The 109,570-nt window shown below is 62.9% G+C and carries 104 protein-coding genes, 2 tRNA genes and 1 pseudogene (1 of these 107 only partly in view); 46 read left to right on the top strand and 61 right to left on the bottom strand.

Annotated elements, in window-relative coordinates; translation table 11 throughout:
• Positions 1-155 precede the first annotated feature (155 nt).
• On the top strand, positions 156-350 hold the full coding sequence (locus GGI48_RS08465) for a hypothetical protein (protein WP_016966070.1): 195 nt from the start codon (positions 156-158) through the stop codon (positions 348-350).
• On the opposite strand, the gene GGI48_RS08460 is transcribed toward GGI48_RS08465, so the two are convergent.
• Entirely contained in the window at positions 351-776 is a 426-nt protein-coding gene (locus tag GGI48_RS08460; protein WP_016966069.1) for a quorum-sensing-regulated virulence factor family protein, read from the bottom strand. It abuts the gene before it with no gap.
• A gap of 191 nt (positions 777-967) precedes the next feature.
• On the opposite strand from GGI48_RS08460, the gene GGI48_RS08455 reads away from it, so the two are divergent.
• On the top strand, positions 968-1,678 hold the full coding sequence (locus GGI48_RS08455; RefSeq protein ID WP_103741516.1) for a tRNA-uridine aminocarboxypropyltransferase: 711 nt from the start codon (positions 968-970) through the stop codon (positions 1,676-1,678).
• On the opposite strand, the gene GGI48_RS08450 is transcribed toward GGI48_RS08455, so the two are convergent.
• Positions 1,662-2,570, bottom strand: a complete 909-nt coding sequence (locus GGI48_RS08450; RefSeq protein ID WP_179597844.1) for a DMT family transporter — start codon at positions 2,568-2,570, stop codon at positions 1,662-1,664. The genes GGI48_RS08455 and GGI48_RS08450 overlap by 17 nt on opposite strands.
• Positions 2,571-2,808: 238 nt before the next feature.
• On the opposite strand from GGI48_RS08450, the gene erdR reads away from it, so the two are divergent.
• Together erdR and GGI48_RS08440 are read left to right on the top strand one after the other, a co-directional pair.
• A complete protein-coding gene (gene erdR, locus GGI48_RS08445; RefSeq protein WP_016966065.1) occupies positions 2,809-3,459 on the top strand; it encodes a response regulator transcription factor ErdR in 651 nt (216 codons plus the stop codon).
• A 69-nt stretch (positions 3,460-3,528) separates the two neighbouring features.
• The gene (locus GGI48_RS08440; RefSeq protein WP_177431284.1) at positions 3,529-3,897 is read left to right on the top strand and encodes a diacylglycerol kinase; all 369 of its coding nucleotides are present in this window, start codon (positions 3,529-3,531) and stop codon (positions 3,895-3,897) included.
• Here the strand turns inward: GGI48_RS08440 and GGI48_RS08435 are convergent.
• Positions 3,894-4,820 carry a LysR family transcriptional regulator gene (locus GGI48_RS08435; protein WP_016966063.1) on the bottom strand — a complete coding sequence of 309 codons (927 nt, stop codon included), beginning with the start codon at positions 4,818-4,820 and terminating at the stop codon, positions 3,894-3,896. The genes GGI48_RS08440 and GGI48_RS08435 overlap by 4 nt on opposite strands.
• 119 nt (positions 4,821-4,939) lie before the next feature.
• Between GGI48_RS08435 and fpr the strand changes: the two genes are divergently transcribed.
• Positions 4,940-5,719 (top strand): ferredoxin-NADP reductase, encoded by a 780-nt coding sequence (gene fpr, locus GGI48_RS08430; protein WP_016966062.1) that lies wholly within the window; start codon positions 4,940-4,942, stop codon positions 5,717-5,719.
• Positions 5,720-5,841: 122 nt separating this feature from the next.
• Here the strand turns inward: fpr and tsaA are convergent, their stop codons facing one another.
• From tsaA to rimO, 5 genes are all read right to left on the bottom strand, one after another.
• The gene (gene tsaA, locus GGI48_RS08425; RefSeq protein WP_047302132.1) at positions 5,842-6,537 is read right to left on the bottom strand and encodes a tRNA (N6-threonylcarbamoyladenosine(37)-N6)-methyltransferase TrmO; all 696 of its coding nucleotides are present in this window, start codon (positions 6,535-6,537) and stop codon (positions 5,842-5,844) included.
• A 76-nt stretch (positions 6,538-6,613) separates the two neighbouring features.
• Positions 6,614-7,075 (bottom strand): DUF1456 family protein, encoded by a 462-nt coding sequence (locus tag GGI48_RS08420; RefSeq protein ID WP_016966060.1) that lies wholly within the window; start codon positions 7,073-7,075, stop codon positions 6,614-6,616.
• Between the two features lie 66 nt (positions 7,076-7,141).
• Positions 7,142-7,852 carry an rRNA pseudouridine synthase gene (locus GGI48_RS08415; protein ID WP_016966059.1) on the bottom strand — a complete coding sequence of 237 codons (711 nt, stop codon included), beginning with the start codon at positions 7,850-7,852 and terminating at the stop codon, positions 7,142-7,144.
• An 82-nt stretch (positions 7,853-7,934) separates the two neighbouring features.
• Positions 7,935-8,408, bottom strand: coding sequence for a GNAT family N-acetyltransferase (locus GGI48_RS08410; protein ID WP_016966058.1), 474 nt, complete (start codon positions 8,406-8,408; stop codon positions 7,935-7,937).
• A 97-nt stretch (positions 8,409-8,505) separates the two neighbouring features.
• Positions 8,506-9,843: a 30S ribosomal protein S12 methylthiotransferase RimO gene (gene rimO, locus GGI48_RS08405; RefSeq protein ID WP_047284184.1), complete on the bottom strand. Its 1,338-nt coding sequence runs from the start codon at positions 9,841-9,843 to the stop codon at positions 8,506-8,508.
• 380 nt (positions 9,844-10,223) lie between these two features.
• Here rimO and GGI48_RS08400 point away from each other — a divergent pair, with 380 nt between their 5' ends.
• Complete coding sequence (locus GGI48_RS08400) at positions 10,224-12,065, top strand: potassium transporter Kup (protein ID WP_409565398.1); 1,842 nt, start codon at positions 10,224-10,226, stop codon at positions 12,063-12,065.
• Positions 12,066-12,216: 151 nt separating this feature from the next.
• Here the strand turns inward: GGI48_RS08400 and GGI48_RS08395 are convergent, their stop codons facing one another.
• From GGI48_RS08395 to GGI48_RS08375, 5 genes are all read right to left on the bottom strand, one after another.
• Positions 12,217-12,492 (bottom strand): DUF3077 domain-containing protein, encoded by a 276-nt coding sequence (locus GGI48_RS08395; RefSeq protein WP_179597840.1) that lies wholly within the window; start codon positions 12,490-12,492, stop codon positions 12,217-12,219.
• A 429-nt stretch (positions 12,493-12,921) separates the two neighbouring features.
• On the bottom strand, positions 12,922-14,220 hold the full coding sequence (locus GGI48_RS08390) for a virulence factor family protein (protein WP_103741509.1): 1,299 nt from the start codon (positions 14,218-14,220) through the stop codon (positions 12,922-12,924).
• Positions 14,220-16,871: a bifunctional lysylphosphatidylglycerol flippase/synthetase MprF gene (mprF, locus tag GGI48_RS08385; RefSeq protein ID WP_047302148.1), complete on the bottom strand. Its 2,652-nt coding sequence runs from the start codon at positions 16,869-16,871 to the stop codon at positions 14,220-14,222. Before mprF ends, GGI48_RS08390 begins: the two co-directional genes overlap by 1 nt.
• 277 nt (positions 16,872-17,148) lie before the next feature.
• A tRNA-Met gene (locus GGI48_RS08380) sits at positions 17,149-17,225 on the bottom strand.
• Between the two features lie 195 nt (positions 17,226-17,420).
• Positions 17,421-17,497, bottom strand: a tRNA-Met gene (locus tag GGI48_RS08375).
• Positions 17,498-17,793: 296 nt separating this feature from the next.
• Here GGI48_RS08375 and dinB point away from each other — a divergent pair.
• A complete protein-coding gene (gene dinB / locus GGI48_RS08370) occupies positions 17,794-18,861 on the top strand; it encodes a DNA polymerase IV (RefSeq protein ID WP_047302150.1) in 1,068 nt (355 codons plus the stop codon).
• A gap of 65 nt (positions 18,862-18,926) precedes the next feature.
• Here the strand turns inward: dinB and GGI48_RS08365 are convergent, their stop codons facing one another.
• The 4 genes from GGI48_RS08365 to GGI48_RS08350 all read right to left on the bottom strand — a co-directional run bounded on the left by GGI48_RS08365 (position 18,927) and on the right by GGI48_RS08350 (position 23,704).
• A complete protein-coding gene (locus tag GGI48_RS08365) occupies positions 18,927-19,880 on the bottom strand; it encodes a hypothetical protein (RefSeq protein ID WP_016965535.1) in 954 nt (317 codons plus the stop codon).
• Positions 19,881-19,897: 17 nt separating this feature from the next.
• The gene (locus tag GGI48_RS08360) at positions 19,898-21,613 is read right to left on the bottom strand and encodes a proline--tRNA ligase (RefSeq protein WP_179597838.1); all 1,716 of its coding nucleotides are present in this window, start codon (positions 21,611-21,613) and stop codon (positions 19,898-19,900) included.
• Between the two features lie 129 nt (positions 21,614-21,742).
• Entirely contained in the window at positions 21,743-23,308 is a 1,566-nt protein-coding gene (locus GGI48_RS08355; protein ID WP_016965533.1) for an AmpG family muropeptide MFS transporter, read from the bottom strand.
• A gap of 42 nt (positions 23,309-23,350) precedes the next feature.
• A complete protein-coding gene (locus GGI48_RS08350; RefSeq protein ID WP_179597836.1) occupies positions 23,351-23,704 on the bottom strand; it encodes an MGMT family protein in 354 nt (117 codons plus the stop codon).
• A gap of 159 nt (positions 23,705-23,863) precedes the next feature.
• Between GGI48_RS08350 and GGI48_RS08345 the strand changes: the two genes are divergently transcribed.
• Complete coding sequence (locus GGI48_RS08345) at positions 23,864-24,871, top strand: DUF481 domain-containing protein (RefSeq protein WP_179597834.1); 1,008 nt, start codon at positions 23,864-23,866, stop codon at positions 24,869-24,871.
• A 106-nt stretch (positions 24,872-24,977) separates the two neighbouring features.
• Here the strand turns inward: GGI48_RS08345 and GGI48_RS08340 are convergent, their stop codons facing one another.
• Complete coding sequence (locus GGI48_RS08340) at positions 24,978-25,187, bottom strand: cold-shock protein (RefSeq protein ID WP_002554837.1); 210 nt, start codon at positions 25,185-25,187, stop codon at positions 24,978-24,980.
• A 351-nt stretch (positions 25,188-25,538) separates the two neighbouring features.
• Here GGI48_RS08340 and dcd point away from each other — a divergent pair, with 351 nt between their 5' ends.
• Entirely contained in the window at positions 25,539-26,105 is a 567-nt protein-coding gene (dcd, locus tag GGI48_RS08335; RefSeq protein ID WP_016965530.1) for a dCTP deaminase, read from the top strand.
• A gap of 105 nt (positions 26,106-26,210) precedes the next feature.
• Positions 26,211-26,423, top strand: coding sequence for a hypothetical protein (locus GGI48_RS08330; RefSeq protein WP_103739560.1), 213 nt, complete (start codon positions 26,211-26,213; stop codon positions 26,421-26,423).
• A gap of 69 nt (positions 26,424-26,492) precedes the next feature.
• Here the strand turns inward: GGI48_RS08330 and GGI48_RS08325 are convergent, their stop codons facing one another.
• From GGI48_RS08325 to GGI48_RS08300, 6 genes are all read right to left on the bottom strand, one after another.
• A complete protein-coding gene (locus GGI48_RS08325; protein ID WP_042941216.1) occupies positions 26,493-27,257 on the bottom strand; it encodes an ABC transporter ATP-binding protein in 765 nt (254 codons plus the stop codon).
• Positions 27,258-27,271: 14 nt separating this feature from the next.
• Positions 27,272-28,390 (bottom strand): succinylglutamate desuccinylase/aspartoacylase family protein, encoded by a 1,119-nt coding sequence (locus GGI48_RS08320; protein WP_179597832.1) that lies wholly within the window; start codon positions 28,388-28,390, stop codon positions 27,272-27,274.
• A 24-nt stretch (positions 28,391-28,414) separates the two neighbouring features.
• Entirely contained in the window at positions 28,415-29,125 is a 711-nt protein-coding gene (locus tag GGI48_RS08315; RefSeq protein ID WP_016965526.1) for an ABC transporter permease, read from the bottom strand.
• Positions 29,122-29,850 (bottom strand): ABC transporter permease, encoded by a 729-nt coding sequence (locus GGI48_RS08310; protein ID WP_016965525.1) that lies wholly within the window; start codon positions 29,848-29,850, stop codon positions 29,122-29,124. Before GGI48_RS08310 ends, GGI48_RS08315 begins: the two co-directional genes overlap by 4 nt.
• A 56-nt stretch (positions 29,851-29,906) precedes the next feature.
• Entirely contained in the window at positions 29,907-30,689 is a 783-nt protein-coding gene (locus GGI48_RS08305) for a transporter substrate-binding domain-containing protein (protein ID WP_016965524.1), read from the bottom strand.
• 331 nt (positions 30,690-31,020) lie between these two features.
• Entirely contained in the window at positions 31,021-33,450 is a 2,430-nt protein-coding gene (locus tag GGI48_RS08300) for a penicillin acylase family protein (protein WP_179597830.1), read from the bottom strand.
• A 266-nt stretch (positions 33,451-33,716) separates the two neighbouring features.
• Between GGI48_RS08300 and GGI48_RS08295 the strand changes: the two are divergent.
• Positions 33,717-33,842 (top strand): annotated as a pseudogene (locus GGI48_RS08295) (cysteine hydrolase); the annotation flags it as partial.
• Positions 33,843-33,878: 36 nt separating this feature from the next.
• Here the strand turns inward: GGI48_RS08295 and GGI48_RS08290 are convergent.
• The 4 genes from GGI48_RS08290 to GGI48_RS08275 are packed head-to-tail and all read right to left on the bottom strand — an operon-like array spanning position 33,879 to position 35,606.
• On the bottom strand, positions 33,879-34,079 hold the full coding sequence (locus tag GGI48_RS08290; RefSeq protein ID WP_007923047.1) for an SEC-C metal-binding domain-containing protein: 201 nt from the start codon (positions 34,077-34,079) through the stop codon (positions 33,879-33,881).
• Between the two features lie 6 nt (positions 34,080-34,085).
• Positions 34,086-34,571: an LEA type 2 family protein gene (locus GGI48_RS08285; protein ID WP_016965284.1), complete on the bottom strand. Its 486-nt coding sequence runs from the start codon at positions 34,569-34,571 to the stop codon at positions 34,086-34,088.
• A 56-nt stretch (positions 34,572-34,627) separates the two neighbouring features.
• Positions 34,628-35,104: a YchJ family protein gene (locus GGI48_RS08280; protein WP_047302164.1), complete on the bottom strand. Its 477-nt coding sequence runs from the start codon at positions 35,102-35,104 to the stop codon at positions 34,628-34,630.
• A gap of 4 nt (positions 35,105-35,108) precedes the next feature.
• Entirely contained in the window at positions 35,109-35,606 is a 498-nt protein-coding gene (locus GGI48_RS08275) for a DUF6231 family protein (protein ID WP_016965282.1), read from the bottom strand.
• Between the two features lie 190 nt (positions 35,607-35,796).
• Between GGI48_RS08275 and GGI48_RS08270 the strand changes: the two genes are divergently transcribed.
• From GGI48_RS08270 to GGI48_RS08260, 3 genes are all read left to right on the top strand, one after another.
• A complete protein-coding gene (locus GGI48_RS08270) occupies positions 35,797-36,486 on the top strand; it encodes an OmpA family protein (RefSeq protein WP_016965281.1) in 690 nt (229 codons plus the stop codon).
• A 248-nt stretch (positions 36,487-36,734) separates the two neighbouring features.
• A complete protein-coding gene (locus GGI48_RS08265; RefSeq protein WP_016965280.1) occupies positions 36,735-37,016 on the top strand; it encodes a DUF1145 domain-containing protein in 282 nt (93 codons plus the stop codon).
• Complete coding sequence (locus GGI48_RS08260) at positions 37,009-37,767, top strand: collagen-like protein (protein ID WP_179597828.1); 759 nt, start codon at positions 37,009-37,011, stop codon at positions 37,765-37,767. Before GGI48_RS08265 ends, GGI48_RS08260 begins: the two co-directional genes overlap by 8 nt.
• A gap of 57 nt (positions 37,768-37,824) precedes the next feature.
• On the opposite strand, the gene GGI48_RS08255 is transcribed toward GGI48_RS08260, so the two are convergent.
• The gene (locus GGI48_RS08255) at positions 37,825-38,289 is read right to left on the bottom strand and encodes a CopD family protein (RefSeq protein WP_047302168.1); all 465 of its coding nucleotides are present in this window, start codon (positions 38,287-38,289) and stop codon (positions 37,825-37,827) included.
• Between the two features lie 99 nt (positions 38,290-38,388).
• Here GGI48_RS08255 and dinG point away from each other — a divergent pair, with 99 nt between their 5' ends.
• From dinG to pdxH, 5 genes are all read left to right on the top strand, one after another.
• The gene (gene dinG / locus GGI48_RS08250; RefSeq protein WP_016965278.1) at positions 38,389-40,533 is read left to right on the top strand and encodes an ATP-dependent DNA helicase DinG; all 2,145 of its coding nucleotides are present in this window, start codon (positions 38,389-38,391) and stop codon (positions 40,531-40,533) included.
• Positions 40,534-40,626: 93 nt separating this feature from the next.
• Complete coding sequence (locus tag GGI48_RS08245) at positions 40,627-43,023, top strand: beta-galactosidase (protein WP_179597826.1); 2,397 nt, start codon at positions 40,627-40,629, stop codon at positions 43,021-43,023.
• A gap of 112 nt (positions 43,024-43,135) precedes the next feature.
• Entirely contained in the window at positions 43,136-44,281 is a 1,146-nt protein-coding gene (locus tag GGI48_RS08240; RefSeq protein ID WP_047302172.1) for a serine hydrolase domain-containing protein, read from the top strand.
• A 140-nt stretch (positions 44,282-44,421) separates the two neighbouring features.
• A complete protein-coding gene (locus GGI48_RS08235) occupies positions 44,422-45,666 on the top strand; it encodes an OmpA family protein (RefSeq protein ID WP_179597824.1) in 1,245 nt (414 codons plus the stop codon).
• Positions 45,667-45,689: 23 nt separating this feature from the next.
• Entirely contained in the window at positions 45,690-46,337 is a 648-nt protein-coding gene (gene pdxH / locus GGI48_RS08230; protein ID WP_016965079.1) for a pyridoxamine 5'-phosphate oxidase, read from the top strand.
• 10 nt (positions 46,338-46,347) lie between these two features.
• On the opposite strand, the gene GGI48_RS08225 is transcribed toward pdxH, so the two are convergent.
• Positions 46,348-46,584 (bottom strand): hypothetical protein, encoded by a 237-nt coding sequence (locus GGI48_RS08225; protein WP_179597823.1) that lies wholly within the window; start codon positions 46,582-46,584, stop codon positions 46,348-46,350.
• Positions 46,585-46,758: 174 nt separating this feature from the next.
• On the opposite strand from GGI48_RS08225, the gene GGI48_RS08220 reads away from it, so the two are divergent.
• The gene (locus GGI48_RS08220; RefSeq protein WP_016965081.1) at positions 46,759-47,223 is read left to right on the top strand and encodes a glycine zipper 2TM domain-containing protein; all 465 of its coding nucleotides are present in this window, start codon (positions 46,759-46,761) and stop codon (positions 47,221-47,223) included.
• A 78-nt stretch (positions 47,224-47,301) separates the two neighbouring features.
• On the opposite strand, the gene nhaA is transcribed toward GGI48_RS08220, so the two are convergent.
• On the bottom strand, positions 47,302-48,489 hold the full coding sequence (gene nhaA, locus GGI48_RS08215; protein ID WP_103739567.1) for a Na+/H+ antiporter NhaA: 1,188 nt from the start codon (positions 48,487-48,489) through the stop codon (positions 47,302-47,304).
• 323 nt (positions 48,490-48,812) lie between these two features.
• Here nhaA and GGI48_RS08210 point away from each other — a divergent pair, with 323 nt between their 5' ends.
• On the top strand, positions 48,813-49,907 hold the full coding sequence (locus tag GGI48_RS08210; protein WP_016965686.1) for a PLP-dependent cysteine synthase family protein: 1,095 nt from the start codon (positions 48,813-48,815) through the stop codon (positions 49,905-49,907).
• 132 nt (positions 49,908-50,039) lie between these two features.
• Here GGI48_RS08210 and GGI48_RS08205 read toward each other — a convergent pair whose 3' ends face one another.
• The 3 genes from GGI48_RS08205 to GGI48_RS08195 form a co-directional block, all read right to left on the bottom strand.
• Positions 50,040-51,653, bottom strand: a complete 1,614-nt coding sequence (locus tag GGI48_RS08205) for an NAD(P)/FAD-dependent oxidoreductase (protein WP_179597821.1) — start codon at positions 51,651-51,653, stop codon at positions 50,040-50,042.
• A gap of 112 nt (positions 51,654-51,765) precedes the next feature.
• Complete coding sequence (locus tag GGI48_RS08200; RefSeq protein WP_179597819.1) at positions 51,766-52,443, bottom strand: COG3650 family protein; 678 nt, start codon at positions 52,441-52,443, stop codon at positions 51,766-51,768.
• Positions 52,444-52,636: 193 nt separating this feature from the next.
• On the bottom strand, positions 52,637-53,236 hold the full coding sequence (locus tag GGI48_RS08195; protein WP_016965683.1) for a short chain dehydrogenase: 600 nt from the start codon (positions 53,234-53,236) through the stop codon (positions 52,637-52,639).
• A 104-nt stretch (positions 53,237-53,340) separates the two neighbouring features.
• Between GGI48_RS08195 and GGI48_RS08190 the strand changes: the two genes are divergently transcribed.
• Positions 53,341-54,249, top strand: coding sequence for a LysR family transcriptional regulator (locus GGI48_RS08190; protein ID WP_016965682.1), 909 nt, complete (start codon positions 53,341-53,343; stop codon positions 54,247-54,249).
• Positions 54,250-54,320: 71 nt separating this feature from the next.
• On the opposite strand, the gene GGI48_RS08185 is transcribed toward GGI48_RS08190, so the two are convergent.
• The 9 genes from GGI48_RS08185 to GGI48_RS08145 all read right to left on the bottom strand — a co-directional run bounded on the left by GGI48_RS08185 (position 54,321) and on the right by GGI48_RS08145 (position 61,975).
• Positions 54,321-54,830 (bottom strand): DoxX family protein, encoded by a 510-nt coding sequence (locus tag GGI48_RS08185; RefSeq protein WP_016967593.1) that lies wholly within the window; start codon positions 54,828-54,830, stop codon positions 54,321-54,323.
• Positions 54,831-54,832: 2 nt separating this feature from the next.
• Positions 54,833-55,603: a DNA-binding domain-containing protein gene (locus tag GGI48_RS08180; protein WP_179597817.1), complete on the bottom strand. Its 771-nt coding sequence runs from the start codon at positions 55,601-55,603 to the stop codon at positions 54,833-54,835.
• Positions 55,600-56,490 carry a DUF692 domain-containing protein gene (locus tag GGI48_RS08175; RefSeq protein WP_179597815.1) on the bottom strand — a complete coding sequence of 297 codons (891 nt, stop codon included), beginning with the start codon at positions 56,488-56,490 and terminating at the stop codon, positions 55,600-55,602. Before GGI48_RS08175 ends, GGI48_RS08180 begins: the two co-directional genes overlap by 4 nt.
• Positions 56,491-56,515: 25 nt before the next feature.
• Entirely contained in the window at positions 56,516-56,818 is a 303-nt protein-coding gene (locus tag GGI48_RS08170; RefSeq protein WP_016967590.1) for a DUF2282 domain-containing protein, read from the bottom strand.
• A gap of 156 nt (positions 56,819-56,974) precedes the next feature.
• A complete protein-coding gene (locus GGI48_RS08165; RefSeq protein WP_016967589.1) occupies positions 56,975-57,676 on the bottom strand; it encodes an ABC transporter ATP-binding protein in 702 nt (233 codons plus the stop codon).
• Complete coding sequence (gene livG / locus GGI48_RS08160) at positions 57,677-58,444, bottom strand: high-affinity branched-chain amino acid ABC transporter ATP-binding protein LivG (protein WP_016967588.1); 768 nt, start codon at positions 58,442-58,444, stop codon at positions 57,677-57,679.
• Positions 58,441-59,697, bottom strand: coding sequence for a high-affinity branched-chain amino acid ABC transporter permease LivM (locus GGI48_RS08155; RefSeq protein ID WP_179597813.1), 1,257 nt, complete (start codon positions 59,695-59,697; stop codon positions 58,441-58,443). Before GGI48_RS08155 ends, livG begins: the two co-directional genes overlap by 4 nt.
• A complete protein-coding gene (livH, locus tag GGI48_RS08150) occupies positions 59,694-60,617 on the bottom strand; it encodes a high-affinity branched-chain amino acid ABC transporter permease LivH (protein ID WP_011059641.1) in 924 nt (307 codons plus the stop codon). Before livH ends, GGI48_RS08155 begins: the two co-directional genes overlap by 4 nt.
• Before the next feature lie 230 nt (positions 60,618-60,847).
• Complete coding sequence (locus GGI48_RS08145; protein ID WP_047302209.1) at positions 60,848-61,975, bottom strand: branched-chain amino acid ABC transporter substrate-binding protein; 1,128 nt, start codon at positions 61,973-61,975, stop codon at positions 60,848-60,850.
• 340 nt (positions 61,976-62,315) lie between these two features.
• Here GGI48_RS08145 and GGI48_RS08140 point away from each other — a divergent pair, with 340 nt between their 5' ends.
• Positions 62,316-62,621, top strand: coding sequence for a DUF2288 domain-containing protein (locus GGI48_RS08140; protein ID WP_042941964.1), 306 nt, complete (start codon positions 62,316-62,318; stop codon positions 62,619-62,621).
• 252 nt (positions 62,622-62,873) lie between these two features.
• Here GGI48_RS08140 and GGI48_RS08135 read toward each other — a convergent pair whose 3' ends face one another.
• Positions 62,874-65,054 (bottom strand): hypothetical protein, encoded by a 2,181-nt coding sequence (locus GGI48_RS08135; RefSeq protein ID WP_047302211.1) that lies wholly within the window; start codon positions 65,052-65,054, stop codon positions 62,874-62,876.
• Between the two features lie 198 nt (positions 65,055-65,252).
• On the opposite strand from GGI48_RS08135, the gene GGI48_RS08130 reads away from it, so the two are divergent.
• On the top strand, positions 65,253-66,149 hold the full coding sequence (locus GGI48_RS08130; protein WP_179597811.1) for an NAD(P)-dependent oxidoreductase: 897 nt from the start codon (positions 65,253-65,255) through the stop codon (positions 66,147-66,149).
• Here GGI48_RS08130 and GGI48_RS08125 read toward each other — a convergent pair.
• Together GGI48_RS08125 and GGI48_RS08120 are read right to left on the bottom strand one after the other, a co-directional pair.
• Positions 66,040-68,304 carry a putative bifunctional diguanylate cyclase/phosphodiesterase gene (locus tag GGI48_RS08125; RefSeq protein WP_179597810.1) on the bottom strand — a complete coding sequence of 755 codons (2,265 nt, stop codon included), beginning with the start codon at positions 68,302-68,304 and terminating at the stop codon, positions 66,040-66,042. The genes GGI48_RS08130 and GGI48_RS08125 overlap by 110 nt on opposite strands.
• Positions 68,305-68,446: 142 nt before the next feature.
• Entirely contained in the window at positions 68,447-68,815 is a 369-nt protein-coding gene (locus GGI48_RS08120; protein WP_047302217.1) for a YkgJ family cysteine cluster protein, read from the bottom strand.
• 325 nt (positions 68,816-69,140) lie between these two features.
• Between GGI48_RS08120 and GGI48_RS08115 the strand changes: the two genes are divergently transcribed.
• Positions 69,141-70,487: a spinster family MFS transporter gene (locus GGI48_RS08115; protein ID WP_179597808.1), complete on the top strand. Its 1,347-nt coding sequence runs from the start codon at positions 69,141-69,143 to the stop codon at positions 70,485-70,487.
• Positions 70,488-70,545: 58 nt separating this feature from the next.
• Here the strand turns inward: GGI48_RS08115 and rapA are convergent, their stop codons facing one another.
• A complete protein-coding gene (rapA, locus tag GGI48_RS08110; RefSeq protein WP_179597806.1) occupies positions 70,546-73,395 on the bottom strand; it encodes an RNA polymerase-associated protein RapA in 2,850 nt (949 codons plus the stop codon).
• A 219-nt stretch (positions 73,396-73,614) separates the two neighbouring features.
• Here rapA and GGI48_RS08105 point away from each other — a divergent pair, with 219 nt between their 5' ends.
• Positions 73,615-73,956, top strand: coding sequence for a hypothetical protein (locus GGI48_RS08105; RefSeq protein WP_016962557.1), 342 nt, complete (start codon positions 73,615-73,617; stop codon positions 73,954-73,956).
• Here the strand turns inward: GGI48_RS08105 and GGI48_RS08100 are convergent.
• The 3 genes from GGI48_RS08100 to GGI48_RS08090 all read right to left on the bottom strand — a co-directional run bounded on the left by GGI48_RS08100 (position 73,953) and on the right by GGI48_RS08090 (position 76,583).
• Positions 73,953-75,161 carry an aminotransferase class V-fold PLP-dependent enzyme gene (locus GGI48_RS08100; protein WP_179597804.1) on the bottom strand — a complete coding sequence of 403 codons (1,209 nt, stop codon included), beginning with the start codon at positions 75,159-75,161 and terminating at the stop codon, positions 73,953-73,955. The genes GGI48_RS08105 and GGI48_RS08100 overlap by 4 nt on opposite strands.
• Positions 75,158-75,628 carry a RidA family protein gene (locus GGI48_RS08095; RefSeq protein ID WP_179597802.1) on the bottom strand — a complete coding sequence of 157 codons (471 nt, stop codon included), beginning with the start codon at positions 75,626-75,628 and terminating at the stop codon, positions 75,158-75,160. Before GGI48_RS08095 ends, GGI48_RS08100 begins: the two co-directional genes overlap by 4 nt.
• Positions 75,629-75,716: 88 nt before the next feature.
• Positions 75,717-76,583: a LysR substrate-binding domain-containing protein gene (locus GGI48_RS08090; protein ID WP_080963004.1), complete on the bottom strand. Its 867-nt coding sequence runs from the start codon at positions 76,581-76,583 to the stop codon at positions 75,717-75,719.
• A gap of 204 nt (positions 76,584-76,787) precedes the next feature.
• Between GGI48_RS08090 and GGI48_RS08085 the strand changes: the two genes are divergently transcribed.
• Entirely contained in the window at positions 76,788-76,949 is a 162-nt protein-coding gene (locus GGI48_RS08085; protein WP_162884110.1) for a hypothetical protein, read from the top strand.
• A 145-nt stretch (positions 76,950-77,094) separates the two neighbouring features.
• Positions 77,095-77,211, top strand: coding sequence for a cytochrome c oxidase subunit CcoM (ccoM, locus tag GGI48_RS31330; RefSeq protein ID WP_015634423.1), 117 nt, complete (start codon positions 77,095-77,097; stop codon positions 77,209-77,211).
• A 135-nt stretch (positions 77,212-77,346) separates the two neighbouring features.
• Here the strand turns inward: ccoM and GGI48_RS08080 are convergent, their stop codons facing one another.
• Together GGI48_RS08080 and GGI48_RS08075 are read right to left on the bottom strand one after the other, a co-directional pair.
• Positions 77,347-78,822: an inorganic phosphate transporter gene (locus GGI48_RS08080; RefSeq protein ID WP_047302230.1), complete on the bottom strand. Its 1,476-nt coding sequence runs from the start codon at positions 78,820-78,822 to the stop codon at positions 77,347-77,349.
• Positions 78,823-79,197: 375 nt separating this feature from the next.
• Positions 79,198-79,398: a hypothetical protein gene (locus GGI48_RS08075; RefSeq protein WP_016962562.1), complete on the bottom strand. Its 201-nt coding sequence runs from the start codon at positions 79,396-79,398 to the stop codon at positions 79,198-79,200.
• A gap of 686 nt (positions 79,399-80,084) precedes the next feature.
• On the opposite strand from GGI48_RS08075, the gene pcaR reads away from it, so the two are divergent.
• From pcaR to pcaC, 11 genes are all read left to right on the top strand, one after another.
• The gene (pcaR, locus tag GGI48_RS08070) at positions 80,085-80,927 is read left to right on the top strand and encodes a pca regulon transcriptional regulator PcaR (protein WP_016962563.1); all 843 of its coding nucleotides are present in this window, start codon (positions 80,085-80,087) and stop codon (positions 80,925-80,927) included.
• A 290-nt stretch (positions 80,928-81,217) separates the two neighbouring features.
• Entirely contained in the window at positions 81,218-82,564 is a 1,347-nt protein-coding gene (locus GGI48_RS08065; protein ID WP_103739581.1) for an MFS transporter, read from the top strand.
• A 309-nt stretch (positions 82,565-82,873) separates the two neighbouring features.
• Positions 82,874-83,731 carry a CoA transferase subunit A gene (locus tag GGI48_RS08060; protein ID WP_047284229.1) on the top strand — a complete coding sequence of 286 codons (858 nt, stop codon included), beginning with the start codon at positions 82,874-82,876 and terminating at the stop codon, positions 83,729-83,731.
• Positions 83,731-84,510, top strand: coding sequence for a CoA-transferase subunit beta (locus tag GGI48_RS08055; protein WP_179597800.1), 780 nt, complete (start codon positions 83,731-83,733; stop codon positions 84,508-84,510). The genes GGI48_RS08060 and GGI48_RS08055 overlap by 1 nt, the downstream gene beginning before the upstream one ends.
• Positions 84,507-85,712 carry a 3-oxoadipyl-CoA thiolase gene (pcaF, locus tag GGI48_RS08050; protein ID WP_179601952.1) on the top strand — a complete coding sequence of 402 codons (1,206 nt, stop codon included), beginning with the start codon at positions 84,507-84,509 and terminating at the stop codon, positions 85,710-85,712. Before GGI48_RS08055 ends, pcaF begins: the two co-directional genes overlap by 4 nt.
• A 37-nt stretch (positions 85,713-85,749) precedes the next feature.
• Entirely contained in the window at positions 85,750-86,454 is a 705-nt protein-coding gene (pcaH, locus tag GGI48_RS08045; protein ID WP_016965117.1) for a protocatechuate 3,4-dioxygenase subunit beta, read from the top strand.
• A 1-nt stretch (position 86,455) separates the two neighbouring features.
• The gene (gene pcaG, locus GGI48_RS08040) at positions 86,456-87,022 is read left to right on the top strand and encodes a protocatechuate 3,4-dioxygenase subunit alpha (protein ID WP_016965118.1); all 567 of its coding nucleotides are present in this window, start codon (positions 86,456-86,458) and stop codon (positions 87,020-87,022) included.
• A gap of 269 nt (positions 87,023-87,291) precedes the next feature.
• A complete protein-coding gene (locus GGI48_RS08035) occupies positions 87,292-88,587 on the top strand; it encodes an MFS family transporter (RefSeq protein ID WP_016965119.1) in 1,296 nt (431 codons plus the stop codon).
• A gap of 48 nt (positions 88,588-88,635) precedes the next feature.
• Positions 88,636-90,000, top strand: a complete 1,365-nt coding sequence (locus GGI48_RS08030; protein ID WP_179597798.1) for a 3-carboxy-cis,cis-muconate cycloisomerase — start codon at positions 88,636-88,638, stop codon at positions 89,998-90,000.
• An 11-nt stretch (positions 90,001-90,011) separates the two neighbouring features.
• Positions 90,012-90,800, top strand: coding sequence for a 3-oxoadipate enol-lactonase (gene pcaD, locus GGI48_RS08025; protein ID WP_179597796.1), 789 nt, complete (start codon positions 90,012-90,014; stop codon positions 90,798-90,800).
• Between the two features lie 22 nt (positions 90,801-90,822).
• A complete protein-coding gene (gene pcaC, locus GGI48_RS08020; protein ID WP_016965122.1) occupies positions 90,823-91,215 on the top strand; it encodes a 4-carboxymuconolactone decarboxylase in 393 nt (130 codons plus the stop codon).
• Between the two features lie 70 nt (positions 91,216-91,285).
• Here pcaC and GGI48_RS08015 read toward each other — a convergent pair whose 3' ends face one another.
• A complete protein-coding gene (locus GGI48_RS08015) occupies positions 91,286-92,548 on the bottom strand; it encodes an OprD family porin (RefSeq protein WP_047302252.1) in 1,263 nt (420 codons plus the stop codon).
• Positions 92,549-93,156: 608 nt separating this feature from the next.
• On the opposite strand from GGI48_RS08015, the gene GGI48_RS08010 reads away from it, so the two are divergent.
• The 4 genes from GGI48_RS08010 (at position 93,157) to GGI48_RS07995 (ending at position 97,127) form a co-directional block, all read left to right on the top strand.
• Positions 93,157-93,414 (top strand): Os1348 family RiPP precursor, encoded by a 258-nt coding sequence (locus tag GGI48_RS08010; protein WP_016965124.1) that lies wholly within the window; start codon positions 93,157-93,159, stop codon positions 93,412-93,414.
• Between the two features lie 93 nt (positions 93,415-93,507).
• Entirely contained in the window at positions 93,508-93,978 is a 471-nt protein-coding gene (locus GGI48_RS08005) for a GNAT family N-acetyltransferase (RefSeq protein ID WP_016965125.1), read from the top strand.
• A 20-nt stretch (positions 93,979-93,998) separates the two neighbouring features.
• On the top strand, positions 93,999-95,159 hold the full coding sequence (locus tag GGI48_RS08000; RefSeq protein WP_179597794.1) for an aKG-HExxH-type peptide beta-hydroxylase: 1,161 nt from the start codon (positions 93,999-94,001) through the stop codon (positions 95,157-95,159).
• A gap of 15 nt (positions 95,160-95,174) precedes the next feature.
• Positions 95,175-97,127: a DUF692 family multinuclear iron-containing protein gene (locus GGI48_RS07995; RefSeq protein WP_179597792.1), complete on the top strand. Its 1,953-nt coding sequence runs from the start codon at positions 95,175-95,177 to the stop codon at positions 97,125-97,127.
• A gap of 61 nt (positions 97,128-97,188) precedes the next feature.
• Here GGI48_RS07995 and adeC read toward each other — a convergent pair whose 3' ends face one another.
• From adeC to emhA, 3 genes are read right to left on the bottom strand one after another with little or no spacing between them, the layout of a single operon-like run.
• Positions 97,189-98,649 (bottom strand): AdeC/AdeK/OprM family multidrug efflux complex outer membrane factor, encoded by a 1,461-nt coding sequence (gene adeC, locus GGI48_RS07990; RefSeq protein ID WP_047302256.1) that lies wholly within the window; start codon positions 98,647-98,649, stop codon positions 97,189-97,191.
• Positions 98,646-101,792, bottom strand: a complete 3,147-nt coding sequence (locus tag GGI48_RS07985) for an efflux RND transporter permease subunit (protein ID WP_179597790.1) — start codon at positions 101,790-101,792, stop codon at positions 98,646-98,648. Before GGI48_RS07985 ends, adeC begins: the two co-directional genes overlap by 4 nt.
• A gap of 3 nt (positions 101,793-101,795) precedes the next feature.
• Positions 101,796-102,953 (bottom strand): efflux RND transporter periplasmic adaptor subunit EmhA, encoded by a 1,158-nt coding sequence (gene emhA / locus GGI48_RS07980; protein ID WP_016965055.1) that lies wholly within the window; start codon positions 102,951-102,953, stop codon positions 101,796-101,798.
• 265 nt (positions 102,954-103,218) lie between these two features.
• Between emhA and emhR the strand changes: the two genes are divergently transcribed.
• Positions 103,219-103,851 (top strand): efflux system transcriptional repressor EmhR, encoded by a 633-nt coding sequence (emhR, locus tag GGI48_RS07975; RefSeq protein WP_016965054.1) that lies wholly within the window; start codon positions 103,219-103,221, stop codon positions 103,849-103,851.
• Positions 103,852-104,011: 160 nt separating this feature from the next.
• Positions 104,012-104,896, top strand: coding sequence for a DMT family transporter (locus tag GGI48_RS07970; RefSeq protein WP_016965053.1), 885 nt, complete (start codon positions 104,012-104,014; stop codon positions 104,894-104,896).
• A 65-nt stretch (positions 104,897-104,961) separates the two neighbouring features.
• Here GGI48_RS07970 and GGI48_RS07965 read toward each other — a convergent pair whose 3' ends face one another.
• From GGI48_RS07965 to GGI48_RS07955, 3 genes are read right to left on the bottom strand one after another with little or no spacing between them, the layout of a single operon-like run.
• Positions 104,962-106,011 carry an alkene reductase gene (locus GGI48_RS07965; protein ID WP_179597788.1) on the bottom strand — a complete coding sequence of 350 codons (1,050 nt, stop codon included), beginning with the start codon at positions 106,009-106,011 and terminating at the stop codon, positions 104,962-104,964.
• Positions 106,012-106,044: 33 nt separating this feature from the next.
• Complete coding sequence (locus GGI48_RS07960) at positions 106,045-107,211, bottom strand: MFS transporter (protein WP_179597786.1); 1,167 nt, start codon at positions 107,209-107,211, stop codon at positions 106,045-106,047.
• Between the two features lie 18 nt (positions 107,212-107,229).
• The gene (locus GGI48_RS07955; RefSeq protein ID WP_016965050.1) at positions 107,230-107,532 is read right to left on the bottom strand and encodes an ArsR/SmtB family transcription factor; all 303 of its coding nucleotides are present in this window, start codon (positions 107,530-107,532) and stop codon (positions 107,230-107,232) included.
• A 153-nt stretch (positions 107,533-107,685) separates the two neighbouring features.
• On the opposite strand from GGI48_RS07955, the gene GGI48_RS07950 reads away from it, so the two are divergent.
• The gene (locus tag GGI48_RS07950) at positions 107,686-108,267 is read left to right on the top strand and encodes an ACP phosphodiesterase (RefSeq protein ID WP_179597784.1); all 582 of its coding nucleotides are present in this window, start codon (positions 107,686-107,688) and stop codon (positions 108,265-108,267) included.
• 83 nt (positions 108,268-108,350) lie between these two features.
• Here the strand turns inward: GGI48_RS07950 and GGI48_RS07945 are convergent, their stop codons facing one another.
• Together GGI48_RS07945 and olsB are read right to left on the bottom strand one after the other, a co-directional pair.
• Complete coding sequence (locus GGI48_RS07945) at positions 108,351-109,145, bottom strand: lysophospholipid acyltransferase family protein (protein WP_179597781.1); 795 nt, start codon at positions 109,143-109,145, stop codon at positions 108,351-108,353.
• A protein-coding gene (gene olsB, locus GGI48_RS07940) for an L-ornithine N(alpha)-acyltransferase (protein ID WP_016965047.1) crosses the window boundary here: on the bottom strand, positions 109,145-109,570 show its 3' portion. It continues 330 nt past the right edge of the window; only the last 426 of its 756 coding nucleotides appear in the window; its start codon lies beyond the right edge, outside the window — the gene reads right to left on this strand; the stop codon is at positions 109,145-109,147. Before olsB ends, GGI48_RS07945 begins: the two co-directional genes overlap by 1 nt.

The raw sequence follows: 109,570 nt of genomic DNA, 5'->3' as shown, positions 1-109,570 counted from the left end.
CTGGCAATCGCTTCTTGATGGACTGACCGGCTTGTGCACCATTGGTCGGGCGCGGCGGCAGGGGGCTGTGTCCCTGATTTACTAAGTTACAGCGCTGGGGCCAGGAAGGGGCCGCGGGCGTTCATTCGTGCCAGCCAAGGGCAAGGAGGCAAGGGGTGACCACTGTTGTGCTGGAAATCGATCCGCGGTTGTACCAGCGGTTGCAAGCTGCGGCGGCGGCCCATGATGTGAGCCTTGAGGAAGAGTGCCGGCGGCGCCTGGCAGGTGAGGAGCCGCACTCGCGATACCTGCAGGCCCTGGTGGCGGAGTTGCGCGCCGATGATTTGCAGCGACGCGCGGCCCGCTCCTGATTACTTCTTCTTGGGAGTGTTCTGGGAGGGGCAGTCCGATTCCTGGAAGCGTGCCGAGGCCACCGGGCGATTGGTGCGGTTCTCGGTAAATTCGTAGCGCATGATTGCGCCTTTGGCCATCAGCTTGCGGTAGTTGGGGTTGCGGCAGACGCTGGCACCCAGTTGCAGGTAGACCGCCTTGGGATTGGCGCGCATCTGGGCGGCGTGGCCGGCCTGGACGCTGAGGTGGTTGATCAGCTCTTTGCCTTCAACGGTATAACCCTGATCGAGGATGTTTTCGTTGATTTCCCGGGGAGTGCCGACGTTGCTTTCCGCAGCGACCTTCTCCAGCATTTTGCTCAGTTCGAACTCTTGCAAAGACGCAGCCTGGACTCCCAGAGGCAAGGCCAGCAGAAGGGCGACGGTAGGAATGGTAAAGCGCAACATGAAACTCTCCTGGTGCAATGACTGAAGCTTCGACCAGTCACTCGACTGTGCGTTCAGTGGCGACGAATTATAGGGGGAGAGCCAGGAAGGCGGTACAGGTTTGAACAGATAGCTCTGATAAACTTGTCCGACTTTTTTCCGCTTTGAGTTTTTCACGTGTTGATTCCTGCCCTCTTCCGGTGTGGCCCGCAATGAGCCATGCGGTATCTCGCCTACGTGATCTACGTATGGCCCGTGCGGTCAAACCCTTTTTCGCCCGAGGCTCACGAGCCGAGCGCTGCCCGCGCTGCCGCGTGATTCCCAGTCATTGCCTATGCGCCTGGCGGCCAACGGTCAGCGCCCAATCGGCCATGTGCTTGGTGATGCACGATGTGGAACCGCTCAAGCCGAGCAATACCGGGTGGTTGATCGCCGATGTGATTGCCGACACCTGGGCGTTTCACTGGTCCCGTACCGAGGTCGATCCACAGTTGCTGGCCTTGCTGGCGGATCCGCAGTGGCAGCCGTATATCGTATTCCCCGGCGAGTTCGTGGCCCCCGAGCGGGTGGTCAGTGAGGTCCGGCGGCAAGAAGGCAAGCGCCCGCTGTTCATTCTGTTGGATGCCACCTGGAGCGAAGCGCGCAAGATGTTTCGCAAGAGCCCGTATCTTGAGCACCTGCCGGTTTTGAGCCTGTCGTCGGAGAAGCTCTCGCGCTACAAACTGCGCCGCTCCAAGCGCGACGACCACTTCTGTACCGCCGAGGTTGCCGCGTTGTGCCTGGAGCTGGCGGGGGATGAACAGGTTAGTCAGGTGCTGGATGCCTACCTTGATGTGTTCAGCACCCATTACCTGTCGGCGAAGTTCCAGAAGGCCATCGATCCCCTGGATGAAGTGCACTCCCGGCTCAAGCCCTTTGTGTAGTGGCGGTGCTGGTCTGGTTTTTTTGCGGCCATAGCTGGGCGACCAGCATGCCGCCGAGCATCAGGGCGCAGCCGAAATAGCCACGCATCTGCAGCGACTCATCCAGCAGCCAGGCCCCGGCGATGGCGGCGAACACGGCTTCGAGGGAGAGGATGATCGCGGCGTGGGAGGCAATCGCATCCTTTTGGGCGATCACCTGCAGGGTGTAACCGACGCCGACCGCAATCACACCGCCATAAAGAATGGCTGGACCGGCAGCGACAATCGCGCTCCAGTGAATCGGCTCCAGGCACAGCGCCAGGATCAGGCTCACCACTGAACAGGTGGCAAATTGCAGGAATGCCAGGCGAATCGGGTCGTGGCGGCTGGCGAATACACCTACCAGAATCACGTGCCCACCCCAGACAAAGGCACCGATCAATTGCAGCCAGTCGCCGGCGGCCACCTGAAAGCCGTCACCGACGCTCAACAGGAACATCCCCACCACGGCCAGCACCGCGCCGAGCCAGGTCCCCAGGCCGGTCTTGTGGCCAATCAGCAATCCCAGCAGCGGAACTACAATGACGTAGAGCCCAGTGATGAACCCCGCATTGGTGACGCTGGTAAACATCAGACCGACCTGCTGCAGGTTGATCCCCAGGGCAAGGGCCAGTCCCATGAGCATGCCGCCCAGCAACAGGCCGCGATTGAGCAGTGGTTCGGCAGGGCGATCGGTGGCCGTCCTGCGCAGGACCAGCGGTAGCAGGCAGAGTGAACCCAGAGCGAAGCGCAGTCCGGAATAAAGGAAGGGACCAATATGATCCATGCCGGAGGTTTGGGCGACAAACGCCGATCCCCAGATGACGGCGGTGATCAGCATCAGGACATCGGCACGCAAGGCTTGGCTTCGCATGAGGGCTCTCTTATTAGTTAGCCGGCTAAGATGCCGCAAAGCTTCACGCTTGACCACCCCGGCTGCGCTGGGCATGCTTGGCGCCGATTAGGGCGCCAGCGCTGTTTGAACCACCGTTTTGCTCAGGCTTTTCGCGGTGTTCGTGCTCTTTGGGTGTCGCACTCTGGCGAGCACTCGTGTTGCCTGGATGAGGGCTGAATGCATCAGTCCTGCCATGAAAAACAGGATCATTTGAAAAATGGCCACATACGAAATCCTGATTGCCGATGACCACCCGCTGTTTCGCAGTGCGCTGCATCAAGCCGTCACCCTGGGCCTGGGGCCTGATGTGCGTCTGGTGGAAGTGGCGAGCATCGCCGAACTGGAAACCCGCCTTACCGAAAAAGCCGACTGGGACCTGGTCCTGCTGGATCTGAACATGCCCGGCGCCTACGGCTTTTCCGGCCTGGTGCTGTTGCGCGGGCAATACCCGCAGATTCCGGTGGTGATGGTCTCGGCCCAGGAAGAAGCCTCCGTCATGGTCCGTTCCCGCGAGTTTGGGGCCAGCGGTTTCATTCCCAAGTCCAGTTCCCTGGAAGTCATTCAAGAGGCGGTGCGCAGTGTGCTGGACGGTGATGTCTGGTGGCCGCCGCAAGCGTTTGAAGAAGTCAGTGTTTCCGCGGAAGCCAAGGCCGCCAGCGAAGGCCTGGCCAGCCTGACGCCCCAGCAGTTCCGGGTCTTGACCATGGTCTGTGAAGGTTTGCTGAACAAGCAGATCGCCTATGAACTGAGTGTGTCGGAAGCGACGATCAAGGCTCACGTGACGGCAATTTTCCGCAAACTCGGGGTTCGCACCCGCACCCAGGCGGCTTTGCTCTTGCAACAACTTGAGTCAATTTCCAGCCATTAACCGGCCGTTGGTTCACGCTTTTTTGACTTTGGTTGAACTAGCTTCCCCACTCCTTTTTCTTCAGTTGCCCTGCTTATGTCGCCTTTCAAAGGTCAAACCGGTCTTAAACGCATCCTTAACGCCGCCGGCTATTCGTTCGATGGCTTGCGCGCCGCCTTCACCGGCGAGGCAGCCTTTCGTCAACTGGTGCTGCTCAACGTGATCCTGATTCCCTTGAGCTTTCTGCTCCATGTCAGCCGGGTCGAGCGCGCGCTGCTGATTGCCGTGTGCCTGCTGGCGCTGATTGTCGAGCTGCTCAATTCGGCTGTTGAGGCGGCGATCGATCGCATTTCCCTGGATCGCCACCCACTGTCCAAGAACGCCAAGGACATGGGCAGTGCCGCGCAGTTTGTCGCCTTGAGCATGATCACTATCGTCTGGGCGGTGATCCTGATCTAAGGAATGCTCGGCAGGACGATCTCGTCGCTGCGCTGTACCCCGGCGGTAAAGGCACGGCACAGTTCGAGAAATTCGCGCATGGCCGAGGTCTGGTACTTCTGCTTGTGCCAGATGAAGTAGAACTGCCGGGCCAGATCCAGGCCCGGCGTTTCCACCGGCACCAGGCTGCCGCGGCGAAACGCATCGCGCAGCGCCAGGCGGGAGATGCAGCCAATTCCCAATCCCGACTCCACCGCGCGCTTGATCGCCTCGGTGTGCTCCAGTTCCAGACGGATGTTCAGCGCGCTGCGATGATGACGCATGGCCTGGTCGAAGGTCAGGCGGGTGCCTGAGCCCTGTTCGCGGAGAATCCAGGCTTCGTGAGTCAACTCCTCCATGCTGGCGTGACCGCGTTTGGCCAGTGGATGCTGGGGCGCGCAGAACACCACCAGCTCATCCTCGACCCAGGTCTGTACCTCGATATCCGGGTGGCTGCAGTCGCCTTCGATTAGACCCAGATCAATTTCGTAGTGGGCCACCTGTTGCACGATATGCGCGGTGTTCTGCACATGGAGCTTCACCTGGCTCTCCGGGTGCACCTGCATGAAGCTGCCGATCAGCAGGGTGGCCAGGTAGTTGCCAATGGTCAGGGTTGCGCCCACCGACAGCGAGCCGAAGCCGGACTTGCCGTTGAGCAGGTCCTCGATCTCCTTGGCCTGGTCCAGCAGCGCCACCGCTTGTGGCAAGAGCTGTTTGCCCAGGGCGTTGAGGCTCAGGCGCTTGCCGGCACGGTCGAACAGCTGGCAACTGGATTGGCGTTCGAGTTCGGTGATTGAGGTGCTCGCCGCGGATTGCGATAGGGACAGCAGCCCCGCAGCACGAGAAACACTCTCTTGCTGGGCGACGGCGACGAAGACTTGCAGTTGACGGAGAGTAAATCGCATATCGATATAACCGATAACCCTTATCTTAATAATCCAGTTAACAGATATTGTCGCCGCCATTAGAATGCTGTGCAATTGCGCTCATGGTCAGCGCAGGCAATTTCTAGGAGCCCCCGTACATGAGCAACATGAACCACGAGCGTGTCCTCAGTGTTCATCACTGGAATGACACTCTGTTCAGCTTCAAGTGCACCCGCGACCCGGGTCTGCGCTTCGAGAACGGTCAGTTCGTGATGATCGGCCTGCAACAGCCCAATGGCCGTCCGCTTATGCGTGCCTACTCCATTGCCAGCCCGAACTGGGAAGAGCATCTCGAATTCTTCAGCATCAAGGTTCCAGACGGTCCGTTGACTTCCCAGTTGCAGCATCTGAAGGAAGGCGACGAGATCATCATCAGCAAGAAGCCTACCGGCACCCTGGTGCTGGATGACTTGAAGCCGGGCAAACACCTGTATCTGCTCAGCACCGGCACCGGCCTGGCGCCGTTTATGAGCGTGATCCAGGATCCGGAAACCTACGAGCGTTTCGAAAAAGTGATCCTGTGCCACGGCGTTCGCTACGTCAACGAAGTCGCCTACCGCGAGTTCATCACCGAGCATCTGCCACAGAACGAGTTCTTCGGCGAAGCACTGCGTGAGAAGTTGATCTACTACCCCACCGTCACCCGCGAGCCGTTCGAGAACGAAGGCCGTCTCACCGACCTGATGCGCAGCGGCAAGCTGTTCCGCGACATCGGTCTGCCACCGATCAACCCGCAGGACGACCGCGCCATGCTGTGCGGCAGCCCGAGCATGCTGGAAGAAACCAGCGAAGTGCTCAACAGCTTCGGCCTGACCGTTTCGCCGCGCATGCGCGAACCGGGCGACTACCTGATCGAACGCGCCTTCGTCGAAAAGTAGCAGCGAGCTTGCTCGCGAAGATCGCCCAAGCAGCGCATTGGTGCTGATTGGGCGCGATCTCCCGAATACAGAAAAGCCCGCGTTGCCTGGAAAGGCAACGCGGGCTTTTTCGTTTCCGCGGTTCAGCCCGCCGGGACCACTTCCAGCACCCGGATCAGCCCCGGCTCGGGGTAATGCCAGCGCACATCAAGGTCCCAGAACTGCGCGCCGTATTCCCGCTCGGCAGTAGGCACCTGATAGGCCGGACGCGGGTCCTGGGCCAGGCACTGTTCGATCAGTTCCACTAGGGGCTCCTGGAGCCGCTGAGCGTGGATCTGAGCCTGTTGCCGGGCATTGTCCTGCCACTGCACCGGAATAATCTGCGGTGCGGCGCTGGCGATCTCATTGCTCGCTGCGGGAATGATGTCGGCGTAAGGCACGTAGGGCTTGATATCGAGGATCGGCGTGCCGTCCAGCAGGTCGATGCCGGAGATCCATAGGCGATTGGCCTCGACCTTGTCCAGCTTCACCACCGACTGGCCGATGCCATTGGGGCGGTGGGTGGCGCGGGTGGCAAAGACCCCCATGGACTTGTTGCCCCCCAGGCGCGGCGGGCGCACCTTGAGCCGCGGCTTGTCTTCCAGGGCCTGGTGAAACAGGAACAGCAGCCAGACATGGCTGACCTGCTCCAGCCCTTGCACCGCATCGCCCTGATCGAAGGGCGCCACCAGTTCCAATACGCCGCGAGCGGCCGGCGCCAGTTGCGGCTGGCGCGGGATGGCGAACTTCTCCTTGAAGCAGGAGCGCACGAAGCCGATGGGGGAAACGCTGTAGGTCATTTGGCAAGCCTCAAGCTTTGAGCCACAAGCCGCAAGCTACAAGCGTTGAACGGGCAGCTTGAAGCTTGCAGCTGTCTTAAGCTCTAACCCGCAGGGTCAGGCCCTTGAGGAAGTTGCGCAGCAACTGGTCGCCGCAGGGGCGGTAGTTGGTGTGGCCGAACTTGCGAAACAGCGCGCTCAGCTCGGGCTTGGACACCGGGAAGTCGGCGGCCTTGAGCACCGCGTGCATGTCCTCTTCCTTGAGTTCGAAGGCCACCCGCAGCTTCTTCAGGATGATGTTGTTGGTCACCGGCAGTTCGATCGGCAGTGGCGGACGGCTTTCGTCCTTGCCGCGCTTGAAGATCACCAGGCCATCGAGGAAGTGCGCCATGACTTCGTCCGGGCAGTGCACGAAGCCTTCTTCCTCGTCCTTCTTCAGGTAGCTGACGATGTCGTTCAGGCTGACCTTGAAGCCGGTGAGCTTGATGATGTCCACGACCTTCTTGTCGCTGATGTCGAGCATGTAGCGCACGCTGCGCAGTACATCGTTATGAATCATGGTTACAGTCCTGATCAATGCGCGTGGAGCGCCGTGCCAGGGCACGGCGTCTGAATGGGGGCGGCTTTAGAACTTCTCTTTGGCCGACAGGTAGCGCCACTGGCCCAGCGGCACCTTGCCGATGGACACGCCGCCGATCCGGATGCGGCGAATGGCGACGACCTTGAGGCCGACGGCCTGGCAAAACAGCGCGATCACCCCCGGCTGCGGGTTCTTCAGAGCGAAGCGCAGGCGGTTTTCGTTCTGCCAGCTGGCTTTGACCGGCGGCAGCTCGCGACCCTTGTAGGTCAGGCCGTGGTTCAGGCGGTTGAGGCCGTGGTCGATCATCTCGCCTTCGACCTCGACCACGTATTCCTGCTCGATCTTGGCCGCGTCCGCGGTCAGCTTGCGCAGCACCTTCCAGTCCTGGGTGAACACCAGCAGGCCGCTGGCGTTGGGCTGCAGGTCTTCACTGGCGGTCAGGCGCAGGAAGTGCCCGCGCAGCGGACGTTTGCCGTAGCGGTGCTCGTCCGACAGGCTGTCGGCGCTGATGGATTGCAGGGCGCTGTCCAGGTCCTGGCCAGCGGGTACGTTGAGCAGGATGGTCACCGGCTCCGGTGCGGTGGCCTTGGCCTCGGGGTCGAGCACGACGGTTTGCGCGCCGACCTTGAACTGCGGTTCGTCGATGACTTCGCCGTCTACGGTGACCCAGCCGCCCTCGATGAACAGCTCAGCCTCCCGGCGGGAGCAGCCGACCAGTTCGATGAGGCGTTTGGAGAGACGAATCGGGTCAGTCATGTCAGGGGCCGTATCAAAAGAGGGCGGCTATTGTACCTGCCTGGCGCCGGTTAATCGCGGGTCCATTTGCCGGCTGTGGCTTTTAGCCGCGCAAGGCCTGTCGCTGCGGCTGTTTCAGGCGCATGTGCAGCAGCGGGTAGGGCTGGCCCAGGCCGTCCTGTTCCGAGCGGCCGACCACTTCGAACCCCTGCTTGAAGTAGAAACCCAAGGCCTGGGGATTCTGTTCGTTGACGTCCAACTGATAGGCGTTCAAGTGCTCCACCGCGTAGTGCAGCAATTGTCGGCCCAGGCCCTGGCCACGATGGGCCGGGTCGATGAACAGCATCTCGATCTTGCCCGCCGCCACGCCAGCAAAACCGGTGATGCGCTGGCGCTGATCCCGGGTACAGATCAACATCACCGCGTCCAGGTAGCGGGTCAGCACCAGGTTCCTCAGCTGCTCTATATAGCTGTCCGGAAGAAAGTCGTGGGTGGCGCGCACCGAGGCTTCCCAGACGCGCACCAGTTCCGGGTAGTCGCTGAGTTTGGGGGTGTGGATGACCGAGTGGTGGCGCATGCGGTGTGCCCCTGAGGTGATTGGCAAGGGCTAACGATAGACCGAAAAAAGCCCCGCATCTCGTGACGAGAGCGGGGCTTGGCAGTTTTTTTACGCCTTACAGGGTTTCGGCCCAGAGGTCGTATTCGTCGGCGTCGGTGACCCGGCACCAAACCTTGTCGCCCGGCTTCAGGTCGCCCGCGCCGTCGATGAACACATTGCCGTCGATCTCCGGGGCATCGAAGAAGCAGCGGCCCACGGCGCCATTCTCATCCACTTCGTCGATCAGCACTTCGATCTCTTTGCCGATGCGCTGTTGCAGGCGCGCCGAGCTGATTTCCTGCTGGTGCGCCATGAAGCGCTCCCAACGGTCCTGCTTGACCTCGTCCGGGACCACTTCCAGGTCCAGGTCGTTGGCCGGAGCGCCTTCCACCGGCGAGTACTGGAAGCAACCAACACGGTCCAGCTGGGCTTCAGTCAGCCAGTTGAGCAGGTACTGGAAGTCTTCCTCGGTTTCGCCGGGGAAGCCGACGATAAAGGTCGAACGGATGATCAGCTCCGGGCAGATCTCGCGCCAGGCCTTGATCCGCGCCAGGGTCTTGTCTTCGAAGGCCGGACGCTTCATGGCCTTGAGCACTTTCGGGCTGGCGTGCTGGAACGGGATGTCCAGGTACGGCAGGATCTTGCCGGCGGCCATCAGCGGAATCAGCTCGTCCACGTGCGGGTACGGGTACACGTAGTGCAGACGTACCCAGACCCCCAGGGTGCTCAGGGCTTCGCAGAGCTCGGTCATGCGGGTCTTCACCGGCGCGCCGTTCCAGAAGCCGGTGCGGTACTTGACGTCGACGCCGTAGGCGCTGGTGTCCTGGGAGATCACCAGCAGTTCCTTGACCCCGGACTTGACCAGGCGCTGGGCCTCGTCGAGCACATCGCCCACCGGGCGGCTGACCAGCTTGCCGCGCATCGACGGGATGATGCAGAAGCTGCAGCTGTGGTTGCAGCCTTCGGAAATCTTCAGGTAGGCGTAGTGGCGCGGGGTCAGCTTGATGCCTTGCGGCGGCACCAGGTCGATCAGCGGGTTGTGGTCCTGTTTCGGCGGCACCACTTCGTGCACGGCATTGACCACCTGCTCGTACTGCTGCGGACCGGTCACGGCCAGCACGCTGGGGTGCACGTCACGGATATTGCCTTCTTCGACGCCCATGCAGCCGGTGACGATGACCTTGCCGTTTTCCTTGATGGCTTCGCCGATCACTTCCAGGGATTCGGCCTTGGCCGAGTCGATGAAACCGCAGGTGTTGACCACCACGACATCGGCGTCCTGGTAGGTGGACACCACGTCATAGCCTTCCATGCGCAGTTGAGTGAGGATGCGCTCGGAGTCGACCAGAGCTTTTGGGCAACCCAGGGATACGAAGCCGACTTTCGGGTTGGCCGGCGCGGAGGGGGTGGACATGTCTAACCTCGGTATTGGGTGTCGAGCCACTTGGGGGGCAAGTGCGACAGTTGGGCGCTGGCTGCGCCTCTGATCAAAAAGTGCGCAATTCTAGCGATGGTCGACGCGCTTGACCAGCTTTATGCAGGGGAAATACGACGAGCGCTGGACTATGCTTCCTCGCGTTATGCCCGGTGGTTTTCATGCGGCGTAAGTTAGGCACTCAGTGGTAATAAAAATCTGCAAGTGACCTGTAAAACTGCACAAGTTTAGAGAATAGGCCTTGTATAACCTTACGCTTTCTATATAAGAAGCCCCGGTCTTGGTAGTAGGAGTCATTGATGGGTCAGGCAAATGGTCAGGCGGTGAGTGGCGAGCACTCCGGGGCTAAGCCTCTGGGGATGCTGGTGGCGGCGGTCGGGGTGGTGTACGGCGATATTGGCACCAGCCCGCTCTATACCCTCAAAGAGGTGTTTTCCGGCAGTTATGGCGTTCAGGTCAACCACGATGGGGTGTTTGGCATCCTGGCGCTGATTTTCTGGTCGTTGATCTGGGTCGTTTCGATCAAGTACGTGCTGTTCATCCTGCGCGCCGACAACCAGGGCGAGGGCGGCATCATGGCCCTGACGGCACTGGCCCGGCGTGCGGCCGGCTCCTATCCACGCCTGCGTTCGGTGCTGGTGATTCTCGGCTTGATCGGCGCCGCCTTGTTCTACGGCGACAGCATGATCACCCCGGCGATCTCGGTATTGTCGGCGGTGGAAGGGCTGGAACTGGCGTTCAGCGGCCTGGAGCACTGGGTGGTGCCCATGGCGCTGGTGGTGCTGGTGGCGCTGTTTCTGATCCAGAAACACGGCACCGACCGCATCGGCAAGCTGTTTGGCCCGGTGATGGTGGCCTGGTTCCTGGTGCTGGGCGGCTTGGGGGTCAACGGCATTCTCCAGCATCCGGAAGTGCTGCAGGCACTGAACCCGGTGTGGGGCGTGCGCTTCTTCATCGTCCATCCCGGCATGGGCGTGGCCATTCTCGGCGCCGTGGTGCTGGCGCTGACTGGCGCTGAGGCCCTGTACGCCGACATGGGCCACTTTGGTCGCAAGCCGATTGCCCGGGCCTGGTTCGCCCTGGTGCTGCCGGCCCTGGTGCTGAACTACTTCGGCCAGGGCGCGTTGCTGCTGGAGAACCCCGACGCAGCGCGCAACCCGTTCTACCTGCTGGCGCCGGGCTGGGCCCTGATTCCGCTGGTGGTGCTGGCGACCCTGGCCACGGTGATCGCCTCCCAGGCGGTGATTTCCGGGGCCTTCTCCCTGACCCGTCAGGCGATCCAACTGGGCTACATCCCGCGCATGTACATTCAGCACACCTCCAGTGCCGAGCAGGGGCAGATCTACATCGGCGCGGTCAACTGGTCGCTGATGGTGGGCGTGATCCTGCTGGTGCTCGGTTTCGAGTCCTCCGGCGCCCTGGCCTCGGCCTACGGCGTGGCGGTGACCGGGACCATGCTGATCACCAGCATCCTGGTGTCGGCGGTGATGCTGCTGCTGTGGAAATGGCCGCCGGTGCTGACCGTGCCGATTTTGGTGGGCTTCCTGCTGGTGGACGGGCTGTTCTTCGCCGCCAACGTGCCGAAGATCGTCCAGGGCGGTGCCTTCCCGGTACTGGCGGGGATCGTGCTGTTCATCCTCATGACCACCTGGAAACGCGGCAAGGAGCTGCTGGTGGACCGCCTGGACGAAGGCGGGCTGCCGCTGCCGATCTTCATCGGCAGCATCCGCGTGCAGCCGCCGCATCGGGTCCAGGGCACCGCAGTGTTCCTCACCGCGCGTCCGGACGCCGTGCCCCACGCCTTGCTGCACAACCTGCTGCACAACCAGGTGCTGCATGAGCAAGTGGTGCTGTTGACCGTGGTCTACGAGGACATTCCCCGGGTCCCTGCGCAGCGGCGTTTCGAGGTGGATTCCTACGGCGAAGGCTTCTTCCGGGTGATCCTGCATTTTGGTTTCACCGACGAGCCGGACGTACCGGAAGCCCTCAAGCTGTGCCACCTGGATGAACTGGACTTCAGCCCGATGCGCACCACCTACTTCCTCAGCCGCGAGACGGTGATCGCCTCCAAGCTCGAAGGCATGGCCCGCTGGCGCGAGGCGCTGTTCGCCTTCATGTTGAAGAACGCCAACGGCAACCTGCGCTTCTTCAAACTGCCGGTGAACCGGGTGATCGAACTGGGCACCCAGGTCGAGATATAAACCCGAGCCCCTAAAAGCCCCCGTTGCCTGCCGGCAGCGGGGGCTTTTTCGTTTCACGGACCCTGTAGGAGCGAGCTTGCTCGCGATAACGGCCCGACAGCCAACATCAATGCCGATAACAGAACGCTTTCGCGAGACCGCCCCTCGCGCGTTACGCGGCGAGCGCCTGCACCACATCGTCCACCACCGCCTTGCCCATGGCGGTCAGGTAGTGCGCGGCCCAGGCGTGACGGTCGCTGTCCTTGCTGTAGGCGGCGTCCTCGGCGAAGGCCTTGGCCAGGGACAGCAGATCGGAGGCTTGGGCCAGGGCGTCGCCGATGGGCAGGCCGGGGCAGACCTGGAACAGCGGGCGTTCCGAGCAGTAAAGGAAAGTGCTTAAGCCGACTGTTTTAAGATTTGAAAGTTGAGGCGGGTTTGTATTGTTCATGGTTCAACTCCAAGGTTTGAGGAGCTACCACGTTCGTTTCCAAGCGAATGGGTGGCAGCTATGCGCAGGTTGGAAAACCGGAAACCAAGGAAACCGGCAGACCCGAAGGTCTCCCACGCACAGCCGCCATAACAGATGGATTGCAGGCGCAAAATTTATCTGCAATCAAGCGGGGCGCTAGTTGCCAAGGTTCTTCGGGTTTCCAAGCCCGGTCACTGAATGCTCAGCGACTCCCGGAGCCTAGCCCGTCGAAGCCAAGGCCAACAAGGCAGCAAAGTGCCCAAAACGCACCCCTTACGCAACTCTCGGAGTTTGCCTACAAGCTGCGCGGTAGTCATCCGCAATTAAGCCGTCTTCAACGGGGCAGCTGATGTAAAAAAGCCCCCGCAGCTTCAAGGCTGCGGGGGCTTTTATGGAGCGAGGCTCAGCTCATTCTTGAGCAGTAGCCTGATCCTTGACCTGACGCTTCTCGATGGCATCCACCAGGCGCTTGGCCAGTGCCGGGTAGTTCTCATCGAAGTGATGGCCCCCTGGCAGCTTCATGGCTTCACCCACGGCGGTCTTGTCGGTACAACCGCTTTCGTCGACCTCTTCCACGCCATAGATGCACACCACCTTGGCCGCAGGCAGCTTGGCCATTTCCGGGCCGGTGGCGGCTTCCTTGCCGGCGTTGCCCAGCCAGCCTTCGACTTCGATCTCGAAGCTGCCGGTGCGGGCGAAGGCCAGCAGGATAATGGCGTCGATGCGCTGTTGCTCGGCTTCCGGCAGGCGGTTGTAGATGGCCGGCAGCACGTCGGCGCCGAAGGAGTAGCCGGTCAGCACGAAGCGTTTGGTGCCCCACTTCTGCCGGTAGTGCTGCATCAGCTCGGTGAGGTCGATGGCGCTCTGTTCCGGGGTCTTGTGCTGCCAGTAGTAGCGCAGGGTGTCGATGCCCACCACCGGGTAGCCGATCTTGGCCATCTCGCCGGCCACGTCGCGGTCCAGGTCGCGCCAGCCGCCGTCGCCGGAGAGGAACAGGGTCACGGTGTCCTTGGCCTGGCCGGCCGGGACTTCCACCACGGGGATGCTCAGGCCGCCGTTTTCCGAACCCACCAGCAGCTTGCGCAGCTCGTTGTTCAGCACCTGGGGCAGGTGGATGTCGTAGTCGCTGATGCTGGTGGTGGCGTTGGGGGTGTCACGCACGAAGCCGGCGCTTTCGTCATCCGGGTTGTCGTTCCAGGCCACCAGCCAGTGGCCGTGGGCCAGGGTCTTGGGCAGTGGATCGGTGCAGCCGGGGGCCGGGTTGATGGTGAAGCCTACCGACACCGCCTGGGCCTTGTCGTCGTTCTGGGTCGCGATCCAGCGCCAGGCCAGGGCCGCGCCCGGGCCGATGCCGCTGACCAGGGTGGCCGGGCCACTGAGCTGGGGCAGGGCGTCTTGCAGGGCTTGTTCCTGCAGCTTGCAGTCGTCCTTGGGCAGGACCACCTGGACAATCTGCGCCGCGCCGCTGCGGCTCAGGGCCAGCAGTTGCTTGTCGGTCAGGGTGGCGTCAGGCAGCACCGCCACCACCACCCGGGCCTTGGCCTTGGTGCCCGGGGTCACACGGGTCAGGGTCGAGCCGTCGGCCTGGGTCAGTTGTTCCAGGGTCGGTTCAGGGGCGGGGCGGTTCCACCACCAGTAGCCGCCACCCGCCATCACAGCCAGCACCACCAGTGTGGCCAGCAGATACCGCCAAGAGCGTTGAATCATCAGCGTTTCACCAATCCAGTCAGGCCGCCTGCGATCAGGGCGGCGGTGTCGGCCAGTGCTACCAGCGGGTCAAGCCCGGCCGGCACAGCCATGTAACGGGGTTCCCAGTCGGGCTGGAACTTGTCTTTGAAGCGGCGCAAACCTTGGAAGTTATACAGTTGCTCGCCACGGCGGAAGACCATCGAGCCCAGACGCTGGGTCAACGGCGCGCCACGCCGGGGTTGCAGGCCGGACAGCGGCACCATGCCCAGGCTGAAACGGGCGTATCCATGATTTTTATAATGCTGGATCAGGCCGACCATCATGAATTCCATGGTCAGCTTCGGCGCGTCCGGGTGCGCGCGCATCAGGTCGAGGCTGGCCAGGTCGTGGCTGTAGGTTTCGAGCAGGTTGGCGAAGGCCACCGGGCGTCCTTCGAAACGAATGATGGCGATGCGGAAGTACTTGAGGTAGTCGTCGCTGAAGCGGCCCAGGGAGAAGCCTTTCTCGCGGACGTTCTTGCCGGTCAGCCAGGCGTCGGAGATGACCTTCAGCTCGTCCATCGGCGCTTGCCCGGGTTCGTGGATCTCCAGCGACAGGCCGTCGCGGGTGCCGCGGTTCCAGGTGTAGCGCAGGTCTTTCATCTCCTTGCCCTTGGCTTCGAGATCAAAGCGCTTGAGATCGACCCGGGCTTCTTCGCCGAGTTTGATCGCGGTCAGGCCGATGTCCATGTAGTAGGGCAGGTTTTCCGCCCGGACCTGGTAGAACACCGGGCGCGCATGGTGCACGTCGCACAGGTCGCGGAACTGCCAGATCATTTCCGCGCGCTGCTGGGTCGGGCCGATGGGGTCGTACAGCGCCACCAGGCTGCGGCCGCGACGGGCGTACATCAGGAAGGCGTCGTCGTTGGGGTGGAACAGCAGCGCCTTGTCGCCGGTCAGGGCCAGGCCACCGTCGGGCTGGGACGAGGCCATGAGGATCTGCGCCGCCTTGTCCAGCTCCTCGCGGGTGGGCAGGTGGATCACCGGGCGCGCGGTGCGCAGCAGCCAGGTCAGGGACACCACCAGCAGCAGCACCGCGGCGCCCAGCAGCGAGCGCAGGCCACGAGGGGCGTCGGCGTCGAGGGTGAACTGCCACCACAGTTGATGGCTGTAAGGAACGTCCTGATAGGCGAACAGCAGCAGCCAGATGGAGGCGCCGAGCACGCAGACACTGGCCACCAGGTACAGCGGCGAGAAGGGCAGTTCAGTCAGGCGGCTGGGACGATAGAACGAGCGCCGGAACACCGCCAGCAGACTGGCGGTGAGGGTCATCAGGCAGGCTTCTTCCCAGTCGAACCCCTTGAGCAACGAAAGCACGGCGCCCACCAGCAATAGAATGGTGGTGAGCATCCAGGCCGCCGACAGGCGCCGACGCAGGCCCTGGGCCAGCAGCAGGCAGAGCACGCCGATCAGGCTGGCGCCGAAGTGCGAAGCGTCCACCAGGCGATGGGGAATGAGAAAGCCGATGTGTTGCAGGCGGGTATCGATTTCCGGGGTGGCGCCGGAGAACAGCAGGACCACGCCGGACAGGAACACCAGCACCGCCAGAATTGGCGCTGCCAGGCCGGACGCTACCCGCAGCGATTGCCGGGTCTGGAACAGGCGCTGGGCTTCGTTGATCAGCAGCAGGATGCAGGCCGCCAGCATTGGCAGCACCACGTAGATCAGGCGGTACAGCAGTAGCGCGGCGGCCAGCGGCGCGGCACCGAGCTTGTCGGCGAAGGCCGCCAGCAGGATCGCTTCGAACACCCCGACGCCACCTGGCACGTGGCTGAGCACGCCCGCGGCCAGGGCCAGCAGGTAGACCAGCAGGAAGGCGCCGAAGGGCGGTGCTTCCGGCAGCAGCAGGTAGAGCACGGTGGCGGCTGCGGCGACGTCCAGGGCGGTGATGATCAGTTGCAGGAAGGTCAGGCGGCGTCCTGGCAGGCGCAGGGTGCGGCGTCCGACCCGGACCAGCAGGTTATCGCGCAGGGGCTGCTCCGGCAGGCGTCGGCGATAGATGCCGACAGCCAGTACCGCGCCCAGCAGCAGGATGGCCAGGGCGATACCGGCCAACAGGCTCTCGGGCAGGCGCAGGGCCGCCGACGCGGCCGGCAGGTTGCTCAGGGTGGCCAGGGCCGCCAGCGGTGGCAAGGCGCAGCCCAGGGAGAGGCTGGCGAACAGGGTCATGTGGGCGACATCGGAGGCCCCCAGCCCGTGGCGCGCGTACAGGCGATAACGCACCGAGCCGCCGGACAGCAGCGACAGGCCGATGGCGTTGCCGATGGCGAAGGCGGTGAAGCCGCCCAGGGCCAGGGTGCGACCGGGCAGGCTGACGCCGGCATAGCGGCTGGCGGACCACTCGTAGCCCAGCAGAATGATAAAGCCGACGATGGTCGCGCCCAGGGCGCCGAGCAGGGCCGGCTTGGGCACCTCGAGGATCGAGTCGTGCAGCGCGTAGAAGTCCAGTTCGCTGAGCAAATGACGGCAAGCGATCAGGGCAATGGCGAACAGCAACAGGGTAACGGCCAGGCCCAGTGGCTGGCGGTATTTGCTCAACAGGTCCAGCCAGCGCAAGCGAGTGGCTGTCACAGGTTGAGTGGCGGTAGCGGTGGTATCGCTGTCTTGTGAATCAGACATGTTGGCGCGCATCAATCACCTCGTGGATTGTGCGCGACAGGATGGGGGTATCCAGCCAAGTTACCAATCCCTGTAGGAAAAATAGTTTCAGATATTAACGCGTCTCACCGTGGCCCGGCGACCCTGGGCGCTTGCCGCCGGGTGGTTGCTCGAGACAGAGCATAGCTCGCATCTTGAAGGGTCGAAGCACCGCTTACGGTTCGCAACACTTTCTCAGGCCATTGTTGCGAAAGGACTTTTTCAACAGATACAAAAAAGGCCACTCTTTCGAGCAGCCTTTTTTGATGTTTGGTTGCGGGAGCCGGATTTGAACCGACGACCTTCGGGTTATGAGCCCGACGAGCTACCAGACTGCTCCATCCCGCGTCTGTGTGGCGGCATTCTACAGACGATCGAGTGAGTGTCAACCGTTAATGGTCCAAGAGGTCAAATTAACGTCGAAATACCCGTTGGCCGGCTTAAGTCATGGACAGGCAAGGAGTTTTGCAGGGGGGGAAGGGTCGAGCAGAAAACTCACGCGCACAAAAAAGGCCACTTTTTCAAGTGGCCTTCTTCGATGTTTGGTTGCGGGAGCCGGATTTGAACCGACGACCTTCGGGTTATGAGCCCGACGAGCTACCAGGCTGCTCCATCCCGCGTCTGATAGTGCCGAATTCTACAGAACGGTCAGATTCTGTCAACCATTAAATTTTGAAAACTGCTTCCGGTTCAATCGCTTAGCGTCCTGCGGCGGGCTTTTAAGGTGGCTTGGGGCTAGATAGAACGGGGCTTGCAGCTCTATTGGAGGTTTTGCGGCCATTGCGCAAATAAATTGCGCCGGAGGCTGTGTGAAGGAGTGCGAAGATGCAAGGTACTGGTGCTATATACAGGTGTCGGTAGATACTTGCGTCCTGCCTTCATTGCGACGTTCGCCTTCCATGATCTCTGCCTTTATATGATGCAGCGCAAAATCATCCACATTGACTGTGATTGCTTCTACGCCGCCATCGAAATGCGCGATGACCCGCAGCTGGCCGGCAAGCCGCTGGCCGTGGGCGGCTCCGCGGATCGACGGGGGGTGATTGCCACCTGCAACTATGAGGCGCGGGCCTATGGCGTGCGCTCGGCCATGTCGTCGCGGCACGCGTTGACCCTGTGCCCGGACCTGGTGATCGTCAAACCGCGCATGGATGCCTATCGCGAGGCGTCGAAAGAGATTCATACGATCTTTCGTGATTACACCGACCTGATCGAGCCCTTGTCCCTGGACGAGGCCTACCTGGACGTTTCCGACAGCCCGAACTTCGCCGGCAGTGCCACGCGCATCGCCCAGGACATTCGTCGGCGGGTTTCCAATCAGCTGCATATCACGGTCTCGGCCGGGGTCGCGCCCAACAAGTTTCTGGCCAAGATCGCCAGCGACTGGAAAAAGCCCAACGGCCTGTTCGTGATCACTCCGGATCGGGTGGAGGATTTTGTCTCCGAATTGCCGGTGAGCAAGTTGCATGGGGTGGGCAAGGTCACGGCGGACAAACTGGGTCGCCTGGGGATTGTCGACTGCCTGCAGTTGCGCGACTGGAGCAAGCTGGCGCTGGTGCGCGAATTCGGCAGTTTCGGCGAGCGCCTGTGGAGTCTGGCCAGGGGGATCGACGAGCGGCCGGTGCAGAATGACAGTCGGCGCCAGTCCATCAGCGTGGAAAACACCTATGACGTGGATCTGCCGGATCTGGACAGCTGCCTGCAGAAGCTACCGGAGTTGATGGAGACGCTGGCCGGGCGCATGACCCGGATCGACGCCAGCTACCGCCCGGGCAAGCCGTTCGTCAAAGTGAAGTTCCATGACTTTACCCAGACCACCCTGGAGCAGGCGGGGGCGGGGCGGGATCTGGAGAGTTATCGGCAGTTGCTGACCCAGGCCTTCAAGCGCGGTGGCAAGCCGGTGCGTTTGCTGGGCATTGGGGTGCGTTTGCAGGATCTGCGTGGCGCTCATGAGCAGCTGGAGCTGTTCCGAGGCATGTTGTAGGGGCCGGCGGTTGCGATCCATCTGCTGCATCGCTTTCGCCGACAAGCCGGCTCCTACAGGGGGTGTCAGTTGTTGCCGGGGTCGGCGACCAGGCGGCCGGCGTTCTTGGTCAGGGACTTGAGAAACTCGCTCTGCAGTTCCGGATCGTTGCGGGTCAGCTCGATCAGGCTTTGCTCCAGTTCGCTGGCTTCTTCTTCCAGGCCCAGTTCCGACAGGCGCTTGACTCGGTGCACCCATTGGCTCACTTCGTCATCTTCCAGGTCGTCGTAGATCAGTGCATGAGCTTCCACCAGCTTGCCGCGCAGGCTGCTGCTCAGGCTCAGGGAGGAGTCGGAATGCACTTCGTCCTGGGCGTCTTCGACACTGATCTGCAATTTGCCGATGTGGTTCAGGTCCTGTTCGGAGAACGGCGCGTCCAGCAGGTTCAAGCGCAGCACGCCATTGCGATCGGTGCTCATGTCGTAGGTCTGCTTGCCGGCCTTGACCTGTACCGGGCGTTCGCTCCAGGGCAGGCTCGAATACTCCAGGCGTTTGTCACGCTGGACTTCATCGATGGCCGCCAGGTTCTGCTGGGCACGACCGTGGGACGGCATGTTCATGAACGGGTTGAGCCCGGACACGCCGTAGCTGACCCAGTCCTTGGTGACACTGTCGGGCAGGTTGCCCAGAGCGAACACGTTGACCACATTGGCACCGACGCCGGCCACCAGGGCTACCGCGCCCAGCGGGATCTCGTAGATTTCCCGCCAGGGTTGATAGGGCGTATAGCGATCGTAGCGGCGAGTGACCTCGAATTCGGTGACTTCGAAGGTCTTCTGCTCGTGGATGCGTACCCGGCGTTGCGGCAGCTCAAGCACCTTTGGCTCACCGACATCGATCTGCAGGCTGTGGTCGAGCAATTTGCGCTCGATCCGTTCCTCGTGCTCGCTGCGTTGCGACATCTGATTGGCGCAGCCGCTGACCAGCAGGGCGCCGCACAAGGCGGCGCCCCCGAGGCTTAAGGTATTTCGCTTGAACATGACTTCTCTATCTGGTTTCAGCGACGGATACGGGCTTGGAGGAAGGACAATACGTCGGCCACGGGCAGCGCTTGCGCCTGGGCTTCGGTACGGCTCTTGTATTCCAGGTTGCCTTCGGCAAGACCGCGGTCACTGACCACGATCCGGTGAGGAATGCCGATCAGCTCCATGTCCGCGAACTTGATGCCCGGGCTGGTTTTCTTGTCGCGGTCGTCCAGCAGCACTTCAAAGCCGGCGGCAGTCAGTTCTGCGTAGAGTTTGTCGGTGGCTTCGCGAACCTGCTCGGTTTCGTAGCGCAGCGGTACCAGGGCGATCTGGAACGGTGCCAGGGTGTCGCTCCAGATGATGCCGTTTTCATCGTTGTTCTGTTCGATGGCGGCAGCCACCACGCGGGACACGCCAATGCCGTAGCAGCCCATTTCCAGGGTCACCGGCTTGCCGTTCTCGCCCAGCACTTCGCACTTCATCGCCTTGCTGTACTTGTTGCCCAGCTGGAAGATGTGCCCGACTTCGATGCCGCGCTTGATTTCCAGGGTGCCCTTGCCATCAGGGCTCGGGTCGCCGGCCACTACGTTGCGCAGGTCGGCCACGGTTGGAACCGGCAGGTCGCGCTCCCAGTTGACGCCGAAGTAGTGCTTGTCGTCGATGTTGGCACCGACGCCGAAGTCGCTCATCAGCGCCACCGAACGGTCGATGATGATCGGCAGTGGCAGGTTCACCGGGCCCAGGGAACCGGCGCCAGCGCCAATGGCGGCACGCAGTTCGGCTTCGGAGGCCATGACCAGCGGACTGGCGACGCCAGGCTGGTTGGCGGCCTTGATTTCGTTCAGTTCGTGGTCGCCACGGATGATCAGGGCGATCAGCTTGCCGGCTTCCTCGGCGTGCACCACCAGGGTCTTGACGGTCTTCTCGATTGGCAGGTTGTAGCCTTCCACCAGCTGGGCGATGGTTTTCGCGTCTGGGGTGTCAACCAGGCGCATCTCTTCGGTCGGCGCCGGGCGCGAGGTTTCGCGCGGCACGGCTTCGGCCTTCTCGATGTTCGCGGCGTAGTCGGAGCCGTTGCTGAAGACGATATCGTCTTCGCCGGACTCGGCCAGTACGTGGAATTCGTGGGAGCCGGCGCCGCCGATGGAGCCGTTGTCTGCTTCAACCGGGCGGAACTTCAGGCCCAGGCGGGTGAAGACGTTGCAATAAGCCTGGTGCATGCGGTCGTAGGTGATCTGCAGGGACGCCTGGTCGGCGTGGAAGGAGTAGGCGTCCTTCATGATGAACTCGCGGCCGCGCATCAAGCCGAAGCGTGGGCGGATTTCATCGCGGAATTTGGTCTGGATCTGGTACAGGTTCAGCGGCAGCTGCTTGTAGCTGCTCAGCTCGTTGCGCGCCAGATCGGTGATCACTTCTTCGTGGGTCGGGCCGGCGCAGAAATCGCGACCGTGACGGTCTTTGAAGCGCAGCAGCTCCGGGCCGTACTCTTCCCAGCGACCGGATTCCTGCCACAGCTCAGCCGGCTGAGTGCTCGGCATCAACACTTCAAGCGCGCCCGCGGCGTTCATTTCTTCGCGAACGATGGCTTCAACCTTGCGCATCACCCGCAAGCCCATCGGCAGCCAGGTGTACAGGCCGGAAGCCAGTTTACGGATCATGCCGGCGCGCAGCATCAGCTGGTGGCTGATCACGACCGCGTCGGAAGGCGTTTCTTTCTGTGTGGCGAGCAAATATTGACTGGTACGCATGGTAGGCCGTTGTCGGTTGCTGAAGACTGGAAGTGACGGAGCATTGTACGGGCGAGTTCCGCTGGCGTACAGGATTGCGCTTGGAAGGGGCGGGAGCGACGGAAAGCGGCTCGTAACTCCCGGGATTTTCTACGATTCTTCGCCGACGGCGGTGCTGTTGGCGGGGCTTTCCGGCTCGGGTTTGGGCCCGGCACGGCGGCTCTCCTGGAACCAGTGAATGGCGATCAGGATCAGCGTCGGCACCCCGAGTATCGCGGTGATAAGGAAGAAGTCGTGGTAGCCGAACTTTTCCACCATGACTCCGGAATAGCCGCCGATCAGGCGCGGCAGCAACAGCATGATCGAGCTGAGCAGGGCGTACTGGGTGGCGGAGAACTTGAGGTTGGTCAGGCTCGACAGGTAGGCGACGAAGGCTGAAGTGGCCATGCCTGAACTGAAGTTGTCCAGGGAAATGGTGACAACCAGCATTTCCAGGTTCGGGCCCATGCCGGCGAGCATGAGGAACAGCAGGTTGGTGGCGGCGGAGGCGGCGCCGCCAATAAACAGGATCGGCAGGATGCCGAAGCGCACGATCAGCAGGCCGCCCATGCCAGCCCCGAGCAGGGTCATGATCAGGCCGAAGATCTTGCTGACCCCGGCAATCTGGTCCTTGGTGAAGCCCTGGTCGATGTAGAACACGTTGGCCATGACGCCCATGACCGTGTCCGACATGCGATAGGTGGCAATCAGTCCCAGCAGCAGGAAGGCTTGCCAGCGATAGCGCAGGATGAAGTCGTTGACCGGTGTCAGCACTGGCGCCAGCCCCCGGCGGCCCATGGCCGACAGGCACAGGGTGGTGAGGGTGATATAGAGGATTGCCCGCAGGAAGGCGCGGTCTTCCAGCAGCAGGTCCAGCAGGCTCATGCCATCGAAGATCACGCTGGCGAAGTCGGTGTTGTAGAGCTGGGTGAAGGTCGCGGGCACCGACACCAGCAGCACGATCAGGACGAATACCGAGATCAACTGGTGAGCGAAGCTGTAGCGCCCTGCCGACAGTTGAGTGCGCAATGGCACTGCTGGTTCACGCATCAGCAGGGTGGTGATCAGCGCGGGGATCATCAGCACGCCGAACAGCACGTAGGTGCCGGTCCAGGCTGAATGCTTGTAGCTGAAGCCGGTGGAGCCGAAGCCTTCGGCGAAGAACAGCGCGCCGGCAGTGGCCAGCAGTACCGCGACCCGATAGCCGGACATGTAGCTGGCGGCCAGGGCGGCCTGGCGGCTGTCGTCGGCGATTTCCAGGCGGTAGGCGTCGATGGCGATGTCCTGGGTCGCCGAGGCAAAGGCCACGATCACGGCAATGGCGATCAGCCAGGACAGGTGCTTTTGCGGGTCACAGAAGCCCATGCCGATCAGGCCGAGAATCACCAGGGTCTGGGCCAGTACCAGCCAGGAGCGGCGCCGCCCGAGCTTGCCCAGTATGGGCAGGCGCCATTGGTCAAGCAGCGGGGACCACACCCATTTAAAGGCATAGGCCAAACCGATCAGGCTGGCATAACCGATGGTTTCGCGGGCCACACCGGCCTCGCGCAACCACACCGAAAGAGTCGAGAACACCAGCATGTAAGGCATGCCGGCAGCGAAACCAAGCAGCAACAGCACGAGCGTCGAGGGGCTGGCATAGGCGGCAAGTGCGGCGCGCCAGGTTTTACGGGGCATGGGCTGAAGTCTGCCTCAGGTTACGGAAACAAAGCGCGCACTCTAACCGCTGTGCTCTACCGGGCGCCAGCCATGGCGCTGAATATCCACGCGATTATTCCGGATAGTGACGCCTTCATCGCGCAGTCTGGCGCGCTGCTCGTCGCCTGATGGGCTGCCGACCGGCAGGCTGATGCGGCCGCCGGCGCCCAATACCCGGTGCCACGGCAGGCGGGTGTCGGCCGGCAACTGGCTGAGGGTGCGGCCAACCCAGCGCGCGGCGCGGCCCAGGCCAGCCATTTCTGCCAGCTGGCCGTAGCTCACCACTTTGCCTGTGGGAACCTGGGCCAGGGTCAGGTACAGCGCCGTGCGTCGGATTTGCGCCGGGTCCTGCGGGGCTTCGCCGTGTTCGGTCACATTCGCGGTTCCAGATTAATGAAGGGCCGTGGATCGGTTCAGAGGATAAGGACTGACTGCATATTGAACTCATTCTCAATACCCGGGTCAGTCCTGACTAAGGCGTGTTCAGCAGGAATAATGCCGTTTTTTTTCGCAAGATCGAGCCCTGTATTACCTATGTTGCCTAGAACGTTGTTGTGTTTCGCGGTGCTCAGCGCCTCCATGCCTGTCCTGGCTGATACCGTCTGGTTGAAGAACGGTGACCGCCTGAGCGGCAAGATCAAGGTTTTCGATGGCGGCAAGCTATTGCTCCAGACCGACTATGGCGGCGCCATTTCCATCGACTGGAAACAGGTCAAGACCCTGGAAAGCGATCAGGAACTGCTGGTCAAGCAGGATGCCTACATCGGGGAGAAGGCCAAGTCGCTGCAGGCGGCGGAGGAGGGCAAGGTCATTCTTGCCAATGGTGAAGCGCCCAAGACTGTGGAGCTGGCGAGTATCCAGCAGATCATGAAGCCCAGGCCGCTGGTCGAGGACATGGTGTGGAAGGGCAATATCGACGTGGCGATGGACTACAAGCGCGCCGAGAAGGATACCGATGACTACGACATCGACTTCAAGACGTCGGCGCGCCATGGCGCTTGGCGCCACAATGCGCAGGGTGAGTACAACCGTGAGTTCCAGAATCACGTGGTGACCACCGACAACTGGAGTGCCGAATATGCCCTGGACCGTTTCATCACTGAAAAATGGTTCTGGGAAGGACGCCTGACCTACAAGCGTGACAAGGTCGAGGAGTTGTCGCGACAGCGGGTGGTGGGTACCGGCCCTGGCTACCAGTTCTGGGATGATGAATTGGGGGCGTTCTCCCTGGGCTCGCTGCTTAACCGTACAGATTACGAATACGCCGATGGCGGCAAGGACAACTTCTATTCCCTGGCGATGAAGTGGGATTACAACCGCTATCTGATCGGCAAACGGGTAGAGTTCTTCACCAATGGCGAAATCGGGCGACCGCTTTCCGGGGTGGCCGACTATGCGTTGGATGCCGAGATGGGGCTGCGCTACAAGGTTACCGACTGGGCGTCGTTGAACCTGAAGGCGGAAAAGGACCTGATTCGCGGCACCGAAGACAGCGATCTGGACAAGACCCGCTATACCGTGGGCTTTGGCGTGACCTGGTAACCCTGGGTGGCCCGGGCGCCTTTCTCGTGAGGGTGCCGACAAAAAAACACCGGGCACAAAAAAGCCCCGCTGTTGAGGGCGGGGCTTTTTACTGGATCAGTACAAGTTAGATAACTTGTACTTCTTCAGCTTGCATGCCTTTCTGACCGCGGGTAGCGATGAAAGAAACCTGTTGGCCTTCTTTCAGGCTTTTGAAGCCGTCGGATTGGATAGCTTTGAAGTGTACGAACAGGTCGTCACCGGATTGTGGAGTGATGAAGCCGAAGCCTTTTTCATCGTTGAACCACTTAACGGTACCGGTTTGGCGATTAGACATGGTGTATCTCCTTGGACAAAGTTAACTGCGACTCAGGAAAAGCCCTGGCCGAGACTGAGTGCAAAGAGCAGGAAAAATTCTTGGAGATGGTTGGATCGAAATTCAACATCGTGTAGAGATTCTCAGTGACACAAGCAGCACAGTGGCGCCACCTTAACCCTTTTTCCTGAACGTGCCAATGGCTAGAGCCAAGGTTTCTCGGTTTTCGTGACTGACGGCCCGTCGTTCGTCGCCGAACCCTTGAAAAACCTGGTGTCAGGCGAGAAAAACGCCCCGGACTTTGAACCCGACCCCGCGCCCCGGTAAGATGCCTGACCGTTTTTTTCACCTCGCTATTTCAGGACACCCGCCATGAGCATCAAATCGGACAAGTGGATTCGCCGCATGGCGCAAGAGCACGGCATGATCGAGCCCTTCGTAGAGCGCCAGATGCGTGGCGAAGGCCCGGATCGGCTGATCTCCTTCGGGGTGTCGAGCTACGGCTACGACGTGCGTTGCGCCGATGAATTCAAGGTGTTCACCAACATCAATTCGGCCACCGTCGATCCGAAGAACTTCGATGAAAAGAGCTTCGTCGACATCAAGAGCGACGTCTGCATCATCCCGCCGAACTCCTTTGCCCTGGCCCGCACCGTCGAGTACTTCCGCATTCCGCGCAACGTACTGACCATCTGCCTGGGCAAGAGCACCTATGCCCGGTGCGGCATCATCGTCAACGTGACCCCGCTGGAACCCGAGTGGGAAGGCCACGTGACCCTGGAATTCTCCAACACCACCACCTTGCCGGCGAAGATCTACGCCAACGAAGGCGTGGCGCAGATGCTGTTCCTGGAGTCGGACGAAGAGTGCGAAGTGTCCTACAAGGACCGCGGTGGCAAGTACCAGGGCCAGCGTGGCGTAACCCTGCCGCGCACCTGAGTGCGTCCGTCTGACAAATAGCGGGAATTCCTGAGCGGACCCACACTCTATTGGGTGTATTTCCGGTATGCGCGAGGCATGCCGGGCCCCGCTCAGGAGTGCCCCATGAAGATAGATCCGCGAATCAGCGCCACCTTGGCCAAGCTGGAACCCAATCAGGTCGGGCTCTTGGCCTGGACCCTGCTGGCTCATCCCAGCGTCGAGATGGCGGGTGGCATTCCCGGTCAGCCCGACCCGGATACCCCGCAACCCCTCGAACCCCAGGAACCAGGCGAGCCGACCTTGCCCGACGAGCCGCCACCCGCGCCCGTGGCCTGAACCTTCCCGTCGCCGCTCGACGCCCCGCCCGCGGCACATCGGTGCGGACGGGGGCATTATGGGTGTTCGCTACTTCAGGTTGCCGCTGAGAAACTGCTGCAGGCGCTCGCTTTTCGGGTGACCCAGCACCTCCTCCGGGGCGCCTTCCTCTTCCACCAGGCCCTTGTGCAGAAACAGCACCTGGCTCGACACCTTGCGTGCAAAGCTCATCTCGTGGGTGACCATGATCATGGTCCGGCCTTCTTCGGCCAGGCCCTGGATCACCTTGAGCACCTCGCCCACCAGCTCCGGGTCCAGGGCCGAGGTCGGTTCGTCGAACAGCATGACCTCCGGTTCCATGGCCAATGCCCGGGCGATGGCCACCCGCTGTTGCTGGCCGCCGGACAGGAAGGCCGGGTACTGGCCGGCGACCCGGGCCGGCAGGCCGACCTTGTCCAGATAGCGCCGGGCGCGCTCCTCGGCCTCCTTGGTACTGACCCCCAGCACCCGGCGCGGGGCCATGGTGATGTTTTCCAGCACGGTCATGTGGCTCCACAGGTTGAAATGCTGGAACACCATCGCCAGGCGCGTGCGGATCCGCTGCAGCTCGGCCGGGTCGGCCACGTGCATGCCGTGACGATCGCTGACCATGCGGATCGGCTGGCCATCCAGGCTCATGGCGCCGTCGTCCGGGGTTTCGAGAAAGTTGATGCAGCGCAGGAAGGTGCTTTTACCCGAGCCGCTGGCGCCGATCAGGCTGATCACGTCGCCGGTCTTGGCCTTCAGAGACACACCTTTGAGCACTTCATTGTCGCCATAGCATTTGTGCAGGCCTTCAACGGTCAATTTGTACATGGTGGCTTGCATCCTCAAGGCGAAAGTAGATAGCCGCTGCGATAGGCTTCGCGGCCGGCGACATGGGCGATCACCATGCCGGCGGTGGCCATGCGCCGCAGCGAGCGGGCGTACAGGAGCCCGGCGTTGTTGCAATGGATAGGGGTGACCCGGTCGTGGATCGGGTCGATGATTTCAGCCACCTGCTGTCCGGCTTGCAGGTATTGCCCCGGCAGTGCGGTGAACACCAGCAGCCCGCCCACCGGCGTTGCTAGCGGTTCCACTCCCGCCAGCGGCGTGGCCGGGAAGGGCAGCTCAGGCAAGGGCGGCGCCTCGGCGGCGATGGCGCCGACATGGGTCAGGTAATCCAGCATGGCCTGGCAGTCGAGACGGGCCAGGTCATGATTGACGTCGCCTTGGCCGCGCAGTTCGACGGTGACCGCAAAGCTGCCCGTGGGAATGGCAAAGCGTTCGCCGAAGCGCTGTTGCAGTTGCCACCACAGCAGACTGAAGCATTCATCGAACGACCAGGCCGCCGAGTCGGTGGCCAGCAGGCAGGCTTGGGCGCCGATGTAGCGGGCCAGGGGCTCGACCTGTGGCCAGGCTTGGGGGGTGGTGTACAGGTGCGCCACGGCTTCGAAGTCGCAGTGCAGGTCCAGCACCATGTCGGCGTCGCAGGCCAGCCGTTGCAGGGTCAGGCGCAGGGATTGCAGTTGCGTCTCGGGTCGTTGCCGGGCCAGGGCGTCGGCCAGGTGCCGGCGCACCAGACCGAGGTTGTGCTGGGGATCGTGATTGAGCAGTCCTTCGACGGCGTTGCCCACCTCTTCGCTGAGATCGACGAAGCCGCGATTGAAGTTCTGCCCGCTCTCCAACTGATAGCGACCCAGGGGCACGTCCATCAGTATCTGTTCCAGGCCTACCGGGTTGGCCACCGGCACCAGAGCGATTGCATGCCGCAGGCGACCTTCGGCTTCCAGTTCCGTCAGGCGCTGCTTGAGGTGCCAGGCCACCAGCATGCCGGGCAGTTCATCGGCATGCAGGGAGGACTGGATGTAGATCTTGCCCGGGGCCTGGGCGGGGCCGAAATGAAAGCTGTGGACCTGGCGCGCGGTGCCCGGCAGGGGGGCGATCAGGTCGTGGATCTCGTGGCGCATTGACGGTTTTTCCTGCTGCAAGTCCTAGTGGGTCGGTCCGAGAAAGGCCAGCCAGCGGCGCTCGGCGAGACGGAACAGACCCACCAGGGTGAAGGTCACGCACAGGTAGATGAGGGCGGCAATACCGAACGACTGAAAGGTCAGGAAGGTCGCCGAGTTGGCGTCCCGGGCGATTTTCAGAATGTCGGGAATGGTCGCGGTGAAGGCCACCGTGGTGGAGTGCAGCATCAGGATCACTTCGTTGCTGTAGTAAGGCAGCGAGCGGCGCAGGGCCGAGGGCATGATCACGTAGGCATACAGCTTCCAGCCGCTCAGGCCGTAGGCCTTGGCCGCTTCGACTTCGCCGTGGGCCATGCTGCGGATCGCCCCGGCGAAAATTTCCGTGGTGTAGGCACAGGTGTTCAGGGCGAAGGCGAGGATGGTGCAGTTCATCGCGTCGCGAAAGAACGCATCCAGCAGCGGTTGCGCGCGGATCGCGGCGATGCTGTAGATCCCGGTGTAGCAGATCAGCAACTGGATATAGAGCGGCGTGCCGCGAAACAGGTAGGTGTAGAACTGCACCGGCCAGCGGATGTAGCGCTTGGGTGAAACCCGGGCGATGGACAGCGGGATCGACACCAGAAAGCCAATGCAGATCGACGCTGTGAGCAGCCACATGGTCATGGCCAGCCCGGTCATGTGGTAACCGTCGCTGTAAAGGAAGGGACGCCAGTATTCCTGCAGGAGTTCGATCATCGCACGGCCTCCCGGGCGCCGGCGGCGTAACGCCGTTCAAGCTTGCGCAGGACAACGTTGGAGGCGCTGGTGATCAACAGGTAGATCAGCGCCGCCAGGACCAGAAAGTAGAACAGCTGATAGGTGCTCTTGCCGGCGTCCTGGGCGGCCTTGACCAGGTCGGCCAGGCCGATGATCGACACCAGGGCCGTGGCCTTGAGCATCACCATCCAGTTGTTGCCGATGCCCGGCAGGGCGAAGCGCATCATCTGCGGGAAGACCACGAAGCGAAAGCGCTGGCCGCGTTTGAGGCCATAGGCGGTGGCCGCTTCCACCTGGCCCCGGGGCACCGCCAGGATCGCCCCGCGAAAGGTTTCGGTGAAGTAGGCGCCATAGATGAAGCCCAGGGTGATCACCCCGGCGCTGAAGGGGTTGATCTCGATGTATTCCCACTCCATGAAATCGGTGAAGGAGGTCAGCCAGGTCTGCAGGCTGTAGAAAATCAGCAGCATCAGCACCAGGTCCGGCACGCCGCGGATCAGGGTGGTGTAGAGCTGGGCCGGAACCCGCAGCAAGGCCAGGCTGGAGAGTTTGGCGCTGGCGCCGATCAGGCCGAGCAGGACGCTGACCAGGAGCGACAACACCGACAATTTGATGGTCATCCAGGTGCCTTCCAGCAGCAGGGGGCCGAAACCCTTCAGGCTGAAGGCGGAAAGCCCCAGGTTTTTTAGAAGTTCTTCGAGCATCGATCAGTGACCCGTCGCGATAAAAAAGGCGCCCATCGAAGATGGGCGCCGACCGGTTATTTACCGCTGTAGAGGTTCAGGTCACCGAAGTGTTTTTTCTGGATGGTGGCGTAGGTGCCATCATCGTGTAACGCTTTGATACCTTTATCCAGGAGCGCTTTCAGCTCTTTGTTACCTTTCGAGATACCGACGGCGGTCTTGGCCGGCAGCAGGGGGTCTTCCACCGGCTTGCTGACTTCGTAGTCCGCGCCCTGTGGCGATTTGAGGAAGCCCAGCTCGGCTTGCAGCATGTCCTGGATCGAGGCGTCGAGGCGCCCGGAAGTCAGGTCGGCGTAGACCTGGTCCTGGTTCTGATAGGCCTGGGTCTTGACCCCGGCCTTGTCCAGTACGGCCTTGGCATAGGCTTCCTGAATGGTGCCCTGCTCATAGCCCACGGTCTTGCCCTTGAGCGAGGCGGTGTCTGCGCTCAGGCCCGAGCCCTTCTTGAACACGAACGAGGTGGGACCGGAGAACAGCTCGCTGGAGAAATCGATGACTTTTTCGCGGGCCGGGGTCACGGTCATGGAAGAGATCACACCGTCGAACTTGTTGGCTTTGAGGCCGGGAATCATGCCGTCGAAGTCACTTTCGACCCATTTGCACTTGACCTTCAGCTCAGCGCAGATGGCATTGCCCAGGTCGATGTCGAAGCCCACCAGGCTGCCGTCGGCGGCCTTGGATTCGAAGGGTGCATAGGACGGGTCGACGCCAAAGCGCAGTTCCTTGTATTCCTTGGCCAGCGCGGAGCCGGCGGCCATGCAGAGAGCCAGTGCGGAAAGGGTCAGCAATGCTTTTTTCATTATTCAATCCCTAAGAACCAATATGAGCGCTTGTGGCGCATGAGTACTGTTACTGGAACGCATAAGACATATTGAAAGTAGCAATTTCCGAACCAGAGTCCCGAACAAGTGTTTTAAAACCCTTGGGGTGCCGGCTTCAGGGCTGGCGCGCGCTGAAATGGGGCGTGTTTTGGCGCGGGCGCCAATAGGGTGCAAGGTGCACAGTCGATCGCCGGAGGCGCTGGCTTGGGGATCACGCTGGGGCGTAGCGCAGGCGGCGGGGGCGGGTTGTTCGTTTTGGGGCAGGCCCGCTTGCACCGGATGGGCAAGCGGGTGGCAGAGTGTCGGGCGCTTACTTGCCCGGAACCAGGGTCAGGCGGGTCTTGCCGTAGCTGCGCTCGAAGTTCTGCGGCTGCATCGGCAGGCTCAGGTATTGGGCCTTGAGCCAGCCGTCGATGCCATTGGCGTAGTTCGGGCTTGCCGGGTTGCCGGACTGGCCGCTGCTGTTGAGGCCCATCAAGGGTTCGCTGAGGCCGAAATCCACGATCAAGCGCAGGGCCGGGGTGTCGCGGATGACGAAGTCCTGCCCCCAATGGTAAGCGGCGCTGTTGAGGGTGTTGTGATCGCCTCCGGCCTGCATCGGGGCGCGGATCTGCCGGCCACTGCTGCTGGTCCATGAGTAGCTGTGCAGCTTGCCCCATTGCCAGGCCTTGCGGTCGGCTCCCAGCAGTTGCTCGCCGGCATTGATGGCTGCCACCAGGCTGCGGGCGAGGATCGCCGGTTTGTCTTCCTTTTGCGCGCTGCGCGAATCGTCCCAGAACGGGCTGTCTTCCTGACCCAGCAGGTGGTCGGCCTGGGCTGAGTAGGACAGGTTGCCGTTGGCGACGAAGGCCTGCCAGGCGCTGCCGGATTCCGGGCCCAGTTTGTCGAGGAAGATCTGCTTGGCGCTTTCCTGCAGGAACAATTCGTACAGCGCCGCGTCGGCTGAGCCGGCAGTGACCTTGCCATCGAACGCCAGCAGGCGGCTGTAGGCCTCCCGGGCCTTGGCGCGGTCGGCATCGGGCAATGCCTCGATGGCCTTCTTCAGTGATTGAGCCATGCCCGGGGCTTCGAACATCTTCTTCAGCTTGGCGGCGAACAGGGTGCTCTGGTCGTATTGCAGGGCGATCAGGCTGCGGTTGTCCTGCTTGCCGCTGGAGGCCAGTTCGGCCATGCGCTCGGCCCGTTCCGGGGCCTGCCAGGAGTTGGACAACTGCATGCCGTAGCCGCGGGAAATCACCCGCTGGTTGGCGGTGGCGATCCAGCCCTGGGGCGGGTCCTGGTCATAGGGGTGGAGCATCGGGTCGGCGTAGCCGTCCCAGTCGTAGCGGCCGTCCCAGCCCGGGGAAGGCAGCAGGCCTTCGCCTTCGCGACGGTTGGGGAAGCGCCCGGTGACCTGCCAGCCGATGTTGCTGGCATCGGCGAACACCATGTTCAGGGCGATGGCGCGGATTTCCCGGCTGGCGTCCGAGGCTTTCTCGACGTTCTGCGCCCGGGACAGGTCGAAGAAGGCGTCCAGGGTCTTGTCGTCCTTGAGCTCCGGCGTTTGCAGGGCCAGGCCGAAACCGCTGCCCGAAGCCGCGCCCAGGGCGCTGTTGAGCAACGGGCCGTGGCGGGTTTCATACACCGCTTCGCGAATCGGCCGCTGGCCTTTGACGAAATAGGTTTCGTTGCGCACGGCCACCGGCTGCCATTTACCGTTGTTCTGGTAGTACAGGGCGTTGCCCTGGCGTTTGAGTTTCTCCAGGAACAGGTCCTGGTTGTCGCCTTCCACCGAACTCAGGCTCCAGGCCACCTTGCCGTTGAAGCCCTGGAGAATCGCTGGCAAACCGGCGATGGAGGCACCGGCGGCCTGGTACTTCGGTGCGCGGATCTGCGCGTAGTACCAGGCGGGCAGGTGGCTGTCGACGGCCAGCAGGCTGCGGCCGGTGCGGCTGCGCTGCGGGGCGATGGCCAGGTTGCTGCCGCCGCGCACGCCCAGGCTGTTGAGCTGGGCCATGCGGTTGGCGGCACGGCTGACTTCGTTCAGCCCGGGAATGGTGAGGTTCAGCCCCTTGAGTTTGTCGGCCTCGGCCAGCGGCAAGGGTTCATCGGGGTAGCTCGGCGTCAGCCACGGCAGCTTGTCGCTGCCGACCTTTTGCGCCAGGACCAGGGCGTTGATCTCTTCCAGCAGGTTGGCGGACTGGCCGAAATTCAGCAGGCAGAAGATCAGCGCCGAGTCCTCGGCCTTCCAGTACTCGGGGGTATAGCCAGTCGCCGCCAGATCCGGCGGCAGCTTGTCGCGATAGCGGAACAGGTAGGCGTTGACCCCCCGGGCGTAGACTTCGAAGAAGCGCTTGATCCGTGGCGACGAGGCCTTGTATAGCTCGTCGGCGCTTTTCTTCAGATTCACCGCGCGCATCAGGCGGTCGACATCCAGCACCTCGGCGCCGTACATCTCGGCCAGGCGGCCCTGGGCCAGCAGGCGCAGGGTGACCATTTCGCCGATGCGGTCGCTGGCGTGCACGTAGCCCAGGGTGAACAGCGCGTCATGGAAGCTGCTGCTTTCGATCAGCGGCACGCCCACCGCGTTGCGGCGCACCGAGACGTTCTGCGCCAGGCCCTTGAGAGGCTGCACGCCAGACGTCGGGGGCAGGCTGCTCTGTGAGTTCCAGGACTGGCAACCGGCCAGGCTCAAGGCACCGGCCACAGCCGCGGCAACGCCGAGCCGGGGAAGAAAATGTGAAAGGGCTGGCGAGGCCATGGTCAAGCTCCTGCGGGGGGGTAACGTCGATAAAGGCGCTACGTTAGTGAGCGGGCGAGTGCCGCGCAAGCGGGGGCAGGAGGTATTTCTTGATGGTGCTGCAAATAGCCAGCGCCGGTACGTCGACAGTGGCCAGAGCGCGTAGGAGCCGGCTTGCCGGCGAACAGGTTTTATCGGCTTGCACCGTCCTGGCAAGCCGGCTCCTGCAGAGTGATGCTCAGGTGGCAGGATTGACCTGCTCGACCAGGGTACAGACCCGTTCCGTGGCCGGTCGGGCCCGCACTGCCGAGGAGGTGCATGCCATGTCGCTGGCCAATCTGCAGGGCGAGTACGCCACCGTCCTGAGCCAGGAACAGCTCCTGGCCGCAGAGATCGGGCCGCGCTGCCGCTGACGGCGTAGCGCCCTGGCAGTCTGGTCCGGGCTCAGATCAAGCGCCGTGGCACTTCTTGAACTTCTTGCTGCTGCCGCAAGGGCAAGGGTCGTTGCGGCCAACGTCCTTCAGCGCGTTGCGCACCGGCTCCTGGTGCGCGTGGTTGCAGTGCGGGCCGTGAACATGGCCATGGTCGTGATCGTGGTGGTCATGATCGTGGTTGCAGTCAGGGCCATGGACATGAGGTTGCTGGGTCATTGCGGGTTACTCCGGAATAAAATCGCCGGGAATTATCACGCCATTGCGCTTCAGGTGCACGTCCTTGCCGATGAATAATCCGATTTCCAGTTCGCCCTCCAGGCGATAGGGAATGGGGCGTTCCGGCTTGCGCAGCAGTTTCACCACGTCGCGGATCTGCGGCCACAGGTTGGTGCGTACCGGCACCTTGAAGAAGCGGCTGCTGTGGGGCGTGACGGTGAACCAGTGCTCGTGCTCGCCCTCGCTGAGCAGGAAGCGCTCCAGGTAGACCCGGTAAGTCAGGCGGCGCACGGTCAGGTCGCTGTCGTTGGGGTTGTCCACCCGCAGGTGCAGGGTGAAGCGCTGTTCCAGCAGGTTGGCTTTCACCACCTCGACTTTCACCAGATGCACCGCGGGATCCTGTTCCTCAGCGGTGAACCAGGACACGCACCCCGACAGGCTCAACAGTCCGAGCAGGCAGAGGCTTCGAAGGATGCGTAGTTCAACGATCATGGCAGGACTCCCTTTGAATTCCCCGGGCCCGTCCTGGGCCTCTGGACATTCCTGGTTCAGCGGGTGAAGTAGCTGGCGCAGCACTTCTTGAATTTTTGCCCGCTGCCACAAGGGCAGGCGTCGTTGCGTCCGGCCTTGAGAGGGACCGTCGGATCGATGAAGTACCAGCGTCCCTGGTTCTGCACGAAGGACGAGCGCTCACGGTGGCTGTGCTCGCCCTGGCTGTCGTGCCAGCGAGCGGTGAAGGTGACGAAGGCGTGCTCCGGCTGGCCACCGAAGACCTCCGAGCTTTCCACTTGCAGTCCCAGCCAGGTGCTTTGCGCGCTCCAGTCGCTGATGGACTGGCGATCCAGCCCGGCCTGCTGCGCCGGCAGGGTAGTGGCCAGCAGGTAATCCACCTGGCCCAGCACGTAGGCGCTGTAGCGCGAACGCATCAAGGCCTCGGCGCAGGGCGCGGGATGGCCGGCATGGTAGTGGCCGCAGCAGGCATCCAGCAGGTTGCCGCTGCCGCAGGGACAAATCGAGGCGCTCATCGTCTTACCACCAATACTTTCCAAAGTTTTCCGGGTTCGCCCAGAAGCGTGAATTGAGCCAGTCGGGCACCTGTTTGTATTCAAGCAGATCATAGGTAAACAGGGTCAGTACCTGCTGTTCCCGCTGGAAGCGTTCGCTGGCCTGCAGGGCCAGGGAGAAAAAGTCGGTTTCCTGCCAGCCGCAGGCGGACAGGTCGGCCAGTACCGCGATCCGACTGGCATTGAGGTTGCGGATGCCCCCCAGCAGGTTCAGGCCGTCGCGCTTGGGCAAATGCTCCAGGCAGTCCACCGCCAGGGCCAGGTCGAAACGCCGGGCCGCCAGCTCCGCGGGCAGGGGGCCAGGCGCCGCCTGAGCGACCTGAGTACCGGGGTGGGCGTCCTTGAAGGCCGTCAGGGCCGGGAAGTCGCTGGCGCCGATCAGCAGCAGCTGTTGCGGTGCATAGCGATCCAGCAGGGCCGCCAGGGCCTGCTGGGGTGTGCGAGTAGAAATGCCGGCGCTCATCTTAGCTCCTCGATCAGAACGCCCAAGACTAGCGTGCCGCCACCCTCGGGCCTAGAGCGGTTCACCACTTATTACGCGACGCCCCCGTGTTTACGGGGTGAAACCGGCGATGGCCCGGTGCTGGCGCAGATCATTGCCGGGGTCTTTACTCCGTGAATCGGCCTTGAGCCGATCCCTCAGGAGAAATCAGATGAGCATCATTCGGACGGCAGTACCCTTGGTTCTGTTAACCAGTGTGTTGACTGGTTGTGCAGGTTTGCAGAAAACCGACTGGCCGATCTGTGCCGCGGTGGGCGGTGTCACGGGCGCGGCGCTGGGCGCCACCGAAAGCTCCTCGTGGGCGGGCGGTGGCGCGTTGCTGGTCGGTGGCCTGGCCGGCGCCTATTGCTGGGTAAAAGGTGATGGCGACGAGGACGGCGATGGTGTGCCGGACAGCCGTGACAAGTGCCCGCATACCCCAAGGGGCGTGAAGGTCGATGCCAACGGCTGCCCACCACCGCCACCGGTGGTGGAAGAGGTGGTCGTGGTCAAGGAAGAAACCATCGTCATTCGCGACGTGTACTTCCATTTCGACTCGGCCAAGCTGACCGACGCCGACAAGTCCAAGCTCAATACCATCGTCACCCGCCTGAAACAGGAGGCGCCGAGCGCGCAACTGCGAGTGACCGGCCACACCGACAGCGTCGGCAGCGACGCCTACAACCAGAAGCTCTCGGAAAAACGGGCCCACTCGGTGGTGGAGTACCTGATCAGCAACGGCATTCCACGCAACAGCTTCGTCTCGGTGACCGGCGCTGGTGAAAGCAAGCCGGTGGCGGACAACAAGACCGCCGAAGGCCGAGCCATGAACCGTCGCACGGAGATTCAGATCAACCGCTGAAACCCATGACCTGCGCGGCGCCACTGCCGCGCAGGGTCGTTTCGGCTCCCGGCGCTGGGCATGGGTGTCCAGGTCGGCGCCTGTCTTCCCGGTGTTCTTCATCTCTCCGCCGAGTTCGGCCGTGGCGAGTGATCCTCGTCGATCGAGCGGCTAAACAGAGGCTTGGGCAAGAATTTTCATCCTCCTCTGGCGTCCCCCCGGGATAAATCGTTACTGTGCGCGCAAAGAATAATTCACGAGGGGAGCGTATGAAGTTCTTGTGGGGGATGGGTAAATGTCTGACCTTGGTTTTTTGGCTGGTGGTGCTGATCAATCTGGCCAAGCCATTGATCAATCCATTGCACCTGCTGGTCAATCTGGCGGGCAGTCTGTTGCTGTTGACCCATCTGCTGGAACTGCTGCTGTTCAATGGCAGCCTCAAGGACCGTCCGCATCCCTGGCGTGATCGTTGGCAAATCCTGCTCGTGGGCATCTTCCACCTGCAAACCCTTCCCGCTGCTGCTCCTGCTGTCGAGACCGATCATGCGTAAGCTCTGCCTGCTGGCCCTGTTCTGCAGTCCCCTGGCCGTGGCCCAGGTGGTGCAGGTCGAAAGCAACTCCTTCATGCGCCTGCCCAATACCGCCAGCACCCTGCAGTTGGAGCGCCTCGACGTGGCCGACTACGGCACCTTGCTGATTCCGGCCAATGTCACCGAGCTCAAGGTCGATGAGCTGCACCTGGGGCGCGAGGCGCGGATCGCCATCGTGCCCACCGGGCCAAGCCTGCAATTGATTGTCCGGCGTGCAGAGCTGGACAGCGGCAGCCAGATCAGCTCCCGCGGCGCGCCGGGCACCTATGAAAAGGCGCCCAAGCCGGGGCGCAATCTGAACCTGCGGTTCGAATCCCTGAAGGCCGAGACCTTGTCGGTGGACGCTCGAGGCGGTGCCGGTGTTCCCGGCTATGTCGGCCTCGACGGCGCCAATGGCGAGGAGCCGGGGTGCACCTGGGGCCAGGCCGGTCGCGGCGCCGATGGTGACAACGGCGGCAACGGACGACCAGGGGCGGCGGGCGCCCAGGTCCGGCTTGAGTTGCCCCGCGACTTCCCCGGCGAGCAGATCAAGGTGCTGGTCGATGGCGGTGCCGGTGGCCTGGCCGGTGCCGGCGGCAAGCCGGGGGCCGGGGGCAAGTCCAAGGGCTGCCTGGTGTATCGCACCGACGGCGGCAAGAGTGGACGTCCCGGCGCTCAAGGCCAGCCAGGGCCCGCGGGAGAAGCGGGCTCGTTGACGGTCCAGCGTTTGTAACAGGCGGCTTGAGGCCGCGGTTTACCAGGCGCCCGCTCATGTAGCGGGCGCTTGCATTCAGAAGGTCGGTCGGGCCGCGGCCAGGGCCACCAGCACCAGGCCGATGATCAGGTTGCTGCCCACCAGCCGGCGGATCTTGCCCAGCGCCGCGGCGCCGGCCGGCCAGTCCTGCGCCGCCACGGCCTTGCGCAGTTCCGGCAGTTGCAGGGACTGGATGCGGATGAACAGGGCGGTCATCACCAGATACAGCCCCATCATGATCTGCACATACTTGGGCGCGGTTTCAAAGCCGCTGAAGCGCAAATGCAGCAGGCCGATACCGCTGATCGGCAACAGCACCACCGCCGCCCAGACCCAGACGAAAAAACGCGGAAACACTTGCGTCCAGAGCTGCAGTCGAGCCGGTCCCTCAAGGGCCGCCACGGCCGCGGGGCGCAGGACCATCCAGGCGAAAAACATGCCGCCGACCCAAACCAGGGCGGCCAGCACATGCAGGGTGTAGGCAAGGGCGAAAGCGGTCATTCGGGTACTCCGTTCTGCGCGACATGAATTAGCGGGGTATGATAGCGGCCGATTCGAACCACTGAAAATTTATCCAGCGTTTTGTGCGCCCGAAAAACCATGATCAGCAACGAACTCAAAACCACGATCCAGGGCGCCTATTCGCGTTTTCTCGAAGCCAAGAGCCTCAAGCCGCGTTATGGCCAGCGCCTGATGATCGCCGAAGTGGCCAAGGTCCTGGGTGATATCGACACCGACGACGAAGGCCGGCGCAGTGGCGACCCGGCGGTGGTCGCGGTGGAAGCCGGCACCGGCACCGGCAAGACCGTGGCCTACAGCCTGGCGGCGATTCCCACGGCCAAGGCCGCCGGCAAGCGCCTGGTGATCGCCACCGCCACCGTCGCCCTGCAGGAACAGATCGTCTACAAGGACCTGCCGGACCTGATGCGCAACAGCGGGCTGAACTTCAGCTTTTCCCTGGCCAAGGGCCGGGGGCGCTACATGTGCCTGTCCAAGCTCGACATGCTGCTTCAGGAAGGCCACGCGCAGACCGCCACGGCCCAGCTGTTCGAGGAAGAAGGCTTCAAGATCGAAGTGGATGAGGCCAGCCAGAAGCTGTTCACCAGCATGATCGAGAAGCTCGCCGGGAATAAATGGGACGGTGACCGCGACAGCTGGCCCACGGCCTTGGAAGACGCTGACTGGGCGCGCCTGACCACCGATCACAGCCAGTGCACCAACCGCCATTGCCCGAACTTTGGCCAGTGCGCCTTCTACAAGGCCCGCGAAGGCATGGGCAAGGTCGACGTGATTGTCACCAACCACGACATGGTCCTGGCCGACCTGGCCCTGGGCGGCGGCGCCGTGCTGCCGGACCCGCGCGACACCCTTTATGTGTTCGACGAAGGCCACCACTTGCCGGACAAGGCCATCGGCCACTTTGCCCATTACACCCGGCTGCGCTCCACCGCCGACTGGCTGGAGCAGACCGCCAAGAACCTCACCAAGCTGCTGGCCCAGCACCCGCTGCCGGGCGACCTGGGGCGCCTGATCGAGCAAGTGCCGGAGCTGGCGCGGGAGATCAAGACCCAGCAGCAGTTCATGTTCAGCGCTTGCGAGCAGATCGCCGACTTCAAGACCGGCGAAGACATGGAAGGCCGCGAACGGCCGCGTCATCGCTTCGTCGGCGGGCTGATTCCCGAGCACATGCGCGAGATGGGCATCGAGCTGAAAAAAGGCTTCTCCCGTCTCACCGACCTGTTCACCCGTCTCACCGAGCTGCTCAAGGAAGGCATGGATGGCGAGGTCAATATCGGCATCGCCAGCAACCAGGCCGAAGAGTGGTACCCGCTGTTCGGCAGCCTGCTGGCCCGGGCCTCGGGCAACTGGGAGCTGTGGACCGCGTTCACCGTCGAGGACCCGGAAGACAACCCGCCCATGGCCCGCTGGCTGACCCTGGCCGAGAGCGGCTCGCTGTTCGACATCGAGGTCAACGCCAGCCCGATCCTCGCGGCGGAGATGCTCCGGCGCAATCTGTGGAACGTGGCCTACGGCGCCCTGGTGACGTCGGCGACCCTGACCGCCCTGGGCACCTTCGACCGTTTCCGCATGCGCGCCGGGCTGCCGAAGAAAGCCGTGACCGCCGTGGTGCCCAGCCCGTTCCACCACGCCGATGCCGGGGTGCTGCGGGTGCCCGACCTGCGGGCCGACCCGCGGGATGCGCCAGCGCATACCGCGGCGATCATCCGCGACCTGCCGGAGCTGGTGGAGGGCTCCCGCGGCACCCTGGTGCTGTTCTCCTCGCGCAAGCAGATGCAGGACGTGTTCGACGGCCTGGATCGCGACTGGCGCAAGCAGGTGTTCATCCAGGGCAACCTGTCCAAGCAGGAAACCCTGAACAAGCACAAGGCCCGGGTCGACGGTGGTGACTCCAGCGTCTTGTTCGGTCTGGCGAGCTTTGCCGAAGGGGTGGACCTGCCCGGTGCCTACTGTGAGCACGTGGTGATCGCCAAGATCCCGTTCTCGGTGCCGGACGATCCAGTGGAAGCGGCGCTGGCGGAGTGGATCGAGGCCCGGGGCGGCAATCCGTTCATGGAGATCTCGGTGCCGGATGCGTCTCTCAAGCTGGTCCAGGCCTGCGGTCGCCTGCTGCGCACCGAACAGGACCGCGGCACCATCACCCTGCTGGACCGCCGCCTGGTCACCCAGCGCTATGGCAAGGCTATCCTCAATGCCTTGCCGCCATTTCGCCGAGAAATATCCTGAGCACGGCGCGCACCTTTGCGCGCCGTGCTGTCTATTTCACGTCACCGCTTCAGCACCGGCCGTTCATCGGCCTTTAGGGAGAGCCAGGTTCATATGATTCGCCGTTCGTTGCCCACTGTATTTGCCCTGTTGTTTGCCGCGCCGGTACTGGCGGCCCCAGCCGGACAACAGACGCTGTTCAACTTTGTCCGACCTGCCGCCGTGGTGCAGGTGGCGACACAAGATGCCAGCCTGCCGCAGTCCAATGCGGAGCAGACGGCCGAGGGCGAAGTGCTGCGGCGGATCACCTTCAACCCCACCGCCAAGCCGAGCCTGAGCCTGACGCCGCAGAGCGGCGCCTGGGACTGGTCGCAGTCGGGGATGATGGCCTTGCGCATCCAGAGTGCGATGAACTGGGCCCTGACCCTCTACGTGACCATCCAGAGCAACGACGGCAAGACCCTGGTCAGCCGCGTCGACCTGCCGGCCGGTCCGGCGCAGACCCTGCTGGTGCCCCTGGAGGCCAGCGGTCCCCTGAGCCAGGGCATGAAGGCCGCGCCGCCGATGCCGATGACCGTGGACGGCCAGCGCATTCTGCTGGCCAGTAGCGAAGGGCAACTGGACCGCAGTCAGGTGGTGTCGGTCACCCTGTCCCTGGATAACCCCAAGGCGACCCAGAGCATCCTTCTCGAGCGCTTCGGCGTGCTGGACGGTGAGGGCGTGGTCAAGGCGGTCTACGGCTCGCTGGTGGATGGCTACGGTCAGTCGACCCGGGCCCGTTGGCCGGAAAAAGTCAGCAGCGACGATCAGCTCAAGGCGGCCGATGCCAAGGAGCAGCAACAGCTCAAGGGCTGGCTCGGTGAACGGGAGAAGGCCCCGCTGGACAAGTTCGGTGGCTGGAACCAGGGGCTGAGCTTCAAGGCCAGCGGCTTCTTCCGCACCGAAAAGCGCGATGGCCGCTGGTTCCTGGTGACTCCGCAGGGGCATCCGTTCTACTCCCTGGGGGTCAATACCGTGGCCCCGGACAACAGCCAGACCTATGTCGCCGGGCGCGAGTGGATGTTCAGCGCCTTGCCCAAGGACGGCGAGCCCCTGGCCGCCTATTACGGCGAGGGCGACAACCGCGGTGGCAACGGTGCCGACCAGGGGCGTGGCTATAACGCCGGCCGTTGGTACGACTTCTACCGGGCCAACCTGCAGCGCACGTATGGCAAGCCCTGCTCCCACGACGACCCGGCGGCGGACGGGGCGTCCGCCAACCAAGCCCAGCCTGCGGCTTCGGAAGCGGTCGTTCCGTGCGCGCCGCCGGCGTTTGACGAGAAGCGCTGGGTCGAGCACGCCCTGGATCGTCTGCAGGCCTGGGGGTTCAACACCATCGGCAACTGGAGCGCGCCGGCCCTGGGGCTGGCTGACCGTGTGCCCTACACCCTGCCGCTGTCCATCGTCGGCGACTACGCCAGTATCAGCACCGGCAGCGACTGGTGGGGCGGCATGCCCGATCCCTTCGACCCGCGCTTTGCCATGGCCACCGAGCGCGCGGTGGCCATTGCCGCCCGCGATCATCGCGACGATCCCTGGCTGATCGGCTACTTTGCCGACAACGAACTGGCCTGGGCCGGTCCGGGGGACGATCCGAAAGCCCGCTATGCCCTGGCCTACGGCACGTTGCGCCTGACCACCGACGTCCCGGCCAAGCGCGCCTTCCTCAAGCAACTGCGGGACAAGTACCGCAATCAGGCGGGCCTGTCGAAAGCCTGGGGCATCGATCTGCCGGCCTGGGAACTGATGGAAGACCCGGGCTTCGTGCCGCCGTTGCCGAGCCCCGAACACCCGGAAATCGAGGCTGACTTCAAGTATTTCCAGAAGGTGTTTGCCGAGACTTATTTCAAGACCATCGCCGACTCGCTGAAGTGGCATGCCCCCAATCACCTGCTGCTGGGCGGTCGTTTTGCCGTCAGCAACCCCGAAGCGGTGGCGGCCTGTGCCCAGTATTGCGATGTGCTGAGTTTCAACCTCTACACCCTCAAGCCCCAGGATGGTCAGGACTTCGCCTATCTGCGCAGCCTGGACAAGCCGGTACTGGTGACCGAATTCAACTTCGGCTCGCGGGATCGCGGTCCGTTCTGGGGCGGTGTCACCGAACTGGCCCGGGAAGAGGACCGTGGCCCGGCCTACGCCAACTTCCTCAAGCAGGCGCTGAGCGAGTCGTCGATTGTCGGTGTGCATTGGTTCCAGTACCTCGACCAGCCCGTGACCGGGCGCTTGCTGGACGGTGAGAACGGGCATTTCGGCCTGGTGGGCATTACCGATGTGCCGTTCCAGGGTTTTGTCGACACTGTGCGCAAGAGCAACCTGCAGGCGCTTGAGCAACTGGCCAGGGACGCACAGAAGGCCCAGGTTCAGGCGCAACAGGCCGGCGCCGCCGCCCATGACGCTGCTGATGGCGGCAAGGGGCACGACGCCAAGGACACCGGCGGGCATGCCGGAGGGCACTCCGCTAACGGTCACTGATCGGCCGGGGGCCCTGGCGTCATGAGCGCAGCCCCGTCGGCTGTTCCCAAATCCGTTACGGGCTGGAACAATGCGCGCCTCGTTGTCGAGCAAATGTGCTGGGGGAGTCAGGGTGCAGATTCAGGGTCATTACGAACTTAAATTCGAGGCGGTACGCGAGGCCTTCGCGGCATTGTTCGAGGATCCCCAGGAGCGCGGCGCGGCGTTGTGCATCCAGATCGGTGGAGAAACCGTCATCGACCTCTGGGCCGGCACCGCCGACAAGGATGGCGCCGAGGCCTGGCACAGCGACACCATCGCCAACCTGTTTTCCTGCACCAAGACCTTCACCGCAGTCACCGCGCTGCAGTTGGTGGCCGAAGGCAAACTCAAGCTGGATGCGCCAGTGGCCGATTACTGGCCGGCGTTCGCCGCCTCGGGCAAGGCCGCGATTACCCTGCGTCAGTTGCTCTGCCACCAGGCCGGGCTGCCGGCCCTGCGTGAGTTGCTGCCCCCCGAAGCCCTGTACGACTGGCAAACCATGGTGGATGCCCTGGCGGCGGAGCAGCCCTGGTGGACGCCGGGTGACGGGCACGGTTACGCCGCCATCACCTATGGCTGGTTGGTGGGGGAACTGATCCGGCGGGCCGACGGCCGTGGCCCGGGGGAGTCGATCGTGGCCCGGGTGGCCAAGCCTTTGGGGCTGGATTTTCATGTGGGGCTGGCTGACGAGGAGTTTCATCGGGTCGCGCATATCGCCCGTGGCAAGGGCAATGTCGGCGATGCCGCGGCCCAGCGCCTGTTGCAAGTGACCATGCGCGAGCCCACGGCGATGACCACCCGGGCCTTTACCAATCCGCCGTCTATCATGACCAGCACCAATAAACCCGAGTGGCGGCGCATGCAGCAGCCGGCGGCCAATGGCCATGGCAATGCCCGCAGCCTTGCCGGTTTCTATAGCGGCTTGCTGGACGGCAGTTTGCTGGAGGCCGACATGCTCGAAGAGCTGACCCGTGAGCACAGCCTGGGCATGGACAAGACCTTGCTGACCCAGACCCGGTTCGGCCTGGGATGCATGCTCGACCAGCCCCAGGTCGCCAATGCCACTTTCGGCCTGGGCGCCCGGGCATTCGGGCATCCGGGAGCGGGCGGTTCCATCGGATTTGCTGACCCGGAACATGACGTGGCCTTCGGTTTTGTGACAAACACCCTGGGGCCTTATGTCTTGATGGATCCACGGGCACAGAAGCTGGTGCGGGTTTTGTCGGATTGTCTGTAAAAAGGTTGCTGTTAAGAACTTTTTTGCTTAAACATGCTGGAAAAGCTGCAGGCATCAACCCTGTGGCTTTTATAATTTCCAAGCGTCTGTTTGTAGCGGTTATTTAGACCGAATTTTTTATCTCATTTTGTGGATATCCCATGTCGTCAAACAAGTCTCTAGCCTTGGCCATCTGCCTGACCGTCACCGGTTGTGCACAAACCCCACAAAATGAAGCGGATGGCGGCCATTGGTGGTCGTTCGGGTCCGACAAGAGCAGCAGCAATCAAGCCCCGCAAGCGGCCGAGAAACCGGCCGCAGCCGAAGCGGCGCCTGCCGCTCCTGCGGGCAAACCGGCGGTAGCGGCCAAAGCCGCTGCGCCGGCGCCTGCCGCCAAAGCCACCGCTTCTGCCAAACCTGCAGCGCCAGCCGGCAAAGCTGCGGCGGCCGCCAAGCCCGCCGTTGCGGCTGCCGAACCGGCGCCCGCGCCCGCTCCTGTGGCCGCAGCCCCAGCCGCGCCCGCCGCGAAGGCCGAGAGCAGCAGCTGGTGGTGGCCGTTCTCCTCCAAGGACTCCGCCGACAAGCCGGTCGCCGAAGCCAAGAAAGCCGAGCCGGCTCCCGCTCCTGCAGTGGCCAAGGCCGCGGATTCCGAGACTCACTGGTGGTGGCCGTTTGCCAAGAGCGAGCCCAAGCCTCTGAGCAAAGTGAATGTGGCGGACGTGCCGATGCCCGATCCGAAAATCACCCAGGCCTGGCTGGACGACTACGAGCCACGCCTGCGTGAAGCGGTGAAGGACAGCAAGCTGCAAGTGGAACGTCGTGAAAACGTGCTGGTGGTCACGGCACTGGTCGACGCCTCCTTCAACCCGGATCGTCCGGCCATGCTGCTGCCTGTGACCCTGGGCCCGTTCACCCGCGTAGCCAAGGCGGTTGAAGGCGATCCCAAGACGGCCGTGCTGATCCTCGGTCATGCCGATGCCACCGGTCCGACCCTGGCCAACCAGAAACTGAGCCGCGATCGGGCACAGTCCGTTGCCGCCATCTTCAGCCTCAGCGGCTTGAAGCAGGACCGCCTGATGCTGCGTGGCATGGGCGCCGTGATGCCGCGCGCCGCCAACGACAGCCCCCAGGGCCGTTCGCTGAACCGTCGCGTGGAAATCATGCTGACCCAGCGCAGCACGCTGTTGGGCCTGCTGAGCAAGTACAACCAGCCGACGCCATCCGAGACCGAAATGGTCGCCGTGCAGGACGCCAAGCCGCCTGTGCCTGCTGCAACCGGCAAAAAGGCCGCAGCGCCAGCGAAGAAGTCCACCGTTGCCAAAAAGCCCGCCGCCAAGAAGGCTCCGGCGAAAAAGGCAGCAGCTCCGGCGAAGAAAGTCGCGTCCACCGCGCAAGCTAACAACTGATTCTCAAGGAAAAGGAAGCAGGCATGACTCAGTCCCTGGCTGATATGCGCCGCGATTACACCCGCGATGGTTTGTCCGAGGCCCAGGCCCCGGACGAACCCTTTGCGCTGTTCCACCAGTGGTTTGCCGAAGCGGTGAAAACCGAGCAGCCCCCGGTAGAGGCCAATGCCATGACCCTGGCGACCGTCGATACCGAGGGTCGGCCCCATTGCCGCATCCTGTTGCTCAAGGGGTTGGATGAACAAGGTTTTACCTTCTTCACCAACTACGAGAGTGCCAAGGGGCAGCAACTGGCTGCGCGGCCCTTTGCCGCCATGACCTTCTTCTGGCCAACCCTGGAGCGTCAGGTGCGGATTGAGGGGCGGGTGGCCAAGGTCACGCCCGAGGAGTCCGATGCCTATTACCAGGTTCGTCCTCTGGGTAGCCGCCTGGGGGCCTGGGCGTCACCGCAAAGCCGGGTGATCGCCGATCGCGACGAGTTGCAGGAACTGCTCAAGGCCACCGAGGCGCGCTTCAGCGACAGTCAGCCCGATTGCCCGGAACACTGGGGTGGTTATCGTTTGCTGCCCGAACGCATCGAATTCTGGCAGGGGCGTCCCAGTCGCCTGCATGATCGTTTGAACTATCGCCTGCTGGGCGAGCAGTGGGTCCGCGAACGTCTGGCTCCCTGAGGACTGTGGGTTACTCGCCGGGATAACCGGCCGCAGCGGCTTCGAGCCATTGCGGCAGGTCCCGGCGTTTTACTTTCTGGCGTTGCGCCTCAGCCAGTTGTTGCAGCATGAATTGCTTCTTCTGTTCATCGCTTCTGGCCATGGACAGTGCCAGGTCCCGGTCTGTCCAGCGCTTGATGCGTACATACAGCCACCAGTGGAAGTACAGACCGGCGACGGTGGTTACGATGATGATGAAGTAATCCATGGAAAATCCTTTGTTCGGTGGCGTTCTGCGGGAAACTGGCGTCACCGTATTGAGAAGGTTTAGCGTTCATACAGTCTGTACTTCGGCTGAATGAAACCAATTTTATCCGGGCTGCGCCGTGACAGGCGTCAAGCTGCGGAGTCTAATGACCATCTGTCCTTTGGAGTTGATCCTATGCGTAAGTCTGTTTTGCTGGTTGCGTCTTTCACCGCGATGGCAACGTTGCTCGGCGGTTGTGCCTCTAACCTGACCGGTGATTCCTACTCCCGTGACGAAGCACGTCGTGTGCAAACCGTGCGTATGGGCACCATCGAATCCCTGCGTCCGGTGAAAATCGAAGGCACCAAGACCCCGATCGGCGGCGCTGCTGGCGCTGTGATCGGCGGTGTGGGTGGCAGCGCTATCGGCGGCGGTCGTGGCAGCATCGTCACCGCGGTGATCGGTGCGGTAGCCGGCGGTCTGCTGGGCTCGGCCACTGAAGAAGGCCTGACCCGTACCCAGGGCGTTGAAATCACCGTGCGTGAAGACGACGGCAGCATGCGTGCCTATGTGCAGCAGGTGCAGGAAAACGAAGTGTTCCGGGTTGGTGATCGTGTGCGCATCATGACCGTCAACGGTACCAGCCGCGTTACCCGCTGATACCTGTGCTGCAAAACAAAACCCCGGCCAGGCAACTGGTCGGGGTTTTGTGTTTTCAGGCGGCTGGATCCTGTTTGATCAGGAGCTCAGCGCCGTGTTCTTGCGACTGGCAGCCGCGGTGACGGCGTAACCGATCAGTGCCGCGAGCAGCGAGCCGGTGAGAATTCCCATGCGATCCATGCCTGCGTAGTCGCTGCTGCCGGGCTCAAAGGCCAGGGAGCCGACGAACAGGCTCATGGTGAAGCCGATACCGCAGAGAATCGCCACCCCGAGGATCTGCCCCCAGTTGGCGCCGGCCGGCAAGGCCGTAAGTCCGGCTTTGACTGCCAGCCAGCTGAGGCCGAACACGCCGATGGTCTTGCCCAGCAACAGGCCGATGGCGATGCCCATGGGGACATGGTGGGTGAAGCTCTCCAGGGTTACGCCGCTCAGCGACAGACCAGCGTTGGCGAAGGCGAACAGTGGCAGGATGCCGAACGCCACCCAGGGGTGCAGCGCATGTTCCAGGGCCTGTGAGGGCGAGGGCTCGGCATTGCGGGTGCGCAGGGGAATGCAGAAGGCCAGGGTCACGCCGGCCAGGGTGGCATGGACGCCACTCTTGAGTACGCAAACCCAGAGAATCAGGCCGATGATCATGTACGGCCCGAGTTTCACCACCCCCATGCGGTTCATTGCCACCAGGGCGGCGATGCAGGCGGCCGCCAGCAGCAGCGACAGGGTCGACAGGGCGCCGGAGTAGAAGATCGCGATGATCACGATGGCCCCCAGGTCATCGATGATCGCCAGGGTCATGAGGAACAGCTTCAGCGAGGTTGGCACCCGCTTGCCCAGCAGGGCCAGGACCCCCAGGGCGAAGGCGATGTCGGTGGCGGTGGGAATCGCCCAGCCATTGAGCGCTGCCGGATTGTCGCGGTTGAGAAACCAGTAGATCAGCGCCGGGACCAGCATCCCGCCAATGGCCGCCATGCCCGGCAGGACGATCTGCGAAGGCTTGGACAGCTGGCCTTCCAGGACCTCGCGCTTGACCTCAAGGCCGATCAGCAGGAAGAACAGCGCCATCAGGCCATCGTTGATCCACAGCAACAGCGGTTTGGCGATCTTCAAGGCGCCGATCTGGACCACCACCGGGGTTTCCAGCAAGCCGTTGTACAGCCAGGACAGCGGTGAGTTGTTGATGATGAGAGCCAGGATGGCAGCGGCGATCAATAACAGACCGCTGGCAGCTTCCATGGCAAAGAAACGAGTGAAAGTGCTACGCAGAGGCAAGGTCGCTCTCCATCTAAATCTAAAAATAGGTGGCACACCCTAACCCGTGCAGTTAGTTGTTAAAACAAAAATTATATTCTTTTTTGTTATATGCAGAGGCTAAAGGGCCTGCTTAAAAATGCTCGTTTGCAGTTGTGTTTCCAATTGCTTCTCAGCTGTACCTGTAAGCCCTGAAAGTTATTTCATAACATGTCTGATTCGGGGCGTTGCGGGCCGTTTTTCCTGGGGAAAGCGCCTGTCAGCCCCGACTTCCCGGATTATCCAGGCCGGGTGCATTTCATCTTCTTGCGCCGGTACGGCGTTCGATCTGACGAGAATAGAACATGAGCGACAATCGCCAGTGGGCCCGTGAGGCCATCCGCATCATCGAAGCCGACTTCCAGCGCAGCGCCGACACCCATCTGATCCCATTGCCGCTGCCGGGGCAGCCGGGCATCGAGCTGTATTTCAAGGATGAATCCAGCCATCCCACCGGCAGTCTCAAGCATCGCCTGGCTCGCTCGCTGTTTCTCTATGCCCTGTGCAACGGCTGGCTCAAACCCGGTGCGCCGGTGATCGAAGCGTCCAGCGGCTCGACGGCGATTTCCGAAGCCTATTTCGCCCGTCTCCTGGGCCTGCCGTTCATTGCCGTGATGCCCGCCAGCACGTCCCAGGAAAAGATCGCCCAGATCGCTTTCTACGGCGGCAAGAGCCATTTGGTACAGGACCCGACGCAGATCTATGCCGAGTCCGAACGCCTGGCCCGGGAAAGTGGCGGCCACTTCATGGATCAGTTCACCTACGCCGAGCGCGCCACCGACTGGCGAGCCAACAACAACATTGCCGAGTCGATCTTCCAGCAGCTGCGTTTCGAGCGGTATCCGGAGCCCAGCTGGCTGATCTCCAGCCCGGGCACCGGTGGCACCACCGCGACCCTGGGCCGCTACGTGCGTTATCGCCAGCACAGCACCCGGGTGCTGTGTGCCGATGCCGAGCGTTCGGTGTTCTTCGACTACTACCAGAGCGGTGATGCCAGCCTGCGCCTGGATTGCGGTTCGCGGATCGAAGGCATTGGTCGGCCACGGGTCGAGGCTTCATTCCTGCCCAAGGTGATCGACGCCATGGTCAAGGTGCCGGATGCCCTGTCCCTGGCCGCCATGCACTACCTGGCCCAGCGCCTGGGGCGGCGGGTTGGTGGTTCCAGCGGCACCAACCTGATCGGCGCCCTGATGGCCGCCCAGCAGATGGCCGCGGCCGGCGAGACGGGTTCGATCGTGGCGATTCTCTGTGACGGTGGCGAGCGTTATGCGACCACCTACTACGATGAGCAGTGGCTGGCGGAGCAGGGGTATGAACTGGCGGCGTTGATCGATGCGGTGGCGGCCAGCGTCGAGCGTGGCGAAGCACTCCCGGCCAGCGTATTGCGCGCCGGCATTTGAACTTGTCGTAGGAGCCGGCTTGCCGGCGAAGAGGCCCTTGAGCCTTGCGTTGTTCTGGACGACGCCTTCGCTGGCAAGCCAGCTCCTACGGTAGGCGGTAGGAGCCGGCTTGCCGGCGAAAGGGCCGTTGCGTCAGGCCTGAATACCGAGGATGTCGCGGGCCACCGCTTCGGCAATGCGAATCCCGTCGACCCCGGCGGAGAGAATACCCCCGGCATAACCGGCGCCTTCACCGGCCGGGTACAGCCCCTTCACATTCAAGCTCTGCATCGAGGCGTCGCGAGTAATGCGCAGCGGCGATGAGGTGCGGGTCTCGATGCCGGTCAGCACCGCGTCGTGCAGCGAGTAGCCCTTGATCTGCCGTTCAAAAGCCGGCAGCGCCTCACGAATCGCCTCGATGGCGAAGTCCGGCAAGGCCAGGGCCAGGTCACCCAGGCTCACCCCCGGCTTGTAGGACGGCTCGACGCTGCCCAGGGCGGTAGTCGGCTTGCCGGCAATGAAATCGCCCACCAGCTGCGCCGGGGCCTGGTAGTTGCTGCCGCCCAGGACGAAGGCGTGGGACTCCAGGCGCTCCTGCAGCTCGATACCCGCCAGCGGGCCGCCCGGGTAATCCACTTCCGGGGTGATGCCCACGACGATGCCGGAGTTGGCGTTGCGCTCGTTGCGCGAGTACTGGCTCATGCCGTTGGTCACCACCCGGTTCGGCTCGGAGGTGGCCGCGACCACGGTGCCGCCGGGGCACATGCAGAAGCTGTAGACCGAACGACCGTTCTTGGCGTGGTGCACCAGCTTGTAGTCGGCGGCGCCGAGTTTCGGGTGGCCGGCGTACTTGCCCAGGCGCGCGCTGTCGATCAGCGATTGCGGGTGTTCTATGCGGAAACCCACCGAGAACGGCTTGGCTTCCATGTACACGCCACGGCTGTGGAGCATGCGGAAGGTGTCGCGGGCACTGTGGCCCAGGGCCAGGATTACATGCTTGGAATGCAGCTGTTCGCCGCTGGCCAGTTCCACGCCCTGCAGTTGGCCGTCTTCGATCAGCACATCGGTAACCCGCTGCTCGAAGCGCACTTCACCGCCCAGGGCGATGATCTGCTGGCGCATGTTTTCCACCACGCCGGTCAGGCGGAAGGTGCCGATGTGCGGCTTGCTGACGTAGAGAATCTCGTCCGGCGCGCCGGCCTTGACGAACTCGTGGAGCACCTTGCGACCGTGGTGCTGCGGGTCCTTGATCTGGCTGTAGAGCTTGCCGTCGGAGAAGGTTCCGGCACCGCCTTCGCCGAACTGCACGTTGGACTCGGGGTTGAGCACGCTCTTGCGCCACAGGCCCCAGGTGTCCTTGGTGCGCTGGCGTACTTCCTTGCCGCGCTCGAGGATGATCGGCTTGAAGCCCATCTGCGCCAGCAACAGGCCGGCAAAGATCCCGCAAGGGCCGAAACCCACCACGATCGGCCGCTCATTCAGCTCTGCCGGGGCCTGGCCCACCACCTTGTAGCTGACATCCGGCGCCGGGTTGACGTTACGGTCGTCGGCGAACTTGAGCAGCAACGGCGCTTCGTCGCGCACATTGAGGTCGATGGTGTAGATGAAGCACAGCTCGGAAGACTTCTTGCGCGCATCGTAGCTGCGTTTGAACAAGGTGAAATCGAGCAGGTCATCGCTGGCGATCCCCAGGCGCTGCACGATGGCGGCGCGCAGGTCTTCATCGGGATGGTCGATCGGCAACTTGAGTTCGGTGATTCGTAACATGACAGGGTCCGGGTAGGCGGTGCGCAACAGTGCGCCGGCTTGCTTTGCACAAACCGGCGATTATAAGCCGCAATCTTCCCTGGCCGTGAGGCTAAAACCGCTGCTCGTCGAATCAGTCGTTGCGCGAGCCGCCGAAATAGCCGCAACCGCGCTGCACCTGACCGTCCACCCGCAGCTCGGCACTGAGGTGCTGGACGCTGCCGGTCACCGGGTCGACGCAGCGCTGCGGCGCCACCCAGAGCTCCACGCGCTGGTGATTGGCTTCGCTGGTGAGGTTGAAACGGCCGTCGCCCAGCTGTTCTTCCAGATAGGGCAGGGCCAGGGTCGGCTGGCCGGCGCGTTCGATCATCATGCCCTTGGCGCTGACATCGACGTTCCAGGCCGGGTTCTTGCTGCCGGCCCGCAGGATCAGACGCTGGAAGTTCGGGTCGCCGCAGGCGCTGGCGGAACGCTCGACGCGGTACAGCTGGCGCAGGTCCAGTTGGCCGTCGCTGCTGCCACTGGCGGAGAACTTGCCCCGCAGGTCGGCGAACAGCTTGCCCTGCTTCTCCGCCAGGGTAGCGGCCTCTTGCAGCACGCTGGTGCCGCCGCCGTCACTGACCGCATAGCGGCGATCTTCAGTGCAGGGCTTGAACAGCAACTTGCCGTCCGCCGCACTGAGTTCACCCTGCATCCGGGTCAGCCCGGCCATGGACGGCGCCTGGGGTTGTGGGTTGAACATCGGCAGCATCTGGCAGCCGGCAAACAGCGGCAACAGGGCGAAACAAAGCAGTGAACGGGCAGCGCGCATCATCGGGCCTCCAAGCGGAAGCCGACACGTTACGCAGCCCGCCCGATCACCACAACCCCGGACTGAACGCAGCAGCGCCATCAACCGTAGGAGCCGGCTTGCCGGCGAAGAGGCCCTGGAGTCTGGTGTGGTTCGGGAGGACGCCTTCGCTGGCAAGCCAGCTCCTACACAAGCCAGCCCCACTCAAGCAGGATCAGCCGACGCGATAGGTCTGGCCAGTCTGCAGGCCTTCCACGCTCTTGGCGTAGGCCAGGGCCACGTCGGCCGCCGGCACCGGCTTGAAGCCACGAAAGTACGGGGCGTAGCTGTCCATGGCTTCCACCAGCACGTTGGGGCTGATCGAGTTGACCCGCAGGCCCCGCGGCAGTTCGATGGCGGCGGCGCGCACGAAGCTGTCGAGGGCGCCATTGACCAGGGCCGCCGAGGCCCCGCTGCGGATCGGGTCGTGGCTCAAGATGCCGGTGGTGAAGGTGAACGAGGCGCCGTCGTTGGCGTACTCGCGGCCGATCAGCAGCAGGTTGACCTGGCCCATCAGCTTGTCCTTGAGGCCCAGGCTGAAGTGCTCGGCGGTCATGTCCGCCAGGGGCGCGAAGGTCACGTTGCCGGCGGCGCAGACCAGCGCATCGAAGCGCCCGGTCTTCTCGAACAGGGCGCGAATCGACTGGGCATCACTGATGTCCACCTGAAAGTCGCCGCTGCTACGGCCAATCCGGATCACCTCGTGACGCTGGGACAGTTCCCGGTCAACCGCCGAACCAATGGTGCCGTTGGCACCGATCAAGAGAATCTTCATGGGCTGTTCCTCGAAAAGGGGGGAAGAGATTGCAGTCTAGAGTGGTTTTTTCCATGGATTAACGCGCTAATAGGCAACCTTTGGTTTTCAAATGGAAACAATCCATGAGCGAGATGGATGACCTGGCGGCGTTTGCCGTGCTGGTGGAGGCGGGCAGCTTTACCCTGGCGGCCCAGCGCCTGGGGTGCAGCAAGGGCCAGTTGTCCAAGCGCCTCAGCGCCCTGGAGGCGCGCTACGCCGTGGTGCTGTTGCAACGCACCACCCGGCGCCTGGACCTGACCGCTGCCGGCGCGGCCTTGCTGCCCCAGGCCCAGGCGCTGGTGGCTCAAGTCGAACGCGCGCATCAGGCCCTGGCGCGGCTCAAGGACGACATGGCCGGGCCGGTGCGCCTGACGGTGCCGGTGTCCCTGGGCGAAACCTTTTTCGACGGCCTGCTGCTGGAGTTCTCCCGGCACTATCCCCAGGTGCAGATCGAGCTGGACCTGAACAACAGCTACCGCGACCTGAACCGGGAAGGGTTTGACCTGGCCGTGCGTTCCGAGGTGGCCAGTGACCAGCGCCTGGTGGCCCGGCCGCTGCTGGCCTGGCATGAAATGACCTGCGCCAGCCCGGCCTATCTGGAGCAATACGGTGAGCCGCAGACCCCCGCGGAGCTGGCCGAGCACCGCTGCCTGCTCAACAGCCACTACAGCGGGCGCGAGGAATGGCTGTATCACCAGCGCCATGAGCTGCTGCGGGTGCGGGTTTCCGGGCCTTTTGCCAGCAATCACTACAACCTGCTGAAGAAGGCCGCCCTGGTAGGGGCGGGAATCGCCCGGCTGCCGTCCTACGTGCTGCACAGCGAGTTGGCCGATGGCCGCTTGCGCTGGCTGTTGCGGGACTACCAGACCCGCAGCATGCCGATGTACCTGGTGCATCCCTATCAGGGCGGCCTGCCCAGGCGTACCCAGGTGCTGGCCGATTACCTGATGGACTGGTTCCGCCGCAGCGGTGAGGCGCTGGATCGCCTGTAGTCGCGGCCAATGGGTTGCGAACTTGAATCGGTTAGAGGGCCTATGGCCCTGTTCGCAGCCTGCGGCAGCGGCTACAGAGGGCGGTGTTGAAAATGCCGGGCCAGCAGGTGGTCGAGGGAAAACACGCCCGGGCCACGGGCCATCAACAGCAGCAGGATCGCCGCCCAGGTGCCGTGGGTCGGGTAGGCGTCGGGGTAGACGAAGAGCTGGATGGTCAGGGTCATCCCCAGCAGCGCCAGGGCGGAAAAGCGCGTGGCCAGTCCCAGCAGGATCAGTACCGGGAAAAAGTGTTCGGCGAAGGCCGCCAGGTGCGCCGCCACTTCCGGGCTCAGCAGTGGCACGTGGTATTCGCTCTGGAACAGGGGAATGGTGGAGTCCGCCAGACGTGGCCAGCCCAGTTGGAAGGTGCCGCCGAACAGGTCGATGGCCAGCCCCTCGACCTTGGTCTGGCCGGATTTCCAGAACACCGCGGCGATGGAAAAACGCGCAATAAAGGCGATCAGGCTGTAGGGAATGCGCTCGAACCCTTGAATGATTTGAGTCAGCAATCCGCTAATGGGCGTTTTTGTCTGGGTGTTCATGGTCAAGCCTTCTGGTGAGGTTGCAGATCGATAAGGGCACCGTGGGCCAGCAGCAGGCCCAGGCACTGGCCCAGGTCGAAGCTGGCCTGGGCATCCAGGGCATAGGCCGCCGCGACTTCCAGCGGCCAGTGATTGCGCAGAGCGTCGATAAAGGTCATGGCGCCCAGGTCCACGGCAATCACCTCGACGTCCAAAGCGTTGCGCAGCACCAGGGCGTGCTGGCCCTGGTGCAGGTCGAACGCTGGCCAGGCGGCGTCGCTCTGGTGAGCGGCCCACAGGCTGACGACGGCGAACGCCGAGTGCAGGGTGCGCAGTGACGGATGCAGCCGCAGGCAGAGCTGGCCGAGGCGATCGGGCTGGTTCATTGCCGCCAGCAACCGGGCCGGTGGCAGAGGTTCGGCGTCGGCGGCGTGATAAGCCTCGACCCGCAGCCGTTCCAGGCGCGCCATATCGGCCAGATAAGGCAGGGCCGCCGCCGGAGCGAAGCCCTGGATGAAGTCCGCCAGGTCCTGGCCGTAGTCGTTGAGCAACGGGCTGTGCGGGGGGAAATCCTGCACGTACAGACGGGCCATGGCGTTGAAGAATGTCTGTCCCACCAGTTGCGCCACCACCGGATAGGCCTCGGCGAGGGCGTTGATCAGCGAGCCTTGCACGTTGTTGCGATAGACCGCGAAGCGGCTGGCCGGATTGGCGCCGTTACTGCTGCAAAGCCCCGCCGGGCAGGTGGATTCGGCGCTCAGTAGCGCCTGGGCAAAACAGGCGTGGTTACTCATGGCTGCACCTGCGCCTGGTGCAACAGCGCCTGTGCCTGAGCGGCCTCCCCCAGCAGGGTGGTCAGGCTCGGCACCTGATTGTCTCGTTCGATCAGGGTGGCCATGGGGCCGATCCGTTCCAACACCTGCTGGTACAGGGCCCAGACTTCCCGGTCCACCGGGGCGCCGTGATCGTCGATCAACAGACGGTCGCCGAGGCTGTCCTGGTCTTCGGCGAACCCGGCCAGGTGAATCTCGCCCACCGCGTGCAGCGGCAGTGCCTGCAGATAGGCCTGGGGATCGCGCTGGTGGTTGATGCAGGAAACGTAGAGGTTGTTGACGTCCAGCAGCAGGCCGCAACCGCTGCGCTGGATCACCTCGCGGATGAAGTCCGTCTCGTCCAGGGTCGAGCGTTGGAACTGCAGGTAGGTAGCGGGGTTTTCCAGCAGCATGGTGCGCCCCAGGTGATTCTGCAGTTGGTCGATATGTTCGCAGACCCGCTGCAGGGTCGGCACATCGTAGGCCAGGGGCAGCAAGTCGTTGAGAAACACCGGGCCATGGCTGGACCAGGCCAGGTGTTCGGAAAAGGACTGGGGTTGATAGCGCTCGATCAAGACCGCCAGGCGCCGCAGGTGCTCGCTGTCCAGGGGGCCTTCGCCACCGATGGACAGGCCGACGCCGTGCAGCGACAGCGAATAGTCTGCGCGGATCAACCCCAGATAATGATGGAAGGGCCCGCCCGCCACCATGTAGTTCTCGGCATGCACCTCGAAAAAGCCGATATCGGGCCGCTGTTCGAGGACGTCCTTGAAGTGTTCGCTCTTGAGCCCCAGGCCTGCGCGGGGCGGCAGGCTCGGGGCGCACGCCTGAATGTCGTGGCGGGTGTTGTGGATCAGGGCGCTGTTCATCTTCGACACTCAGGCTAATGCGGGATCAGGACTTGGCTTTGAAGGCTTCGAGCTGGCCGAAGCCGGTGGGCGAGGTGCTGCTGGCGGTTTTTTCGCAAGTGCCCTTGGGCACCAGTTTCCAGGCATTGGCCTGATCGTTGACCTTGGAGGTCCCGGCGCAGGTGGTGCCGGCGCCCGCGGCGCAATCGTTCTTGCCTTTCATGGCCACGCCGAAGCACTTCTCCATGTCGTCGGCGGCATGGGCAGTGGTGGACACCGCAGCGATGCTCAGGGCGGAGCCCAGGGCCAGGACCAGGGCGGTGGCGGACAGGGTGCGAGTGGTGCTCATGGTGTTTCTCCGGATCGGGGTGGGTTTAAGAAAGCGTGTGTGCTTGCTTATCCCTGTAGAGAAGGCACCTGGGGATTTGTTACAGCCCGGGGCGGAGTTTTTTATTGCGCCATGAAAAAAACGGCCCCGAAGGGCCGTTTTCATTGACGCGAGTGCTTAGCCGCCCAGATAGGCTTCGCGCACCTTCGGATCGGTCAGCAGCGCCTCGCCGGTGCCTTGCATCACCACCCGGCCGTTTTCCAGCACGTAGGCGCGGTCGGCGATCTTCAGCGCCTGGTTGGCGTTCTGCTCCACCAGGAACACCGTCACGCCGTCGCGGCGCAGCTGTTCGATGATGTCGAAGATCTGCTGGATGATGATCGGCGCCAGGCCCAGGGACGGTTCGTCCAGCAGCAACAGCTTGGGCTTGCTCATCAGCGCCCGGCCGATGGCGAGCATCTGCTGTTCGCCGCCGGACATGGTGCCGCCGCGCTGGGTGAAGCGTTCCTTGAGCCGTGGGAACAACCCCAGGACCTTGTCCATCTGCTCCTGGTAGTCGCCCTTGTCGGTGAAGAAACCGCCCATGGCGAGGTTTTCTTCCACGGTCAGGCGGGCGAATACCCGGCGGCCTTCGGGGACCACGGCAATGCTCTTGCGCATGATCTGCGCCGAGCTTTGCCCCACCAGCTCTTCACCCAGGTAGCGGATGCTGCCGCTGTGGGCCTGGGGCGAGCCGCAGAGGGTCATCAGCAGGGTGGATTTGCCGGCACCGTTGGCGCCGATCAGGGTGACGATTTCGCCCTGGCGGATCTCGACGTTGACGCTGTGCAACGCCTGGATCTTGCCGTAGAAGGTGGAAACGTTTTCGAACTGCAGCATTTACGCTTCCCCCAGGTAGGCTTTGATCACTTCGGGATTGTCGCGGATCTGTTCCGGCGTGCCGTCGGCCAGGGGCGTGCCCTGGTTGATCACCACGATATGGTCGGAAATGCTCATGACCAGCTTCATGTCGTGTTCGATCAGCAGCACGGTGACGTTGTGCTCCTCGCGCAGCACGCTGATCAGCGCTTTGAGGTCCTCGGTTTCCTTGGGGTTGAGGCCGGCGGCCGGCTCGTCGAGCATGAGGATCCGCGGACGGGTCATCATGCAGCGGGCGATTTCCAGACGGCGTTGCTGACCGTAGGCCAGGGTCCCGGCGGGGCGGTTGGCGAACTCCCGCAGGTTGACCTTGTCCAGCCAGTAGCCGGCGTATTCCATGGCCTCGCGCTCGCTCTTGCGGAACGCCGGGGTCTTGAACAGACCGGCCAGGAAGTTGGTGTTCAGGTGCCGGTGCTGGGCGATCAACAGGTTCTCGACCGCGGTCATGTCCTTGAACAGGCGCACGTTCTGGAAGGTCCGCACCACGCCCTTGCGGGCGATCTGATGGCCCGGCAGGCCTTCGATCGGCTCGCCGTCCAGCAGGATGCTGCCGGCGCTGGGCTGGTAGAAACCGGTGAGGCAGTTGAACACCGTGGTCTTGCCGGCGCCGTTCGGGCCGATCAGCGCCACCACTTGTTTTTCCTTGACGGTCAGGGCCACGCCATTGACCGCCAGCAGGCCGCCGAAACGCATCGACAGGCCGGTTACTTTGAGGATCTCGCGGCTCATTTGCGCAGCTCCATGTGAGGACGTTGCATGGGCAGCAGACCTTGAGGACGCCAGATCATCATCAGCACCATCATGGCGCCGAACATCAACATCCGGTATTCGCTGAATTCACGCATCAGTTCAGGCAAGAGGATCATCACGATCGCCGCCAGGATCACCCCCAGCTGCGAGCCCATGCCACCCAGCACGACGATGGCGAGAATGATCGCCGACTCGATGAAGGTGAAGGACTCCGGGGTCACCAGGCCTTGGCGCGCGGCGAAGAAGCTGCCGGCAAAACCGGCGAACGCGGCGCCCAGGGTGAAGGCCGAGAGCTTGATCACGGTGGGGTTCAGGCCCAGGGCGCGGCAGGCGATCTCGTCTTCACGCAAGGCTTCCCAGGCGCGGCCAATCGGCATGCGCAACAGGCGGTTGATGACGAACAGCGCGCCCAGCGCCAGCAGCAGGGCCACCAGGTAGAGGAAGATCACCTTGTTGATCGAGTTGTATTCCAGACCGAAGAACTCGTGGAAGGTCTGCAGGCCTTCCGCCGCCTTGCGTTCGAAGGTCAGGCCGAAGAAGGTCGGCTTCTCGATGTTGCTGATGCCGTTCGGGCCGCCGGTGAGATCGGTCATGTTGCGCAGCAACAGACGGATGATCTCGCCAAAGCCCAGGGTCACGATGGCCAGGTAGTCGCCGCGCAGGCGCAGCACCGGGAACCCCAGCAGGAAGCCGAAGGTGGCCGCCATCATCCCGGCGATCGGCAGGCAGATCCAGAAGCTCAGGCCGAAGTAGTGCGACAGCAGCGCGTAGCTGTAGGCGCCGACGGCGTAGAAGCCCACGTAGCCCAGGTCCAGCAGGCCGGCCAGACCCACCACGATGTTCAGGCCCAGGCCCAGCATCACGTAGATCAGGATCAGCGTGGCAATGTCCACCGCGCCGCGGGAGCCGAAGAACGGCCAGACCAGGGCGCCGAGGATCAACGCCAGGATGATCCAGCGCTGAGTGCTGGGCAGGGTCAGGAAGTTGCTGGCCTTGGCCGGGATCAAAGGCAGGCTGGGAGAAGACCTCCAGGCGGCGCTGATCTGGCTGTGGAACAGCACCCGCAGGAACATCAGCACCGAGCACACCGCGATGGTGGCGAGAATCGCCGGGCTGGTGTCGTGGACTTCCAGGTTGATGCCGACGATGGTCAGTTTCAGGCCCAGCACCGGGTAGGCGACGGCCCAGACCAACAGGGCGCTGAACAGCGCCGATTTAAGATTCCTAGTCATACTTTCTCAACCTCCGGACGGCCCAGAATGCCGGTCGGACGGAACAACAGCACCAGAACCAACAGGCCGAACGCCACGACGTCCTTGTACTGGTCGCCGAACACGTCGGCACCAAAGGCTTCGGCCACCCCCAGCACCAGCCCGCCGAGCATCGCGCCCGGAATGCTGCCGATGCCGCCCAAGACCGCTGCGGTGAAGGCCTTGAGGCCCACCAGGAAACCGGCGTTGGGGTTGATCACACCGTATTGCATGCTCAGCAGCACGGCGGCGATGGCGGCCAGTGCGGCGCCGATCACGAAGGTCAGGGCGATGATGTTGTTGGTATTGATCCCCAGGAGGTTGGCCATCTTGATGTCCTCGGCGCAGGCGCGGCAGGCGCGTCCCAGGCGAGAACGGGAGATGAACAGCGTCAGGCCGAGCATGGCGATGAGGGTCACCACGAATACCACGATCTGCATGTAGGAAATCAGCACTTCATGTGCGCCGCCTGGCCCGATGGAGAAGTTGCCCGGGATCAGGTTGGGAATGGATTTGTCCTTGGAGTCCTGCGCCAACAGAACGGTGTTCTGCAGGAAGATCGACATGCCGATGGCCGAAATCAGCGGAATCAAACGGTTGCTGCCACGCAAGGGGCGGTAGGCGATCCGTTCGATGCTGTAGCCGTAGGCACTGGTAACGACGATGCTCGCGATGAAGGCTGCGGTCATCAACAGCGGGACACTGTCGAGTCCCATCATGGCCAGCCCGGCGATGGCGATGAACGCCACGTAGGAGCCGATCATGTACACCTCGCCGTGGGCGAAGTTGATCATTCCAATGATGCCGTAGACCATCGTATAGCCGATGGCGATCAGGGCATACGTGCTGCCAACGGTCAGACCGTTAACCAGCTGTTGGAAAAAGTGATAGATGTCAGGCATTACAACGCTCCTAAAAACCTGATACGCATTTCACTGGTGGAGTCATTTTCCCGCCCAGGCCCCGTGGATCTGCACCCACTTCGGGCTGGGTTTTGCCAGCGAACCGCTGATGACGGTTTTGAGATTTTCAGGTGGGCGGGATTCCGGATCACGGAACACAGGCCCATACATTCGTAAAACAAAGCCCACGGCGAGCCGTGGGCTTTATTGGCAGTCAGTCAGGGCGCGCCTTACTGAGGAGAAACTTCGGTTTTAGGCTTGCCGAAGTGCCACTCGTAGACCACGAATTTGAAGTCTTTCAAGTCGCCCTTGGCGTCGAAGCTCAGGTCGCCAGTGGGGGTCTTGAAGGTGCCGGCGTGGATGGCTTCAGCCACCTTGGCCGCGTCTTCGCTCTTGGCGTTGGTGATGGCGCCAGCGATGACTTCAACGGCGGAGTAGGAAGGGAATACGAAAGGACCGCTCGGGTCTTCTTTCTTGGCCTTGAACGCGTCAGCCAGGGCGACGTTGGCCGGGTCCTGGTCGAAGGATTTCGGCAGGGTCACCAGCAGGCCTTCGGATGCGTCCTTGGCGATCTGCGAAATGGAGTCGTTACCCACGCCTTCCGGACCCATGAACTTGGCCTTCAGGCCCTTTTCCTGGGATTGACGCAGGATCAGGCCCAGCTCCGGGTGGTAGCCGCCGTAGTAGACGAAGTCGACGTTGGCTTGCTTGAGCTTGGCGATCAGCGAAGAGAAGTCCTTGTCGCCGGCGTTGATGCCTTCGAACACGGCAACCTTGGTGCCTTTCTTCTCCAGGGTCTGCTTCACGGCGGTGGCGATGCCTTCACCGTACTGCTGTTTGTCGTGGAGCACGGCGACGATCTTCGGCTTCACGTGGTCGGCGATGTAGTTGCCGGCGGCCGGGCCCTGGGCGCTGTCCAGGCCGATGGTGCGGAACACCATCTTGTAACCACGGGCGGTGATGTCCGGACTGGTGGCGGCGGGGGTGATCATCACCACGCCTTCGTCTTCGTAGATGTCGGAAGCGGGTTGAGTGGAGCTGGAGCAGAGGTGGCCGACCACGAACTTGACGCCATCGTTGACCACTTTGTTGGCCACCGCCACGGCTTGTTTTGGATCACAGGCGTCGTCGTATTCAACGGCTTCGAGCTTCTTGCCGTTGACGCCGCCCTTGGCGTTGATCTGTTCGATGGCCATTTTGGCGCCACTGAACTGCATGTCGCCGTACTGGGCTACCGGGCCGGTCTTGGGGCCGGCGATACCGATCTTGATGGTGTCAGCTGCGAACGAATGGCTGGCAACACCGGCCAGGACCATAGCGGCAAACAGTTTGGAAATCTGCTTAGTAGCCTTATTCATAGTGCTCCACTCTTACTGTTGTAATTTTTATAGTTCCGGCGGCCTTGGGTCGCAGAACCGAATCAGATATATCGCGAATATCCGTCGGAAATGCCCCTGGCAACTGTACCGGTACAGTGTAGAGCGCCGGTTGTTCGCTTGAAAAGCTGGCGGCTGGGGGCAAAAACGCGGAGTGTCGCTTAATTGAAAGAAAAAGACAGATTTGCGGCGTGGCTTGCGCCCGGTTCGGCGTCAGTCCCTGGCGCTTCTGAGCTTCTCGATCGGTGACGCGTTTGCTTCTGGGTTTTTCTGCCAGAGCACCGACGTTATGATTGCGCCGATTTCATTTCTGGACAGTCCCATGACTCAAGAACCTAGCACCCTCTATGCCAAGCTGCTTGGTGAGACCGCATCTATCAGCTGGAAGGAACTGGAGCCGTTCTTCGCCAAGGGTGCCCTATTGTGGGTCGACGCCGACCTGGATCTGATCGAGGCGGCCCAGGCGGTGGCGCAGAACGAGGCGCAAAAAGTCGCGGCCTGGCTGGCCGAGGGGAAGGTTGAAAAGCTGTCTGCAACGCGGGCGTCCGATCTGTTGGAACGTGATCCGCAGCTGTGGGCGGTGGTGGTTTCGCCCTGGATTCTGACCCAGGAAAGAGCAGCGCGCTGACGGCGTGCGCCGATTTGGTGCGGCATTTTGTCGGACAAAAGTGTGTAGCCGAGTAACCGTGAATTCAGTGATGGCACCTTGCCGTGGAGAAAGGCCCCACAAGGTTTCCAGCCAGGGTGACGTTCACGGAAGGGGCACAGTTTCAAGCCCATCCGACGAGCTGTTTAATTGTTTCGCGGTGTGAGCCAATAACCCATTCGCCGGCAAGCTGGCCCTACGCCCTGTAGGAGCCGGCTTGCCGCGCAGCCCTTCTTAATAGGCGGTCTTGCCGGTGTGGCTGTTGAGCGAGATGACCCGGGTCTTGCCGATGCGGTGGCGGTAGATCTCGCGCAGGTACTTGATGGCCTTCTTCACGCAATCCCGGGACAGGCGGATGTCGTTGATCGAGACGAACTTGTCCTTGTCGTTGATCAGCTCGCGGTATTTCTTCTCGTACATCGGCTTGATCGCGTACCAGTTGGTGTCGAGGATCTTCGCCGGGTTCTCGAATTCGTTGAGCAGATCGTCGATGCGGTCTTCGTCGAAGTGCTCGCTGACGATGAAATCCAGTACCGAATTGTCCAGGGTGTCGTCGAAGCGGTACGGATTACGCGCAAAGCAACGCTTGATAAAGGCCACGATCAGGGTCAGGAAGTCGTCCGACAGGCACGGGCTCTTGGCGATCAGGGTGGTCAGCGAGAGGTTGGCCGAGGCACCGATCACCAGCGCGTAGCGCTTGAGGGTGGTGTTGGGGAACAGGCTGTTGAGGTGGGTCTTGAGCCGGTTCAGGTCCATGTACGACAGCTTGTAGTCCTTGGGCAGGGAGACGATCGACACCACCGACGAGCAGTTCTTGAAGAAGTGCAGGTCGTGCAGCGCCGCCGCGTCATAACCCGAGGCCTTGTACTGCTCCAGGGCCGCGCGATAGCGCTTGGACTCGATCGGCAGCAGGCTGATGCCCTCGATGGCCTGGGTCACTTTGTTGAAGTGCGGCAGGTCGATGGAGCGGAAGAACAGGTCGTCGATGTTCAGGCGCTGTGGCTCTTTCTCGAACACCTTGAACTTGTCGCCGGTGGGCACCGGCTGCTCCGGCACCACGGATTCGGCGTAGGCGATCGCCACCGGGCCGGCCAGGCTCATGAACAGGTCGTTGGCGTCCAGGCGAATAGTCTCGCCGATGTCGATGCCGGCACGCCGGAAGTAGTTCTGGTCGTAGTCGGTGGTCACCGCCTGGGCGGTGAGGATGTTGAAGATCTGCTGGGAGATGTACTGGTTGGCGTGCTTCTCCATGGCGTTGACGTCGATGTTCTGGATGTTGCCGTCATCGCTTTCTTCGGCGTAACGCATGATGTCGTTGGAGATCAGCATCATCGCGTTCCACGGACGGATCCGCCCCATGACGCTGGCTTCGCTGCTGTCTTCATTGTCGAAGTTGTAGGAGAAGTCCCACTCTTCCGAAAGGTATTTGCACAGCAGGCGGCCGGCGTTGATGTGCAGCGCCTCGGACATTTCGCTGCGATGGTCCGAAATGTTCGGCAGTACGCAGATGCCGCTGGTGAAGATCGGCTCGAAGACGAAGGAGTGCCCGCTCTTGCTGTCGTGCTCGTCCATCGGCTTGGTGTCGAAGGTCTTGTTCATGTACGAGTACTGCTGGGCCAGGCCGAACTCCGAGGCCATGCCCGAACCGGTACCGCCGCCGGCGCTGAAGATCGAGAAGTACAGGCGCGACTGGTTGGCCTTGATCCCGCAGGAATCGATCAGGTACGAGTGGATCATTTTCCAGTCAGGGCTGGAGAAGCGCTGGGTGTCCTTGTTGAGGATGATCTTGGCCAGGTACTGGCCGAGGATCGGTGCGTTACCGGCACCACCGGCGTGGACTTCCGAGAGGTCCATGATCTTCATCTTGCTGTAGTCGCGGATAAAGCCGCTCTTCTCGCCCTTGCGCGAGAAGCGGATGCGCCCGGCGATGTCCTTGTCCAGGTCACCGAGCATCACCAGCGGCTCCACCAGGAACACCGGCTTGCTGGCCTTGCTCTGGCCCAGGCGCAGGTTCTGGCGGATCCACTGCGCGGGGCTGTAGCCGCCTTCGTAGGCCTTGTCTTCGTTATTGAATTCGTTGAGGTAGAACTTGCGGGCGTTGTACACCAGCTCCGCCACGTCCAGGGCGATGTTGGAGCCGCAGCGGCCCAGGCCGATCAGGCACACCGACGGGAACTCCTGGTCGCGGCGGTTTTCCTGCTCGTCTTCCAGGTGCGGTGGGCGCGGGAACACCGAATCGCGCAGGCCATCGAGGTTGTCGAGGATGCGATCGGTATTGGTTTCGGTGAAATACAGGTACTGCTGGGTCGACAGGGGGCGTGAACTGGACAATGGCTTCGTATCTGAGGGGCTTGATGTGGGGGAGGTCAGCGTCATCTCGGAGACTGCGTTGGCAGGATTGTTTTTAGAAGTCATTGTGCGCCATATGCCTGGTCTGGTTGGCTCGGGGACGAGGTGTCAGCGAGCCATCACGGAATGGGACCTCGTCGCTGCGTGGAGCGCGAATTTTGCCCAAGGCGTCAGGGTATTTACTGAGCGTCGCTCGGGGGAATCCTTTCCTGAATCATGATGAATCGGCCAGTATTCGACGATCTTTAATCAAATGGGGGCAATATGATGTCAGCGTTACCTTCACTCGGGTTTGCCGGGATCGGCCTGATGGGGCTGCCCATGTGCCGCCGCCTGCTGGCGGCGGGCTATCCGCTGACGGTATGGAACCGCAATCCGCAGAAATGCGCGCCCCTGGTGGCCGCCGGGGCGCGACAAGTGGCCACACCGGCGCAACTGTGTGAACACGCCGATCTGGTGCTGCTGTGCCTGGCCAATACCGAGGTGGTGCGCGAGGTGGTGTTTGGTGTCGATGGCGTCGCCCAGGGCGCCCGGGCCGGGCAACTGCTGCTGGACCTGTCCAGCCTGGAGCCCAGCGCCACCCGGGACATGGCTGCGGCCCTGGCTCGAGACACCGGCATGGCCTGGGTCGACGCCCCGGTTTCCGGCGGTACCCCGGGCGCCGAGGCCGGCAGCCTGGCGATCATGGTTGGTGGTGAGGCGGCAGATGTTGAGCGGGTACGCCCGGTGTTGCTGGCATTGGGGCAGCGGGTTACGCACATGGGCGCGGTGGGCGCCGGTCAGGTGACCAAGGCCTGCAACCAGATGATCGTCGCCTGCAACGCCCTGGTGATCGCCGAAGTGGTGGCCCTGGCCGAGCGTTCGGGCGTGGATGCCAGACTCATCGCCGAGGCCCTGGCCGGTGGCTTTGCCGACTCGAAACCCTTGCAGATTCTCGCTCCGCAAATGGCCGAGAGCCGTTTCGAGCCGGTGAAGTGGCATGTGCGGACCTTGCTCAAGGACCTGGATGGCGCGGTGAAGTTGTCCCGGGAGCAGGGTTCGGCGACCCCCATCAGCGGATTAGCTGCACAGTTGATGCGCCTGCATGGAGCACAGGGCTACCTGGAGCAGGATCCGGCGACCCTGATCCGCCTGTACCGGGATCCGGCAGCGGTGGATTGAGCCGGTCCAGTTCATCCAGCACCCGGTGCAGATCCGCCAGCGGCACCGGGCGGCTGAGCAGATAGCCCTGCAGGTAGTCGCAGCCGTAGCATTCCAGGAAACGCTGTTGCTCCAGGGTCTCGACCCCCTCGGTGACCACCTGCAGGTGCAGGGTGTGGGCCATCACGATGATCGCCTGCACGATCTCCATGTCCTGGGTTGAATAGGGGATGTCCTGAATGAACGAGCGATCGATCTTCAGGGTGTTGAGCGGCAGGCGCTTGAGGTAGGCCAGGGACGAATAGCCCGTGCCGAAGTCGTCGATCGACAGCGATACACCCAGGTCGCGGATCTGCTGGAGCAGCGCCAGGGTGCTGGCGATGTTGCCCATCAGGGCGTTTTCCGTGACCTCCAGCTCCAGGCGCTGCGGCGCCACCCGGGCATCGCGCAGGGCGCTTTCGATTTCCGTGGCCAGGGCCTCGCGCGTCAGGTTCAGGGCCGAGCAGTTGACCGCGATCTTCAGCTCGCCGCGCCCCTGTTGCGAGAGCTGGCTCAGGTCCTGGCAGGCCTTGCGCAGCACCCAGTTGTCCAGTTCGGCGATCATGCCGTTGGCTTCGGCGATGTTGATGAAGCGATCCGGGCTCAGCAGCCCGTGCTGCGGGTGTTGCCAGCGGATCAGGGCTTCGAGCTTGGTGACCCTGGCGCGCTTGAGGTCGTAGATCGGCTGGTAGTACAGCTGCAGCCCTTGATCATCGCGCAGGGCGTTGCGCAGTTCCTCTTCCAGCTGCAGCTCCAGGGTGGCCCGGGTCTTGAGGCTGGTATTGAAGAAATGCAGGGTATTGCGCCCGGAGTCTTTGGATTGATAGAGCGCCAGGTCGGCGTTTTTCAGCAGTTCCTCGCAGGTCTTGCCGTCATCGGGGAAGACGCTGATGCCGATGCTGGTGGTCATGACCATGCGCCGGCCGCCGAGCTCGATCGGCTCCTTCATCCTGTGCATGATGCGCTGGGCCATGTGCCGCGCCTCATCGCGCTCATTCAGACTGATGAGAATGCAGAACTCGTCGCCGCCGAGGCGGGCTACCACGTCTTCATGGCTGCGGGTGGAACTCTTGATATGCCGGGCGATGACCTTGAGCAACTCGTCGCCGGCGTCGTGGCCCAGGCTGTCGTTGATGCGCTTGAAATGGTCGATGTCGAGGAACATCACCGCCAGCATGCCGCCGTATCGGGTCTTCTCCATGAGTCTTTCCGCGAACAGCTGGTTGAAGCCGCGGCGGTTGATCAGGTTGGTCAGGGCGTCGTAGTGGGCCACCTGCTGCAGGGACATCCGCGCCTGGTCCAGTTGCGAGAGCAAGGCGTTGACCCGGCGCAGGTCGCGTTCCTTGTGCTGCAGTTTCTTGTCCGCCAGGGCCGCGCTGATGCCGCTGCCGATGATCAGCAGGATGATCACGCTGAGGGTCAGGCCCAGTTGCAGGTGCTCGTTGGGAATCGCCGTGACCACCGGGCTGCCGGCGGGCAACACCAGGGTCATGGACCACATGCCGGTGAAGTGCATCAGCACGATGCCGCCGCCCAGCAACAGGCTGCTGGCGTACTTGAGCAGTTGATGGAACATCCCGCTGCCCTCGCGCAGGTGCCGGGACAGCAGCAGCGCCGCCAGGCTGCAGGCGATCGCCAGCAGCAGCGACAGGCCCATGAGCAGCGGCTGGTAATACAGGCTGGCGCTGGAGCGCATGGCCGAGACGCCGACGTAGTGCATGCCGCTGATGCCCAGGCCGATCCAGATCGCGGCAATAGCGCAGCGCCACAAAGGCAACTGCTTATGGCTCAGGGTGTTCATCGCCAGCCAGGCGGCAATCAGGGCGATGAGCAGGGACAACAGGGTCGCTGGCAGGGCGTAGTGAATCTTCAGCGGCGCTTCGAACGCCAGCATGCCGATGAAGTGCATGCTCCAGATACCGCCGGCCAGGCAGCAGGCGCCGACCCAGCGCCACAGGCGTTGACTGGAAGGTTGCTCGACGTGACTGACGCGTTCGGCCATGTCCAGGGTCGCGAAGCTGGCGGCGCAGGCCACCAGGTAGGCCAATAGCACCAGGACCGGGTTATGAGTGCAGTGCAGGACCACCTGCCCACTGTCTGGAAGCTCGCTGATGAAATGCAGACCCAGCCAGTCCATAGCATGCCCATCTCTGAGTCATAGAATGTCGGCGGACCCGCGCGCCAACGAGTGCTTGGAGTATAGAAGGCACCCGGTGGCTGCAATGGGAGGTGGCATGTGGGTGCCAATGATTTGCTTATGGGCGCTATCGCCAATGGTGCTAAGCGCTTTTCTCGAACCAGGGTTCGTGATCGATGGGGTCCAGTGGCGCGAGGCCGAAGGCCGCGCGAGCAGCGTCGCAATCACTGTTGTGCTGGCCGTCGGCCCAGGAGGCTTCGAACTCCCGGCACGGGCTGGAGCGCTGTTCATAAATTGAACAGCTCACACGCTGGCCGACCTCGCCTTCAAGGGCGATGCAGCGCGGCGACTTGCAGTCGGTGCCGAGCATGGCCACCCGCGTGGGATTGATGCTCTGCACCAGATCATCGGGGACCGTGCCACCGGATGAGGCGCATTCGCCCCAGAAAAAAGACACACGAAAGTATGAACAGCAGGCACCGCAATTCAGACACGGACTGGCTTCGGACATGGGCGTATTCAAAGGGAAAGAGAAGGGTAAAGGGGGCAGGCAGGCGGCTATTCTAGGCTTCCCAACGGCCATGGGAAGGGGGGGCGCGAGGTATTTTTTCAGCCTCGGCCAAACCCTTGAAAAGACTGGGAAACGCCCGGGTAACGGGGGCTGTGGCGGATTTGCCGATGCCGGGGGCGGCGCCTTGGGGCCGGGCCCGGACGCCTGGCTGCGATGGGTCCATATCAGGCTGGCGAATGATCACAGACAGTTGCCCCGGGCCTGACTAGATTGCAGCTTCCAGGCTCGCTTGTGTCTGGCCGAATAACAATAAAGAGATCGACTCATGGATAACTCGACTCAAGCGGCAAATGCCTGGCGCATTCTGTTCCTGTTGTTTTTGGCAAACCTGTTCAACTTCTTCGATCGCACCATCCCCGCCATCATCATCGAGCCGATCCGCATGGAATGGCACTTGAGCGATTTTCAGCTGGGGATCATCGGCACCGCCTTCACCCTCGTCTACGCCATCGCCGGCTTGCCCCTGGGGCGCCTGGCCGACACCGGCTCGCGCAGCAAACTGATGGGCTGGGGGCTGGCGGTGTGGAGCGGACTCACCGCAGTGAACGGCATGGTCGGCAGTTTCTGGAGCTTCCTGCTGGTGCGCATGGGGGTCGGCATCGGCGAAGCCAGCTATGCGCCGGCGGCCAACTCGCTGATTGGCGATCTGTTTCCAGCCCATCGCCGGGCTCGGGCCATGGGGATCTTCATGCTCGGCCTGCCCCTGGGGCTGGTGCTGGCGTTCTTCACCATCGGAGCCATGGTCAAGGCCTTCGACAGCTGGCGAGCGCCGTTCTTCATTGCCGCGGTGCCGGGGCTGGTGCTGGCGGTGTTCATGTTCTTCATCAAGGAGCCCAAGCGCGGCGCCGCGGAAACGGTGAAGGTGGCGCAGGTACCCATCGACCGACCGATCCGCCGGGTGCTGGCGATTCCGACCTTTCTCTGGCTGACCCTGGCCGGGCTGACCTTCAACTTCGCCACCTACGCCTGCAACTCGTTCCTGGTGCCGATGCTCCAGCGTTACTTCCTCATGCCCTTGCAGGAGGCAGCGATGGCCACCGGGCTGATTGTCGGGGTCACCGGGCTGGTGGGGCTGACCCTGGGCGGCTGGTTCGCCGACAAGATCCATCAGCGGATTGCCAACGGTCGCCTGCTGTTCGCCGCCTGCAGCCTGATCATCTCGACCCTGGCCACCGCCTGGGCGCTGCATGCCGGGCGCGTCGAGATCGGGGTGTTCGTTGCGGTATTCAGTATCGGCTGGCTGTTTGCCTACAACTTCTACACCTGCGTCTACACCGCCCTGCAGGATGTGGTCGAACCGCGCTTGCGGGCCACCGCCATGGCCTTGTTCTTCGCCGGCCTGTACTTGCTGGGCGGCGGCCTGGGACCGGTGGTGGTCGGCGCGCTATCGGACCATTTCGCCCACTCGGCGATGTACGCCGCCGGTGCCGAGCTGATGACCGAGGAGTTCAAGGCCATCGGCCTGCACGACGCCATGTACCTGATTCCGGTGGCGCTGTTCCTGACCCTGCTGTTTCTGTTTCAGGCCGCCCGTTGCTTTGTCGATGACTCCCAGCGCATGAAAGACGGTTTGGCGCTGGCCGCGCCGGGGGCGGGTGCGCTGGCGGTCTGAGCTTAAAAAAAAGGCCCGCACGATGCGGGCCTTTTGTCGAGCCAGTGGAGCCGGGCAATCAGCCCGCCACCAGCACCCGGATCGCTTCCAGACGCAGGGCGGCTTTATCCAGCATCGCCAGACCCTGTTCCCGTTGCTTGCGCAAGGCCACCAGCTCGCTGTCACGCACGGTCGGGTTGACCGCTTGCAAGGCGGTCAGGCGCGCCAGCTCTTCATCGGTATCGGCGGCCAGGCGACGTTTCGCTTCAGCCACACGCTCGGCGTGGCGTGGCGCAACCTTGGCTTCACCGGCGTTGATCTTCGGCGCCAGCTGGTCGCGCTGGGCCTGGATGAACTTGTTGGCGCTGGCCTTGGGCACGCTTTCGAGCTGGTCGTTGAGGGTTTCGAAGGCCACCCGTGGCGACAGGTCGTTGCCGTTGGCATCCAGCAGGCAGCGCAGGGCGGCCGGCGGCAGGTAGCGACCCAGTTGCAACGAGCGTGGAGCGACCACCTCGCTGACGTACAGCAGCTCAAGCAGCACGGTGCCGGGTTTGAGCGCCTTGTTCTTGATCAGCGCCACGGCGGTGTTGCCCATGGAGCCGGACAGCACCAGGTCCATGCCGCCCTGGACCATCGGGTGCTCCCAGGTGATGAACTGCATGTCCTCGCGGGACAGCGCCTGATTGCGGTCGTAGGTGATGGTCACGCCTTCGTCGTCGCCCAGGGGGAAGCTGGCATCGAGCATCTTCTCGCTGGGCTTGAGGATCAGGGCGTTTTCCGAGTGGTCTTCGCTGTCGATGCCGAAGGCGTCGAACAGGGTTTCCATGTAGATCGGCAGGGCGAACTGGTCGTCCTGCTCAAGGATGGCTTCCACCAGCACATCGCCTTCGCCGGCGCCGCCGGAGTTGAGCTCCAGCAGGCGGTCGCGGCCGGTGTGCAGCTCGGCTTCCAGGCGTTCACGCTCGCCACGGGCTTCGTCGATCAGCGCTTGCCATTCGCCGTCGTCGGCGTTTTCCAGCAGCGGCAGCAGGCGCGGGCCAAACTGGTGCTGCAAGGCGTTGCCGGTCGGGCAGGTGTTGAGGAAGGCGTTCAGGGCTTCGTGGTACCACTGGAACAGGCGCTCTTGCGGGCTGGTTTCCAGGTACGGCACGTGCAGTTCGATCACGTGTTTCTGGCCGATCCGGTCGAGACGGCCGATCCGCTGCTCCAGCAGGTCCGGGTGCGACGGCAGATCGAACAGCACCAGGTGGTGGGCGAACTGGAAGTTGCGGCCTTCACTGCCGATTTCCGAGCAGATCAGCACCTGGGCGCCGAACTCTTCGTCGGCGAAGTAGGCGGCGGCGCGGTCGCGTTCGAGGATGTTCATGCCCTCATGGAACACCGTGGCCGGGATCCCGGAACGCACGCGCAGGGCGTCTTCCAGGTCCATGGCGGTTTCCGCGTGGGCGCAGATCACCAGGACCTTGGTGCGCTTGAGCATCTTCAGCTGGTCGATCAGCCACTCGACCCGCGGGTCGAATTTCCACCAGCGCTGTTCTTCGTCGCTGGCTTCAGGCTGGGCCTGGAAGCTGACTTCCGGGTACAGCTCGGCGTGTTCGCCCAGGGGCAGTTCCAGGTATTCGTCCGGGCACGGCAGCGGGTAGGCGTGCAGCTTGCGCTCCGGGAAGCCCTGCACCGCGGCGCGGGTGTTGCGGAACAGCACGCGGCCGGTGCCGTGGCGGTCCAGCAGCTCGCGCACCAGGCGTGCGCTGGCTTCGCTGTCGCCGTCGTTGACCGCGGCCAGCAGGGCTTCGCCTTCATTGCCGAGGAAGCCGTGGATGGTCTGGTGCGCTTCGGCGGACAGGCGGCCTTTATCCAGCAGCTCCTGCACCGCTTCGGCCACCGGGCGGTAGTTTTCGCTCTCGGCGCGGAAGGCCGCGAGGTCGTGGAAACGGTTCGGGTCCAGCAGGCGCAAGCGGGCGAAGTGGCTGTCCTGGCCCAGTTGTTCCGGGGTCGCGGTCAGCAGCAGCACGCCAGGGATGGTTTCGGCCAGCTGTTCCACCAGGGCGTATTCCGGGCTGACCTGATCTTCGTGCCACACCAGGTGGTGGGCTTCGTCGACGACCATCAGGTCCCAACCGGCGGCGAACAGCGCGTCCTGGGCCTTTTCGTCGTCCACCAGCCATTCCAGGGCCACCAGGGCCAGCTGGGTGTCTTCGAACGGGTTGCTGGCATCGCTTTCGATAAAGCGCTCTTCGTCGAACAGTGCCACTTGCAGGTTGAAGCGCCGGCGCATTTCTACCAGCCATTGGTGCTGGAGGTTTTCCGGAACCAGGATCAGCACCCGGTTGGCACGGCCCGAGAGCAGTTGGCGATGGATCACCAGGCCGGCTTCGATGGTCTTGCCCAGGCCCACTTCGTCCGCCAGCAGGACCCGCGGCGCTATGCGGTCGGCGACTTCACGGGCAATGTGCAACTGGTGGGCGATGGGTTGGGCACGCACGCCACCCAGGCCCCAGAGCGAGGATTGCAGCTGGCGGCTGGTGTGTTCCAGGGTGTGGTAGCGCAGGGAGAACCAGGCCAGCGGGTCGATCTGCCCGGCGAACAGACGGTCGCTGGCCAGACGGAACTGAATGAAGTTCGACAGTTGGGTTTCCGGCAGGGTGACGGCTTCGTTCTGCCCGTTGAGGCCGTGGTAGACCAGCAGGCCATCGACGTCGTCGACTTCCTGAACGGTCATTTTCCAGCCTTCGAAGTGGGTGATGCTGTCCCCTGGAGAGAACCTCACACGAGTGAGGGGCGCATTCCGTAGCGCATACTGGCGGGTGTCGCCAGTGGCCGGATAGAGCACGGTCAGCAAGCGACCGTCCTGTGCCAGAACGGTGCCTAAACCCAGCTCGGCTTCGCTGTCACTAATCCAGCGTTGCCCCGGTTGATACTGCTGCGCCATGCTGCCTGACTCCCGCTTTGAAAAAGCCGACTATCTTAACGGAACGACGCTTCCAGTCCAAAGAACTCTGATAAAAACCCCTGGATTAAAAGGTAGCGTACAGCGTGCGTTCGTCGGGGCGCCGGGCACTATTGGCTGACGACTGGGTCACAGTTTTGCGACCGATGGCTCAAGTCGCCCATGCCGCAGCCGACAGCCTGCCGACAGGAGACCAATAACATGCTGCCACCGATGCTCCCCTTGAGTGCCGTGCCCATCACCTCCCAGCAGGATCCGGTCCGGCAGCGTCCGGACATTCCGCCGGTGGTGCCGGTGCAGGAAAGCTCCAATGAAAGCACCATCGACCTGCAAAAGCGCGACGCCGAGCAGTCGGCCCTGCTCTTGCGCGAAGAGCAGCAGCGCCAGCAGGAAAAACAGCGGCGCAAGCGTGAGGCCGATGATGATCCCGAGCAGCACCTGGCCGTGCCGGGGGACGAGTTGAACGCCGACAACACCGTGCCGGTGGCACCGCTGATCGAAGATGCCCCGCGCCAGGGCTTGTGGGTGGACGTGCAGGTCTAGCCTGTAGGGCCGCGTCCGGCCAGTTCGGTCAGCGCCTCCAGCAGGCGCTGGATTTCCGCTTCTGTATTCAAGTGGCTCAAGGCGATCCGGGCAATCTGGGTCAGGCCCCGGGCCTGCATGTCCAGCGGGGTGTAGGCCACACCGTTGGCGCCGATAGTGATGCCCCTGCGAGCCAACGCTTCCTTTAACGCAAAACAGTCCCAGCCCTTGAGGGTGAAGGCAATCAGGCCTGACTGCTGCCCGGCGACGCCCAGGTCATGGCGCTGCAGGCCGGGCAGGCGGTCGAGCTCGCGGCGCAGCCTGTCGCTCAGGGTCTGGATTCGCTGGTGAATGGCTTCGATGCCGATGCCGTTGAGTTCCTCCAGGGCATTGGCCAGCCCCGCCAACAGCACCAGCGAAACTTCGCTGGTTTCAAAGCGCCGCGCATCATCTCGCAAGCTGAAGCCCTGGCCGTTCCAGGGGGCTGACAAGACATCCCGCGGCAATGGCTGTAACTGTTCCAGGAAACCCGGCCTGACGTAGAGCAGGGCCGTGCCTCGTGGCCCGCGCAGGTATTTGCGTCCTGCGCCTTTGAGCACGTCGCACCCCAGCGCCTGTACATCGCAGGGCAGTTGCCCCAGGGCCTGGCCGGCGTCGATGAAATAGGGAATGCGCCAATTTCGCGCCAGTTGGCCGACGGCGGCGGCCGGATTGATCAAGCCGCCGTTGGCCGGCAGCCAGGTCAGGGCGATCAGGCGCACGCGGGAGTCGAGCATGGATTCCAGGGCCTGCACCGAAACCGCGCCATGGCGGTCGCAGGGGATGACTTCCAGCTGGGCGCCGGCGCTTGCGGCCTGGGCCAGGCAGGCCAGGTTGCCACCCCATTCGTGGCGTCCCAGCAGAATCCGGTCGCCCGCTTGCCACGACGGCAGGGCGCTGAAGGCCATGCCCCAGGCTGCCGAGCCGCTGCTGGCAAAGGCGATTGCGGCGGGACTGGTATTGAGCAGCCGGGCCGCGGCCTCACGGGCCTGTTCCTGCAGCTGTGCGCCAGTGATGGCGGCCTCCATCGGCCCTTGATTGGCTTCCCGTTGCAGTTGCCCGAGCATGGCGTCCAGGGTGCCCTGGCTGGGCAATGAAGCCCCCGCGTGGTTGAAGTGGCAGACCTGGGCGCAGCCGGGTGTGGCAAGGCGCAGACGGGCGAGGTGCGCTGGGTCCAGGGGGCTCATGGCTTGAGTTCGAAGATCGCGTCGACCTCCACGGCGACCCCGGCGGGCAGGCTGGCCACGCCCACTGCAGTGCGTGCATGCCGGCCTTTCTCGCCCAGGACGTTGACCAGCAGGTTGGAGGCGCCATTGGCCACGATGCCATGGCTCTGGAAATCGGCGCTGGCGGCAATGAATACACCGAGCCGGCTGATGCGCTGCAGCCGCGACAGGTCGTCGTCCAGGGCCGCGCTCAACTGGGCCAGCAAGGCCAGGGCCGCGAGTTCGGCGGCCTGGGTGCCTTGCTCCACCGTCAGGTTCTCGCCGAGACGGCCCTGCAGGGTCGGTTGGCCCTGTAGCAAGGGAATCTGTCCGGAGATGAACAGCAGGTTCTGGCTGCGTACATGGTTGACGTAGTTGGCGATCGGCTGGCTGGGGGCGGGCAGTTCAAGCCCCAGTTGCTGTACGCGGTGTTTCAGGGAGTCGCTCATGGGAAGTCCTCGGATGCAAGGCCTGCAGCATCAGCGTTCAGTCCAGGAGCGACAAACGGATAGATCTAATCCGACGTATCTGAATTTCTCATGGGTCGAGCCCTTGCTCCAGCAGCCACTGAACAAAGCAGTCAAGTGCAGGATTCGACTGTCCTTCAGCGGTCACCAGCCAGTAGCCGATCTGGCTGCACAAGGGCGGCAGGTCGAAGGCATCCACCAGGCTGCCCTGGGCCAGGTGACGTTGGATCAACTGGCGGCGCCCCATGGCGATGCCCTGGCCGGCCACGGCGGCCTCCACCACGATGTTGTAGTCGTGCAGCATCACGCTGGGGTGGGAGGACAGGTCCATAGCCTGTTGCCTGCTCCAGTCATCCCATTCGAAGGGTTGATGGGAGCGAGCCATCAGCAAGGGGCCGTTGGCCAGGGCAGTGGCTTTGAAGCCAGGGCTGCAGACTGGTGACAACTGCTCGGCGAGAAAACGCCTGGCCCGGACCTTCGGCCAGTTGCCCTTGCCGTAGCGAATGGCCAGGTCGACCTCGGCGCCGGCGACATCCGCCAGGTCGATGGCCGGTTGCAATTCCAACTGGATCTGCGGATGACGGCGGCTGAAGTCCGCCAGGCGAGGCGCCAGCCACAAGGTGGCGAAGGACGCCAGCAGACCAATGCGCAGCACTGGCTGCCGAGGTGGGGCAAGCAGCGCCTGGGTGGCTTGGGCGATCTGCTCCAGGGCTGGGCGAATCTGTCGGTAGTAGCTGTCGCCGGTGGCAGTCAGGTCGATGGCACGAGTGCGACGTATGAACAGGCGTTGCCCCAGGTGCTGTTCGAGTTTCTGCACTTGATGGCTGACCGCGCTCTGGCTCACGCACAGCTCCCGAGCCGCCTTGATAAAGCTCAGGTGGCGGGCCACGGCCTCGAATGCGCGCAGGGCCAATAGCGGCGGCAGGTGCTTGGGCATTTCCACATCAGGCTCCGTGGGGCGGTTCGCAAAGGGCCATTGTGCGGATAAAAACTCTTCGCGGCAGCGACTTTATTGCCTCTGTGCCGGTCTGATCACTGGTCAGGTGCGGCGTCACGCCGCATTATTGGCACATCCGCCAGGGCCGCTCTGCATCCTGTCGCAGTGCGGTTGATATTGACCTCCAGTGATGCCAGCCAAACCATGAATCAAGACGACAAGCTGATCGACCTGAACGCCGAGCGCGCCAAGCGCGTACATGATCTGAATGAAAAGCGCCTGAACGAAGTGCGCCAGGCATTCGAACAGGCCATGCCGCTGGGCAAAGCCAAGAAAAAACCGAAAAACAAACCGAAAAAGCGCTGAACAGGGCGCTTTTTTGTTGATACAGGTCAGTTATTCCCCCTTCCTTGCGCCTACCCATGGGCGACATTGACCCCGGTCAATTTTCCCCGCCGCCTGTTTGGTTAACTTAGCCCCATCGCAACAGGGCAAGAGCAGGAGGCCAGTCATGTTTTTCGACAATGTGGTGATCGCCGGAGTGCTGACTGTCGGCCTCATGGTTCTGTTTTTCGCAGGGTTTGGATTCTTTATCTGGAAAGACGCGAATAAGCGTAAAAAACCTTAAGTCTCTCCAGAGCAACGAGCACGCAAGGCATTTTGGGCAACTTCGGTTGCCCTTTTTTTTGCCTGTCGAAAAGTTTGCGGCATAAAAAAAGGTGCGTCCCGGGGGGCGCACCTTTTTTGTTGTCGAGCGGCTGGATCAGCTGCCGAGGACCTTCGAGGCCGCCCAGAACAGGCCGGCCGACAAGGCCACCGTGGCCGGCAGGGTGAGCACCCAGGCCAGGAGGATGGTCTTCACCGTACCGCCTTGCAGGCCGCTCTTGTTGGCGACCATGGTCCCGGCCACGCCGGAGGAGAGCACGTGGGTGGTGGACACCGGCAGGCTGAAGATGTTCGCCAGGCCGATCAGGCCCGCGGCGGTGATCTGCGCCGACATGCCCTGGGCGTAGGTCATGCCCTGCTTGCCGATCTTCTCGCCAATGGTCAGTACCACGCGCTTCCAGCCGATCATGGTGCCCAGGCCCAGTGCCAGGGCCACCGCCAGGATCACCCAGAACGGTGCGTACTCGGTGGTGGCGGTCAGGTCCTTGCGCAGCTTGTCCAGGTCAGCCTTTTCACGGGCAGCCAGGTCCGGCAGTTTGCCCACCTTCTTCGCCGTGTCATCCAGGCACAGCAGGTAGCGACGCACTTCGATGCGGCTTTCCGGCGACAGCGAGTGGTAATCGGCGACACCCTTGAGGCTGCTCAGCAGGGCGGCAATGGTCGGCTCGGTTTGTTGCGGATTGCAGCGGAACTTGCCCGGCAGGTCGTCTTTCACGCTCTTGCCCAGGGCCAGGAATTCGCCCAGGGAGTCGTGGTTGCGCTCGTAGAACTGGCTCAGGTGCAGGGTCGCGTCACGGGTCCGCTCGATCTGGTAGGTGGTGCTGTTGAGGTCCAGCACGAACTGCGCGGGGACGATACCGATCAGCACCAGCATGATCAGGCCAATACCTTTCTGACCGTCGTTGGAACCGTGGACGAAGCTCACGGCCATGGCCGAGATCACCAGTACCAGGCGGTTCCAGAATGGTGGGTGCTTCTTGTCATCGACCTTGCGCCGCTGTTCCGGGGTCTTGTGCATCTTGGAGATCGGCCGCCACCATTTCAGGCCGATCAGCACCAGGGCGGCAATCAGGAAGCCGGCCATTGGCGAGAACACCAGGGAAGCGCCGATATCGATCGCTTTCTGCCAGTTCACGCCGTCGCCCAGGGGAATGTCGTTGAGCAGGGCGTTGGCCAGGCCGACACCGAGGATCGAGCCGATCAGGGTGTGGGAACTGGAGGCCGGGATGCCGAAATACCAGGTGCCCAGGTTCCAGGCGATGGCCGCCGCCAGCAGCGAGAAGACCATGGCCAGACCGTGGCCGGTGTTGACATTGATCAGCAGTTCCACCGGCAGCAGGTGGACGATGGCATAGGCCACGCCGACGCCGCCCAGCAGTACACCGAGAAAATTGAATACACCGGAAAAGAATACGGCCAGATGCGGCGGCATGGCTTTGGTGTAGATAACAGTGGCAACCGCATTAGCGGTGTCATGAAAGCCGTTGATGAACTCGTAGGCGAGGACAAAAGCCAGGGCGAGCAAGAGGCTCACAAGCACCCAAGCATCCAGTCCGCTGAATAAATCGATCATGAAGGTTTTCTGACCCGGTCATAAGGGGGCGCGATTATGCCAGAAAACCCTGGTAATCAATGCACAAGGTGCTCACCGGTAACATTCTTCAACGAAAAAACTGACCCAGAGCAGAGTTTTTGTCGATTCTCGTCGGGTCTGGCAAACCATTGAATTTATTGGGCTTGAGCACGATGAGCGCGGGCTCGACCGGCGTGACACAAAGGTTCAAACGGTCGTAAGAAATTTCAGCGAAAGGGCCTGCCGGGGCCAATTCTGGTCCTGATGGGACAAGGTGGCGCAGGGCCCGGGGTGGCGAGCATCAAGGGTCTGCCAGGCCGCCGAGATCATCGTGCGGACCAGCGAGCAAGCCCTATGAGAGTCAGGCCGTCAGCATCATGGCTGTTCGGCCTTGAGCTCTTTTTCCATCTTTTGCAGTTCTTGAGTGAACGCCTGATCGCGAATAGTTGCGCGTTTGCGCCAAGGTTTGCGTTCCGGTTCTGGCTGGGCGGCATAGCGGGTGATCTCGCCGCCGTAAACTTCCTTGTAACGTTGTTCCTGGCGCTCAAGTTCCGCGCGCAGTTCGTCTTTCGTCACAGTGTTACCTAATTGAGTAAAGGTCCATTCCGGTGCAACGCATTGCCTGTGGGCGACTGTAAGAATCGGAATCGAGCCTGTAGGACTGCCGATTCCTGATCCGTTCTAGCGTGCCTTTTGTTGCATGCGGCCACGTCACCGGATGAGAACAACTGTCGTAGCAACAGTGTTGTTTGTTGCAAGCGGATTGGCCGAATCCGGTTTGAGGTCAAGCGCTTGCGGCAGGTGATCGATTACCGCCTGGAGTCACCTGGGCGAAGTGGGAGCGGGACGCACTCCGTGTTCCTCGCTCGTGGAGTATAGCCGTGGCGAAGAATAACTCTATGGGCGGCAAGTTTAAAATAGCCAACTTCATTGTGAGTATTTTGTGACACGGAAGTTCTAAACACTTCCTACACGACGCTTCCTATTTTCGTACTCCACCAATGGAACTCTAGATGGGGCGCCGCCGCTCTTTATACAAGTGGCGAATGCAAAAAGCATTGCACAAGGCAACCTTCGGCTCGCGATTATTACTATGAGTTTTTGCAATAAAAGAGTGGCGATGGAGGATAGCGCCTCTAAGCGCGGCAGATTGCGATTATCGGTCGCCGGTTCGATAATCGCCCAATGTTGCTGGTGGCAGCTTGTGCTGTCTCTCCAATACGGCTTGTAATACGGCCGAATTTTGTCGCAGGGAACCTGAAATGAACGATCAGATGCGTAATTCCTTTACCTCAGTGGCGCCGCCGATCGTGGCTTCGGCGGCGAAGAGGATTCAGGCATTGACCGGTGACCCGGATTTCATGACTTCTCTGGCCCGCGGCCTGGCAGTGGTGCAGGCCTTCCAGGAGCGCAAGCGCCACCTGACCATCGCCCAGATCAGCCACCGCACGGAAATTCCCCGGGCCGCCGTGCGTCGTTGCCTGCACACCCTGATCAAGCTGGGCTATGCCACCACGGATGGGCGCACCTATTCGCTGCTGCCCAAGGTGCTGACCCTGGGGCACGCCTACCTGTCGTCGACGCCCCTGGCGGTTTCCGCGCAACCCTACCTGGACCGCATGAGCGAGCAGCTCCACGAAGCCTGCAACATGGCCACTCTGGAAGGTGACGACATTCTTTACATCGCCCGTTCCGCCACCACCCAGCGCCTGATTTCCGTGGACTTGTCGGTAGGAGGGCGCTTGCCGGCCTATTGCACGTCCATGGGGCGCATCCTGCTGGCGGCCCTGGACGACTCTTCGCTGCATGAGTACCTGGAGCACGCCGACCTGCAGGCCAAGACCAGCCGTACCCTGCATACCCCCGAAGCCTTGCTGGAGTGCTTGCAACAAGTGCGTCAGCAAGGCTGGTGCATCGTCGACCAGGAGCTGGAGCAGGGGCTGCGCTCCATCGCGGTGCCAGTGTACGACGCCTCGGGCCAGGTGCTGGCAGCATTGAACGTCAGCACCCACGCCGGCCGGGTCAGCCGCGCCGAGTTGGAACAGCGCTTTCTGCCCGGCCTGCTGAGCGCCAGCCGCGATCTGAGCGCCCAGCTGTTTGCCTAAGCTGTTCGATAAACGCACAGATCCGCCTTTGACGAATTGACGCTGTTTCCCCTGGCTCATTAATGTCGCGGCAGCGTCATCGGCGGCCAGCCGGCATTGCCGGTCTGCGGCCGATGACCCGTCCAATAATAATGAAGAGGCCAACTCATGAGCATGCTTTCCCTGCGTCGTTGCCGTGACCGTTCCTGCCGTCCCGCCCGAATCGCCTGATTGACTCCACCCTTTCTACGTGACCTGTTCAGCCTTTGGCGGCCTTTGTTCGCCTGCGTTTTAGTGTGGAAATAACAACAATGAATCAACCTCAATCCGCTGTAGGTAACTGCCTCGATGTGCAGTCCTTCATCAATGCCCAGCCGCTGTCCCGTTATCAGTGGCGCGTGGTGATCCTGTGTTTCCTGATTGTCTTCCTCGATGGCCTGGACACCGCCGCCATGGGCTTCATCGCCCCGGCGCTGTCCCAGGACTGGGGCATCGACCGCGCCAGCCTCGGCCCGGTGATGAGCGCCGCGTTGATCGGCATGGTTTTCGGCGCCCTGGGTTCGGGGCCCCTGGCCGACCGTTTCGGGCGCAAGGTGGTGCTGGTAGGGGCGGTGCTGTTGTTCGGCGCCTTCAGCCTGGCATCGGCCTATAGCAGCAATGTCGATCAGTTGCTGGTCCTGCGCTTTCTCACCGGCCTGGGCCTGGGGGCGGGCATGCCCAACGCCACCACGCTGCTGTCGGAATACACCCCCGAGCGCCACAAGTCGCTGCTGGTGACCAGCATGTTCTGCGGTTTCAACCTGGGCATGGCCGGCGGCGGCTTCATTTCCGCCAAGCTGATCCCGGCCTTTGGCTGGCACAGCCTGCTGCTGATTGGCGGAATCCTGCCGTTGATCCTGGCCCTGGTGCTGGTGGTCTGGTTGCCGGAGTCGGCGCGTTACCTGGTGGTGCGCAATCGCGGCACCGACAGGGTGCGCAAGACGCTGATGCCGATAGCTCCGGCCATCGTCGGCGAGGCCGGCAGTTTCAGCGTGCCCGAGCAGAAGACGGTGAAGGCGCGCAACGTCTTTGCGGTGATCTTCTCCGGCACTTACAGCGTGGGCACCTTGCTGCTGTGGCTGACCTATTTCATGGGCCTGGTGATCGTCTACCTGCTGACCAGCTGGCTGCCGACCCTGATGCGCGACAGCGGCGCTAGCATGGAGCAGGCAGCCTTTATCGGCGCCCTGTTCCAGTTCGGCGGGGTGCTCAGCGCGGTCGCCGTGGGCTGGGCCATGGACCGTTTCAATCCGCACAAGGTGATCGGCTGTTTCTACCTGCTGGCCGGGGTCTTTGCCTACGCGGTGGGTCAGAGCCTGGGTAATATCACCTTGCTTGCCACCCTGGTGCTGATCGCCGGCATGTGCGTCAACGGCGCGCAATCGGCGATGCCATCCCTGGCGGCGCGTTTCTACCCGACCCAGGGGCGGGCCACCGGGGTGTCCTGGATGCTCGGCATCGGCCGTTTCGGTGCCATCCTCGGCGCCTGGATGGGGGCGACCCTGCTGGGCCTGGGCTGGAACTTCGAACAGGTACTGACCGCCCTGGTGATTCCGGCGGCCCTGGCCACCACCGCCGTGGTGATCAAGGGCATGGTCAGCCACGCGGACGCGACCTGACGGCATCTCGCCCTGTAGCCGCTGCCGCTGGCTGCGACCGGGCCCGTAGGGCCCGCTGCTCCTGAAGGCCCATCGCAAGATGCCGCGAAGCGCATTGCAGCTTGCGGTGGCGGCCACAGCCGGCCCGCAAGGCTGTTTCGGGGCGCAGGAGCAGTAATCGATAGCCATGCAACAATGCGTTCGATAATCGAACACTCAGTCGATTATCGGATTGTTTGGGGTCTGCCTCCCGCTTAATCTTCAGTCACTGCGGCGCGCCCAGAGCGCCTTTTTCTCCAGTCGCTGAATAACAATCGGGAGACCCCATCCATGGCTGAAATCCTTTCGCTGCACGACGCGGTGAAGCAATTCGTCAACGACGGTGACACCGTCGCGCTCGAAGGCTTCACCCACCTGATTCCTACGGCCGCAGGTCATGAAATCATCCGCCAAGGCAAGAAAGACCTGACCCTGGTGCGCATGACCCCTGACTTGATCTACGACCAGTTGATCGGTGCCGGTTGCGCTCGCAAGCTGATTTTTTCCTGGGGCGGCAACCCGGGCGTGGGCTCCCTGCATCGCCTGCGCGATGCTGTGGAAAAACAGTGGCCACAGCCGCTGGAAATCGAAGAGCACAGCCATGCCGACCTGGCCAACGCCTATGTGGCCGGTGCCTCGGGCCTGCCATTCGCGGTGCTGCGCGCCTACGCCGGCTCCGACCTGCCCAAGGTCAACCCGCTGATCAAGACCGTGACCTGCCCCTTCACCGGTGAAGTGCTGGCGGCGGTGCCTTCGGTACGCCCCGATGTCACGGTGATCCACGCGCAGAAAGCCGACCGCAAGGGCAACGTGCTGTTGTGGGGGATCCTGGGTGTGCAGAAGGAAGCCGCCCTGGCCGCCAAGCGCTGCATCGTCACCGTCGAGGAAATCGTCGATGACCTGAACGCCCCGATGAACGCCTGCGTACTGCCGACCTGGGCCCTGAGCGCGGTCTGCCATGTGCCGGGCGGTGCCCATCCGTCCTACGCCCACGGTTATTCCGAGCGCGACAACCGCTTCTACCAGGCCTGGGATCCGATCGCCCGCGACCGTGAGACCTTCACCGCCTGGATCAACGAATACATCCGCGGCAGTGCCGACTTCAGCGAATTCCAGGCCAAGCTGGCCGCAGCTTCGGAGGCCCAGTAATGACCTACTCCACCAATGAAATGATGACCGTGGCCGCGGCCCGTCGCCTGCAGAACGGCTCGGTGTGCTTCGTCGGCATCGGCCTGCCGTCCAAGGCCGCTAACCTCGCGCGCCTGACTTCTTCGCCGGATGTGGTGCTGATCTACGAGTCCGGCCCGATCGGCGCCAAGCCCAGCGTGCTGCCACTGTCCATCGGTGACGGCGAGCTGGCGGAAACCGCCGACACCGTGGTGCCGACCGGCGAGATCTTCCGCTACTGGCTGCAGGGCGGGCGCATCGACGTGGGTTTCCTCGGTGCGGCCCAGGTCGACCGTTTCGGCAACATCAACACCACCGTGGTCGGTGATTACCACCGGCCCAAGGTGCGCCTGCCGGGCGCCGGCGGTGCTCCGGAAATCGCCGGCTCGGCGAAAAGCGTGCTGATCATCCTCAAGCAGTCCTCGCGCTCCTTCGTCGACAAGCTGGACTTCATCACCTCCGTCGGTCACGGCGAGGGCGGCGATTCGCGCAAGCGCCTGGGCCTGCCCGGTGCCGGTCCGGTGGGGATCATCACCGACCTGTGCATCATGGAGCCGGAAGCCGGCACCCACGAATTCATCGTCACCTCGCTGCACCCGGGCGTGACCCGCGAGCAGGTGGTGGCCGCCACCGGTTGGCCGATCCGTTTCGCCGAGCACGTGGCCGAGACGGCTGCGCCTACCGAAGTCGAACTGACCGCCCTGCGTGACCTGGAAGCGCGCACCGCCGCGGCCCACGGCCAAGCACCTGGAGAAGCCTGATGCGCGACGTCTTTATCTGTGATGCCATTCGTACCCCCATCGGCCGTTTCGGCGGCGGCCTCTCGGCCGTGCGTGCCGACGACCTGGCGGCGGTGCCGATCAAGGCCTTGATGGAACGCAACCCGAGCGTGGACTGGAGCGCCGTGGACGAGGTGTTCCTCGGCTGCGCCAACCAGGCCGGCGAGGACAACCGCAACGTGGCGCGCATGGCGCTGCTGCTGGCGGGCCTGCCGGACAGCGTGCCCGGCGTTACCCTCAACCGTCTCTGCGCCTCGGGCATGGACGCCATCGGCACCGCGTTCCGCGCCATTGCCAGCGGCGAGATGGAACTGGCAATCGCCGGCGGCGTCGAGTCCATGTCCCGCGCGCCCTTTGTCATGGGCAAGGCCGATGCTGCCTTCTCGCGCAACATGAAGCTGGAAGACACCACCATCGGCTGGCGTTTCATCAACCCGCTGATGAAAGCCCAGTACGGCGTGGACGCCATGCCGCAGACCGCGGACAACGTGGCGGACGACTATAAGGTGTCCCGCGCCGACCAGGACGCCTTTGCCCTGCGCAGCCAGCAGCGCACCGCCGCGGCCCAGGCCGCCGGGTTCTTCGCCGAGGAAATCGTCCCGGTGCGCATCGCCCACAAGAAGGGCGAGACAGTGGTTGAGCAGGACGAGCATCCGCGCGCCGACACCACCCTGGAAGCCCTGGGCAAACTCAAGCCGGTCAACGGGCCGGACAAGACCGTCACCGCCGGCAACGCCTCCGGGGTCAACGACGGCGCCGCGGCGCTGATCCTGGCATCGGCCGAAGCGGTCAAGAAGCATGGCCTGACCCCGCGCGCGCGGGTGCTGGGCATGGCCAGCGCCGGAGTGGCGCCACGGGTGATGGGCATTGGCCCGGTGCCGGCGGTGCGCAAGTTGATCGAGCGCCTGGGCGTGGCGGTCAGCGATTTCGACGTGATCGAACTCAACGAAGCCTTCGCCAGCCAGGGCCTGGCGGTGCTGCGCGAACTCGGCCTGGCCGACGACGCGCCACAGGTCAACCCCAATGGCGGCGCCATTGCCCTGGGCCATCCACTGGGCATGAGCGGTGCGCGCCTGGTGCTGACGGCCCTGCATCAATTGGAAAAGAGCGGCGGTAAAAAAGGCCTGGCGACCATGTGCGTGGGTGTCGGCCAAGGGCTGGCGCTGGCCATCGAGCGCGTCTGACTGCCTGCCTTATATAAGAAGAGAACGAGGAACCACCATGAGTGACAAGCCCGGTTACCGGCGCCCGCAAGCGGGCACTCAGCCTGATTATCTGCACCCGGCCTACCAGTCGACCAACACCCGCTCGCCGTCCAAGCCGCTGGTGTTCCTGCCCCATTCGCTGTCGGAAATCACCGGCCCGAGCATCGGCGCCGAGTCGATCCAGGAGCGTGACAACGACCTGACAGCCCAGCACCAAGGCCAGCCCCAGGGCGAGCGGATCATCATCCACGGCCGCGTGCTGGACGAAAACGGCCTGCCGGTGCCGGGCATCCTGGTGGAGATCTGGCAGGCCAACGCCGCCGGTCGCTATAACCACGACCGCGACCTGCACGATGCGCCGCTGGATCCGAATTTCACCGGCACCGGGCGTACCGTGACCGATGCCGACGGCTGGTATCAGTTCCAGACCATCAAGCCCGGCGCCTACCCCTGGGGCAACCACCACAATGCCTGGCGTCCGGCGCATATCCATTTCTCGCTGTTCGGCCCAAGCATCCTCACCCGTCTGGTGACCCAGATGTATTTCCCCGGCGACCCGCTGCTGGAATATGACCCGATCTACAACTGCGTGCCGGACACCCGTGCCAAGGAACGCCTGATCGCCAGCTTCGACCTGGAGAAAACCATCCCTTCCTATGCCCTCGGTTACCGCTGGGACATCGTCCTGCGCGGCCGCGATGCCACGCCGATGGAGAAATGACATGACCCTGACCGCGACTACCTCCCATACCGTCGGCCCCTACTACCACATCGGCCTGACCTGGCTGAACCGCGAGGACCTGACCGAAGCAGGCACCCTGGGCGAGCGAGTGGCAATCACCGGCCAGGTGGTGGACGGCAACGGCCACTTCGTCAACGACGCGATGCTGGAAGTCTGGCAAGCCAACGCCGCGGGCAAGTACCGCCATGGCGAGGACGAGCAGGACAAACCCCTGGATCCGCACTTCCAGGGTTTTGGCCGGGTGCCAGTGGACGCCGAAGGGCGCTTTCGCTTCACCACCATCAAGCCGGGCACCGTGCCGGGCCTCAAGGGCACGACCCAGGCACCGCACCTGGTGGTGCTGGTGTTCGCCCGTGGCCTGGTCAAGCACCTGCTGACCCGGATCTACTTCGACGGCGAGCCGGCCAACGCCGGCGACCCGCTGCTGGCCTGCGTACCCGAGGAACGCCGCGGCACCTTGCTGGCCAAGGCCGATGCCGAGGGCCGCTATCAGTGGAACGTGATCCTCCAGGGCACCGACGCCGAAACCGTGTTCTTCGACTACTGAGCCCGAGCACGGTGTAGCCGCTGCCGCAGGCTGCGAACGGCCCGAAGGGACGCGGGGTTCTGAGGTCGCAGCGAGCTTGGCGAGAGAGGGCCAAGCAAGGCTCTTCGGGCCTTTTCGCAGCCTCGCCGTGGCTCGGCAGCGGCTACAGCCGTTACAGGTTGACAGGGTCGATTGACCCCTGCCCGGGAGCGGGCAGGGCGCTATCCACGGGGAACGGGAATGTTGCCAAGTGTGTCTAGACTCACACTGTCCCCCACGAGTGAAAAACCATGACTACAACGACAAGTCACTACACCGCCGAGGAGCGCAGCAAAAGGATCTTTGCCATTGTCGGCGCCTCCTCCGGCAACCTGGTGGAATGGTTCGACTTCTACGTCTATGCCTTTTGCGCCATCTACTTCGCCCCGGCCTTTTTCCCTTCCGACGATCCCACGGTGCAGTTGCTCAACACCGCCGGGGTGTTCGCCGCCGGCTTTTTGATGCGACCCATCGGCGGCTGGCTGTTCGGCCGGGTCGCCGATCGCCACGGGCGCAAGAACTCGATGATGATCTCGGTGCTGATGATGTGCGCCGGTTCCCTGGTCATCGCCTTTCTGCCGACCTACGCCAGCATCGGTGCCTGGGCGCCGTTCCTGCTGCTGGTGGCGCGGCTGTTCCAGGGCCTGTCGGTGGGTGGGGAATACGGCACCACCGCCACCTACATGAGCGAGGTGGCGCTCAAGGGCCAGCGCGGTTTCTTCGCGTCCTTCCAGTACGTGACCCTGATCGGTGGGCAACTGCTGGCGGTGTCGGTGGTGGTGATCCTCCAGCAGTTCCTCGACGAGAGCGAACTCAAGGCCTGGGGCTGGCGCGTTCCGTTCGTGATCGGCGCCATCGCGGCGGTCATCTCGTTGCTGCTGCGGCGTTCGCTGAAGGAAACCACCAGCAAGGAAATGCGCGAGAACAAGGACGCCGGCAGCATCGCCGCGTTGTTCAAGAACCACTCGGCGGCCTTTATCACCGTGCTGGGCTACACCGCCGGCGGCTCGCTGATTTTCTACACCTTCACCACCTACATGCAGAAGTACCTGGTGAACACCGCCGGCATGCACGCCAAGACCGCCAGCTACATCATGACCGGCGCGCTGTTCCTCTACATGTGCATGCAGCCGCTGTTCGGCATGCTCGCGGACAAGATCGGCCGGCGGAACTCCATGCTCTGGTTCGGCGCCCTGGGCACCCTGTTCACGGTGCCGATCCTGCTGACCCTGAAGACCGTCACCAGTCCGTTCCTGGCCTTTGTGCTGATCACCCTGGCCCTGGCCATCGTCAGTTTCTACACCTCCATCAGCGGCCTGGTGAAGGCCGAGATGTTCCCGCCGCAAGTGCGCGCGCTGGGGGTGGGCTTGGCTTATGCGGTGGCCAATGCGATCTTCGGTGGCTCGGCGGAATGGGTGGCCCTGAACTTCAAGAACATGGGCATGGAAAACACCTTCTACTGGTACGTCACGGCGATGATGGCGATCGCCTTCCTGTTCAGCCTGCGCCTGCCGAAACAGGCGGCCTACCTGCACCACGATCTTTGACCTGTGTGCCTGCGCCCGGCTCGGGCGCAGGCTTGCTAAGGACTGTTTATGACCCTGACTGCGAGCAACCAGTTGTTCGATGCCTACTTTACTGCCCGGGAAATGCGCGGCGTGTTCTGCGACCAGGGGCGGGTCCAGGCCATGCTCGACTTCGAGGCGGCCCTGGCGCGGGCCGAGGCGCGGATCGGGCTGATTCCGCAGCGCGCCGTGGCGCCTATCGAGGCGGCCTGCCAGGCGCAATTCTATGATTTCCAGGCCCTGGGCGAGGCGATTGCCACGGCCGGCAACTCGGCGATTCCCCTGGTCAAGGCCCTGGGCAAGCAGATCGCCCAGGGCGATGCCGAGGCCGAACGCTATGTGCACCTGGGCGCCACCAGCCAGGACGTGATGGACAGCGGGCTGGTGCTGCAACTGCGCCGCGCCATGCAGTTGCTGGAGCAGGATCTGCATCGCCTGGGGGACCTGTTGGCGGCCCAGGCCCAGCGCTATGCCGACACACCCCTGGCCGGCCGGACCTGGCTGCAACATGCCACGCCGGTGACCCTGGGGATGAAGATCGCCGGTTGGCTGGGGGCCGTGACCCGCAGCCGCGAACGCCTGCAACAACTCAAGCCGCGCCTGCTGGTGCTGCAGTTTGGCGGAGCTTCCGGAACCCTGGCGGCCCTGGGCGAGCAGGCCCTGCCGATTGCCCGGGCCCTGGCCGAGGAGCTGCAGCTCCGCCTGCCGGAGCAGCCCTGGCACACCCAGCGCGACCGCCTGGTGGAGTTCGCTTCGGTGCTGGGCCTGCTGGCCGGCAGCCTGGGCAAGCTGGGGCGCGATATCAGCCTGCTGATGCAGACCGAGGCGGCGGAAGTCTTCGAGCCTTCGGCACCGGGCAAGGGCGGTTCGTCCACCATGCCGCACAAGCGCAACCCGGTGGGCGCGGCGGTACTGATCAGCGCCGCGACCCGGGTTCCGGGCCTCTTGGCGACGATGTTCGCCGCCATGCCCCAGGAGCACGAGCGCAGCCTCGGCCTGTGGCACGCCGAATGGGAAACCCTGCCGGAGATCTGCTGCCTGGTGTCCGGGGCGCTGCAACAAGCCTTGCTGGTGGCCGAAGGGCTGCAGGTCGACAGCGCCCGCATGGCGCGCAACCTCGACCTGACCCAGGGCCTGGTCCTGGCGGAAGCGGTGAGCATTGAACTGGCCCAGCGCCTGGGCCGGGAAACCGCCCATCACCTGTTGGAACAATGCTGCAAGCGCGCAGTGGCCGAACAACGCCATCTGCGCGAGGTATTGGCGGACGATGCCCGGGTCAGCGCCGAGCTGTCGGCGCCAGAGCTGGATCGTCTGATGGACCCGGCGCATTACCTCGGTCAGGCCCAGGCCTGGGTCGAGCGCGCCGTGGCTGAACATTTTGCCTTGAAGGCCTGAAGGAGACTGCTGTGGGATTCGTGAAACTCGCCGAGGGCGATCTGCACTATCAACTCGAAGGACCAGAGGGCGCGCCGGTACTGGTGCTGTCCAACTCCCTGGGCACCGATCTGCACATGTGGGACAAGCAGATGGCGGCCTTTACCCGGCACTTCCGGGTGCTGCGCATGGACACCCGCGGCCATGGCCGTTCGCTGGTGAGCGAGGGTCCCTACAGCATCGAGCAACTGGGCCGGGATGTACTGGCGTTGCTCGATGCCCTGGATATCCAGCGTGCGCATTTCTGCGGCCTGTCCATGGGCGGCCTGATCGGCCAGTGGCTGGGGATCAATGCCGGCGAGCGTTTGCACAAGCTGGTGGTGTGCAATACCGCCGCCAAGATCGGCGAGCCCTCGGTGTGGAACCCGCGGATCGAAACCGTGCTGCGGGACGGCCCGGCGGCCATGGTGGCACTGCGTGATGCCTCCATCGCCCGCTGGTTCACCGCCGACTTTGCCGAGGCCCATCCCGACCAGGCCAAGCTGATCACTGACATGCTCGCCGCCACGTCGCCGCAAGGCTATGCCGCCAACTGTGCGGCGGTGCGCGATGCGGATTTCCGCGAGCAGCTGGGCGCGATCAAGGTGCCGACCCTGGTGATTGCCGGCAGTGACGACGCCGTGACACCGCCTTCCGGCAGTCACTTCATCCAGCAGCACGTGGCCGGCGCCGAGTACGCCGAGTTCTATGCCGCGCACCTGTCCAACGTCCAGGCCGGCGACGCGTTCAGCGCCCGGGTCGTGGAATTCCTGCTGGCCTGAGCCTCGATTCAAGGAGCCCTTTGTGGACGAGAAACAACGTTATGACGAAGGCATGCAGGTGCGCCGCGCGGTGTTGGGCGATGCCCATGTCGACCGCAGCCTTAATGCCCTGAACGAGTTCAACTCGGAATTCCAGGAAATGATCACCCGCCACGCCTGGGGTGATATCTGGACCCGTCCGGGCCTGCCGCGGCACACCCGCAGCCTGATCACCATCGCCATGCTGATCGGCATGAACCGCAACGAAGAACTCAAGCTGCACCTGCGGGCCGCCGCCAACAACGGCGTGAGCCGTGGCGAGATCAAGGAAGTGATCATGCAGAGCGCGATCTACTGCGGCATCCCGGCGGCCAATGCGACCTTCCACCTGGCCGAATCGGTGTGGGACGAACTGGGCACCGAGTCGCGCCTGTAATCCGTTCCATGGCCCAGCAAAAAGGCCAGCCCGATCACCGGGCTGGCCTTTTTTGTTGGCCGTTGCGTCGTTACAGCAGGCTCAACGGATAGCTGACGATCAGGCGGTTTTCGTCGAACTCGTTGTTGCTGAAATCCCGGCGCATGGTGGAGTTGCGCCATTTCAGGTTGAGGTTCTTCAACGTGCCGCTCTGCACCGTGTAGCCCAGCTCGCTTTCCCGGCCCCATTCCTTGCCGTCGCTGACCGTGGCGGTGTGCACGTTGCTGCCGCTGATGTAGCGGTTCATCAGGGTCAATCCAGGCACGCCGAGGGCGGCGAAGTTGTAGTCATGGCGCAGTTGCCAGGATTTTTCCTGGGCGTTGTCGTAGCTGGCGTTGAAGCTGTCGTTGGCCAGGGTGCCGCCGCTGGTGCCGTTGACCCGCATCCAGGCGCTGGGGCCAGTGAGTTTCTGCAGGCCGACATAGAAGGTGTTGCCGCCGTACTTGGCCGAGAACAGGCCGGACCAGGTGCGGTTTTCCAGATCGCCGGCGCGGGCGCTGCCGTCTTCCTGGCCGTAGAAGAAGCCCAGGTTGGCGCCCAGGGTCCAGTCGCCCAGCGGCTGGGTATGGATCAGGTTGACGAACTGCTGGCGGTAGATGTCCTTGAGCTGGGCATTCCACAGTGCGACCTGGGTGCGCTTGTCGTTGAAGGCGTACTCGGCGCCCTGGAAGTTGAAGCGGTCCGAAGTGAAGGCCGCTTTGCCGAACATCGTCATGTCGCTCATGCTGCTGTCGTCGCGCGGGCTGTTGCCACGGAACTGGCCGCCATAGAGGGTCAGGCCGGCGATTTCCTTCGAGGTGATCTGGCCGCCGCGGAAGGTTTGCGGCAGCGAGCGACCGTCATCGGAGCGCAGGATCGGCAGCACCGGCATCCACTCACCGACCTTGACCTCGGTCTGCGACAACCGGGCCTTGAAGGCCACTCCCAGGCGCCCGAAGTTGTCCGCCGGGCGGCCGTCGTGGTCCAGGGGCAGCAACTGGGTGCCACCGGTGCCCTTGCCACCGTCGAGCTTCACCGAGTACAGGCCCAAGACGTCCATGCCAAAGCCCACGGTGCCCTGGGTGAAGCCGGACTTGGCGTCGAGGATGAAGCTCTGGGTCCACTCTTCGGCCTTGCCCTGGGCCTTGGTCGGGTTGGTGAAGTTGCGGTTGATGTAGAAGTTGCGCAGGTTGAGGTTGGCCTGGGCGTCTTCGAAAAAGCCCGATTCTTCGGCCATTGCCGGCAGGGCGAGGCTGGTCAACGCCAGGGCCAGAAGGCTGGGCACAAGGTGTTGTGGCGGGGTGATTGGCTTCATGTGTCGGTCTCTCTAATTGTTAGGGGTGCAGCAACGCACTGCCGGCAAGAATCTGCGGACAGCGTGCAATACCTTGAGGGTGCAGCGGGTGGGATCAGCCGGAGCGTGCAGGGCGTGGGGGCATGACATCGAACCTGTTGTTATTGGTGTGTTCGGTTGCCGGGAATGGTGCGTTGCCCCCCAGGGGCGATCAATTGGCGAATGGCGGTTTTGGGCGATTAACGAACACTTATCGAGTCCGGTTCAGGGGCTCGGACAACCCCAGGATTCCTGTTGAATCCTGGGGTTGTCCGCGCTGTTCAATCAGGCGTGGTCCTTGTGCTGTATCCCTGGCGCGCCGCAGATTCACTACAAGTGTTTATTGCTTTGGTTGTAAGCCATTGTCCTCAAGTGGCGTACTTATATAAAAGATATAGGAGTAATCGCCAGTTAAACTTTAAATTCGGTATTATCTATTATCGTAAAAAGGTTTAAGCGAAAACTTTGCGTGTGCTGGAAATGCAGACTCGTCTTGCTATATTGAAAACCTCAGGGCGGATAGGGATAAGTTGTAAGTTTCGTCAGGAGAAAAGTTGTTATCGTGCTTTCAATATATAAGGAGAGATACCATGAGTACGAAAGTCAATCAGGAGCGCCTTGCATCAGTAGTCGGCCGTGCACTTCTGGATAAGGACTTTGCGGCACAGTTGCATCAGGATCCTGAAGCGGCCGCCAAAGGCATCGGCGTGCACCTGAGCGCCACCGAAGTGGGCGCCGTGAAAAGTATCGATACGGCAAAACTGACCAGTGCCGGGTCGGCCATTCGCGACAAGATCGGTGTCGCGGCGATCTTTGACACTCAACAGCAACAGGCGCGAATGGACTGAGTGGGGCGTGTGCAGCCCGGTGTGTCGCCCTTCGGTCCGTATGAAGGCGGCACACCGGAATCGGGATTCAAGTTCACAGTGGAGTGCCCGTCCGTGTCCATCAGCCTGGTGTCGATGCAGGAAGCCGACTTCGAGCGTTTCGCCCGGCGAGCCCTGCAGGAGTATGCCGCCGGCATGGTGGCCGCCGGTGAATGGCCGCCGGAGCAGGCATCGTTCCAGGCGGCGGAGGTGTTCCGCCAGTTGCTACCGCAGGGCCGCCTGAGTCCGCACAACCACCTGTGGCGGGCGCTGTATGCAGGGCGGGCAGTGGGTGAGCTGTGGATCGCCGAACGTCAGGCCGGGTCCCGACGGATTGCCTTCATCCTCGATCTCTACATCGAACCGATCGAACGTCGCCGGGGTTACGCCAGGCAGACGCTGCTGGCCGGTGAGTCGCTGGCGCGCGAATGGGGCTGTGATGAAATGCGTTTGCATGTCTTCGGTCGCAACCTTGGGGCGCGTCGTCTTTATGAACTGCTGGGCTATGAAGTCGCCAGCCTGACGATGAGCAAGCCCTTGCCGTGAACTTTAGGGAAGGTTGAACCATGGACAGCGAAAACAGCAAACAAGCGGAACTTTCCATCGACGAGCTGTTTAAGGGCACTACTTTTCTTCCGGACAGCGAACCGCAACGCTTTCTCCAGTTGCAGGAAAAAGTCGCGAAGAATCGCTATACGATGTTCGTCGCGTTATATGCGGAACTGTCAAAGTTGTTTGTTGCGGATTCTGCGTTGCGACTGTTTTTCAAACAGGCGCTGGATATTATTCTGTCGCCGGAAAGTGTCCGTAATCCACTTGTCGCGCATCCGGTATTTCAGATCTGGAGTGTGCTGACGTTTCGTGATGTTAACTATCTATTGACTGGAAAGACCCTGGATGACTGCGACGTTAAAGCCAGGCTGCTGGAGTTTCCCCAAGTGCTGCAACGGATTGAAACTGCGCAGCAGGCACGGCTCGATGAACAGTGCCCGCCGGTGTATCGCTTCGATGTCGATCCGCTGATCACTCAGGTCACGCCCCCCAGTTATGACTACCCGCCAGACGACACGACCCGGCGTCAGCTGGAGCGCGCGGGGTATTCCAAAGAGTTTTTTCGGGATGTCCTGCAACTTGCCCTGCAGCGGATCAAACACACCTGGCCGGCCTGTCATGAACAGTGGCAGGTGCTGGTCAAGGCCGTGTGCTACTTGCCCGACGGCAGTTTTCGCAGCTGCTCCGCGTCCCGCTATACCGGGGTGATCCTGCTGTCGAGCCGGGACAACTCGATACTCGATCTGGAGGAGTCGCTGGTGCATGAGGCGACCCACCAGTTGCTGTACAACGTGGTCGAAGTTGCCGCGGTGGTTGAGCCCCAGGCGTCGCGGGAGGCCCAGTACACCCTGCCCTGGTCGGGGCAGCAACGGGACTTGTACGGCTATTTCCATGCTTTTTACGTCTATATCGCCCTGGTCAAGTACCTGGAACGGGTCCGCGACCGTCCAGCGCAGGAGATGCGCCGGGCCGAGCAGCGCCTGCTGTTCATCCTGCGGGGCTTGAGCAAGGCGCAGGCGGATTTCGCCAGCGCCCCGGGTTTTACCGCGCAGGGGCGGGAACTGCTGGGCAATCTGCTACAGGAGGTGCATCGCCTGGAGCGTCGCCATGCCGGATCGCTGAGTCGGGGCGAGGGCGCCAGCGCCGTTGCCTTGGCCCGGCACGTGACGGCCTGAGCCGGGGAGGCGGACATGCAAGACTTCGATGCTTCGCGTTTCCCCGACGCCGGGGTGGGCCTGGAATACCATTTGCCGCCTGGCGCCGGGAGCGGCGCGGTCGGGCTCGATCCCAGCCTCGAGCGGATTCAGGCCGAAGGGCTGCCGTACTTCGATTACCTGGAGTTTCAACCGACCCACTGCATCCTGCAGCCGCGCTTGAACGAGCTGGGCGGGCAGGTGCCGGTGCTGCTGCACTCGTCGAGCCTGTCCCTGGGCAGCGTCGGCATCGAGATGGACCGGGAATTTCTGCACATGACCCGTCGCCTGTGCCAGCGGACCGCCTCGCCGTGGCTGGCGGAGCACATTTCCTGGTCACGCTTTCAGGGCGGCGATACCCAGCATTTCATCCTGCCAAGCCTGGCCCGGGAAGTGGCCGATACGGTGGTGGCCAATGCCCTCGAGCTGCAGGCCTTCACCGGCACCCCGCTGGTGCTGGAGAACGCGCCCCGGCTGTTTGCCATGGACATCGGCCAGGAGCTGTCCGAAGGCGGATTCATTTGCAGCGTGGTTGAGCGCAGCCACAGCGGTTTTCTCCTGGATCTGGACAGCGCCATCTGCACCGCCCGGGCCTTGGGCTACGACTTGCGCGAGTACCTGCGATCGCTGCCGCTCAAGCGCCTGATCGAGGTGCATGTCGGCGATCCGCGCCGGGACTGGGACATCCTGCGGCAGTTGTTCGGCCATGCACCGCTCAAGGCGGTCACCATCGAGTGGGACATCGCCGATCGCGCCGGCGATCCTGAGCTGGCGGCGCTGATTCGGGAGATCAGGGCGCTGCGGCCCGAGCCGCTGTTCTGGCAGGCAGGCACTCTGGCCGAGCCTCCGGCAACGGCGGCAAGCCCGCTGGATGGCCAGACCCTGTTGCAATTGCGCGCGGGCACCTGGCTGGGGATCGACCGGGAGCGTTTTACCCTGCGCGATCGACAGCGGGCCCTGGACCTGGAGTTGGCGATGCAGTTTCTGCCGCTGGTCCGGCATTTTCTCTGTCCGCGGACCCTGGACAGCGCGCTGCTGCTTCCCGGCGCACTGGAAAATCCCAGCCTGGCGCTGCTCCAGGACCTGATCGACCGGGGGCTGTTGCAGCCCGTGGACGGGCAGGGTACGGGGCCCTCCGAGCCCGAGGCGGCCGGTGATATCTGGAGTCACTGGCAGGTCGCGCTGGATTTCTACCTGGGGACGCGCACGCAAACCGCCACGTCCTACATCAGCGTGGCGCAGATGGAGGAGCAACTGGCCGGCAAGGCGCTGCAGCAGCGCCAGCCGTCGGCGTTCAAGGACTACTTTTCCCATCCGTTCCAGGCCCTGGACAATCCCTTGCTGGCACCGCCTTCGCTGTTTGAGCAGCCACAACTGCTGGAGGTTCTGGCCCGTCGCCAGACCTGCCGGAGCTTCGACGGGGGCCCCATTAGCGCCCTGCAGCTATCGGCGCTGCTGTATTACACCTGGGGAGCGAGTCAGATGCGGCGTAACCCCATGGGGGATTTCTTCCTGAAGAAAACCTCGGCGTCCGGGGGCTCCCTGCATGCCATCGAGGTTTATCCGATCCTGCTCAACGTGCAGGGCCTGGAGACCGGCCTGTATCACTATTCGGTGCGGCGGCACGGGCTTGAACTGCTGTCGCGCGAGGACCCCAGGTCCTGGATCGGTGCGGCGTGCGGCGATCAGCGCTGGATCGAACAGGCCTCGGTGCTGTTCCTGTCCACTGCGTGTCTGCAGCGTCTGGCCTGGAAGTATCCGGGCAGCCGGGCCTTGCGGGTGGCCTTGATGGACTGCGGTCATCTGAGCCAGAGCTTTGCCCTAGTGGCGACCGCCCTGGGGCTCAGGAGTTGCACCACGGCAGCCCTGCGCGACGAGACTTTTGAAACCCGCCTGGGCCTGGACTATCTGCGTGAGCCGGTGTTCTTGCTCAACGGGGTGGGGGGCTGAGGGGCGGAGACATAAAAAAACCCACCATGAGGTGGGTTTTTTCATACAGCCAGAGGCGACATCAGAACAGGTGCAGGGCCGGGGCTTTTTCAGCCAGGGGCTGGTTCTTCCCGGTCTGTTCGCTCCAGCCGCCACCGAGGGCCTTGTACAGGTTGACCTCGCTGGTCAGTTGGGCCAGGCGATCGCTGATCAGCGCCTGCTGGGCACTGAACAGTGAGCGCTGGGCGTCGAGGAAGGTCAGGTTGCTGTCGACCCCGATGCGATAGCGGCGTTCGGCCAGACGGTAGTAGTCCTGGTTGGCGTTGACGAAATCACGCTGGGCCTGCAACTGCTGGTTGTAGGTCTGGCGTGCGGCCAAGCCATCGGAGACTTCCTGGAAGGCGGTCTGGATGGATTTTTCGTACTGGGCCACGCTGATGTCTTTCTGGATCTTCGAGTAGTCCAGGCTGGCGCGCAGGCTGCCGGCGTTGAAGATCGGCAGATTGATCTGCGGCTGGAACAGCCAGGTCCCCGAGCCGCCCTTGAACAGACCCGAGAGGTCCGGGCTCAGGGTGCCGGCGTTGGCGGTCAGGCTGATGCTCGGGAAGAACGCCGCCCGCGCCGCGCCGATATTGGCGTTCGCCGCTTTCAGCTTGTACTCGGCTTCGAGGATGTCCGGACGCCGTTGCAGCAGTTCCGACGGCAGGCCGGCCGGCAGCTCGCTCAACAGATTGGCCGACAGCGGCTGGGCCGCCGGCAGGTTGCTCGGAATCGCCGTGCCCAGCAGCAGGGTCAGGCTGTTTTCATCCTGGGCCACCTGGCGGGTGTAGCGGGCCAGTTGGACCCGGGCGTTTTCCACCGAGGTCCGCGCCTGACTCAGGTCCAGGGCCGAGGCCACGCCCACTTCGTTGCTGCGCGAAGTCAGGCGGTAGCTTTCCTCGTAGGCAGCCAGGGTTTCCTGGGTCAGCTTGAGCAGCTCCTTGTCGGCCTGCCAGGTCATGTAGGCATTGGCCACGCTGGCCACCAGGCTGATTTGCGTGCTGCGCCGGGCCTCTTCGCTGGAGAAGTAGGTTTGCAGGGCTTGCTCGCTCAGGCTGCGAACCCGGCCGAACAGGTCCAGTTCATAAGCGCTGACCCCCACGGTGGCGGAGTACTGGCTGGTGATCCCGGCTTCGCCGGTCTGCGACATGCGTGCCGGCGTGCGCTGGCGGCTGCCGCTGCCGTTGGCCGAAACCGCGGGGAACAGGTCCGCACGCTGGATCTGGTACTGCGCGGCATAGGCGTCGATGTTCAGCGCCGCGACCTTGAGGTCGCGGTTGTTTTCCAGAGCGGTCTGGATCAGCTGTTGCAGCGCCGGGTCGTGGAAGAACTGCCGCCAGCCCTGTTCGGCGGCCGCCACGTTGGCGGCCTCCTTGGGCGAGTAGGCGGGGCCTTGGGGGAATTGCGCCGCCACCGGCGCTTCCGGGCGCTGATAATCGGGTATCAGCGAGCAACCACTTAGCGCGATGGCGGTGATTGCCAGGGAGAGTAGCGACTTGCTCATTGGCCAACCTCATTAGCAGTTGCAGTGGTTTCTGACAGGTCCGCTTTGCGACGACCCATGGACGATACGGTGACGAAGAACAGCGGCACCCAGAAGATCGCCAGGATCGTCGCGGTGAGCATACCGCCGATCACCCCGGTCCCGATCGCATGCTGGCTGCCGGAGCCGGCGCCGGTGGAGATGGCCAGCGGCACCACCCCGAGGACGAAGGCCAGGGAGGTCATGATGATCGGCCGCAGACGCATGCGGCAGGCTTCCACCGCGGCGTCCACCAGGGAGCGTCCCTGTTCGTGCAGTTCCTTGGCGAATTCGACGATCAGAATGGCGTTTTTCGCCGCCAGGCCGATGGTCACCAACAGCCCCACCTGGAAGTACACGTCGTTGGACAGGCCGCGCAGGCTGGTGGCCATCAGCGCACCGATGATCCCCAGCGGCACCACCAGCATGACCGCGATCGGAATCGACCAGCTTTCATACAGCGCTGCCAGACACAGGAAGACCATCAGCAGGGACAAGGCGTACAGCGCAGGTGCCTGGGAGCCCGACAGACGTTCCTCATAGGACAGGCCGGTCCAGGAGATGCCCACGCCCGGCGGCAGCTTGGCGGCCAGCGCTTCGACTTCGGCCATGGCCTCACCGGTACTGTAGCCAGGGGCTGGAGCACCGAGGACTTCCATGGCTTCCACGCCGTTGTAACGGGCCAGTTTCGGCGAACCGTAGATCCACTCGCCCTTGGCGAAGGAGGAGAACGGCACCATGGTCCCGGCGCTGTTGCGCACGTACCACTTCTTCAGGTCTTCGGGGCTCATGCGCGCACCGGCCTGACCCTGGATGTACACCTTCTTCACCCGACCACGGTCGATGAAGTCGTTGACGTAGCTACTGCCCAGGGCAATCGACAAGGTGTTGTTGATGTCGGTGAGGGTCACGCCCAGGGCACTGGCGCGTTCGTCATCGATGCTTAACTGGTACTGCGGCTCATCGTTCAGGCCGTTCGGACGCACCTGGGACAGCACCTTGCTCTGGGCCGCCATGCCGAGGAACTGGTTGCGTGCCGCCATCAGTTTCTCGTGGCCGATACCGGCGCGGTCCTGGAGGAACACGTCGAAACCGGTGGCGTTACCCAACTCCAGTACCGCCGGAGGGGCGAAGGCGAACACCATCGCGTCACGGAAGCTGAAGAAGTGCTGCTGGGCGCGGGCCGCCAGGTTGAACACGCTGTTTTCCGCAGAACGCTCGCCCCACGGCTTGAGCATGATGAAGGCCATGCCCGAGCTCTGGCCGCGACCGGCGAAGTTGAAGCCGTTCACGGTGAACACCGAGGCCACGGTGTCCTTTTCCTGGTCCAGCAGGTAGGCGCGCATTTCATCGACCACCACCTGGGTCCGCTCGGCACTGGAGCCGGCCGGGGTCTGCACCTGGGCGAACAGTACGCCCTGATCTTCTTCGGGCAGGAACGCGGTCGGGATGCGGGTGAACAGCCAGATCATGCCCACGACGATCAAGACGTAGGCCAGCAGGTATGGAGCCTTGTTGCGCAGGATGTTGCCGACCCCGCGCTCGTAGCTTTTTACGCTGCGGTCGAAGGTGCGGTTGAACCAGCCGAAGAAGCCGCGCTTCTCGACCGCGTGCTCGCCCTTGGGGACGGCCTTGAGCATGGTGGCGCACAGCGCCGGGGTGAAGATCAGGGCCACCAGCACCGACAGGGCCATGGCCGACACCACGGTGATCGAGAACTGCTTGTAGATCACCCCCGTGGAGCCGCTGAAGAACGCCATCGGCAGCAGTACCGCGGACAGCACCAGGGCGATACCCACCAGGGCGCCCTGGATCTGGCCCATGGATTTCTTCGTCGCCTCTTTGGGTGACAGGCCTTCCTCGTGCATCACCCGTTCGACGTTTTCCACCACGACGATGGCGTCGTCCACCAGCAAGCCGATGGCCAGCACCATGCCGAACATGGTCAGGGTGTTGATGCTGAAACCGGCCGCCGCGAGGATGCCGAAGGTCCCCAGCAGCACCACCGGCACCGTCATGGTGGTGATCACCGTGGCGCGGAAGTTCTGCAGGAACAGGAACATCACCAGGAACACCAGGACGATCGCTTCCACCAGGGTTTCAACCACACCCTTGATGGATTCGGTGACCACTGGCGTGGTGTCGTAGGGGAATACCACCTTCATGCCTTGCGGGAAGAAGGGTTCCAGGTCGCTGATGGTCTTGCGCAGCGCCTTGGCGGTGTCCAGGGCGTTGGCGCCGTTGGCCAGTTTGACCGCCAGACCGGAAGCCGGCTTGCCGTTGAACTGGGCGCTGATGGCGTAGTTCTCGCCGCCAAGCGCAACGTCGGCAACGTCACCCAGACGCACTTGCGAACCGTCCTTGTTGACCTTCAGCAGGATTGCCTTGAACTGCTCGGCGGTCTGCAGGCGGGTCTTGCCGATGATGGTGGCGTTCAGCTGCTGGCCGGGCAGGGCGGGCAGGCCGCCGAGCTGGCCGGACGACACCTGGACGTTCTGCGCGGCAACCGCGGTCTTCACGTCCACCGGGGTCAGGTTGAAGTTGTTCAGCTTGGCCGGGTCGAGCCAGATCCGCATGGCGTACTGGGCACCGAACACCTGGAAGTCACCGACGCCCGCGGTCCGCGAGATCGGGTCCTGCATGTTCGACACGATGTAGTTCGACAGGTCGTCCTTGGACATGCTGCCGTCTTCGGACACTACGCCAATCACCAGCAGGAAGTTCTTCACCGCCTTGGTCACGCGGATACCCTGCTGCTGCACTTCTTGCGGCAGCAGCGGGGTGGCCAGGTTGAGCTTGTTCTGTACCTGGACCTGCGCGGTGTCCGAGTTGGTGCCCTGCTCGAAGGTGGCGGTGATGGTCATGCTGCCGTCGGAGTTACTTTCCGAGGATACGTAACGCAGGTTGTCGATACCGTTGAGCTGCTGCTCGATCACCTGGACCACGGTGTCCTGCACGGTCTGTGCAGAAGCGCCCGGGTAGGTCACGGAGATCGCAATCGCCGGTGGGGCGATGCTCGGGTACTGGTTGATCGGCAGTTTGAGGATCGATAGAGCCCCGACCAACATGATCACCAGGGCGATTACCCAGGCGAAGATCGGACGGTCGATAAAAAATTTCGACATGGTTTACTCCCCTTTGCCGCCTGCAGCTTTGTCAGTTGCCTGTGCAGGGGCCGGGTTTTTCGCGGCTACGTTGGTGGCTTCGCTGGCCTTGACCTCAATGCCCGGCTTGACGAACTGCAGGCCTTCGGTGATCAGCCGGTCGCCGGCTTTCAGGCCGTCTTCCACCAGCCACTGGCTGCCGACGGTGCGGCTGGCCTTGAGCTGGCGCAGCTCGACCTTGTTGTCCGGGCCAACCACCAGGGCGGTCGGGGTGCCTTTCAAGTCACGGGTCACGCCTTGTTGTGGGGCCAGGATCGCCGCACTGTTGACCCCGGCTTGCAGCTGGGCGTGAACGAACATGCCCGGCAGCAGGGTGTGCTGAGGGTTGGGGAACACGGCGCGCAGGGTCACCGAGCCGGTGGTTTCGTCCACCGAGACTTCGGAGAACTCCAGTTTGCCGTCGAGCTTGTACTGGCTGCCGTCTTCCAGGGTCAGTTTGACCTTGGCGGCGTTGTCGCCGACTTTCTGCAGGCGTCCGCTTTCCAGCTCCCGGCGCAGTTCCAGCAGTTCCACCGAAGACTGGGTGACGTCGACGTAGATCGGGTCCAACTGCTGGATCACCGCCATGGCATCGGCCTGGCCATTGCTCACCAGGGCGCCCTCGGTCACCGAGGAGCGGCCGATGCGACCGGTCAGCGGCGCCAGCACCTTGGTGAACCGCAGGTTGATCTGAGCGCTTTGCAGGGCGGCTTCCGACTGCAGGCGGTTGGCCACGGCGGTGTCGTATTCCTGGCGGCTCACGGCCTGTTCGTTGACCAATTGCTTGTAGCGATCGGAAATCGACTTGGTCGATTGCAGATTGGCCTCGGCACTCTTCAGCGTTGCCTCATAGACCGATGGATCGATCTGATAAAGCTGCTGACCTTCCTTAACATCCCCGCCTTCTTTGAACAGGCGCTTCAGAATGATCCCATTCACCTGCGGGCGAACTTCGGCGATGCGGAACGCTGTGGTCCGGCCCGGTAGTTCTGATGTCAGGGTAAAGGCTTGTGGTTGCAGGGTGACGACGCCGACCTGAGGGGCTTGAGGGGCGGGTGCCGCCTCTTCCTTTTTACATCCGCTGAGCAGCGATGCCAGGGCGACGGCAGTGACCAGAGCGGTAACAGCTGGCTTGAGTTGCATGAAGATCCTCGGGTCAGGCACGCAAGATGCGCACAAGAAAAGTGGAAGGTTAAAAAGAGTTGGCTGAGTGGATTAGTAGCTTGCTAAGGAATATACTTACGTTCACGGTTGTTTGTAAATACCCTGGCGGCGTACCCATCCGGTTACACAAGCCCCTGTAGGTGTTGAATTGTAGGCTGGGCAAACGGCACCCGAGATGCCGTTGCATATTTATTCAGAAGGTCTTCACGCATCGCTGAAAGATCCTGATCGAGGTTTTACTGCCATGGTCCGTCGTACCAAAGAGGAAGCTCAAGAAACTCGCAGCCAGATACTCGAGGCCGCCGAAAAGGCCTTTTACGAGCGTGGCGTGGCGCGTACTACCCTGGCCGATATTGCGGCGCTGGCGGGGGTGACGCGGGGTGCCATCTATTGGCATTTCAGCAATAAGGCCGATCTGGTGCAGGCCATGCTCGACAGCCTGCGTGAACCTTTGGATGAGATGGCTGCCGCCAGTGAGAATGTAGATGAAGTGGATCCGTTGGGCTGGATGCGCAAGTTGCTGATTCATTTGTTTCATCAAGTTGCCCTGGACCCGAAAACCCGACGCATTAATGAAATTCTGTTTCATAAGTGCGAATTCACCGATGAAATGTGCGACCTGCGGCGCCAGCGTCGCACCGCCAGCCTGGAGTGCAACGTGCGTATCGAGCTGGCGCTGACCAATGCAGTCAATCGCGGGCAATTGCCCGAAAATCTTGATACGCAACGGGCGGCTATCAGCATGCGCGCTTTTATCGATGGCATCCTTTACCAATGGCTGCTGGCCCCTGAGAGCTTCGCCCTGCACACCGAGGCAGAACGCTGGATTGACATCGGGCTGGATATGTTGCGCCTGAGCCCGAACTTGCGTCATTAAGACAACATGCGTAATTGAATCCAGTTGTGTCAAGATTTACCGCGACGGATATCCATTCCCGCACTCGCCACCGCGATGGGGTGCTTTTATATACGGGCTGGCCGCATCTTGATAGATAGCCAGCTACGTATTTTGTAGGGATTTTGTTGTGGGTGTGTGAATGAGTGTGAACCCTTCACCGTTCAAAGGCGCAGAACAGCCGATCAAGGGGATTGCCCTGATCTGTCTGGCGGTTCTGCTCTTTGCCAGCCACGACACGCTGTCCAAATACCTCTCGGCTTTTTATCCCATCGTCATGGTGGTCTGGGCCCGTTACGTGGTTCACACCCTGCTGATGCTGGTGGTGTTCGTTCCTCGTAGCGGTTTTTCCGCAGTCGTGCGTACCAAACGCCCCGGTCTGCAACTGCTTCGGGCCCTGTGCCTGATCGGCACCAGCCTGCTGTTCACCACCGGCCTGCGTTACATCCCCCTGGCGGAAGCCACGGCGGTCAACTTCCTCGCGCCCTTGCTGGTCACCGCCTTGTCGGTGCCGTTTCTGGGCGAGCGGGTCAGTCGGGCGCAATGGCTGGCGGTGCTCGCCGGGTTCGTCGGGGTGCTGATCGTGGTGCGGCCCGGCGGCGCGCTGTTTACCCCGGCGATCCTGCTGCCCTTGGGTTCGGCGCTGTGTTTCGGCTTCTATCAGTTGCTGACTCGCAAGCTCAGCGGTATCGACAGCCCGACCACCAGTAACTTTCTGACGGGGATCCTCAACAGCCTGATCATGAGCGCGCTGCTGCCGTTTTTCTGGAGCACGCCGACATTTGTCCATGGTTTGTTCATGATCGGCCTCGGCACCTGCGGCATGCTCGGCCATATGCTGCTGACCCAGGCGTTCCGTCATGCCGCACCGGCGATGCTGGCGCCGTTCAGCTACGGGCAGATTCTGTTCGCCGGTCTGTACGGCTACCTGATCTTCGGGCATGCCCCGGACAGCTACGGCCTGATCGGCATCACGGTGATCTGTCTCAGTGGCCTGGCGGTGGCCTGGACCCAACGCAGGCGCTGATCCCGGCGCGCATAAAAAAGCCCCGGCTCGCGAGAGTCGGGGCTTTTGGGTTGACCGGGTTCGGCTTACAGCGTCGGGTAGTCGATGTAGCCCACCGGACCTTTGCCGTAGAAGGTTTCCGGATGCGCCTCGTTCAACGGCGCGTCGGCCTTCAAGCGCGCCGGCAGATCCGGGTTGGCGATGAAGGGCACACCGAAGGCCACGGCGTCAGCCTTGCCGGCGGCCAGCCAGGCGTTGGCGCTGTCCTTGGTGAAGCGTTCGTTGGCGATGTACGGGCCGCCGAAGGCTTCCTTGAGTTGCGGGCCCAGGCTGTCGGCGCCTTCTTTCTCACGGGAGCAGATAAAGGCGATGCCACGTTTGCCCAGCTCGCGAGCGACGTAGGTGAAGGTTTCCGCCAGGTTGGCGTCGCCCATGTCATGGGAGTCGGCGCGAGGCGCCAGGTGCACGCCCACACGACCCGCGCCCCAGACCTCGATGGCCGCGTCGGTGACTTCCAGCAGCAGGCGGGCACGGTTCTCCAGGGAGCCGCCGTACTGGTCGGTGCGCTGGTTGGTGCTGCTTTGCAGGAACTGATCCAGCAGGTAACCGTTGGCGCCGTGGATTTCCACGCCATCGAAACCGGCGGCCTTGGCGTTTTCCGCGCCAACCCGGTAAGCCTCGACGATGTCGGCGATCTCAGCGGTTTCCAGGGCCCGCGGGGTCGGGTAGTCGGCCAGTGGACGCACCAGGCTGACATGGCCCTTGGGCTGGATGGCGCTCGGGGCCACCGGAGTCTCGCCGTCCAGGTAGGACGGGTGGGAAATCCGCCCCACGTGCCACAGTTGCAGGAAGATCTTGCCGCCGGCGCCATGCACCGCCTTGGTCACGTTGGCCCAGCCACGCACCTGGTCGTTGGACCAGATGCCTGGGGTGTCCGGGTAGCCCACGCCCATTGGGGTGACCGAGGTGGCCTCACTGAGGATCAGGCCCGCGGAAGCCCGTTGCACGTAGTACTCGGCCATCAGCGCATTGGGCACGCGGCCGGCGTCGGCGCGGCAGCGGGTCAGCGGCGCCATGATGATGCGGTTGGACAGCTCAAGGTCGCCGATCTTGATCGGGTCAAAGATAGTCGTCATGGAATGCAGCCTTCTATATAGGAAACAAAGGGTTCAGTGGGTTGCAGCAGCCAGTTCGGCATTGCCGCCCTGGCGGAAGGTAATCAGCGTCACCAGCAGGGCCAGGATCGCCAGGACCGCGGCCGCCAGCGGCACGCTGGTGAGGCCGAAACCGTGGGCGATGACGCTGCCGCCGACCCAGGCGCCCAGGGCGTTGCCGATGTTGAAAGCGCCGATGTTCAGGGTCGACACCAGGTTCGGCGCGGCCTTGCCGAAGGTCACCACATTGACCTGCAAGGCCGGCACCGCGGCAAACGAAGCGGTGGCCCAGAGGAACAGAGTGATCTCGGTGGGAATCAACGCCACGCTGGTCCAGGTCAGCACGGTGGAAACCACCGCCATGGCCGCGAACACGCCGATCAGGGTGGCGCCCAGGCGCTTGTCCGCCAGCTTGCCGCCGATGATGTTGCCCAGGGTCAGGCCCAGGCCGATCAGCAGCAGGGTCCAGGTCACGCCCCGGGGCGAGACGCCGGTGACGTCGCCCAGCAGCGGTGCGACATAAGTGAAGAGGGTGAACATCGACGCGGCGAACAGCGCGGTCATGCTGAGGGACAGCCAGATTCCGGCCCCCTTGAGGGCTGCCAGTTCCGAACGCATGTCGAGTTTTTCCTCATCGCGCCTGGCCGGCAAAAAGCGCAGCAGGCCGATCAGCGCGATCACGCCGATCACCGTCACCGCCCAGAAGGTCGAGCGCCAGCCGGCCGACTGGCCCAAGGCGGTGCCCAGCGGGACGCCGAGGACGTTGGCCAGGGTCAGGCCGGTAAACATCAGGGCCACGGCCGAGGCGCGCTTGTTGGCGGGCACCAGGCCGGCGGCCACCACTGAACCGATACCGAAGAAGGCACCGTGGCACAGCGCCGTGATCACCCGGGCGAACATCAGCACGTTGTAATCACTGGCCAGTGCGCACAGCAGGTTGCCGACAATGAAGATGCCCATCAGCGCCACCAGGGCTGCCTTGCGCGGCAGGCGCGCGGTGGCCAGGGCCATGAACGGCGCACCGATGGCCACGCCCAGGGCGTAGCCGGTGACCAGCCAGCCAGCGCCGGGAATCGACACCCCGAGGTCCGCCGCCACATCGGGCAAAAGCCCCATGATGACGAACTCGGTGGTGCCGATGGCGAAGGCACTCAAGGCCAGGATGATGAGTGAAAGGGGCATTGTCGGGTCCTTGTCAGATCAGAGCTGTTGGCTCATTTGCGTGAGGAACTGCTGGATGACTTCCTCATTGCGTTTGAAAAAATGCCATTGGCCGACTTTCCGGCTGCTGATCAGGCCTGCGCGCTGCAGGGTGGCGAGGTGGGCGGACACGGTCGACTGCGACAGGCCGCAGCGTTGATCGATCTGTCCGGCACAGACGCCGTGCTCATTGCTGTGAGCCTGATCGGGGAATTCGACTGTCGGGTCTTTCAGCCAGTGCAGGATTTCCCTGCGAACCGGATGTGCCAGGGCTTTTATTATTTCGTCGAGGTCGAGGGACATGGCGGTGCTCGTTTTCCATAAAACGTTGTATCGCGATGAGGCGAAATTTAAATCGTTATTTCGCGATATACCAATATGATTTTGATCTTAAATCATCGCTTATCGGTATATCGGGTTATAACGATGCGTTGAGCGCGGTGCTAAGCTGCGCGAATGAATTATCTCGCACATCTACACCTTGGCGGCCAGCGTCCGGGTCAATTACTCGGCAGCCTGTATGGCGATTTCGTCAAAGGCCGCCTGCAAGGGCAGTTTGCCCCCGAGGTCGAGGCAGCGATCCAGCTGCATCGGCGCATCGACACCTACACCGACAGCCACCCGCGGGTGAGTGCGGCGCTGTCGCGTTTCTCCCTGACCCGGCGGCGCTATGCCGGCATCGTCATCGACGTGTTCTTCGACCACTGCCTGGCCCGGGACTGGGCCCAGTACGCCGATCGTCCCTTGCAACATTTCACCGCCGACGTGTATCGGGTGCTGGCGGCCGAGCCGCAGTTGCCCGGGCGCCTGGCGCAGATCGCGCCCTACATGGCGGCGGATGACTGGTTGGGTTCCTACCGGGATTTCCAGGTGCTGGAGCAGGTGTTGCGCGGGATTGCCCGGCGCTTGTCGCAACCGGAGGAGCTGACGGCGGCGATGGGGGAGCTGGAGCGGCTGTATCAGCCGTTGAGCGAGGATTTCCGCGATTTTTATCCGCAATTGCAGGCGTTCGCCGTGCAGCACATCCAGTTACCCTGACGAACGTCCCCTCGGTAGGAGCCGGCTTGCCAGCGAAAGCGCCTTTAGCATCTTCGCCGGCAAGCCGGCTCCTACGGAGTGGTTCAGGCGGCGACCAGTTCGCCGCTGCGACGTGGTTCGGCGGGTTGGACAACGTCGCCAAATAGCGCTTTTTGCACCGCTTGCTGGGCCTGAAAGGCCAGTGCCGCACGTTCCTGGCCCTGACAGGCAATCGGCTTGAGCAGATGAATCTCCACCTGGCCCCGGTCGTTGGCGAACAGCCGCATCAAGTGCGAGAGCAGGTCGTCGTCGCCAATGAAGGGCGCCAGGCTGTCGATCTGGCCATTGCGCAAATAGCGGATCGCCACCGGTTGCAGCGCCACGCCGGCGTCGATGGCACTGGCCAGCAGGCGTCCGTGGAAGGTCCGCAGGCCATGGCCGTCGGTGGTGGTGCCTTCGGGGAACAGCAGCAATGGATGCTGCTCCTGCAGGTGACGGGTCATCTGCTTGCGGATCAGTTGGCTGTCGCCGGCCCCGCGGCGGATGAACAGGCTGCCGGCCTTGGCCGCCAGCCAGCCGGCCACCGGCCAGGTACGCACTTCGGCCTTGGACAGGAAGGACAGCGGCGTGAGCATGCCCAGCAGCGGAATGTCGGTCCAGGACACATGGTTGCTGACCCAGAGCATCGGCTGCCTGGGCAACTGGCCATGCACCGAGACCTGGAAGGGCAAGGCATTGCTCAAGCGCGCCATGAAGAAGCGCGACCAGCGCTGGCGCCGGACCATGGAATTGGCCACGCCCAGGCGCTCCAGCAGACCAAAGACACTGGCCATGCTCAGGCCCAGCGCCACCACCAGCAGCACCCGGGCGATGCGCCCGTAGACCCGCAGCCGGCGCATCAGACCGCCGCCTTGAAGTGCCGGGCGTAGCGCGGGCACAACTCGTCACGCTTGAGCAGGATAAATACGTCGGCGACCTGGAAGTCTTCGTCCCAGCACGGCTCGCCGCAGATCTTCGCGCCCAGGCGCATGTAGGCCTTGAGCAGCGGTGGCATCTCGGCAATCACATTGGACGGAATGTCCAGGCTGGGCAGCGGGTTCTTCGGCTCGGCTCGCAGGTGTTCGGTGCTCAGGTAGCGCTCCCGCAACCGTTGCATGATCGCCTGGGCCTGGATGCCGCCGTCCTGCATGGGGATGCTGGCGCAGCCCATCAGGTAGCTGTAGCCGCCCTGGTTGAGCACTTCCGCCAGCTCGCCCCAGAGCACGGCAATGGTGCCGCCGTTGCGGTAGGCCGGGTCGACGCAGGTGCGACCGATTTCGAGAAT

The organism is Pseudomonas protegens (genome assembly GCF_013407925.2).
GTDB lineage: Bacteria > Pseudomonadota > Gammaproteobacteria > Pseudomonadales > Pseudomonadaceae > Aquipseudomonas > Aquipseudomonas fluorescens_AP.
Note: the sequence above shows the minus strand (reverse complement) of the source record. Positions and strands in the feature narration are given on the sequence as shown.

What these genes read in the sequence shown, in the direction of transcription:
- GGI48_RS08460 (WP_016966069.1), bottom strand. Translation starts at nt 776, where the DNA reads ATGTTGCGCTTTACCATTCCTACCGTCGCCCTTCTGCTGGCCTTGCCT.
- GGI48_RS08455 (WP_103741516.1), top strand. Translation starts at nt 968, where the DNA reads ATGAGCCATGCGGTATCTCGCCTACGTGATCTACGTATGGCCCGTGCG.
- GGI48_RS08450 (WP_179597844.1), bottom strand. Translation starts at nt 2,570, where the DNA reads ATGCGAAGCCAAGCCTTGCGTGCCGATGTCCTGATGCTGATCACCGCC.
- erdR (WP_016966065.1), top strand. Translation starts at nt 2,809, where the DNA reads ATGGCCACATACGAAATCCTGATTGCCGATGACCACCCGCTGTTTCGC.
- GGI48_RS08435 (WP_016966063.1), bottom strand. Translation starts at nt 4,820, where the DNA reads ATGCGATTTACTCTCCGTCAACTGCAAGTCTTCGTCGCCGTCGCCCAG.
- fpr (WP_016966062.1), top strand. Translation starts at nt 4,940, where the DNA reads ATGAGCAACATGAACCACGAGCGTGTCCTCAGTGTTCATCACTGGAAT.
- tsaA (WP_047302132.1), bottom strand. Translation starts at nt 6,537, where the DNA reads ATGACCTACAGCGTTTCCCCCATCGGCTTCGTGCGCTCCTGCTTCAAG.
- GGI48_RS08420 (WP_016966060.1), bottom strand. Translation starts at nt 7,075, where the DNA reads ATGATTCATAACGATGTACTGCGCAGCGTGCGCTACATGCTCGACATC.
- GGI48_RS08415 (WP_016966059.1), bottom strand. Translation starts at nt 7,852, where the DNA reads ATGACTGACCCGATTCGTCTCTCCAAACGCCTCATCGAACTGGTCGGC.
- GGI48_RS08410 (WP_016966058.1), bottom strand. Translation starts at nt 8,408, where the DNA reads ATGCGCCACCACTCGGTCATCCACACCCCCAAACTCAGCGACTACCCG.
- rimO (WP_047284184.1), bottom strand. Translation starts at nt 9,843, where the DNA reads ATGTCCACCCCCTCCGCGCCGGCCAACCCGAAAGTCGGCTTCGTATCC.
- GGI48_RS08400 (WP_409565398.1), top strand. Translation starts at nt 10,224, where the DNA reads ATGCTGGTGGCGGCGGTCGGGGTGGTGTACGGCGATATTGGCACCAGC.
- GGI48_RS08395 (WP_179597840.1), bottom strand. Translation starts at nt 12,492, where the DNA reads ATGAACAATACAAACCCGCCTCAACTTTCAAATCTTAAAACAGTCGGC.
- GGI48_RS08390 (WP_103741509.1), bottom strand. Translation starts at nt 14,220, where the DNA reads ATGATTCAACGCTCTTGGCGGTATCTGCTGGCCACACTGGTGGTGCTG.
- mprF (WP_047302148.1), bottom strand. Translation starts at nt 16,871, where the DNA reads ATGCGCGCCAACATGTCTGATTCACAAGACAGCGATACCACCGCTACC.
- dinB (WP_047302150.1), top strand. Translation starts at nt 17,794, where the DNA reads ATGATGCAGCGCAAAATCATCCACATTGACTGTGATTGCTTCTACGCC.
- GGI48_RS08365 (WP_016965535.1), bottom strand. Translation starts at nt 19,880, where the DNA reads ATGTTCAAGCGAAATACCTTAAGCCTCGGGGGCGCCGCCTTGTGCGGC.
- GGI48_RS08360 (WP_179597838.1), bottom strand. Translation starts at nt 21,613, where the DNA reads ATGCGTACCAGTCAATATTTGCTCGCCACACAGAAAGAAACGCCTTCC.
- GGI48_RS08355 (WP_016965533.1), bottom strand. Translation starts at nt 23,308, where the DNA reads ATGCCCCGTAAAACCTGGCGCGCCGCACTTGCCGCCTATGCCAGCCCC.
- GGI48_RS08345 (WP_179597834.1), top strand. Translation starts at nt 23,864, where the DNA reads ATGTTGCCTAGAACGTTGTTGTGTTTCGCGGTGCTCAGCGCCTCCATG.
- GGI48_RS08340 (WP_002554837.1), bottom strand. Translation starts at nt 25,187, where the DNA reads ATGTCTAATCGCCAAACCGGTACCGTTAAGTGGTTCAACGATGAAAAA.
- dcd (WP_016965530.1), top strand. Translation starts at nt 25,539, where the DNA reads ATGAGCATCAAATCGGACAAGTGGATTCGCCGCATGGCGCAAGAGCAC.
- GGI48_RS08330 (WP_103739560.1), top strand. Translation starts at nt 26,211, where the DNA reads ATGAAGATAGATCCGCGAATCAGCGCCACCTTGGCCAAGCTGGAACCC.
- GGI48_RS08325 (WP_042941216.1), bottom strand. Translation starts at nt 27,257, where the DNA reads ATGTACAAATTGACCGTTGAAGGCCTGCACAAATGCTATGGCGACAAT.
- GGI48_RS08320 (WP_179597832.1), bottom strand. Translation starts at nt 28,390, where the DNA reads ATGCGCCACGAGATCCACGACCTGATCGCCCCCCTGCCGGGCACCGCG.
- GGI48_RS08315 (WP_016965526.1), bottom strand. Translation starts at nt 29,125, where the DNA reads ATGATCGAACTCCTGCAGGAATACTGGCGTCCCTTCCTTTACAGCGAC.
- GGI48_RS08310 (WP_016965525.1), bottom strand. Translation starts at nt 29,850, where the DNA reads ATGCTCGAAGAACTTCTAAAAAACCTGGGGCTTTCCGCCTTCAGCCTG.
- GGI48_RS08305 (WP_016965524.1), bottom strand. Translation starts at nt 30,689, where the DNA reads ATGAAAAAAGCATTGCTGACCCTTTCCGCACTGGCTCTCTGCATGGCC.
- GGI48_RS08300 (WP_179597830.1), bottom strand. Translation starts at nt 33,450, where the DNA reads ATGGCCTCGCCAGCCCTTTCACATTTTCTTCCCCGGCTCGGCGTTGCC.
- GGI48_RS08290 (WP_007923047.1), bottom strand. Translation starts at nt 34,079, where the DNA reads ATGACCCAGCAACCTCATGTCCATGGCCCTGACTGCAACCACGATCAT.
- GGI48_RS08285 (WP_016965284.1), bottom strand. Translation starts at nt 34,571, where the DNA reads ATGATCGTTGAACTACGCATCCTTCGAAGCCTCTGCCTGCTCGGACTG.
- GGI48_RS08280 (WP_047302164.1), bottom strand. Translation starts at nt 35,104, where the DNA reads ATGAGCGCCTCGATTTGTCCCTGCGGCAGCGGCAACCTGCTGGATGCC.
- GGI48_RS08275 (WP_016965282.1), bottom strand. Translation starts at nt 35,606, where the DNA reads ATGAGCGCCGGCATTTCTACTCGCACACCCCAGCAGGCCCTGGCGGCC.
- GGI48_RS08270 (WP_016965281.1), top strand. Translation starts at nt 35,797, where the DNA reads ATGAGCATCATTCGGACGGCAGTACCCTTGGTTCTGTTAACCAGTGTG.
- GGI48_RS08265 (WP_016965280.1), top strand. Translation starts at nt 36,735, where the DNA reads ATGAAGTTCTTGTGGGGGATGGGTAAATGTCTGACCTTGGTTTTTTGG.
- GGI48_RS08260 (WP_179597828.1), top strand. Translation starts at nt 37,009, where the DNA reads ATGCGTAAGCTCTGCCTGCTGGCCCTGTTCTGCAGTCCCCTGGCCGTG.
- GGI48_RS08255 (WP_047302168.1), bottom strand. Translation starts at nt 38,289, where the DNA reads ATGACCGCTTTCGCCCTTGCCTACACCCTGCATGTGCTGGCCGCCCTG.
- dinG (WP_016965278.1), top strand. Translation starts at nt 38,389, where the DNA reads ATGATCAGCAACGAACTCAAAACCACGATCCAGGGCGCCTATTCGCGT.
- GGI48_RS08245 (WP_179597826.1), top strand. Translation starts at nt 40,627, where the DNA reads ATGATTCGCCGTTCGTTGCCCACTGTATTTGCCCTGTTGTTTGCCGCG.
- GGI48_RS08235 (WP_179597824.1), top strand. Translation starts at nt 44,422, where the DNA reads ATGTCGTCAAACAAGTCTCTAGCCTTGGCCATCTGCCTGACCGTCACC.
- pdxH (WP_016965079.1), top strand. Translation starts at nt 45,690, where the DNA reads ATGACTCAGTCCCTGGCTGATATGCGCCGCGATTACACCCGCGATGGT.
- GGI48_RS08225 (WP_179597823.1), bottom strand. Translation starts at nt 46,584, where the DNA reads ATGGATTACTTCATCATCATCGTAACCACCGTCGCCGGTCTGTACTTC.
- GGI48_RS08220 (WP_016965081.1), top strand. Translation starts at nt 46,759, where the DNA reads ATGCGTAAGTCTGTTTTGCTGGTTGCGTCTTTCACCGCGATGGCAACG.
- GGI48_RS08210 (WP_016965686.1), top strand. Translation starts at nt 48,813, where the DNA reads ATGAGCGACAATCGCCAGTGGGCCCGTGAGGCCATCCGCATCATCGAA.
- GGI48_RS08205 (WP_179597821.1), bottom strand. Translation starts at nt 51,653, where the DNA reads ATGTTACGAATCACCGAACTCAAGTTGCCGATCGACCATCCCGATGAA.
- GGI48_RS08200 (WP_179597819.1), bottom strand. Translation starts at nt 52,443, where the DNA reads ATGCGCGCTGCCCGTTCACTGCTTTGTTTCGCCCTGTTGCCGCTGTTT.
- GGI48_RS08195 (WP_016965683.1), bottom strand. Translation starts at nt 53,236, where the DNA reads ATGAAGATTCTCTTGATCGGTGCCAACGGCACCATTGGTTCGGCGGTT.
- GGI48_RS08190 (WP_016965682.1), top strand. Translation starts at nt 53,341, where the DNA reads ATGAGCGAGATGGATGACCTGGCGGCGTTTGCCGTGCTGGTGGAGGCG.
- GGI48_RS08185 (WP_016967593.1), bottom strand. Translation starts at nt 54,830, where the DNA reads ATGAACACCCAGACAAAAACGCCCATTAGCGGATTGCTGACTCAAATC.
- GGI48_RS08180 (WP_179597817.1), bottom strand. Translation starts at nt 55,603, where the DNA reads ATGAGTAACCACGCCTGTTTTGCCCAGGCGCTACTGAGCGCCGAATCC.
- GGI48_RS08175 (WP_179597815.1), bottom strand. Translation starts at nt 56,490, where the DNA reads ATGAACAGCGCCCTGATCCACAACACCCGCCACGACATTCAGGCGTGC.
- GGI48_RS08170 (WP_016967590.1), bottom strand. Translation starts at nt 56,818, where the DNA reads ATGAGCACCACTCGCACCCTGTCCGCCACCGCCCTGGTCCTGGCCCTG.
- GGI48_RS08165 (WP_016967589.1), bottom strand. Translation starts at nt 57,676, where the DNA reads ATGCTGCAGTTCGAAAACGTTTCCACCTTCTACGGCAAGATCCAGGCG.
- livG (WP_016967588.1), bottom strand. Translation starts at nt 58,444, where the DNA reads ATGAGCCGCGAGATCCTCAAAGTAACCGGCCTGTCGATGCGTTTCGGC.
- GGI48_RS08155 (WP_179597813.1), bottom strand. Translation starts at nt 59,697, where the DNA reads ATGACTAGGAATCTTAAATCGGCGCTGTTCAGCGCCCTGTTGGTCTGG.
- livH (WP_011059641.1), bottom strand. Translation starts at nt 60,617, where the DNA reads ATGCCTGACATCTATCACTTTTTCCAACAGCTGGTTAACGGTCTGACC.
- GGI48_RS08145 (WP_047302209.1), bottom strand. Translation starts at nt 61,975, where the DNA reads ATGAATAAGGCTACTAAGCAGATTTCCAAACTGTTTGCCGCTATGGTC.
- GGI48_RS08140 (WP_042941964.1), top strand. Translation starts at nt 62,316, where the DNA reads ATGACTCAAGAACCTAGCACCCTCTATGCCAAGCTGCTTGGTGAGACC.
- GGI48_RS08135 (WP_047302211.1), bottom strand. Translation starts at nt 65,054, where the DNA reads ATGACTTCTAAAAACAATCCTGCCAACGCAGTCTCCGAGATGACGCTG.
- GGI48_RS08130 (WP_179597811.1), top strand. Translation starts at nt 65,253, where the DNA reads ATGATGTCAGCGTTACCTTCACTCGGGTTTGCCGGGATCGGCCTGATG.
- GGI48_RS08125 (WP_179597810.1), bottom strand. Translation starts at nt 68,304, where the DNA reads ATGGACTGGCTGGGTCTGCATTTCATCAGCGAGCTTCCAGACAGTGGG.
- GGI48_RS08120 (WP_047302217.1), bottom strand. Translation starts at nt 68,815, where the DNA reads ATGTCCGAAGCCAGTCCGTGTCTGAATTGCGGTGCCTGCTGTTCATAC.
- GGI48_RS08115 (WP_179597808.1), top strand. Translation starts at nt 69,141, where the DNA reads ATGGATAACTCGACTCAAGCGGCAAATGCCTGGCGCATTCTGTTCCTG.
- rapA (WP_179597806.1), bottom strand. Translation starts at nt 73,395, where the DNA reads ATGGCGCAGCAGTATCAACCGGGGCAACGCTGGATTAGTGACAGCGAA.
- GGI48_RS08105 (WP_016962557.1), top strand. Translation starts at nt 73,615, where the DNA reads ATGCTGCCACCGATGCTCCCCTTGAGTGCCGTGCCCATCACCTCCCAG.
- GGI48_RS08100 (WP_179597804.1), bottom strand. Translation starts at nt 75,161, where the DNA reads ATGAGCCCCCTGGACCCAGCGCACCTCGCCCGTCTGCGCCTTGCCACA.
- GGI48_RS08095 (WP_179597802.1), bottom strand. Translation starts at nt 75,628, where the DNA reads ATGAGCGACTCCCTGAAACACCGCGTACAGCAACTGGGGCTTGAACTG.
- GGI48_RS08090 (WP_080963004.1), bottom strand. Translation starts at nt 76,583, where the DNA reads ATGCCCAAGCACCTGCCGCCGCTATTGGCCCTGCGCGCATTCGAGGCC.
- GGI48_RS08085 (WP_162884110.1), top strand. Translation starts at nt 76,788, where the DNA reads ATGAATCAAGACGACAAGCTGATCGACCTGAACGCCGAGCGCGCCAAG.
- ccoM (WP_015634423.1), top strand. Translation starts at nt 77,095, where the DNA reads ATGTTTTTCGACAATGTGGTGATCGCCGGAGTGCTGACTGTCGGCCTC.
- GGI48_RS08080 (WP_047302230.1), bottom strand. Translation starts at nt 78,822, where the DNA reads ATGATCGATTTATTCAGCGGACTGGATGCTTGGGTGCTTGTGAGCCTC.
- pcaR (WP_016962563.1), top strand. Translation starts at nt 80,085, where the DNA reads ATGAACGATCAGATGCGTAATTCCTTTACCTCAGTGGCGCCGCCGATC.
- GGI48_RS08065 (WP_103739581.1), top strand. Translation starts at nt 81,218, where the DNA reads ATGAATCAACCTCAATCCGCTGTAGGTAACTGCCTCGATGTGCAGTCC.
- GGI48_RS08060 (WP_047284229.1), top strand. Translation starts at nt 82,874, where the DNA reads ATGGCTGAAATCCTTTCGCTGCACGACGCGGTGAAGCAATTCGTCAAC.
- GGI48_RS08055 (WP_179597800.1), top strand. Translation starts at nt 83,731, where the DNA reads ATGACCTACTCCACCAATGAAATGATGACCGTGGCCGCGGCCCGTCGC.
- pcaH (WP_016965117.1), top strand. Translation starts at nt 85,750, where the DNA reads ATGAGTGACAAGCCCGGTTACCGGCGCCCGCAAGCGGGCACTCAGCCT.
- pcaG (WP_016965118.1), top strand. Translation starts at nt 86,456, where the DNA reads ATGACCCTGACCGCGACTACCTCCCATACCGTCGGCCCCTACTACCAC.
- GGI48_RS08035 (WP_016965119.1), top strand. Translation starts at nt 87,292, where the DNA reads ATGACTACAACGACAAGTCACTACACCGCCGAGGAGCGCAGCAAAAGG.
- GGI48_RS08030 (WP_179597798.1), top strand. Translation starts at nt 88,636, where the DNA reads ATGACCCTGACTGCGAGCAACCAGTTGTTCGATGCCTACTTTACTGCC.
- GGI48_RS08015 (WP_047302252.1), bottom strand. Translation starts at nt 92,548, where the DNA reads ATGAAGCCAATCACCCCGCCACAACACCTTGTGCCCAGCCTTCTGGCC.
- GGI48_RS08010 (WP_016965124.1), top strand. Translation starts at nt 93,157, where the DNA reads ATGAGTACGAAAGTCAATCAGGAGCGCCTTGCATCAGTAGTCGGCCGT.
- GGI48_RS08000 (WP_179597794.1), top strand. Translation starts at nt 93,999, where the DNA reads ATGGACAGCGAAAACAGCAAACAAGCGGAACTTTCCATCGACGAGCTG.
- GGI48_RS07995 (WP_179597792.1), top strand. Translation starts at nt 95,175, where the DNA reads ATGCAAGACTTCGATGCTTCGCGTTTCCCCGACGCCGGGGTGGGCCTG.
- adeC (WP_047302256.1), bottom strand. Translation starts at nt 98,649, where the DNA reads ATGAGCAAGTCGCTACTCTCCCTGGCAATCACCGCCATCGCGCTAAGT.
- GGI48_RS07985 (WP_179597790.1), bottom strand. Translation starts at nt 101,792, where the DNA reads ATGTCGAAATTTTTTATCGACCGTCCGATCTTCGCCTGGGTAATCGCC.
- emhA (WP_016965055.1), bottom strand. Translation starts at nt 102,953, where the DNA reads ATGCAACTCAAGCCAGCTGTTACCGCTCTGGTCACTGCCGTCGCCCTG.
- emhR (WP_016965054.1), top strand. Translation starts at nt 103,219, where the DNA reads ATGGTCCGTCGTACCAAAGAGGAAGCTCAAGAAACTCGCAGCCAGATA.
- GGI48_RS07970 (WP_016965053.1), top strand. Translation starts at nt 104,012, where the DNA reads ATGAGTGTGAACCCTTCACCGTTCAAAGGCGCAGAACAGCCGATCAAG.
- GGI48_RS07965 (WP_179597788.1), bottom strand. Translation starts at nt 106,011, where the DNA reads ATGACGACTATCTTTGACCCGATCAAGATCGGCGACCTTGAGCTGTCC.
- GGI48_RS07960 (WP_179597786.1), bottom strand. Translation starts at nt 107,211, where the DNA reads ATGCCCCTTTCACTCATCATCCTGGCCTTGAGTGCCTTCGCCATCGGC.
- GGI48_RS07955 (WP_016965050.1), bottom strand. Translation starts at nt 107,532, where the DNA reads ATGTCCCTCGACCTCGACGAAATAATAAAAGCCCTGGCACATCCGGTT.
- GGI48_RS07950 (WP_179597784.1), top strand. Translation starts at nt 107,686, where the DNA reads ATGAATTATCTCGCACATCTACACCTTGGCGGCCAGCGTCCGGGTCAA.
- GGI48_RS07945 (WP_179597781.1), bottom strand. Translation starts at nt 109,145, where the DNA reads ATGCGCCGGCTGCGGGTCTACGGGCGCATCGCCCGGGTGCTGCTGGTG.